Origin of the sequence: Paraburkholderia sp. J69-1, from assembly GCF_905220255.1 — a bacterium.
Taxonomy (GTDB): domain Bacteria; phylum Pseudomonadota; class Gammaproteobacteria; order Burkholderiales; family Burkholderiaceae; genus Paraburkholderia.
In genome coordinates, this window is record NZ_CAJMZG010000003.1 from 169,557 (window position 1) to 284,899 (window position 115,343).

General features: G+C 62.9%; 92 protein-coding genes (2 of these 92 cut by a window edge). 31 read left to right on the forward strand and 61 right to left on the reverse strand.

Features of this window, described 5'->3' with window-relative positions; genetic code table 11:
- Positions 1-2,649, reverse strand: the 5' portion of a protein-coding gene (locus U5A67_RS06490; protein ID WP_321813437.1) for a xanthine dehydrogenase family protein molybdopterin-binding subunit. 201 nt of this gene lie to the left of the window's left edge; only the first 2,649 of its 2,850 coding nucleotides appear in the window; the start codon lies at positions 2,647-2,649; its stop codon lies beyond the left edge, outside the window.
- A 506-nt stretch (positions 2,650-3,155) separates the two neighbouring features.
- Here U5A67_RS06490 and U5A67_RS06495 point away from each other — a divergent pair.
- Together U5A67_RS06495 and U5A67_RS06500 are read left to right on the forward strand one after the other, a co-directional pair.
- Positions 3,156-4,604, forward strand: coding sequence for an MFS transporter (locus U5A67_RS06495; RefSeq protein WP_321813438.1), 1,449 nt, complete (start codon positions 3,156-3,158; stop codon positions 4,602-4,604).
- 553 nt (positions 4,605-5,157) lie between these two features.
- On the forward strand, positions 5,158-5,568 hold the full coding sequence (locus tag U5A67_RS06500; RefSeq protein ID WP_321959684.1) for a hypothetical protein: 411 nt from the start codon (positions 5,158-5,160) through the stop codon (positions 5,566-5,568).
- Between the two features lie 105 nt (positions 5,569-5,673).
- Here U5A67_RS06500 and U5A67_RS06505 read toward each other — a convergent pair whose 3' ends face one another.
- The 5 genes from U5A67_RS06505 to U5A67_RS06525 form a co-directional block, all read right to left on the reverse strand.
- Positions 5,674-6,573, reverse strand: a complete 900-nt coding sequence (locus U5A67_RS06505; protein ID WP_205982817.1) for a LysR family transcriptional regulator — start codon at positions 6,571-6,573, stop codon at positions 5,674-5,676.
- A 269-nt stretch (positions 6,574-6,842) separates the two neighbouring features.
- Positions 6,843-7,226 (reverse strand): VOC family protein, encoded by a 384-nt coding sequence (locus U5A67_RS06510; RefSeq protein ID WP_321813440.1) that lies wholly within the window; start codon positions 7,224-7,226, stop codon positions 6,843-6,845.
- 11 nt (positions 7,227-7,237) lie between these two features.
- On the reverse strand, positions 7,238-8,197 hold the full coding sequence (locus U5A67_RS06515; RefSeq protein ID WP_321813441.1) for a hydroxymethylglutaryl-CoA lyase: 960 nt from the start codon (positions 8,195-8,197) through the stop codon (positions 7,238-7,240).
- 15 nt (positions 8,198-8,212) lie between these two features.
- The gene (locus U5A67_RS06520) at positions 8,213-9,403 is read right to left on the reverse strand and encodes a CoA transferase (protein WP_321813442.1); all 1,191 of its coding nucleotides are present in this window, start codon (positions 9,401-9,403) and stop codon (positions 8,213-8,215) included.
- A 75-nt stretch (positions 9,404-9,478) separates the two neighbouring features.
- Positions 9,479-9,658, reverse strand: a complete 180-nt coding sequence (locus tag U5A67_RS06525; RefSeq protein WP_321813443.1) for a hypothetical protein — start codon at positions 9,656-9,658, stop codon at positions 9,479-9,481.
- Between the two features lie 75 nt (positions 9,659-9,733).
- Here U5A67_RS06525 and U5A67_RS06530 point away from each other — a divergent pair, with 75 nt between their 5' ends.
- On the forward strand, positions 9,734-10,714 hold the full coding sequence (locus U5A67_RS06530) for a D-2-hydroxyacid dehydrogenase (RefSeq protein WP_321813444.1): 981 nt from the start codon (positions 9,734-9,736) through the stop codon (positions 10,712-10,714).
- Between the two features lie 91 nt (positions 10,715-10,805).
- On the opposite strand, the gene U5A67_RS06535 is transcribed toward U5A67_RS06530, so the two are convergent.
- Entirely contained in the window at positions 10,806-11,051 is a 246-nt protein-coding gene (locus tag U5A67_RS06535) for a hypothetical protein (protein WP_205982823.1), read from the reverse strand.
- A 136-nt stretch (positions 11,052-11,187) separates the two neighbouring features.
- Positions 11,188-12,825, reverse strand: coding sequence for a gamma-glutamyltransferase family protein (locus U5A67_RS06540; RefSeq protein WP_321813445.1), 1,638 nt, complete (start codon positions 12,823-12,825; stop codon positions 11,188-11,190).
- Between the two features lie 136 nt (positions 12,826-12,961).
- Between U5A67_RS06540 and U5A67_RS06545 the strand changes: the two genes are divergently transcribed.
- From U5A67_RS06545 to U5A67_RS06555, 3 genes are all read left to right on the forward strand, one after another.
- Positions 12,962-13,825: a LysR substrate-binding domain-containing protein gene (locus U5A67_RS06545; protein ID WP_321813446.1), complete on the forward strand. Its 864-nt coding sequence runs from the start codon at positions 12,962-12,964 to the stop codon at positions 13,823-13,825.
- 179 nt (positions 13,826-14,004) lie between these two features.
- Entirely contained in the window at positions 14,005-15,576 is a 1,572-nt protein-coding gene (locus U5A67_RS06550; RefSeq protein WP_321813447.1) for a phospholipase D family protein, read from the forward strand.
- Positions 15,577-15,821: 245 nt separating this feature from the next.
- Entirely contained in the window at positions 15,822-17,207 is a 1,386-nt protein-coding gene (locus tag U5A67_RS06555) for a cytosine permease (protein WP_321813673.1), read from the forward strand.
- Positions 17,208-17,307: 100 nt separating this feature from the next.
- Here U5A67_RS06555 and hutG read toward each other — a convergent pair whose 3' ends face one another.
- From hutG to hutU, 5 genes are read right to left on the reverse strand one after another with little or no spacing between them, the layout of a single operon-like run.
- Positions 17,308-18,114, reverse strand: coding sequence for an N-formylglutamate deformylase (gene hutG, locus U5A67_RS06560; protein ID WP_321813448.1), 807 nt, complete (start codon positions 18,112-18,114; stop codon positions 17,308-17,310).
- A gap of 30 nt (positions 18,115-18,144) precedes the next feature.
- Complete coding sequence (locus U5A67_RS06565) at positions 18,145-19,545, reverse strand: formimidoylglutamate deiminase (protein ID WP_321813449.1); 1,401 nt, start codon at positions 19,543-19,545, stop codon at positions 18,145-18,147.
- A 14-nt stretch (positions 19,546-19,559) separates the two neighbouring features.
- Entirely contained in the window at positions 19,560-20,783 is a 1,224-nt protein-coding gene (gene hutI, locus U5A67_RS06570; RefSeq protein ID WP_321813450.1) for an imidazolonepropionase, read from the reverse strand.
- Positions 20,780-21,433 (reverse strand): HutD family protein, encoded by a 654-nt coding sequence (locus U5A67_RS06575; RefSeq protein ID WP_321813451.1) that lies wholly within the window; start codon positions 21,431-21,433, stop codon positions 20,780-20,782. Before U5A67_RS06575 ends, hutI begins: the two co-directional genes overlap by 4 nt.
- Positions 21,430-23,118, reverse strand: a complete 1,689-nt coding sequence (gene hutU, locus U5A67_RS06580) for a urocanate hydratase (RefSeq protein ID WP_205982829.1) — start codon at positions 23,116-23,118, stop codon at positions 21,430-21,432. Before hutU ends, U5A67_RS06575 begins: the two co-directional genes overlap by 4 nt.
- A 450-nt stretch (positions 23,119-23,568) precedes the next feature.
- Here hutU and U5A67_RS06585 point away from each other — a divergent pair, with 450 nt between their 5' ends.
- Positions 23,569-26,361 carry an autotransporter outer membrane beta-barrel domain-containing protein gene (locus U5A67_RS06585; protein ID WP_321813452.1) on the forward strand — a complete coding sequence of 931 codons (2,793 nt, stop codon included), beginning with the start codon at positions 23,569-23,571 and terminating at the stop codon, positions 26,359-26,361.
- Positions 26,362-26,384: 23 nt separating this feature from the next.
- Here the strand turns inward: U5A67_RS06585 and hutC are convergent, their stop codons facing one another.
- The gene (hutC, locus tag U5A67_RS06590; protein WP_241023389.1) at positions 26,385-27,098 is read right to left on the reverse strand and encodes a histidine utilization repressor; all 714 of its coding nucleotides are present in this window, start codon (positions 27,096-27,098) and stop codon (positions 26,385-26,387) included.
- A gap of 251 nt (positions 27,099-27,349) precedes the next feature.
- Between hutC and U5A67_RS06595 the strand changes: the two genes are divergently transcribed.
- The 4 genes from U5A67_RS06595 (at position 27,350) to U5A67_RS06610 (ending at position 31,303) form a co-directional block, all read left to right on the forward strand.
- A complete protein-coding gene (locus U5A67_RS06595; RefSeq protein WP_205982832.1) occupies positions 27,350-28,051 on the forward strand; it encodes an alpha/beta fold hydrolase in 702 nt (233 codons plus the stop codon).
- 522 nt (positions 28,052-28,573) lie between these two features.
- Positions 28,574-29,962, forward strand: a complete 1,389-nt coding sequence (locus tag U5A67_RS06600; RefSeq protein ID WP_205982833.1) for a short-chain fatty acid transporter — start codon at positions 28,574-28,576, stop codon at positions 29,960-29,962.
- A 184-nt stretch (positions 29,963-30,146) separates the two neighbouring features.
- The gene (locus U5A67_RS06605) at positions 30,147-30,680 is read left to right on the forward strand and encodes an ankyrin repeat domain-containing protein (RefSeq protein WP_205982834.1); all 534 of its coding nucleotides are present in this window, start codon (positions 30,147-30,149) and stop codon (positions 30,678-30,680) included.
- A 257-nt stretch (positions 30,681-30,937) separates the two neighbouring features.
- Positions 30,938-31,303: a hypothetical protein gene (locus U5A67_RS06610; protein WP_205982835.1), complete on the forward strand. Its 366-nt coding sequence runs from the start codon at positions 30,938-30,940 to the stop codon at positions 31,301-31,303.
- A gap of 286 nt (positions 31,304-31,589) precedes the next feature.
- Here U5A67_RS06610 and U5A67_RS06615 read toward each other — a convergent pair whose 3' ends face one another.
- The 6 genes from U5A67_RS06615 to U5A67_RS06640 form a co-directional block, all read right to left on the reverse strand.
- Positions 31,590-33,035 carry an efflux transporter outer membrane subunit gene (locus U5A67_RS06615; protein WP_321813453.1) on the reverse strand — a complete coding sequence of 482 codons (1,446 nt, stop codon included), beginning with the start codon at positions 33,033-33,035 and terminating at the stop codon, positions 31,590-31,592.
- A gap of 4 nt (positions 33,036-33,039) precedes the next feature.
- Complete coding sequence (locus U5A67_RS06620; protein ID WP_321813454.1) at positions 33,040-36,219, reverse strand: multidrug efflux RND transporter permease subunit; 3,180 nt, start codon at positions 36,217-36,219, stop codon at positions 33,040-33,042.
- Positions 36,220-36,222: 3 nt separating this feature from the next.
- Positions 36,223-37,860 (reverse strand): efflux RND transporter periplasmic adaptor subunit, encoded by a 1,638-nt coding sequence (locus U5A67_RS06625; protein WP_321813455.1) that lies wholly within the window; start codon positions 37,858-37,860, stop codon positions 36,223-36,225.
- Between the two features lie 158 nt (positions 37,861-38,018).
- A complete protein-coding gene (locus U5A67_RS06630) occupies positions 38,019-38,429 on the reverse strand; it encodes a hypothetical protein (RefSeq protein ID WP_321813456.1) in 411 nt (136 codons plus the stop codon).
- A 145-nt stretch (positions 38,430-38,574) separates the two neighbouring features.
- The gene (locus U5A67_RS06635; protein WP_205982840.1) at positions 38,575-39,909 is read right to left on the reverse strand and encodes an MFS transporter; all 1,335 of its coding nucleotides are present in this window, start codon (positions 39,907-39,909) and stop codon (positions 38,575-38,577) included.
- Positions 39,910-40,027: 118 nt separating this feature from the next.
- On the reverse strand, positions 40,028-41,203 hold the full coding sequence (locus tag U5A67_RS06640; protein WP_321813457.1) for a M20 aminoacylase family protein: 1,176 nt from the start codon (positions 41,201-41,203) through the stop codon (positions 40,028-40,030).
- Between the two features lie 119 nt (positions 41,204-41,322).
- Between U5A67_RS06640 and U5A67_RS06645 the strand changes: the two genes are divergently transcribed.
- Positions 41,323-42,273, forward strand: coding sequence for a LysR substrate-binding domain-containing protein (locus U5A67_RS06645; RefSeq protein WP_321813458.1), 951 nt, complete (start codon positions 41,323-41,325; stop codon positions 42,271-42,273).
- Positions 42,274-42,314: 41 nt separating this feature from the next.
- Here the strand turns inward: U5A67_RS06645 and bamA are convergent, their stop codons facing one another.
- Complete coding sequence (gene bamA, locus U5A67_RS06650) at positions 42,315-44,627, reverse strand: outer membrane protein assembly factor BamA (protein WP_321813674.1); 2,313 nt, start codon at positions 44,625-44,627, stop codon at positions 42,315-42,317.
- 157 nt (positions 44,628-44,784) lie between these two features.
- Entirely contained in the window at positions 44,785-45,183 is a 399-nt protein-coding gene (locus tag U5A67_RS06655; protein WP_205982843.1) for a hypothetical protein, read from the reverse strand.
- A 452-nt stretch (positions 45,184-45,635) separates the two neighbouring features.
- Here U5A67_RS06655 and U5A67_RS06660 point away from each other — a divergent pair, with 452 nt between their 5' ends.
- Complete coding sequence (locus tag U5A67_RS06660; protein ID WP_321813459.1) at positions 45,636-46,703, forward strand: phytoene/squalene synthase family protein; 1,068 nt, start codon at positions 45,636-45,638, stop codon at positions 46,701-46,703.
- 79 nt (positions 46,704-46,782) lie between these two features.
- Here U5A67_RS06660 and mmsB read toward each other — a convergent pair whose 3' ends face one another.
- From mmsB to U5A67_RS06675, 3 genes are all read right to left on the reverse strand, one after another.
- Entirely contained in the window at positions 46,783-47,673 is an 891-nt protein-coding gene (gene mmsB / locus U5A67_RS06665; RefSeq protein WP_205982845.1) for a 3-hydroxyisobutyrate dehydrogenase, read from the reverse strand.
- A gap of 62 nt (positions 47,674-47,735) precedes the next feature.
- Positions 47,736-49,262: a CoA-acylating methylmalonate-semialdehyde dehydrogenase gene (locus tag U5A67_RS06670; protein WP_321813460.1), complete on the reverse strand. Its 1,527-nt coding sequence runs from the start codon at positions 49,260-49,262 to the stop codon at positions 47,736-47,738.
- A gap of 68 nt (positions 49,263-49,330) precedes the next feature.
- The gene (locus U5A67_RS06675) at positions 49,331-50,653 is read right to left on the reverse strand and encodes an MFS transporter (protein ID WP_415767783.1); all 1,323 of its coding nucleotides are present in this window, start codon (positions 50,651-50,653) and stop codon (positions 49,331-49,333) included.
- 126 nt (positions 50,654-50,779) lie between these two features.
- Here U5A67_RS06675 and U5A67_RS06680 point away from each other — a divergent pair, with 126 nt between their 5' ends.
- Positions 50,780-51,733 (forward strand): LysR family transcriptional regulator, encoded by a 954-nt coding sequence (locus U5A67_RS06680; RefSeq protein WP_205982848.1) that lies wholly within the window; start codon positions 50,780-50,782, stop codon positions 51,731-51,733.
- A gap of 116 nt (positions 51,734-51,849) precedes the next feature.
- Here the strand turns inward: U5A67_RS06680 and U5A67_RS06685 are convergent, their stop codons facing one another.
- On the reverse strand, positions 51,850-52,233 hold the full coding sequence (locus tag U5A67_RS06685) for a BON domain-containing protein (RefSeq protein WP_205982849.1): 384 nt from the start codon (positions 52,231-52,233) through the stop codon (positions 51,850-51,852).
- Between the two features lie 499 nt (positions 52,234-52,732).
- Entirely contained in the window at positions 52,733-53,626 is an 894-nt protein-coding gene (locus U5A67_RS06690; protein WP_321813461.1) for a LysR substrate-binding domain-containing protein, read from the reverse strand.
- 155 nt (positions 53,627-53,781) lie between these two features.
- On the opposite strand from U5A67_RS06690, the gene U5A67_RS06695 reads away from it, so the two are divergent.
- From U5A67_RS06695 to U5A67_RS06705, 3 genes are all read left to right on the forward strand, one after another.
- Complete coding sequence (locus tag U5A67_RS06695) at positions 53,782-55,026, forward strand: MFS transporter (RefSeq protein WP_321813462.1); 1,245 nt, start codon at positions 53,782-53,784, stop codon at positions 55,024-55,026.
- 474 nt (positions 55,027-55,500) lie between these two features.
- Positions 55,501-56,202: a carbonic anhydrase gene (locus U5A67_RS06700; protein ID WP_205982853.1), complete on the forward strand. Its 702-nt coding sequence runs from the start codon at positions 55,501-55,503 to the stop codon at positions 56,200-56,202.
- 571 nt (positions 56,203-56,773) lie between these two features.
- A complete protein-coding gene (locus U5A67_RS06705) occupies positions 56,774-56,950 on the forward strand; it encodes a hypothetical protein (RefSeq protein WP_205982854.1) in 177 nt (58 codons plus the stop codon).
- 39 nt (positions 56,951-56,989) lie between these two features.
- Here the strand turns inward: U5A67_RS06705 and U5A67_RS06710 are convergent, their stop codons facing one another.
- The gene (locus U5A67_RS06710; protein WP_205982855.1) at positions 56,990-58,018 is read right to left on the reverse strand and encodes an aldo/keto reductase; all 1,029 of its coding nucleotides are present in this window, start codon (positions 58,016-58,018) and stop codon (positions 56,990-56,992) included.
- 256 nt (positions 58,019-58,274) lie between these two features.
- On the opposite strand from U5A67_RS06710, the gene U5A67_RS06715 reads away from it, so the two are divergent.
- Positions 58,275-59,696 (forward strand): DHA2 family efflux MFS transporter permease subunit, encoded by a 1,422-nt coding sequence (locus U5A67_RS06715; protein ID WP_321813463.1) that lies wholly within the window; start codon positions 58,275-58,277, stop codon positions 59,694-59,696.
- A 56-nt stretch (positions 59,697-59,752) separates the two neighbouring features.
- Here U5A67_RS06715 and U5A67_RS06720 read toward each other — a convergent pair whose 3' ends face one another.
- Positions 59,753-60,778: a VTT domain-containing protein gene (locus U5A67_RS06720; protein WP_321813464.1), complete on the reverse strand. Its 1,026-nt coding sequence runs from the start codon at positions 60,776-60,778 to the stop codon at positions 59,753-59,755.
- 73 nt (positions 60,779-60,851) lie between these two features.
- On the reverse strand, positions 60,852-61,052 hold the full coding sequence (locus U5A67_RS06725; protein WP_321813465.1) for a hypothetical protein: 201 nt from the start codon (positions 61,050-61,052) through the stop codon (positions 60,852-60,854).
- 39 nt (positions 61,053-61,091) lie between these two features.
- Here U5A67_RS06725 and U5A67_RS06730 point away from each other — a divergent pair, with 39 nt between their 5' ends.
- From U5A67_RS06730 to U5A67_RS06740, 3 genes are all read left to right on the forward strand, one after another.
- Positions 61,092-61,919: a helix-turn-helix transcriptional regulator gene (locus tag U5A67_RS06730; RefSeq protein WP_321813466.1), complete on the forward strand. Its 828-nt coding sequence runs from the start codon at positions 61,092-61,094 to the stop codon at positions 61,917-61,919.
- A 162-nt stretch (positions 61,920-62,081) separates the two neighbouring features.
- The gene (locus U5A67_RS06735) at positions 62,082-63,779 is read left to right on the forward strand and encodes an FAD-dependent oxidoreductase (RefSeq protein ID WP_321813467.1); all 1,698 of its coding nucleotides are present in this window, start codon (positions 62,082-62,084) and stop codon (positions 63,777-63,779) included.
- 74 nt (positions 63,780-63,853) lie between these two features.
- Entirely contained in the window at positions 63,854-64,039 is a 186-nt protein-coding gene (locus U5A67_RS06740) for a hypothetical protein (RefSeq protein ID WP_321813468.1), read from the forward strand.
- 38 nt (positions 64,040-64,077) lie between these two features.
- Here U5A67_RS06740 and U5A67_RS06745 read toward each other — a convergent pair whose 3' ends face one another.
- The 7 genes from U5A67_RS06745 to U5A67_RS06775 all read right to left on the reverse strand — a co-directional run bounded on the left by U5A67_RS06745 (position 64,078) and on the right by U5A67_RS06775 (position 72,117).
- Positions 64,078-64,887: a response regulator transcription factor gene (locus U5A67_RS06745; protein ID WP_321813469.1), complete on the reverse strand. Its 810-nt coding sequence runs from the start codon at positions 64,885-64,887 to the stop codon at positions 64,078-64,080.
- Positions 64,888-65,327: 440 nt separating this feature from the next.
- Entirely contained in the window at positions 65,328-67,058 is a 1,731-nt protein-coding gene (gene ggt, locus U5A67_RS06750; RefSeq protein ID WP_205982863.1) for a gamma-glutamyltransferase, read from the reverse strand.
- A 151-nt stretch (positions 67,059-67,209) separates the two neighbouring features.
- Complete coding sequence (locus U5A67_RS06755; protein WP_205982864.1) at positions 67,210-68,613, reverse strand: MFS transporter; 1,404 nt, start codon at positions 68,611-68,613, stop codon at positions 67,210-67,212.
- Positions 68,614-68,766: 153 nt separating this feature from the next.
- Positions 68,767-69,546: an NTP transferase domain-containing protein gene (locus tag U5A67_RS06760; protein ID WP_205982865.1), complete on the reverse strand. Its 780-nt coding sequence runs from the start codon at positions 69,544-69,546 to the stop codon at positions 68,767-68,769.
- 26 nt (positions 69,547-69,572) lie between these two features.
- Entirely contained in the window at positions 69,573-70,583 is a 1,011-nt protein-coding gene (locus tag U5A67_RS06765; RefSeq protein ID WP_205982866.1) for a flippase-like domain-containing protein, read from the reverse strand.
- On the reverse strand, positions 70,580-71,419 hold the full coding sequence (locus U5A67_RS06770) for a 2OG-Fe(II) oxygenase (RefSeq protein WP_321813470.1): 840 nt from the start codon (positions 71,417-71,419) through the stop codon (positions 70,580-70,582). The genes U5A67_RS06765 and U5A67_RS06770 overlap by 4 nt, the downstream gene beginning before the upstream one ends.
- Entirely contained in the window at positions 71,416-72,117 is a 702-nt protein-coding gene (locus tag U5A67_RS06775; RefSeq protein WP_205982868.1) for a CDP-alcohol phosphatidyltransferase family protein, read from the reverse strand. The genes U5A67_RS06770 and U5A67_RS06775 overlap by 4 nt, the downstream gene beginning before the upstream one ends.
- Positions 72,118-72,415: 298 nt before the next feature.
- On the opposite strand from U5A67_RS06775, the gene U5A67_RS06780 reads away from it, so the two are divergent.
- Positions 72,416-72,850 (forward strand): hypothetical protein, encoded by a 435-nt coding sequence (locus U5A67_RS06780; RefSeq protein WP_205982869.1) that lies wholly within the window; start codon positions 72,416-72,418, stop codon positions 72,848-72,850.
- A gap of 42 nt (positions 72,851-72,892) precedes the next feature.
- Here the strand turns inward: U5A67_RS06780 and U5A67_RS06785 are convergent, their stop codons facing one another.
- On the reverse strand, positions 72,893-73,417 hold the full coding sequence (locus U5A67_RS06785) for a hypothetical protein (RefSeq protein WP_205982870.1): 525 nt from the start codon (positions 73,415-73,417) through the stop codon (positions 72,893-72,895).
- A 786-nt stretch (positions 73,418-74,203) separates the two neighbouring features.
- Here U5A67_RS06785 and U5A67_RS06790 point away from each other — a divergent pair.
- The 3 genes from U5A67_RS06790 (at position 74,204) to U5A67_RS06800 (ending at position 76,697) form a co-directional block, all read left to right on the forward strand.
- Positions 74,204-75,370, forward strand: coding sequence for a porin (locus U5A67_RS06790; protein WP_205982871.1), 1,167 nt, complete (start codon positions 74,204-74,206; stop codon positions 75,368-75,370).
- A gap of 315 nt (positions 75,371-75,685) precedes the next feature.
- Positions 75,686-76,039, forward strand: a complete 354-nt coding sequence (locus U5A67_RS06795) for a sugar ABC transporter ATPase (protein ID WP_321813471.1) — start codon at positions 75,686-75,688, stop codon at positions 76,037-76,039.
- A 151-nt stretch (positions 76,040-76,190) separates the two neighbouring features.
- The gene (locus U5A67_RS06800; protein ID WP_205982873.1) at positions 76,191-76,697 is read left to right on the forward strand and encodes a metal-dependent hydrolase; all 507 of its coding nucleotides are present in this window, start codon (positions 76,191-76,193) and stop codon (positions 76,695-76,697) included.
- Between the two features lie 93 nt (positions 76,698-76,790).
- On the opposite strand, the gene U5A67_RS06805 is transcribed toward U5A67_RS06800, so the two are convergent.
- Together U5A67_RS06805 and U5A67_RS06810 are read right to left on the reverse strand one after the other, a co-directional pair.
- Positions 76,791-78,290, reverse strand: a complete 1,500-nt coding sequence (locus tag U5A67_RS06805; protein WP_321813472.1) for an aldehyde dehydrogenase family protein — start codon at positions 78,288-78,290, stop codon at positions 76,791-76,793.
- Between the two features lie 357 nt (positions 78,291-78,647).
- Entirely contained in the window at positions 78,648-78,851 is a 204-nt protein-coding gene (locus U5A67_RS06810; protein ID WP_205982875.1) for a DUF6900 domain-containing protein, read from the reverse strand.
- Between the two features lie 351 nt (positions 78,852-79,202).
- Between U5A67_RS06810 and U5A67_RS06815 the strand changes: the two genes are divergently transcribed.
- Positions 79,203-79,883 carry an XRE family transcriptional regulator gene (locus U5A67_RS06815; RefSeq protein WP_321813473.1) on the forward strand — a complete coding sequence of 227 codons (681 nt, stop codon included), beginning with the start codon at positions 79,203-79,205 and terminating at the stop codon, positions 79,881-79,883.
- A 24-nt stretch (positions 79,884-79,907) separates the two neighbouring features.
- On the opposite strand, the gene pcaQ is transcribed toward U5A67_RS06815, so the two are convergent.
- Positions 79,908-80,915 carry a pca operon transcription factor PcaQ gene (pcaQ, locus tag U5A67_RS06820; protein ID WP_321813474.1) on the reverse strand — a complete coding sequence of 336 codons (1,008 nt, stop codon included), beginning with the start codon at positions 80,913-80,915 and terminating at the stop codon, positions 79,908-79,910.
- Between the two features lie 143 nt (positions 80,916-81,058).
- Here pcaQ and pcaH point away from each other — a divergent pair, with 143 nt between their 5' ends.
- Together pcaH and pcaG are read left to right on the forward strand one after the other, a co-directional pair.
- Positions 81,059-81,763, forward strand: a complete 705-nt coding sequence (pcaH, locus tag U5A67_RS06825) for a protocatechuate 3,4-dioxygenase subunit beta (protein WP_205982878.1) — start codon at positions 81,059-81,061, stop codon at positions 81,761-81,763.
- Positions 81,763-82,353 (forward strand): protocatechuate 3,4-dioxygenase subunit alpha, encoded by a 591-nt coding sequence (gene pcaG / locus U5A67_RS06830; RefSeq protein WP_321813676.1) that lies wholly within the window; start codon positions 81,763-81,765, stop codon positions 82,351-82,353. Before pcaH ends, pcaG begins: the two co-directional genes overlap by 1 nt.
- A 194-nt stretch (positions 82,354-82,547) precedes the next feature.
- Here the strand turns inward: pcaG and U5A67_RS06835 are convergent, their stop codons facing one another.
- The 8 genes from U5A67_RS06835 to U5A67_RS06870 form a co-directional block, all read right to left on the reverse strand.
- Entirely contained in the window at positions 82,548-83,126 is a 579-nt protein-coding gene (locus tag U5A67_RS06835) for an NnrU family protein (protein ID WP_321813475.1), read from the reverse strand.
- A gap of 324 nt (positions 83,127-83,450) precedes the next feature.
- Positions 83,451-83,681 carry an H-NS histone family protein gene (locus U5A67_RS06840; RefSeq protein ID WP_205982880.1) on the reverse strand — a complete coding sequence of 77 codons (231 nt, stop codon included), beginning with the start codon at positions 83,679-83,681 and terminating at the stop codon, positions 83,451-83,453.
- A gap of 319 nt (positions 83,682-84,000) precedes the next feature.
- Positions 84,001-89,952, reverse strand: a complete 5,952-nt coding sequence (gene uvrA, locus U5A67_RS06845; RefSeq protein WP_321813476.1) for an excinuclease ABC subunit UvrA — start codon at positions 89,950-89,952, stop codon at positions 84,001-84,003.
- Positions 89,953-90,163: 211 nt separating this feature from the next.
- Positions 90,164-92,536 (reverse strand): tetratricopeptide repeat protein, encoded by a 2,373-nt coding sequence (locus U5A67_RS06850; RefSeq protein WP_321813477.1) that lies wholly within the window; start codon positions 92,534-92,536, stop codon positions 90,164-90,166.
- A 276-nt stretch (positions 92,537-92,812) separates the two neighbouring features.
- A complete protein-coding gene (locus tag U5A67_RS06855; RefSeq protein ID WP_321813478.1) occupies positions 92,813-93,112 on the reverse strand; it encodes a putative quinol monooxygenase in 300 nt (99 codons plus the stop codon).
- Positions 93,113-93,201: 89 nt separating this feature from the next.
- A complete protein-coding gene (locus U5A67_RS06860; RefSeq protein ID WP_321813479.1) occupies positions 93,202-94,296 on the reverse strand; it encodes an NADH:flavin oxidoreductase/NADH oxidase in 1,095 nt (364 codons plus the stop codon).
- Between the two features lie 204 nt (positions 94,297-94,500).
- Positions 94,501-95,184 (reverse strand): type 1 glutamine amidotransferase domain-containing protein, encoded by a 684-nt coding sequence (locus U5A67_RS06865; protein ID WP_205982885.1) that lies wholly within the window; start codon positions 95,182-95,184, stop codon positions 94,501-94,503.
- A gap of 237 nt (positions 95,185-95,421) precedes the next feature.
- Entirely contained in the window at positions 95,422-96,024 is a 603-nt protein-coding gene (locus U5A67_RS06870; RefSeq protein WP_205982886.1) for a TetR/AcrR family transcriptional regulator, read from the reverse strand.
- Positions 96,025-96,183: 159 nt separating this feature from the next.
- Between U5A67_RS06870 and U5A67_RS06875 the strand changes: the two genes are divergently transcribed.
- Positions 96,184-96,834: an SGNH/GDSL hydrolase family protein gene (locus U5A67_RS06875; RefSeq protein WP_205982887.1), complete on the forward strand. Its 651-nt coding sequence runs from the start codon at positions 96,184-96,186 to the stop codon at positions 96,832-96,834.
- A 109-nt stretch (positions 96,835-96,943) separates the two neighbouring features.
- On the opposite strand, the gene cyoD is transcribed toward U5A67_RS06875, so the two are convergent.
- The 5 genes from cyoD to U5A67_RS06900 all read right to left on the reverse strand — a co-directional run bounded on the left by cyoD (position 96,944) and on the right by U5A67_RS06900 (position 102,729).
- Positions 96,944-97,273, reverse strand: coding sequence for a cytochrome o ubiquinol oxidase subunit IV (cyoD, locus tag U5A67_RS06880; RefSeq protein ID WP_205982888.1), 330 nt, complete (start codon positions 97,271-97,273; stop codon positions 96,944-96,946).
- Entirely contained in the window at positions 97,274-97,885 is a 612-nt protein-coding gene (gene cyoC / locus U5A67_RS06885) for a cytochrome o ubiquinol oxidase subunit III (protein ID WP_205982889.1), read from the reverse strand. It lies immediately after the preceding gene.
- Entirely contained in the window at positions 97,885-99,918 is a 2,034-nt protein-coding gene (gene cyoB / locus U5A67_RS06890) for a cytochrome o ubiquinol oxidase subunit I (protein WP_205982890.1), read from the reverse strand. Before cyoB ends, cyoC begins: the two co-directional genes overlap by 1 nt.
- A 6-nt stretch (positions 99,919-99,924) precedes the next feature.
- Positions 99,925-100,812, reverse strand: a complete 888-nt coding sequence (cyoA, locus tag U5A67_RS06895; RefSeq protein ID WP_205982891.1) for a ubiquinol oxidase subunit II — start codon at positions 100,810-100,812, stop codon at positions 99,925-99,927.
- A gap of 351 nt (positions 100,813-101,163) precedes the next feature.
- A complete protein-coding gene (locus U5A67_RS06900) occupies positions 101,164-102,729 on the reverse strand; it encodes an NADH-quinone oxidoreductase subunit M (RefSeq protein ID WP_205982892.1) in 1,566 nt (521 codons plus the stop codon).
- 820 nt (positions 102,730-103,549) lie between these two features.
- On the opposite strand from U5A67_RS06900, the gene U5A67_RS06905 reads away from it, so the two are divergent.
- Both U5A67_RS06905 and U5A67_RS06910 read left to right on the forward strand, forming a co-directional pair.
- A complete protein-coding gene (locus tag U5A67_RS06905; RefSeq protein ID WP_205982893.1) occupies positions 103,550-104,029 on the forward strand; it encodes a hypothetical protein in 480 nt (159 codons plus the stop codon).
- A gap of 141 nt (positions 104,030-104,170) precedes the next feature.
- A complete protein-coding gene (locus U5A67_RS06910) occupies positions 104,171-105,679 on the forward strand; it encodes an MFS transporter (protein WP_321813480.1) in 1,509 nt (502 codons plus the stop codon).
- A 113-nt stretch (positions 105,680-105,792) separates the two neighbouring features.
- On the opposite strand, the gene U5A67_RS06915 is transcribed toward U5A67_RS06910, so the two are convergent.
- From U5A67_RS06915 to U5A67_RS06945, 7 genes are all read right to left on the reverse strand, one after another.
- Positions 105,793-107,154, reverse strand: coding sequence for a sugar efflux transporter (locus tag U5A67_RS06915; protein WP_321813481.1), 1,362 nt, complete (start codon positions 107,152-107,154; stop codon positions 105,793-105,795).
- A 646-nt stretch (positions 107,155-107,800) separates the two neighbouring features.
- Positions 107,801-109,513 carry an acid phosphatase gene (locus U5A67_RS06920; RefSeq protein ID WP_321813482.1) on the reverse strand — a complete coding sequence of 571 codons (1,713 nt, stop codon included), beginning with the start codon at positions 109,511-109,513 and terminating at the stop codon, positions 107,801-107,803.
- Between the two features lie 226 nt (positions 109,514-109,739).
- On the reverse strand, positions 109,740-110,615 hold the full coding sequence (locus tag U5A67_RS06925; RefSeq protein WP_321813483.1) for a proteasome-type protease: 876 nt from the start codon (positions 110,613-110,615) through the stop codon (positions 109,740-109,742).
- Between the two features lie 131 nt (positions 110,616-110,746).
- Positions 110,747-111,550, reverse strand: coding sequence for a transglutaminase family protein (locus U5A67_RS06930; protein ID WP_321813484.1), 804 nt, complete (start codon positions 111,548-111,550; stop codon positions 110,747-110,749).
- A 52-nt stretch (positions 111,551-111,602) separates the two neighbouring features.
- Complete coding sequence (locus U5A67_RS06935; RefSeq protein ID WP_321813485.1) at positions 111,603-112,556, reverse strand: alpha-E domain-containing protein; 954 nt, start codon at positions 112,554-112,556, stop codon at positions 111,603-111,605.
- A gap of 58 nt (positions 112,557-112,614) precedes the next feature.
- Entirely contained in the window at positions 112,615-114,021 is a 1,407-nt protein-coding gene (locus tag U5A67_RS06940) for a circularly permuted type 2 ATP-grasp protein (RefSeq protein WP_321813486.1), read from the reverse strand.
- 256 nt (positions 114,022-114,277) lie between these two features.
- Positions 114,278-115,343, reverse strand: partial view of a glycosyltransferase gene (locus U5A67_RS06945; protein WP_321813487.1) — the 3' portion only. The gene runs 419 nt beyond the window's last position; 1,066 of the gene's 1,485 nt are visible here — the last part of the coding sequence; the start codon falls outside the window, past its right edge; the stop codon is at positions 114,278-114,280.

Genomic DNA, 115,343 nt, shown 5'->3' on the forward strand with positions numbered 1-115,343 from the left:
CGGCAACTGATAACGGTTGAAGTTCCAGGTGCCGTTGCCGGGGCCGTCCTCGTAAAGCGGCAGATATTCGTGCAGCGCGTGGCCGATGCCCATCGCCAGACCGCCTTGCAACTGGCCAGAAACCAGTTGCGGCGAGATCTGGTTACCGCACTCCATGATCGAGTGATGCGTGAGCAGTTCGACCTTGCCGCTGGCTTCGTGCACCGCGAGTTCGACCAGCGTGCCGACCGCGCTGTAGTAAGTCACGGCCGCGTTATTGCGGCTCATCGGCGGAATGAAAACGCGCTTGCGGTCCAGCACACGGTAACCGTTTGCCGTCACCGGCAACGTTGCGGGCGCAACGGTTTTGTTACTGGCTGCGCTGTTATCGCCCTTACCGTAACGCAGCGACAACGCATCGATCGGCATGCGCTCGATCGTGCCGCCCATATCGAACTCGGCTTCGGCCCATTGCCAGCGGTTGAACACGTGCACGGCCGCGCCCGTCGGCAAGCCCATCGTATGCGCCTGCTTTGCAAGGCGTTCGAGCGGCAGCGGTTCGAGCCCGGCTGCGGTGAGCTTGCCGTCCACCCAGCGCGCGTCTTCGATACGCACCACCAGCGGCGCCGCCTGGCCGCCGCCGATGCCCTGCCCCCAGATCGCCATCGCCGCCGGCCACAGGCCGAAGCGGAACAGCACGCGCGCCGCTTCGCGCGTGCTATGCGTGAAGTAGAACGCCGAATTCGTTGCGCTCGACGGCGAAGCGATATTGGGCGTCCAGCGCGGATTCGCACTGGCCTTGTCCTGATCGGCCTGGCTCATCATATAAGGATCGCCGCTCGTGACGACCGGCAGATCGGGCCAGTCCGTCACGGCCACGCGAATATCCGCTGCGGGCTTGCCAAGCCACTTCGCCACCGCCACGGCCTGCGAAGTCGACATCCCCGTGCCGATTTCCGCGCCCGTATGCTGCAAAGCGATATTGCCGTTTTCGTCGAATTCGACTTTCGCAAGCGATGCTTCGGAGCCCGTACCAAAGTCTTTTTGCACGCAGGCAAAACCCACGCCATAGCGCTTGCCCGGATTCGCCGCTTCGTACTCGGTCTTGCGTTTCGCGCGACCGGTCCAGAGCGGATGCACCTTCGCACGTTCGAGCACATCGTCCACGCGGATCGCACCGGCGGGAATCGCGCCCTGCGTGTTTTTCATGCCGGAACGCAGCGCATTTTTAATGCGGAAATCGATCGGATCGACGCCCAGTTGCGCGGCGATTTCATCGACGGCCATTTCGGTTGCGGCCATGCTTTGCAGCGTGCCGTAGCCGCGGGCGGAACCCGCGTCGATGGCGCGCGACGCAATCGCCACGGCCGCGAAGTCGTTCTTCGGGAAGTAATAGATCGATTGCGCGGCCGTCGCGCCCACCATCGCCACCGAAGGCGAAAAGTTGCAGCGACCGCCGCCGTTGGCCTCGAAATCGCCCTTGAACGATTGAAGCAGCCCAGTCTTGCGATCGACGGCAATGCGGTAATGCATCTTGAACGCGTGGCGCTTGATCGACGTCTGGAACTGCTCGTAGCGGTCGTTCGCGAAGCGCACCGGGCGGCCTTCGCCATAAAGCGCCGCCACGAGGCCATAGAACGGCACGTTGTAGTGATCCTTCGAGCCGTAGCCCACCGTGTAGCACGGATGCAGAAACAACTGCTTCACCGGGTACGCGCACTTCGCAACCATGCCCGCGGCCGCATCCGCCACTTCGAGCGGCGACTGCGTGGGCACGACCATATGCAGCGACTGCGTGGCGGCGTCGTACCAGCCGTTCGCGTTGTCCGGTTCCAGCGCGGCGGTGTCGATCGACTGGGTGTTGTACTCGCGATCGAACACCAGCCAGTCGCCCGACGGATGATCGAGTTCATCGGCGATACGACCGGCGTGGAACATGCCCTGCTCGTCGAGCTTGCCGTGCTCGTTGCCGTCCGGCCAGACCGGCGCGTGCTTGCGCATCATGCTCGGGAAAATCGGCGCGTCCTTGAGGCTCGAATAGACATCGTCGTCATAGGGCGTCTTGCCGCCCACGCGCACGAAGCGGAACGTGCCCCACGGATCGCGTTCGAGCGAGCCGGTCTGCGCGCCGTAGCGGATCACATCGTCGCGGAACTTGAGCGCATTCTTCGCAAAGCGAAAGCGCGCGAAATCGTGATAGATCAGGATCGCAACCGCCTGGCCCAGATAGGCGGGCGTCTTGCCCGCGGGCAGCAGCATGTCGTCGCCGTAGAAGGCGGGGAACGCCAGGCCATCGCGCGCGAGATCGTCGGCGGTGACAACGCGGTCGGGCTTGAGATCGTCGCCGAGCAGGCTCAGGTCGAAGCCTTCGTAGAGGCGGTCGGCCTGGGTCGTGCGCAGAATCAGCGCGTGCGACTGCTGTTGCGGCCAATGGGGCATGTCGGCGGCGCGAACGTCACGCGCGAAGACTTTCGAGCCCGTGACTTTGGCGATACCGTCGATACGGAACTTGGGTGCGCCGGTAGCGGCATCCCATTTGACCGGTGTGAGGAGTTTTTCTTCGAACAGGGCAGCGAATGCGCGGCTGCCGAACGGCGCCACATATACCGCCACGCCCGCCAGCATGCTGGCTTTGAGAAAACCCCGCCGTGACAGGCCGTGGTTTTTCATGAGGGGACCTCCAGGTGCGTGCGCGACTCACAAGGGCGACAGAGTGTCGCGGCTTGCTAAGCGGCCCGCATTCTGGCATCGAGGCTCATACGATCCCATAGCGATCCTCGCATAGACAACTTACTGGGGCCGTTATAAGCCCGTCTGGCTGGGCTTACGGCGATTGGCCGCGGTTTCGCGGCTGCACGAAACAGTGACGCAGATCAATATTCTGCGCCGATTTGGCCTTGGTGCATGCGAATTGGGAAACCGATCGAAAAACTGGGTTGCGTGCGCATTCGACGTTTATTTCTCATAGGAAACACGCAGCATGTCGAGGACTTGCGCGCAAGCCAGACTTTCTCGCCGGGAAAGGAGGCTTGAGTCATCCGCAATTTTCGCGCTGGGGAAAATCGCCGACACTGGTATTAGGCGCCTAAAGTCACACGATCCGTCAAAGGACCCATGCGGCAGCGCGCAAACCGCCGGCCTTGAAGAGCCGCGGCATACCTATACCAGGAGACATGATGAACAGCCAACCACTGAATCTGGGCGGCCATGCCCCGGGCGAGGCCTCCGGCACCGCAGCCTCCGGCAGCGCACTGCCCGGCCGTGCACCGCAGTCCACCACGCTCGGCGCCTTTATGGACGAGATGCCCGTTGGTGCACTGCACCGTTTCGTCGTGTGGGTCGTCGGCATCGGCCTGTTCTTCGACATGTACGAGATCTTTCTCGTCAGCTCGATCGGGTCCGCGCTGCAAAACGAATACGGTCTCGACGGTCACAGCACCGATTTCAAGCTGCTGCTGGCATCCGCTTTTATCGGCATGTTCTTTGGTTCGCTGCTGCTGGGCAGTCTCGCCGACCGCATCGGGCGACGCCGAGCGTTTCTGCTCACGCTCGTCTGGTACAGCCTGTTTTCGCTGCTGGGCGCGTTCTCGATCAATGCCGGCATGCTGGTGATCTGTCGCTTTCTCACCGGTGTCGGCGTGGGCGCGATCTATCCGGTGGCGGACAGCTACCTCTCCGAAATCCTGCCGAAAGACCGGCGCGGCCGTCTTGCCGCCTGGGCCTACACCACCTCGTATATCGCGGTGCCGCTGGTGGGCTTTCTGGCGGTATGGCTCAATCCGCTGCATTACGACGGCATCGCGGGATGGCGCGTGATTCTTGCGATCGGCAGCCTGGGCGCGGTGTTCGTGCTGGCCGTCAAGCATCGTTTGCCGGAAAGCCCGCGCTGGCTGCTCGCGCAAGGCCGTGTGCAGGAAGCCCACAGCACGCTGCGCCGTTTCGCCGATAGCGCCGGGGTGGCCATGCCCACGAACTTCGCAGAAACCGGCGAGCGCAAGCATCCGCTGAGTCTGCGCGAACGCATTGCGCTGCTCGGCAAGGCGCCTTACGACAAGCGTTATGTGATGCTGGTGATCTTCCACCTGTTTCAGGGCTTCGGCTATTACGGCTTCGGCACGCTTGCGGGTGTGGTAGTGAAAAGTCGCGGTTTCGACGTAACCGGCAGCACGCTGTTCGTGGCGCTCTCGTTCCTCGGTTATCCGCTCGGCTCGCTGCTTTCCGTGCCGCTGCTGAACTGGATCGAGCGGCGCACGCTGGTGATCGCCTCGCTGGTCACGATTGCGTTGTTCGGTCTGGGTTTTGCCTATTCCGATAACATCGCCATGATTATCTGCTTCGGTGTGCTGACGACCTGCGCTTCGAATGTCTTCAGCAACGCATACCACGTCTATCAAGCCGAGATTTTCCCCGCGAGCGTGCGTTCGACGGCAATCGGCAGCACGTATTCGCTTTCGCGCATCGTCAGCAGCGCCCTGCCCTTTATCCTGCTGCCCGTGCTGACCCAACACGGTCCGCTTGCCATGTTTGGCGTGATTTCGGGCGCGCTGGCGATTGTTGCCATCACGCTGCGTGTGCTCGGACCGCTCACGACGCGCCGTAGTCAGGACGAAATCAATCCGGTTTGATCGATCACAAACCTGACTCCACGCCATCACTCTTTTCGCGCGTTTACTCCATTAGCAAAAACCATTAAGAGAAACGCGCGTTACGCGTCACTTGCAACAACGCGATGATGCCGATCTGGAACGCAATCAATTCCAGATCTTCTAGCGGGATGCCATTACAAAAAATTACATGACAAGAAAATGAATGGCATCCCCGCTAAATTTCCGGCAACAACACAAATACGTACATCCGCTTATCTCGCGCGCATAAGCTGACATAACAATCTGTCAGCGCGAATTCGAATTAATCAATTCGGATTCCGACATAAACATCGCGCAGCACTCGCTACAAGAACATCCCCACCCTCACCTATCATTCTTGAGAGGGTACTTTCGCGAAGAAAGTCTCCTATATTCCGCTTGGCGCGACGGATGAATTCTTTATCTAGCGCGTACTTTCCCAGGACCGAACCGGAAAGTAGATTTCGTATTGTCTCGATGTAATTGACGTAAATTCAACTCCAGTTCCATCAGGACCGGAGACTCACTTCTTATATTTTTAAAACGTGGGGGAATGATGGCTACGATCTATGTGAATGTGCTTGTCAATGTCGCCAAGGCAATTGCTGAAAACAATCTGGCGAAATATGTTTTTATGGTCGATTCGACTGGCTATAGCGGCGACGGCTCGGAAGGGACCAACGAATTGCGCACCAAGTGCCAAAACGGCGATACGATCGTGTGGTCGGCTGTTTCCATCAACCCTGGCGAATCCATTTCCATTCTTGCGTTTAACGGCCAGGCCATTCCCAATATGGTCAATCCGCAAAGGTATCCGCAATACGACGGAATGGTTTGGGGCGGCCGCGTCAACAGCGCGGGAAACAACGTCCAATATACGATTACCATGCTGCTGGAAGATAACGCTCATATGACGTTTGATCCGTTTATTACGGCAACCAATCCGACGCTCAATGAACGTTAAATAGCCGCCGTGCACAAACGATTCCAGCCTGTTTCCAGCACCGCAGACTGACTGGAATCGCACCGGCAGATGGAAAGGCCACGCAATGCGTGGCCATTTACGTTTTCAGCTACGCGCCGACATATAGTCGAACAGGCTCACGATATCCGAACTCGGCGCACTGCCCGCCTTGATACCCACCCAGAGCGTGCGCGTGGACCACGCATCCGCAAGTTTCACTTTGGAAACGCCGATCTTGCCGCGCTCGTCGCTCACCGAATCGCGCGGCAGGATGCCAATGCCCAGCCCCGCTTCGATCATGCGGCACACGCCATCAAAATTCGAAGCCTGAATGCGCAACTTGAGCGAGCGCTCGGCGGCGAACGCTGCGTCGGTCATGCGGGCGAGCAGCGAACTGCCGTCGCTCAGCCCGACATAATCTTCGTCGAGCGTATCCGCAAAACGAATGATGTCCTGCTTTGCAAAGCGATGCCCCTGCGGCACCAGCAACACGAGTTCGTCACGCCGATAAAGACGCCGTTCGACGCCCGGCGCGGGCACGTTGTCCGCGAACACGCCAATATCGGCCTTGCCTGCATTCAGCGCTTCGACGATCTCATGGCTCAGGCGCTCTTCAAGACTGACCTTGATGCCCGGATGCCCGTTGAGAAAGCCGGCGAGATCCACGGGCAGAAACTGCACGATCGCCGAGGTATTGGCCCACATACGCACGTGGCCGCGCACGCCGGCCGCGTAATCGCCCATCTCGCTCGCCATGCGGTTGACCTGATCGACCACGCGCGTGGCATGTTCGAGCAACGCGATGCCGGCGGGCGTGAGTTCCACGCCGCGCGCGCGGCGGATAAAGAGCGCGCAGTCCGTCACGCTCTCCAGTTCCGCAATGCGCTTGCTCACGGCAGAGAGCGTGAGCTGGCCGTGCTCGGCGGCCTTGGTCAGGCTGCCATGCTCCGAAACGAGCAGAAACACGCGCAACGACTGCAGATCGAAATGAAGCGGATTGACCATGATGCAAGGGGAAAGGTTTGCTAACGGAACCGATGGATCAGGTCATTGTGCGGCATCTGGCGCACATGCGAAAGGTGCGTGCCCCAAGCGGGCTTCGATAGGGAGGCAACGGAAGAAGGACTGTGGCAGGCGGGACGAGAGAGGCGGACGCGCGTGGCGCGTCCGTGCACGGGCTCGATCGCCCATGCTTTCGGCAGCCGGACGGCGCCCCCCGTCTCGCTGCGAAAGAGAAAAACAATCCGGGAAAACTTTTTCTCCGATCGGAAACTCTAGATCAGTTCGGAGATTTCGATGAGATTCAGATCGGGATCACGCACATAAACGGAGCGGATCTTCTGCGTCGCGCCCGTGCGCTCAACCGGTCCTTCCACAATGGGCCATTCGCACGCATTCAGATGCGCGATCACCGCATCGAGCGGCACCGCGGCGATAAAGCAGAGATCGAGCGCGCCGGGCACCGGCACATGCGCCTTCGGCTCGAATTCCGCGCCACGCACATGCAGATTGATCTTCTGGTTGCCGAAACGAAACGCGAGACGTCCCGCGCCAAAGGTTTCCAGTTGCATCTGCAACACTTCCGTGTAGAAGTGCTTCGTCGCTTCGGGGTCCACGCAGGTCAGGAGCAGATGGTCGAGATGATCGATCAATGCCATTGATTCACTCCTTATGAGAACGCGCGCTGCTCGGGCATGCCTTGCACGCCGCCAGGCAACGGATGAAGGTCGGTGCGGCGGCCCGCCTTGAGGATCTGGCTCGGCACGTCATGGCCGATCAGCGCAGGCAGGCGCGCCGACGCATCGAGCACGGCGGCAAGATTCACGCCGGTATCGTAGCCGTCCAGTTCGAGCATGTGTACCAGTTCTTCGGTGCAGACGTTGCCCGTGGCGCCCGGCGCGTACGGACAGCCGCCGAGCCCGCCGAGCGACGCATCGAAGCGCACGATGCCCGCTTCGAGCGCGGCCAGCGTATTGGCAAGCGCCATGCCGCGCGTATTGTGAAAATGCAGCGTCAATTCGAGCGCATCGAATTGTGCGCGCGAGCGCTCGCACAGTTCGCGCACCTGACTCGGATAAGCCATACCGGTCGTATCGCAAAGCGTGATGCCATGCACGCCGCGCTCGGCAAAACGCGCCATCCAGTCGAGCACGGTTGCAAGCGGCACATCGCCTTCCATCGGACAGCCCATCGCGGTAGACAGCGAGACGTTGATCGCCACGCCCGTGCCGCGCATTGCGTCGATCACATCGCCGAGTTGTGCAAACGACTGCTCGCGCGTCATGCGCAGATTCGCGCGATTGTGGCTTTCGCTCACGGACATCACGAGATTCACTTCATCCACGTTGCACGAAAGCGCGCGCTCCGCGCCTCGCACATTCGGCACAAGTACCGTATAGACCACGCCCGGCTGGCGCGCGATGCCATGCATGACGGCCTCCGCGTCGCGCAGCGCGGGAATCGCTTTCGGCGAAGTAAACGACGTGACTTCGATCTTCGCGTAGCCGCATGCGCTCAGCGCATCGATCAGTGCGATTTTATCGTCGGTATCGATAAAAGCCGCTTCGTTCTGGAAGCCATCGCGTGTTGCGACTTCGTTCAGATACAGGCGTTTTGACTGCTTCGTCATGGTCTCCTCCCGCGTTCAGATCACACCGCGTGCGCGCCAGGCGTCACGCGTCGCTGCGTCGATGCCGATCGATTCCAGCACCGTATCGGTATGCTCGCCGAGCGTCGGCGCGCTGTGCTCGATCACACCGGGCGTCGCGTTCAGCTTCGGCACGATGCCGGGCACCTGCACCGGCGTGCCGTCGGGCAGGCGGTCTTCGACGATCATCTCGCGGGCGTGGTAGTGCGGATCGGCGGCGATATCCGCCACGTCATAGATACGCCCCGCCGGAATGCGCGCCTCGTTGAGCGCGGCAAGCACATCGTCGAGCGTGCGGCGCGCGCACCAGGCACCGATCGCATCGTCGATGCGCGCGACCTGCGCGACGCGTCCGTCGTTCTGCGCAAGCGCCGGATCGGCGCCCAGATCCGGGCGCTCGATCAACTCCATCAAGCGGCGATAGATACTGTCGCCGTTGCCCGCAATCAGCGCGTATTTGCCGTCGCTGCAACGGTAGGCATTACTCGGCGCGATGCCGGGCAAGCTGCTGCCGGCAGGCTGGCGCACCGCGCCGAACACCGAATACTCCGGCAGCAGACTCTCCATCATGTTGAACACCGATTCATAAAGCGCGACGTCCACCACCTGGCCCTTGCCGCCCTGCTGCTCGCGATGGCGCAAGGCCATCAGGATGCCGATCACACCATGCAGCGCGGAAAGCGAATCGCCGATCGAAATCCCCACGCGCACCGGTGTACGTTCTGGCTCGCCGCTGAGATGGCGCAGACCGCCCATCGCTTCGGCCACGACGCCGAAACCTGGCCGGTCGCGATACGGTCCCGTCTGACCATAGCCCGACACGCGCAGCATGATGAGCCCCGGGTTGATCTCGCTGAGCACGTCCCAGCCCAAACCCCAGCCCTCGAGCGTGCCAGGGCGAAAGTTCTCGATCAGCACGTCTGTTTCCGATACGAGACGACGGATCACATCCTGCCCTTCCGGCGCGCGCAGATCGAGCGTGAGCGATTGCTTGTTGCGCGATTGCGCCGCCCACCACACGGAAGTGCCTTCGTGCAGCAGACGCCATTTGCGCAGCGGGTCCCCGCTGCCCGGCGGCTCGACCTTGATGACGCTCGCGCCGAACTCAGCGAGCATTTTCCCGGCGAACGGGCCCGCGATCAGCTGCCCAAGCTCCAGAACGCGGATACCCGAAAGGGGTCGTGACATGATTGTCTCCAGACTGGTTTTCGAATCTGGACACCATCATGGGCTGGATCGGGCGCTTTGATAATCGATGGTTGCTCAATCGGGGTTGAGCAAATGGAAAGGCTTGCGGTTCGCGAGCGCGCTTCCCGCAATATTCCCGAGATTTTCCCGCGCTTTTCCCGCGCTTTTCCCGATCGGAAACTTTTGTCGATCAAACAGCAAACCTCGTGGATCACGCGGGCCGCACAATGCAGCGTAACTGAAGGGTGACTGCATGGCGCGCCCTTCCGTGCTCCTTCAAGCGCAAAAGTTTTCCCGATTTCCGATCCGCCCATTTTCCCGCTATCGCTCATGACCGACCTGGCTGCGCCACCCCGCGTCGTTTTTCTCGACCGCGCCACTCTTGCGCCGCAAACCCGTTTGCGCGCGTTGCCGTTCGACCATCGCCTGGAAACTTACGATCGCACCTTGCCCGCCGAGGTGGCGCAACGTATCCGCGACGCCGACATCGTCATCACCAACAAGGCGCCGATCACGGCGGACGCGCTCGCACAGGCACCGCGCGTATGCATGATCGCCGTCGCGGCAACCGGCACCGACAATATCGATCTACAGGCCTGCGCCGCGCGTGACATCGTGGTGAGCAATATTCGCGGCTATGCGCGCAACACGGTGCCGGAGCACACCTTCGCGCTGATCTTCGCGCTGCGGCGCAGCCTCGTCGCCTATCGCGAAGCGGTGCGCGCCGGGCGCTGGCTCGAAGCGGGCCAGTTCTGCTTCTTCGATTATCCGATTCGCGATCTGGCAGGGTCGACGCTCGGCATTATCGGCGCGGGCGCGCTCGGGCAAGCAACGGCAGCGATCGGTCGTGCGCTGGGACTGCGCGTGCTGTTCGCGGCACACGGAGACCGCGCCGAAACCACCGAGGATTTCGTGCCGTTCGACACGCTGCTCGCGCAAAGCGACATCATCTCGCTGCACTGTCCGCTCACGCCCGCTACGCGCAACCTGATCGATGCAGCTGCTTTCGCACGCATGGCACGCCGCCCGCTGCTGATCAATACCGCGCGCGGCGGTCTCGTGGACGAAGCCGCGCTGGTCGACGCGCTTCAATCCGGGCAACTATCTGGCGCGGGTTTCGATGTGGTTTCGCAAGAACCGTTGCCTGCGCAACATCCTTTCCAGGCGATACTCGGGCATCCCGGCTTTATTCTCACGCCTCACGTTGCGTGGGCGAGCGACGAAGCGATTCAGGCGCTAGCCGATCAACTGATCGACAATATCGCGGCGTTTTATGCGGGGCAGCCGAGGCATGTCGTCGGACGCAAATAAACGCAACGCCTCAAAAAGCAAAAGGCCCTCGCGGGCCTTTTCATTTCCATCTCATCGCTAGCGAATCACGCGCGATGCATCAACAGCACATTCAAGCCGAAGCCGGATGTGCCGTGTGCCAGTCATCGATAGACTGACGCGCCTTGTGCTCCACCATGCTCACCACCATCAGCACATCGATCTTGAGCTTGGGAAACTCGAGGTCCACGACCGGCAACTGGACATCGCGTACTTCGTCTTTCACGCCTTTGATATCTGCGCGGCACAGCCATTGCGTGTCCGTCGCGTCGGCTTTCGTATCGACATTGATCTGAAAGCCCCGGTATTCGATCGACATTTAACTCTCCGCCATCTGACAAAACGTAAGCATCACGCGTTGCTGCACTGCAACGCCACCCACGAATATAGCACTGCTGGGTAAATCGTTCAGTACAGCGGGCCAGTGTGCATCAGACAGCGTCAAACGGGCGTGCTCAGAAACCCGCAGCGAGGCCGTCGCGCCGTGTATCGCTGGCCGCCACATAACCGCGTTCGGGATCATCGCGATCGAGTTTCCAGATGAATTGACCGGAGCCGAAATCCATATAAGGATCGTCGATACCCTGAATGACGTGGCCGCGCGCTTGCAGCGCCTGAGCGGTATCGGCATCGAAAGTCGATTCGATATCCAGCGTGAAATCTCGATTCACTTTCCAGCGCGGCGCATCGCACGCGGCCTGCGGTTGCTGGCCGTAATCGAGCATACGCACCACCGTCTGCAGATGACCTTGTGGCTGCATGTCGCCGCCCATCACGCCGAAACTCATGACCGCTTCATCGCGGCCATTCACCTGCTGCGTGAGGAACGCGGGAATGATCGTATGGAATGGCCGCTTGCCGCCATCGACCACATTCGGCGAAGCCGGGTCCATCGAAAAACCGCAACCGCGATTCTGCATGGCAATGCCGGTGCCCGGCACGACTACGCCCGATCCAAAGCCCATATAGTTGGACTGGATAAAGCTCACCATCATGCCGCGCTCGTCGGCGGCGGAAAGATAGATCGTGCCGCCCGAGCGCGGCATGCCGAAATCGAATTGCGTCGCGCGCTTCGGGTCGATCAGCCTGGCGCGTTCCTTAAGATACGCCTCGTCGAGCATCTGTTCGGGCGTCACTTCCATCGATTTCGGATCGGAAACATAGCGATAAACATCGGCGAACGCGAGTTTCATCGCTTCGATCTGCAGATGCTGCGATTCGATGCCATCGCATGGCAACGCGGCAATATCGAATTGCTCCAGAATGCCGAGCGCAATGAGTGCCGCAATGCCCTGCCCATTAGGCGGGATCTCATGCACGCGATAGCCGCGATAACCCTTTGAAATAGGCTCGACCCACTCTGCGCGATAGTTGCGCAGATCGTCGAGCGTGAGCGCCCCGCCGCCTTCGCGTGCAAACGCCGCGATGCGCTCGGCGATTTCGCCTTCGTAATACGCACGCGGCCCGGCTTCCGCGAGCCGCCGCAACGTGGCCGCATGGCCTGGCAAACGTACATGCTCGCTGATCTCGGGCGCGCGTCCGCGCGGCATAAATGTGTCTGCAAAACCCGGCTGATTGTGCAATTCGGGCACGGCAGCCTGCCATTTGCGCGCGACGATCGTGGGCACTGCGTAGCCGCGTTCGGCGATCTCAATTGCGGGCGCCATCAGGTCCGCGAACGGCAGCGAACCGAACTTCGCATGCAGCGCTTCCCAGCCTGCGATCACGCCCGGCACCGTGACCGTATCCCAGCCGCGTTTGGGCTGTCTGGCCAAGCCGTTTTCCTCGCCGTATTTGCGGCGGAAGTAGTCGAGATTCCAGGCAGCCGGCGCCGTGCCGGACGCATTCAGGCCATGCAGACGCTCACCGTCCCAGACAAGCGCGAAAGCGTCGCCGCCGAGGCCGCACGACACCGGCTCGACCACCGTGATCGCCACCGCAGCCGCAATCGCCGCGTCTACCGCGTTACCGCCTTTCCAGAGCATGCGCAAACCGGCCTGCGCCGCCAGCGGATGCGAGGTCGAAACGACGTTGCGGGCGAACACCGGCAAGCGCGGCGTCGGATAAGGGTTGTGCCAGTTAAAGCGTGTCATGACGATATCGTTGGAAGTGGTCGAAGCACGGCGAAGCGCCAGCCAGGCGCATCGGTCAGACGGACATGACAATTATCTTGAAGGCTCAAGCAAAAAAACATTAATATTTTGTTTTCGATACTTAAATATTTCTTCCATGCTCTCCCTGCGCATGCTGCGTACCTTGCACGCCGTCGCGCGTAGCGGCTCGTTCGCCCTCGCTGCGGAAAAGACCGCGCTCACGCAGGCCGCCGTGAGTCTGCAGATGCGTGGGCTCGAAGAAGCACTGGGGCGCCAGTTGTTCGACCGGCGCGCCCGTCAGGTGGCGTTCACGCGCGAAGGGCTGGAAATCTGCACGAAGGTCGAACGCATTCTCGATCTGATCGACGAACTGCCTGCCAGTGCGGACGATACGCTGCAAGGCTCGGTGATCGTCGGTGCCGTGGTCTCGGTGATCGGTGCGCTTTCGCTTGCCGTTGCGCACCTCAAGACCGGGCATCCCGAACTGGAAGTGCGCCTGACTTCCGCGCGCTCGGCCGAGCTGGCCGAGATGGTGGAAACGGGTGAAGTCGATGTGGCCGTGGTGGTCGGAAATGCCGACGGCACGTTGCACGAATCGCTCGCATGGACGCCGCTTTATGAAGAGCCGCTCATGCTTGTCACTAGCCGTGCCGTGAAAGGCAACGACACGCGGCGCATTCTGCGCGATCGACACTTTCTGCGTTTCGATCGCCGTGTGCCAACCGGCAACGTGATCGACAACGCCTTGCGCACACTCGGCATGAAACCGCAGGAATACCTCGAACTCAATTCCATCGAAACGATCGTCTCGCTCGTGCGCAACGATGTGGGTGTCAGCGTGCTGCCCGTGCTCCACAACGGCAATTGGCGTGACGATCCGAATCTGAAACTCATTGCCTTGAGCAATCCGCCGTTCATGCGCACGGTTGGCATGATTCACCGTAAAACCAATCGTCGCGCGGTCCTGTTCACTACGCTCGCACAAATGCTGCGCGAATAACGAAGTCATTGTCGCGCGCCAATCGGTCCGCGTTCAGCAAGCCCAACCGGAGCGCAAGCGAAGCGGAGTTAGGCCGCACAGGATTCAAGCGCGCGTGCGCGCATCCTCGTGGAACGGCCAATCGCATTCGCGTAAGCTGATGCCAATCTCCGCGCGGATGCTCCATGCCAAGATCGTCCATGTCATCGATAGTGAAGCGATGTTTGTTCTCCGGCATCGGCACCGGGTCCATGCTGTGCGCGCTCGCGCTCACGGCCTGCCAGCTACCCACGCCAGGTCCGCGTACGGATTCCACTGCCCTGAGCCTCACACAGGCGCGCGCGACGCCGCTGGGCGTGGCGATCGAAAATGCAATCGCTACGCATCCGGGTCTGAGCGGCATCGATCCGCTCGCGAGTCCGCTGGACGCCTTCGCCGCGCGCGTCGATCTCGTCCGCGCCGCACAACGCACGCTCGACGTGCAGTACTACATCTGGCGCAACGATCTCACGGGCACGCTCCTGCTCGAAGCGCTGCGCGAAGCCGCGGACAGAGGCGTGCGTGTGCGTCTGCTACTCGACGATAACGGCATCCCTTCCTCACTCGATGCCACGCTCGCCGCGCTGGATGCCCATCCCAACATTCAGGTACGGCTCTTTAATCCCTTCGCCATACGCAGCCCGAAATCGATCGGATTCCTCTACGATTTTTCACGCCTGAACCGGCGCATGCATAACAAGTCGCTGACCGCCGACAGCATGGCCACCATCCTCGGTGGCCGCAATATCGGCGACGAATACTTCGGCGCGACGGACGGCGTGGTATTCGCCGATCTCGATGTGCTGGCCATTGGCCCTGCTGCCAGCGATGTCGCGCACGATTTCGACCGATACTGGTCAAGCGCTTCGGCATGGCCCGCGCATGAAATCCTGCCCGCGCCGCAGCCAGCTCAACTCGATTCGCTCGATCGCGCCGCGCAAGCCGTTCAGACCAATCCCGCTGCAAAAGCCTTTATTGCAGCGCTGCAAGAGCAGACCGACGTACGCCGCCTGCTGGACGGCACCCTGCCACTCGAATGGGCGCCCACGCGCCTCGTGAGCGACGACCCGGCCAAGGCGAAAGGCAAGGCCGCGCCGGAATCGCTCGTACTCAATCAGTTGCGCGACATCCTCGGCGAACCGAAGCGCGAAATCGATCTGGTCTCGCCGTACTTCGTCCCCGGCGAATTGAGCACGCAATACTTCACGCAACTCGCAGCGAATGGCGTGACGGTGCGCGTGCTCACAAACTCGCTCGAAGCCACCGATGTGCTGCCCGTCCACGCCGGCTACGCGCGCCGTCGTAAAGCCTTGCTCAGCGGCGGTGTGGAATTATTCGAATTGCGCCGCGCGGCCGGCACAAGCGCGAACAAGGAACAGGCGCCCGGCGTATTCGGCAGTTCCGGTTCGAGCCTGCATGCGAAAACGTTCGCGGTAGATGACCGGCGCGTCTTTGTCGGTTCGCTCAATTTCGATCCGCGCTCGGCCAATCTCAACACCGAACTCGGCCTCGTGATCGAAAGCCCGGTGCTTGCGGGCCGCATCGAATCGGCGTTCTGGACCCAGGTTCCGAAGCTTGCCTGGCAGGCAAAACTCGACCCGGACGGTTCGCTCTACTGGACCCGCGAAACCGCAGACGGCACGATGCGTTACGACACCGAACCGAACTCGCGCTGGAGCACACGCCTGGCCGTCTGGTTCTTTTCCATCCTGCCGATCGAGTGGCTGCTGTAGCGCCGCCGCGTACGCACGCACTCATCCACGAATAATCATTTTTTTCCGATTGGAAACCCGGCGCACAATGCACCGGCGCACGACACTGCGCGCGGGTAACTCCCTATTTCGCACGAGTTGTCTATACAACAAGATTTGAGCATCCTTGCGCTCGTCTGCACGGGCGTCACGCCTACTTCCTGTTACCGGAGCCGTTCGTGGCCATTCCTGAATCCCTCGTCAAACTTGAGCCGGAAAGCCGCAAGCTGCTGGAATCCCGTTCAATCGACTACATTCCCGATACGGAACGCCACGGCAGCCTCTTCAGCCAGTTCACGCTCTGGCTTTCCGCCAATCTGCAGGTGACGGCGATCATCACGGGCGCGCTCGCCGTCGTGCTTGGCGGCGACGTGTTCTGGTCGCTTATCGCGCTGTTGATTGGACAACTGATCGGCGGCGCGGTGATGGCGCTGCACGGCGCTCAAGGTCCGCAACTCGGCCTGCCGCAGATGATTTCGAGCCGCGTGCAGTTTGGCGTGTATGGCGCGGCCATTCCTATCGTGCTCGTCTGCCTCATGTATGTGGGCTTTTCAGCGAGCGGCACCGTGCTCGCGGGCCAGGCCACCGCGCAATTGCTGGCTGTTTCCGATACGACCGGCATCTGCCTGTTCGCAGCGCTGATCGTCGTGCTGACGATACTCGGCTATCGTTCGATTCACTTTGTCGGACGCATCGCCAGCGTGATCGGCGTGCTGGCGTTCTGCTATATGTTCGCGCAACTCTTTGCGCATCACGATATTGGCGCGCTGCTCGCCAACCGGCATTTCACCGTGGCGAGCTTCCTGCTTTCGATGTCGCTTTCGGCTTCGTGGCAGATTGCTTTCGGTCCTTATGTTGCAGACTATTCGCGCTATTTGCCGCGCTCGACTTCGCCCGCTAAAACCTTTCTGGCGGTCGGATCAGGGTCGGTGATCGGTGCGCAGTCGGCGATGGTATTCGGCGTGTTCGCCGCTGCGCTCGCCGGGCACGAATTCGCGCACCACGAAGTGGCGTATATCGTGGGGCTTGGCGCAAGCGGCGCGGTCGCGGCCATGCTGTATTTCAGTATCGCTTTCGGCAAGCTCACGGTGACCACGCTCAACGCCTACGGCAGCTTTATGTCGATGGCCACGATCGTTAGCGCGTTTCGTGCGAAACGCGCTATTTCCACGCGTCATCGCCTTATCTATATCGTCGGCATGGTGGGGATTTCGACACTGGTTGCACTCGCCGGACGCCACTCCTTCCTCAAGGAATTCACGGCATTTATTCTGTTCCTGCTGGCTTTCTTCACGCCTTGGAGCGCCATCAATCTCGTCGATTACTATTGCTTTACGCAGTCGCGCTATGACGTGCCCGCGCTCTCCGATCCCCATGGCCGCTACGGCCGCTGGAATGTGAAAGCGATCACGATTTACGTGCTAGGCGTGCTGGTGCAAATGCCCTTTATTTCCACGAGTTTTTATACGGGCCCTTTCGTCGATGCGCTGGGCGGCACCGATATTTCGTGGATTCTCGGCCTGATCGTTCCCGGTGTGATCTATTACGTCACCATGCGCCGCGCGCCGCAAACCATTCCTGAGCGTTTGATTCTGCCAATCGAGCGCGACTGAAAATACGACTGAAAATACAATTCCTGGCACCCAATAAAAAACGGCTCTGGACGATCAATCCAGAGCCGTTTAGCTTTCACGCTTTAATGCTTCACACTACTCAGGACGCAGCATTGAGCGCCTGAATCGCCTCCAGCGCACCGCCCACCATCTTGCGCAGCACGGGCTCGACGCGCTCTGCAAGCGCAGGCGCGTAGTCGAACGGCGCATGCTCATTCATATACGTCGACTGGCACATTTCAAGCTGGATCGCGTGCACGCCCTGTTCCGGCGCGCCGAAATGACGCGTGATATAGCCGCCCTTGAAACGCCCGTTTGCGATCCACGTAAAGTCGCTCGCGGCAGCGGCCTGCTCCGCGCGCGCCTGCACCGATGCGTGCGTCGTGCGCCCTTCCTGCGTACCGATATTCAGATCCGGCAGTTTGTCTTCGAATAGACGCGGCAACACGCTCGCAATCGAATGCGCTTCCCACAACAGCACATTGCCGTGCTGGCTGCGCAGGCGCTCAAGCTCGGCGCGCAGCGTCTGATGATACGGTTGCCAATACGCCTGCACCCGGCGCTCGCGCTCCGCCGCATCGGGCGCACAACCTTCGCGATAAATCGGCTCGCCACGGAACGTTTCCGTCGGGCAGAGCGAGGTGGTCGTCTGCCCCGGATAGAGGCTTTCATCGTTAGGCGGGCGATTCAGGTCGATCACGTAACGCGAGACGCGCGCGCCCAGAATGGTCGCGCCCAGCGACTTCGCAAATGCATAAAGGCGATCGAGATGCCAGTCGGTATCCGCGACGGTCAACGCGACGTCCGTGTATTGCGCGCGCAGCGTCTCGGGAATCGTGGTGCCCAGATGCGGAATCGAAACGAGCAGCGGCGCATCGCCGCGCTCGAGGGTGTAGAGATCGGTCATGAGTCGGTCGGTCCGTTCGTGATGAGGCGCTCAGGCGTCTGCGAGCAGGCGTGCCAGCGTCGCGCGATAGTCGGCATAGAGCCGCGCTTCGTCGCGATGGCGGCGGCCTTCGACAACCTTTTCGCCGCCCGTGTAGACATCTAGCACCGGCGTTTGCCCATGCTCGCAGAACACCACCGAAGAAAGCCAGTTTTGCGGCGTTTTTTCAGCGAGGTCGGGATGCTGCGCGTCGAGCACGATCCAGTCAGCGCGCGCGCCCGCTTCGAGCGCCCCCACCTTGCGGCCGGTCGTCCGTGCGCCGCCTGTGAGCGCCGCGCTGTACAGGCGGTCTGCCACGCTGGTCTGTTGCGGCGACGCCAGCACATTGCGCTCGCGGCGCACGAGGCGCTGCCCGTATTCGAGCAGACGCAATTCCGCGCGCCAGTCCACGCCGATATGACTATCCGAACCCACGCCAAACACGCCATTCGCGCCGAGATAGTCGTGCGTCGGGAAGATGCCGTCGCCCAGATTGGCTTCGGTGGTCAGACACAAACCCGCCACCGCGCCGCTGCGTGCGAGCGCCTGCGTTTCGCGATCGTCGACATGCGTTGCGTGCACGAGGCACCAGCGCGCATTCACATCGAAGCGATCGAGCAGCCATTGCACCGGACGCGCGCCTTCGGTTTCGATGCAGGCCTCGACTTCGGCGGTTTGTTCGGCGATATGAATATGCACCGGCGCATCCGGCGAAATCGCATCGAGCCCAGCCAGCAGCGATCGCAATGACGCTTCCGAAACGGCGCGCAGCGAATGCGGCGCAACGCCATAGCGCAGTGCGCCATGCTCGGGCCGCGCGCCGCGCAACGCTTCCACGATGCCCAGCAATTGCTCGGGCGTGTTGATGAAGCGGCGCTGATCCTCGCGCGGCGCACGCGCGCCAAAACCGCTGTATTGATAGAGCACTGGCAGCATCGTCATGCCCACGCCGGTTTCGCGCGCCGCATCGACCACGCGTTGCGCGAGTTCCGCCGGATTCACATAACGCTGCCCATCCTGCGCGTGATGCACATAATGGAATTCGCAAACCGACGTATAACCGGCCTTCAGCATTTCCACATAGAGCCAGCGCGCGACGGCGCCCAGATCGTCGGGCGTGATGCGCGCGGCGAAGCGATACATCAGATCGCGCCAGCTCCAGAAACTATCGGTGGGATTCGCGCGGTATTCGGTGAGCCCGGCCATCGCACGCTGGAACGCATGCGAATGAAGATTAGGCATCCCAGGTATAACCGGACCCGATGCCTTCGCGACACCATCGGGCGCTGCATCGAGACCGGACTGCACGCGCAGCAGCGTGCCCGCTGCATCCCATTCGAGCAGCACATTGCGTTGCCAGCCTTGCGGCAGCCAGGCCTGTGCCGCGAACAGCGAGCGCGAAGCATCATTCATAGTCGTGGCGTGATTCATGCGGTGAGAGGACGATCGAAAACGGTCTTGCCGCCGCGCACGACACGCGTACACAACGGACGGCCGATCCAGTAAGCGAGTTCAGCAAGCGATTGCACTTGCCACACCGCGAAATCGGCGGGACGGTTCACGGCCAGCGTGCCGTGGCGTGCGGCGTCGCCGAATGCGCGCGCGGCGTGCTGCGTCACGCCTTGCAGCACTTCGGGCACGGTCATGCGGAACAGCGTCGTCGCCATATTCATCATGAGCAGCAGCGAAGTGGCCGGCGAGGTGCCCGGATTGCTGTCGGTCGAAATCGCGATGGGCACGTCGTAGCGGCGCAGCAATTCGAGCGGCGGCAACTGCGTTTCGCGGATGAAGTAATACGCGCCCGGCAGCAGCACCGCCACGCTGCCCGCTTCCTTCATCGCGGCCACGCCCGCTTCGTCGAGAAACTCGAGGTGGTCGGAAGACAGCGCGCCGTATCGCGCGGCCAATGCCGCGCCGCCGCTATTCGACAATTGCTCCGCGTGCATCTTGACCGGCAGATTGCGGCGCGCAGCGGCTTCGAACACGCGCTCGCTTTGCGCAAGCGAAAAGCCGATGCGCTCGCAGAACACATCGACGGCATCGACCAGACCTTCGTCCGCCAGCGCGGGCAACATACGCTCGCAGACTTCGTCGATATAGGCATCGGCGCGACCCGCGTATTCGGGCGGCAACGCGTGCGCGCCGAGAAAGGTCGTGCGCACCGTGACCGGATAGCGTTCGCCCAGCTGACGCGCGACGCGCAGCATCTTGCGCTCCGCGTCGAGTTCGAGGCCGTAGCCCGATTTGATTTCGACAGCCGTGACGCCTTCGGCCAGCAAAGGCTCCAGGCGCGCCGCCGATTGCGCAAACAGCGACGCTTCGCTCGCCGCGCGCGTGGCGCGCACGGTCGAGACGATGCCGCCGCCATTGCGCGCGATTTCTTCGTAGCTCACGCCAGCGAGGCGCTGCGCGAATTCATCGGCGCGCTGGCCGCCATAGACAAGATGCGTATGACAATCGACGAGACCCGGCGTGACCCACGCGCCTTGCAGGTCTTTGCGCGGCCACGGCGCGAAAGCCGCCGGTAACGCCGCTGCCGCGCCCATCCAGACGATGGTGCCGTTTTCCACGGCAATCGCGGCATGCTCGATGGTGTCGCGCGGGTCGCCCTGCGCGCACAGATTCAGGTTGTGCCAGACAGTCTGGTTCATGGCTTGATGGACTCCAGTGCGATGGCGAGCAAGGCGCCCTCGCCTTCCGTCTCGATGCGTGCGTGACGCACGGCATCCGTGGTGTCTGTGGTGTCCGTGGTATCGATACGCAGCGTATCGCCTGCGCCCAGCGCAACGCGTTCTGCGCCGCTCACACGAACATTCAAGGCACCGCTTGCGCAGTAGAGCAGCACTGTTTCGCCGCTGACCTCACGCGTGACACTATCACGCCAGATTTCGAAGGTTGCGCGCGCAACCTCACGGCGCACCATCAGATTGAGATCGCGCGTAGGACCGTCGATCAGGCGCGCCGAAATGGGCGCTTCGCCGTCGAAACGCGCCACATCCAGCGCGTTGGCAAGCGTGTGCGTACGCGCCTGCTCGCCCGTTTCGTCGAGCACCATGCCCGCGCCTTCCAGCAGCACGAGCGTGCGCGCCACGCCGTCGAAACGCGAAAACGGCCCGGCCTGGGCCACGTCCGCGACGCTCACGCGCCACGCGAACGCTTCAGGCGAGCCGCTCAAAGCGATTTCGCGCGTGACGCCGCCGCCATTCTTCCACGGCGACGCCACCAGATCCGCGCCGCGCAGCAGCGTAAGCCGCGCGGCGGATTCAAGCGGGGCAGCTTGCATGGCAGGCGTATGAATCATCGGCCCAGCATCGGCAGCTTGAGGCCCGCTTCGCGAGCGGTCTGCTGCGCGAGTTCGTAGCCGGCATCGGCGTGACGCATCACGCCCGTGGCCGGGTCGTTGTGCAGCACGCGGCCCAGACGCTCATGCGCAGCCTGCGTGCCGTCGGCGACGATCACCACGCCCGAGTGCTGCGAGAAGCCCATGCCCACGCCGCCGCCGTGATGCAGCGACACCCACGATGCCCCGCCCGCCGTGTTGAGCAGCGCGTTGAGCAACGGCCAGTCGCTCACGGCATCCGAACCGTCTTTCATCGATTCCGTTTCGCGGTTCGGGCTCGCGACCGAACCCGTATCCAGGTGATCGCGGCCGATCACGATCGGCGCCTTCAGTTCGCCGTTCTTGACCATTTCGTTGAACGCCTGACCCAGACGATAGCGATCCTTCACGCCCACCCAGCAGATACGCGCGGGCAGGCCCTGGAACGCGATGCGCTCGCGCGCCATGTCGAGCCAGTTATGCAGATGCGGATCATCGGGAATCAGTTCCTTGACCTTGGCGTCGGTCTTGTAGATGTCTTCGGGATCGCCCGAAAGCGCGACCCAGCGGAACGGACCCTTGCCTTCGCAGAACAGCGGGCGGATATACGCCGGCACGAAGCCCGGGAAATCGAAGGCGTTTTCCACGCCCATTTCCAGCGCCATCTGGCGGATATTGTTGCCGTAATCGAGCGTGGCCGCGCCGCGTTCCTGCAGCGTGAGCATGGCCTGCACCTGATGCGCCATCGACTGCTTCGCCACCTTGACGATGCTGTCCGGCGCAACCTTCTGCGCCTCGCGCCATTGCTCGACGCTCCAGCCTTGCGGCAGATAACCGTTGATCGGATCGTGCGCGCTGGTCTGGTCGGTCACGCAGTCCGGCGTGATGCCGCGCGCCACGCATTCGGCGAACACATCGGCTGCATTGCCGAGCAGACCGACCGAAACCGGCTTGCCCGTCTGCTTCGCTTCTTCGACGATGGCGAGCGCTTCATCGAGCGTCTTCGCCTTGCGGTCCACATAACGCGTCTTCAGACGGAAGTCGATGCGCGTCTCGTCGCATTCCACCGCGATCATCGAGAAACCCGCCATCGTTGCGGCCAGCGGCTGCGCGCCGCCCATGCCGCCCAGACCGCCCGTGAGAATCCAGCGGCCCTTGGGATTGCCGTTGAAATGCTGGTTGGCCACCGAGTAGAACGTTTCGTAGGTGCCCTGAACAATGCCCTGCGAGCCGATATAGATCCAGCTGCCCGCCGTCATCTGGCCGTACATCATGAGGCCCTTGCGGTCGAGTTCGTGGAAGTGCTCCCACGTGGCCCAGTGCGGCACGAGATTCGAATTCGCCAGCAGCACGCGCGGCGCATCCGCATGCGTGCGGAACACGCCCACCGGCTTGCCCGACTGGATCAGCAGCGTCTCATCCTCGTTCAGATCCTTCAGCGACGCCAGAATCTGGTCGAAGCATTCCCAGTTGCGCGCGGCGCGGCCGATGCCGCCATAAACCACCAGCGCGTGCGGATGCTCGGCCACTTCCGGGTCCAGATTGTTCTGGAGCATGCGGTACGCGGCTTCGGCCAGCCAGGTCTTGCAGACCTTCTCGCTGCCGCGCGGCGCGCGGATCGTGCGGGACGGGTCGAGGCGGGGATCGGTGAAGTTCGGATGGTTCATGGCGTTCGTTCGTCTCGGGATGGAAGTTCGGGCGCGACCGGAAGGTTTTCCAACGTCTGCTTCAAGCGGCGTCGCGGCAACGTGAGAGCTAGTCTATCGCCGTTAAGTTGTATATACAACTCGTTTCAATAAAACAATCGTAGGGGCTTACCCTGGCGATTTTGCGGATTTATTGCATCAATCGAACGATTCCCGCCGATTCACGCCGACATGTTGAATAGACAAGATCACGCCCTCACACCGTCAGAAAAATTCGATATGAAGAATCCTTCCGATGCGCCTTATGCGTTACTAATATTTCTGTCTGGGACGTGATTTCTCCCGGCAAACGCCCCCCAACGCTCCAAAACGCACCATTTCACATGTCGTCCTGTGAGCGGGCGCGCCGGCTCCCGTGGAAGCCCGTCGATGGCTTTTCTGCGGACACCGGCGCCTCGCGAAGGCTGAGGCATGGCATCTCTGCGCGTGTACGGCTTCGGCGCGACGCTGTGCGGCTTCGCGCTGACCTGCGTCCGCCTCGTCCTGCTTCTGGCGGCGGAGTCCGCGCTGCCCGCGCGCGCCGCAACCTGTGCGCCGCCTGCGCCCAGCGCCACGTCCTATACCGCCGATGGCTGCAACGGCACGGTCCCGGGCGGCACCTTCAACACCGGCGCCACGGCCTACGCGGCGGTGTTTCACGCGATCAATGCCGGCACCATTACCGTGACCGCGCCGGTCACGCTCGAATCGGCCGGCGACAACTCGACCGGCGCGTATGCCAACAACGGCGGCTCGATCGACTTCGGCGCAAGCACGAACACGAGCACGATCAGCGTGATCGGCGCGCACTCCAACGGCGTCCATGCGTTTTCCACGGGCGCGTTCATTACGGGCAGCATCAACCTGACGACGAGCGGCGACCGCGCGCACGGCGCGTTCATGGACTACGGCGGCGTGATCGTCCTGCACGACTCAACGCTCGTGACGAACGGCTATCAGGCGGCAGGCGTCGCGGTGGCGACCGGCGCGTTCACGCTGAGCGGACCGAGTTCGATCCTGACGACCGGCGACGGCGCGCCGGGACTTTCGGCGACCTCCGGCAACTCGAGTATCGCCATCGATGCGCTCGACGGGCGGACCTCGGTGGTGACGACCGGCGCGGGATCGGCGGGCGCGAAGGTCGATTCCAGCGACACGATCACGCTGCGCGGCGTCGATCTGCGCACCATCGGCGATGTGTCGAACGGGCTCTACGTCTCGGGCGCGGGCAGCGTCATCACGGCCGACGACACAACCGTCACGACGCTCGGCGCATCCTCGATCGGCGCACAGGTGCTGGCCGGCGGCAGCCTGACGCTCACGGGCGGCGCAATCTCGACGGGCGGCAGCGCCGCGACGGGTCTCGCGGCAGACGGCGCAGGATCGACGATCGTCGCGCAGGGCACGCATATTTCGACTTCCGGCGCGAGCGCAGATGGCATCGACGTGAGCCATGGCGCGCAACTGGCGCTCGACGCGGGCAGCGTGAGCGTCAGCGGCCAGAACGCGAACGCACTGCACCTCGCAGGCGCAGGCGATGCGACGACGCAAACCGCCCTCCTCGCGAACAGCACGCTCGCGAGCGCGCAGGGATCGGCGATCGACGTGCTCAATGGCGTGGCCGTGGTGCGTCTTGCGGGCGGCAAGGCCGCCGGGCCCGCGTTACTGACGCTCGAAAGCGTCACGCTGCCGAGCCAGATCGACCTTCTGGCAAGCGGTTCGGCGCTCTGCGGCGCGGCGCTCATGAGCGGCGCCGCCAGCACGGGCGCCATCGCACAACTGACGCTGGTCAACGGCACAAGCTGGACGATCACCGGCGATTCGATACTGACGGGCCTGAGCCTCGACAACAGCACCGTGGCGTTCGCTTCGCCCGCGCTCGCCGGGTTCCACACACTGACGCTCACACGCCTGACCGGCGGCAACGCGACGCTCGTGATGAACACCTCGCTGGGCAGCGATACGTCACCGACCGACCGCGTCATCGTCAACGGCGGCGCGGTGACGGGCACGACCGGCCTGCGCTTTCTCAACGCGGGCGGACGCGGCCAGGTCACCACCTACGGCATTCCGGTGATCGTCGTGCTGAATGGCGGCACGGCGCCGGCAGGCAGCTTCGTGCAGCTCGGGCGCGCTGTCGCCGGGCCTTACGAATATCATCTGTTTCGCGCGGATTCGGGCAACTGGTTGTTGAGTTCGCAACGAATTCTGATCCCGCCGCTGCCACCGTTACCGCCCTCGCCAACACCGCCCGCTCCCCCCGGCCCGACGCCCACGCCAGTGCCTGACTATCGGCCCGAAGTGCCGGTGTATCTCGCCAACGAATACGCCGCCACGGCCATGTTCATCCACACGTTGCGCGACCGCATGCCAACGCTGCCCGCGAGCGGCAATAGCGCGTGGCTACGCCTGACCGGCCGCACCGATCAAGGCTCCGGCCCGGCCGATAACTACAGCGCGCGCACCAACACCATCGTCCTGCAGGGCGGCGGCGACATCATGCAGCGCGCGCTTTTCAGCGATGCAGACCGTCTGCACCTCGGCGCGATGGCGGCCTACGGCAACGCGCAGAGCGCAGGCTACGCAGCAGGCAACGACGCACAGACCTCGGGCAGCACACAGGGTTACAGCGGCGGCGTGTACGCCACCTGGTTCGCCGACGCGGCCACGCAATCCGGCGCCTATGTCGATAGCTGGTTTCAGTACGCATGGTTCGATAACGCCGTGAACGGCAGCGACCTGCCCGGCGTCCACTATCACACGCAGCGCATGCTGGCTTCGCTGGAAGGCGGCTGGGCGTTCGCGCCCGGCGCGGGTGCGAACTGGCAGATCGTGCCGCAGGCGCAGGCGATCTGGGTACACAGACTTGGCGTCGATACGACCGAGCCCAACGGCACCACGCTGAACGCCGGTGTCGGCAACGATCTGATGACCCGCCTCGGCGTGCGGATCGTGCGCGCGCTGGAGCTTGCGGGCGCGTTGCTGCAATGCCACCTGACGCTCAACTGGTGGCACGACAGTTCGACATCGTCGGTGGACTTTAGCGGCGTCACGCTGGATCAGAGCGCGCCTGCGAATCGCTATGAAGCGAGAATCGGCATCGAAAGCGCGTGGTCGCCGCGCTGGAGCGGCATGGCGGAAATCGGCGGGCAATGGGGCCGCAGCGGGACCGCGGGCGATTATCGGCAATACGCGTTGCGGCTTGCCGCGCGTTATCGGTGGTAATGGCGAATAGCGCGGATAAAAACTTAAACCGATCCCGCGAGATGAAAACGCGAAGCCGGATGCCAGAGCCGCACCGAAGTGGCCACATGCCGCCCGACCCAGGTGCGCCGCAACAGCAGCAGGCAAGGCTCGCCGATCTCCATTTCGAGGTACTGACGCACGCGCGCGTCGGGCTTTTGCGCGTAGATGCGGAATTCCGCGCGCTGGATCGGCGCGAGACGCACCATGTAGTGATTGGGCGTTTCGACCGTGAAATCCTGCTCCAGATACTCGGGAAACACTTCGGGATTCACGTAGCGATCCTCGTACTGGATCGGCTCGCCCTCTTCGCTGTGCACGATGCGCGAATGGAACACGGGACCGGCGTCGAGTTCGAGCGCGGCGATGGCGCTTTCGTCGTCGCTGGCTTCGAGCGCGAGCACACGCGCCGCGTGACGATGGCCGCGCGCGGCGATTTCATCGGCGATATTGCGGATCTGCAGGACCGTCGATTCGTACTGGCGCGGCGCGACATACGTGCCCGAACCGCGCACGCGGTTGAGCACGCCCTCGGTCATCAGTTCGCGCAGCGCGCGCGACACGGTCATGCGCGCCACGCCGAACTCCTTGACCATCTCCGTTTCCGAAGGCACGACGTCACCGGGCTTGAGCGCGCCGCTCTCGATTTGCGCGAGGACGTGACGCTTGATCTGTTCGTAGGCGGGCAGCGACGAGTCTTTAGCCGGCTTCTTTTGCATGGTCTTCGTTCTGGTAATGGGCGGCATCGCGGCAAAACGCGACGAGGCGGCCAGATCGGCCGAGGCACATTGTACCGTCCGACTTGCCGCCGCCCGCGCGCCCTGGCCCCGCTATTCAGGCATGCATGGCGCACCGGTCCCTGCGCGGATTCGTTCACGGACTGCGTGCTAAGATCGGCCGCTATCCAATCTCACAACCCCGCGCAGGCGCCGCCGCGCCTGGCGAACCTGCGCGTTCCCGGCGAACCATCTTGCACGCACCGACCCAACTTCTCTTCCTGCCCGGCGCTTCGGGCGACCCGGCGTTCTGGCAACCGCTCGCCGATCATCTCGAACATACGGCCACGCGCCGCTTCGTGACGTATCCGGGCTTTGGCGGCGTGCCGGCCGATCCCGATGTCGAGCATTTCGAAGATCTCGTGCGCAAGGTCGTGCAGCAGATCGACCAGCCGACCGCGATCATCGCCCAGTCGATGGGCGGCGTGATCGCCATGCGCGCCGCGCTCGCGAAGCCCGCGCTGATCACCCATATCGTGCTGGCCGTGACGTCGGGCGGCATCGATACGCAGGCGCTGGGCGCGCAGGACTGGCGCGCGGATTTCGCCGCGCAGAACCCGCAACTGCCGGACTGGTTCCTGACGCTGCGCGAAGACCTCTCGGGCGAACTGTCCTATATCCAGCAGCCGGTGATGCTGCTGTGGGGCGACAACGATCCGGTCAGCCCGCTGGCCGTGGGCGAACGCCTGCTCGAACTGCTGCCGAATTCGGAACTCGACGTGGTCAACGGCGGCGGCCACGATCTGGCGAATGCGCATGCGCGCGTGCTCGCGCCGCTCGTCGACGAATTCCTGCTCGGCAGCCAGGCCGACTACGAGGAAGACAGCGACTTCGACGATGAAGACGACGAAGACGATCTCGACGAAGACGGCGACGACACAAACCGCCACGCCTGACCTCCGCCTTTCGCGGCCCCGCTCGCTCATGCACGGGGCCGCGTCCCTCCGGTTTGCATCCGCAAACCCGCCGCGCCGGCAATCTCAATTCTTTCAATTAGCATTCAATTCACGTCGATCTGACGTGAAAAGCCCGCTTGCGTCCGTTATTCCAGCTTGACATTCACACAGCATAAGGCGACTATTGGCCAGTTCGATAAACGAAACGATGTTCATATATCGAACACACAATAATAACAACGGGCCTGGCCGCTTCGCGTAACGCATGCACTGCGCCGCGTGAGGCACTTACGAACCCGCTGCGCCGGGGCTACACGCCTTTGAGCACAGGAGACGCGCCGCCGCTCGGCATCCTGACCACACGCCAAAGTCTGACTGAATCACGCGACCCACGCGCAGCCAGTCCGCCGCATGGGGACGGGCCCATCCGCACACGCACGCCGATCCTGACCGCCCTGGCCAGCAAGATGGCGACCGCTAGAAATAGCCACCGAAGCCACACGCAGCGTGAGCAATAACAGCATGAAAAGAGACCACAACCCCGGCGCACAAGCGCCTGCGAAGGGACGCGGCGTGGTTGCCGCCCTCGTCTATGTATTCGAACGGGTCATGCCCGATCCGTTTGTCCTGTCGATCTGCCTGACCGCCTTCGTCGCCGTCCTCGCGCTCGTCATCGCGCCGCACGGCAATGTGCCGACCGTGCTCGACGCCTGGTACACGGGCACCTTCGGCATCCTCGGTTTTGCGCTGCAGATGATCCTGATTCTCGCGACCGGTTACGCCATCGCCGAAGCGCCGATCGTCCAGCGCGGCCTGCGCGCGCTCGCCGCCCATGCGCAGACGCCCGCGCGCGCCGCGCTGCTGGTGTTTCCGGTCGTGGCGATTGCGGCCTGGCTCAACTGGGGGCTTGGGCTGATCGTCGGCGCCCTGCTGTCGCGTGAAATCGCGCGCCGCGTGAAGGTGGATTTCGCGTGGCTGGTGGCGGGCAGCTATTCGGCGTGGTCGATCTGCAATAGCGGCCTGTCCAGCTCGATCGCGCTGTCGCAGGCTTCGCACGGCAACGCGCTCAATCTGGTCGAAAAAGCCACCGGCCAGGTCGTGCCGCTCGCGCAGACGGTGTTCGCGCCGTTCGTGTTCGTGCCGACCGTGCTGGTGGTGGTCGTCATGACCTTCATCTTCATCCGCATGCACCCGAAGGCCGAAGACGTGGTGGCCTTCAACCAGACGGCCGAAAGCGCCGATAACGCCCCGAGCGACGACCCGCACGCGCGTATCAGCGACACGCCTTCGTTCGCCACGCGCCTCGAACAGTCGATGCTCGGCACGCTGCTGCTGATCGTGCTGGGCGGCGGCTATCTGGCGATGGAGTGGAGCGAAAAAGGCTTCGATCTCGACATCAACACGACGATCCTGATCTTCCTGCTGATCGGCCTCGCGCTGCAGCGCACGCCGATCGCCTATGCGAATGCGATCCGCCGCGCCGCGCGCCAGACCGGTTCGATGCTGCTGCAATACCCGGTCTACGGCGGCATCATGGGCATCATGAAGGGCACGGGTCTGGCGTCGATGATCGCCAAGGCTTTCGTGACGATCGCCACGCCCGTCACGCTGCCGATCTGGAGCTATCTGAGCTCGCTGATCATCACGCTGCTGGTGCCGAGCGCCGGCGGCCACTGGGCCGTGCAGGGGCCGTTCGTGCTACCCGCCGCGCTGAGCCTGCACGCATCCGTGCCGCGCACCGCCATGGGCGTGGCGATGGCCGAAAACGTCTCGAACATGCTGCAGCCGTTCTGGGCGGTGCCGATCGTCGCGATTGCGGGCATCCGCATCCAGCGCGTGATGGGCTATACCGCCGTGACCTTCGCGGTGTCGCTGGTGATTTATGCGGTGGCGCTGTGGCTCGTGCCCTGAGCGCGATCCCGGCGCGATCTGATCCGCCGATCCGCTGATCGGTTAATCGCCTGATCGAAACGGCGCTGCGTGCCTGGTTGCGCAGCGCCGTTTTTTGCTTTTTTCATCCCGCCTGCCGCAGCGCGCAGCGTCCGCGCAATTGCGCCACAATGAACAGCCGCGCTACGCGTTCCAGGAGCCTGCCGTGACCGCACACCCGCCGTCCAGCGACGATCTCGACCCGCGCCTGATCGATTTCGCGCGCGAAGTGTTCGATAGCGCACGCCGCGGCGAAGCGGCCACGCTCGCCACGCTGATCGACCAGGGCCTGCCGCCCAATCTGCGCAACGAGAAAGGCGACAGCCTCGTGATGCTGGCCAGCTACCACGGTCACGCCGACGCGGTACGCGCGCTAATCCAGCGCGGCGCCGACCCCGACCTGCGCAACGACAACGGCCAGACGCCGATCGCCGGCGCCGCCTTCAAGGGCTTTGCCGATGTGGTGAGCGCGCTGCTCGACAATGGCGCCGACGTCGAAGGCGCCTCGCCCGACGGCCGCACCGCGCTGATGATCGCGGCCATGTTCAATCGCGTCGATATCGTCGATCAACTGCTGTCGCGCGGCGCGAATCCGCGTGCGCAGGACGGCGCGGGCAATACGGCATTCGACGTCGCCAACGGCATGGGCGCCACCGACGCCGCCGCGCGGCTCGCCTATGCAAGCGGCAGGACGGCCTGAATTCGCAGGCTGCTGCACACGCGTGGCGATGTCGCAGCGCCAAAATCATCGCTCGAATAATCACACGCCGATTCACACCCTGGTGTCAGTCCTGGTTTGCATACGAGGCGCCGCCAGGCGACGCTATCCCTGTAGCCCGCGTATGCGGCACATGACTTGCTCTGACATCTTGTGTAACCCGTGATATTGTTGGGTTACCGGAGTCGTAGCGCCCAAGTGCCCGTCAATCGAACTCTGTCACCTTCGCGAGCGTCGCCATGAGTGATGTACGCCACCATCTGAGTCCGCGCGACCGCGTGGAATTGCTCTGCTGGCTCACCTGCGGGAGCCTCGGAGCGTACTATCTCAACGAATCCTGGCCCAACGCGGCCTTTCACGTGCAGGCGGCGCACAAGTGGCTCGACCGCCACGCGCGCGAAGCCGACTGGCTGGCCATCGCGCGGCTCACCGCCCTCGCGCAGGAAATCGCCAAGCAGCACGCGTGGTTCGTCGACGCCACATGGGCGCGCGACGCGGTCGAGGAAATTCTCGATACCGACGACCTCAACTATCAGGCCAAGCTGGTGCTGCAAGTGCTCAAGGACTGCGAGCTGGCGCTGGCCGACCGCCGCGCCGCCGATTGATTTCGCGCCTGCTTGCTGCAAAGGCTTTGGCAAACTGAATCGCCGCACGTTTCTCCATCAAACGATGGAGGCGGCGGCGCTTTCGTCGCACCATACTCAGGAACGCAGCGCCGGCGCACCTTCAGAACATCGCGCGCAACGAACACAACCCGACGCAAATAGCCAACGCGCCGCAACCGCTGCGTTATCTGATTTCCGACGTGCCTTGAATGGAATGAGCCGCCTTGCACCGGCGCGTTCGCAACCGCGACACATCGGCCAATGCAAGGCGGATAACAGCGCGCCGCTATGACGGCTGCGGCGCCGGTCTGGCGTCGGCGCTGGCGCTGGTCTTGGGCGTCCAGCCGTAACCCAGCGCCTTATACAGACTGACGATCTGCGCGAGCTGCTGATCCTGCAATTGCGACTGCTGGATCTGCGCGGCGAACAGACTGCGCTCGGCGTCCAGCACTTCCAGATAGCTCGTGTAACCGCCCTCGTAGAGATCGCGCGACAGCGACGCGTATTGCGTGAGCGCCTCCACCTGGCGCGTGGTGGCATCGAGTTGATCGCGCGTGCGCGCCACGCCCACCAGCGCATTTTCGACATCGGCAAATGCCTGCTGGATCGTCTGCTGGTAGCTCAACAGCGCTTCCTGATGCTGCGCCTCGGCCTGATGCACGGAACCGGCGATTGCCCCGCCCTCGAAGATCGGTTGCGTGATCGAACCCGCGAACGACCACACGCGCGCCGGCCCGGTCCAGAGACCCGACAGCGCCGTGCTGGCCGCGCCGAACAGACCCGTGATCGAGATATCCGGGAAATACTGCGCGCGCGCCGCGCCAATCGAGGCGTTGGCCGCGATCAGCGTCTGCTCCGCTTCTAGAATGTCGGGCCGGCGCTCCAGCAAGGTCGACGGCAAGCCCGCCGGAATCGCCGGCGCGGTGAGTTGCGTGATGCTCTTGCCGCGCGGAATCGGCCCCGGATTCTGGCCGAGCAATAACGAAATTGCGTCTTCCTGCTGCGAGATCTGCTGCTGGATCGAAAACACCGAAGCCTGCGCCGATTCGTATTCCGACTTCGCCTGGCTCAATTGCAGCTTCGAAACCACGCCGCCCGCGAAGCGCTGCTCGAACAGATCGAGCGAACCTTCGCGGCTGTGCAACGTTTCCTGCGCGATCGTCAACTGGTTGTCGAGATCGCGCAGTTGCAGATAGCCGGTTGCCACATTGGAAATGATCGCGATACGCGTCGCCTGCTGCGCCGACTGCGTGCCCAGATAATTGGCGCGCGCCGCTTCCGTCAAACGCCGCAAGCGCCCGAACAGATCGAGTTCCCAGGACGCGACGCCTTCCAGCTGCACCTGATTGCCGACCATCGGCGGATAACCGGGCGCGGGCACGCCACGGCTGCGCGAGCCGCCGAAATTCGCGCTGACCTGCGGAAACAGGCCCGCGCGCGTCACCACGTAGCGGCCGTAATACTCTTCGACGCGCGCCGCCGCGATGCCCAGATCCTTGTTCTGCGCCAGCGCCTTGTCGATCAGATCGTCGAGTACCGGGTCGTTGAACTGCTTCCACCAGTCGATCGATGCGGGATCGACGGCCTCGCCATTCGCCGAGGCGTAGCGGAACGTCGCCGGCGTTTCGACGGTTGGCCGATGATAGTCGGGCCCGACCGTGCAGGCCGCGAGCAGCAGCACGCTCGCGGCGATTGCGGTGGGACGCCATGCACGCTTGAGTGTCGGGTTCATGGCTTCAACCCTCCTGCGCAGGTGGCAGTGCCGGCGGCGGCGATGGCGACGGTGGCGTATCGGCGGCCTTGGACTTCTTGCGCGACGACAGCGTTTCGAGCCCCCAGAAGAACATCGGGATGAAGAACAGCGCGATCAGCGTGGCGCCCAGCATGCCGAAGATCACGCCCGTGCCCAGCGAGCGGCGGCTCGCCGCCGATGCGCCGCTGGCAATCGCAAGCGGCACGCAACCCAGAATGAACGCGAGCGACGTCATGATGATCGGGCGCAAACGCAGTTTCGCGGCGTGCAGCGCGGCCTCGTACGGCGACATGCCTTCTTTCTCGCGCATTTCCACCGCGAACTCGAAGATCAGAATGGCGTTCTTCGCCGCCAGCGCAATCAGCACCGTCAAGCCGATCTGGAAGTACACATCGTCTTCCATGCCGCGTATGAAGATGCCCACCAGCGCGCCGAAGATCGCGAACGGCACCGCCATCAACACGCCAATCGGCAGCGACCACTTCTCGTACTGCGCCGCGAGAATCAGGAACACCATCAGCAGGGCGAACGCAAACACCATCGCCGCCGTGGAACCGGCCTTCTTTTCTTCGTAGGCCTGACCGCTCCATTCGTAGCTATAGCCGTCGCCGAGCGTTTCCTTCGCGATTTCCTCCATCGCCGCGATGGCCTCGCCCGAGCTATGGCCAGGCGCTGCATCGCCGCTAATCTTCGCCGCCGGGAAGTTGTTGAAGCGATTGACGATGTCCGGGCCCGGCACGAAACGCACCGTCGCCACAGCCTTGATCGGCACCATGCTGCCAGTGCGGTTACGCACGTAGAGCTGCTGGATGTCGTCGGGGCGCGTGCGGTATTGCGGTTCGGCCTGCACGATCACCTGGAACAGACGGCTGCCCTTCGGGAACTGGCTCACATAGGACGAACCGAACATCGTCTGCAATGCCGTATAAACGTCCTGCACCGGCACGCCCTTGGTTTCCGCGCGCTCGCGATCCACCTCCACCAGCAACTGCCGCGAATTCGTGTTGATGGTCGAATTCACGCTGCGCAAGGCCGGATTCTGGCGCGCCTTGGCGATCATCGCGCGCACCTTCTGCTCCAGTTCCTGATAGTTGCCGTCGCCCGTGCTTTGCAGCCAGAACTCGAAACCGCCCGTCGTGCCCAGGCCCGGAATCGACGGCGGATTGAGCGGCACCACCGCGCCTTCCTTGAAGGTCGAGAAATACTTCTGCGCATCGCGGATCAAATCCTCCGCGCTCCCGTTCGCGCCACGATCCTTGAAGCCCTTGAGCGTGATGAACAGCGTGCCCGCGTTGGACTTGTATTGCGAGTCGATCAGACTGAAGCCGATCGGCGCCGCCACCGAACTCACTGCCGGCTGCTTCGCGAACCAGTCTTCGGCCTTCTTCGAGAGATCGCCGGTACGGTCGAGACTGGCCGCATCGGGCATCACGACCGCGCCCAGCAGATAACCCTGATCTTCCACCGGCAGGAACGACGAAGGAATCGTCTTGAAGAGCCCGCCCGTGGCCACGATCATCACGACGATCAGCGCCAGCGACAGCGTCACGCGGCGAATCGCGGTCTGCACCCAGCTGCCGTAGCCGTTCGTGAGCTTCTCGAACTTCTCGTTGAACCAGCGAAAGAAGCGGTTTTTCTTCTTTTGATGGTCGTCGGGCTTGAGCAGGATGGCGGCGAGCGCGGGCGACAGCGTCAGCGCGACGATACCCGAGAGCACCACCGACACCGCCAGCGTCACGGCGAACTGCTTGTACAGCTGCCCCGTGATGCCGGAAAGAAACGCCACCGGAATAAACACCGCGAGCAGCACGAGCACGATCGCCACGACCGGCCCGCTCACTTCGTCCATCGCGCGTTTGGCCGCCTCTTTGGGTGGCAGCTTGAACTCGCTCATATTGCGCTCGACGTTTTCGATCACCACGATCGCATCGTCCACCACGATACCGATCGCCAGCACCATGCCGAACAGCGTCAGCATATTGATCGAAAAGCCGAATGCCTCCATGCCGATAAACGCGCCGATGATCGACACCGGCACCGCGAGAATCGGCACGAGTGTCGCGCGAAAGCTCTGCAGGAAAATGAAGACCACCAGAATCACGAGAATCACCGCGTCGCGCAATGTGTGCACGACTTCGCCGATCGACTCGCGCACGAACTCGGTCGTATCGAGCGCAACCTCGTATTTGAGGCCCGGCGGGAAGTTCTTCGACAGTTGCTCGAGCGTCTGCTTGACCTGCTTGGCCACCTGCAGCGCGTTTGCGCCCGGCTGCTGATAAACCGCGATCAGCGTGGCCGTCTTGCCGTTGTAGCGGCCGCGCAGCGAGTAGTCCTTCGCGCCCAGTTCGGTATGGCCGATGTCCTTGATGCGCACGATGGCCGCATCGCCCGAGGCCGCGCGCAGAATGATGTCGTCGAATTGAGCGGGTTCGGTGAGCCGCCCTTTGGTCGCCACCGGGAAGGTCTGCTGCACGGGTCCATCGGTTGGCGCCTGCCCTAATCGCCCCGCGGAAAACTGCTGGTTCTGCGCGCTGATGGCGTTCTGCACGTCGGAAACCGTGATACCCAGCCGCGCCATGCGGTCGGGCTTGAGCCACACGCGCATCGCGTAGTCGGCGGAACCGAAGATGGTCGCCTGGTTCGCGCCCGGAATACGCTTGAGCGCGTCGAGCACATAGACGTTCGCGTAGTTGGCGACATAGGACTGGTCGTAGGCGTTATCGGGCGAATAGATGGCGATCACCATCATGAACGCCGACGAACGCTTCTGCACCGACACGCCCTGCGCCGTCACCGCATCGGGCAGCGTGGGCAGCGCGAGGTTCACGCGGTTCTGCACGTCCACCTGCGCGAGCGACGGGTCCGTGCCGATGTTGAAGTACACGGTGAGCGTCATGTTGCCCGTCGAGGAACTCGACGAGTTCATGTACATCATGTTGTCGGCGCCATTGACCTGCTGCTCGATCGGCGCGGCGACGTTCTGCGCGACGATGTCCGCACTCGCGCCCGGATAGGTCGCGCTCACGGTGATCTGCGGCGGCGAGATATCGGGGAACTGCGCGATCGGCAGGTTCAGCATCGACACCATGCCGGCGACCACGAGAATGATCGACAGCACCGACGCGAAAATCGGCCTGTCGATAAAGAAGTGGGAGAACTTCATCGCTCAACCTCCCGCGGCTTGCGAGAGGGTCACGTCCACGCGGCGGGACTTGTCGGCCGGATCGGAGGCGACCACGCGCGCGGGCTTGCGCATGTCGATGCGCGCGTCCTGCACGCCCGCGACGATGAGCGCCGAGCGCACGGTGTCGGCGCGCGCGTGCGCGAGCTTTTCGTTCGCGGCCATCGAGCCGGTGGAATCGGTGTAGCCGGAAACCACCACGCGCGTGGCGGGCGACGCGACCAGGCGCTGCGCAACCGCTGCGAGCGCCGATGCCGATTGCGCGTCGAGGCTCGCGCTGCCGCTCGTGAAATAGAGCGGCGTGCGGGCGGCGGGGTTATTGGCATCTGCGTTTGCGCTGGCGTTCGCATTTGCGCTGGCGTTTGCGCTGGCATTGGCGTTCGCGCCGCTAGCCGCAGCGGCATTGGCTGCGCCATTCGCGCCATTCGCGCCATTCGCGTTATTGGCGCCAGCCGCACCACCCGCTCCTGCGGCATTCGCCTGCGCCGCCGGCGCCTGCACCAGATGCGCCTTCACCGGCGCGCCTGGCATCAGGCGCAACGTGTTATCCACCACCACGCGATCGCCCGCATGCAGGCCCGAACTGATCACCCAGTCGTTACCGTTCCATTCGCCGGTTTCGACCGAACGCTGCTGCGCCTTGCCGTCTTTATCGACGGTCCACACGAACGCGCCGCGCGGCCCCTGAATCACGGCATTCTGCGGCACGGCAATCGCATTCGCGCGATCCGCGCCGCGCAGTTTGATCCGCACGAACTGGCCCGGACGCAGCGCGCCGGTGGGATTCTGCACGGTCGCGCGAATCAGATACGTGCCGGTTTGTTCGCTTAACGAAGCATCGGCAAAGGCAATGCGGCCGGTGTACGGATAGGTGCTACCGTCCGCGAGCACGATATAGGCTTCGAGCTTGTCGATCTGCGGCAGCTTGAGCGTGCCGTTTTTCGTCTGCGTGCGCAGATTCAACATCTCGTTTTCAGAGAGCGAAAAGTTGATCCACATGGGATCGAGTTTCGCGACGTAGGTCAGCAGACTGTTGGTGGTGTCGATATACGACCCGTCCTGCTTCTTCGCGAAGCTCGACAGCCCCGTGACCGGCGCGGTGATCGTCGTATAGCCCAGATTGAGCGTGGCGCTCGTGACATTGGCGCGCGCCTGTTCGAGCGCGGCCGCGGCCGCCTGTTGCTGGCCGATCGAATCGTCGAGGTCTTTCTGGCTCAACGCATTCTTCGCAACGAGCGGTTTGACGCGATTGAGATTGGCCTGCGCCGTATCGAGCCGCGCCTTCTGCTGCGCGTATTCCGCGCGCGCCGCGTCGAGCGCGGCCTGGAACGGCTTGCGATCCATCTGGAACATCACGTCCCCTTGATGGACCATCGACCCTTCTTCATAGATGCGCTTTTCCAGAAAGCCGCTCACGCGTGCGCGAATCTCGACCTGCTGGGAGCTTTCCGTCTGCCCGACGTAATCGAAAACGACCGGCACGTCGCGCAGCGCGACGTCGATCACATCCACATTGGCGGGCGGCGGCGCCGATGCTACCGGCGCTTTGTCGTGGCACGCAGCTGCCACGACGACCAGACCCAAGGACAAGCACAAACGTGCTACCCGATATCCGCGTGTCATGCTTTTCTCCGTTGTCGACGATCTACGCTGGACCGACGAACCTGGGCGAATCCCTGCATACGGGATGTGCTGCGCCGCCTCAAGCTCGGAGAGGATCTTACTGCGTTTCCTCAGAGTGCACGATCACGTGTGCCATTCAAAGCACACCTTATTTATTGTCAATCAATTTCAAAGCCACGCAATGAAACAAATACGCAATATGTTTCGCGGTTTGAAATGAATTTAATTATGGATTGCAAACGTTGATACGCGTCTTTAACGCATTCATTCGATTGGCGAATGATGCCGAACTCCGCGCCGGGTAATGAGCGAATCAGTAACGCCATGGCATCGGGCACGCGGCCGCGCTCGAGTTCGACGTGCAGGCAGGCCAGTTCGAGACGTCGATCGATATCGATGCTGTGAACGCCCATGGCATTGCCGAGCAGGCCATGCAGCAGACATCGCGCGAGTTGTGCATTGGCAGGCGCCACGCGCACCGTCATCTGCACGGTGAGATGACGTGCGGGTCGATGCGGCTTTGCACAAAGGCGCGTGGAAGCAGAAAGGTGCGTGAGCAGCGATGCCATATGAGCCAGGCGCATGCCGCCGGTTGCGGCGCGCAATGTTGGTTAACATGGCTCGATTCTAGAAAGCGTCGTGCTAAAACCGCATAAAGAAATAAGCAGCGCGCGCCAATATTGCATAGCGCGCGCCGCATTTGAAGCGAATGCTTCAGTCGAGCGGCCGCCCTGCCGGTTCGCGAATCATCGGCAAGGCAATCAGCGAAACCGCGCCGCAGCCGATCAGATACCACGCCGGCGCGAGCGGATTGTCGAACAGTTGAATCAGCCACGTGGCGAAAAACTGCGCGAAGCCGCCGAAGATCGATACTCCCACGCAATAGACAATCGACATGCCGGTGACACGAATCGATTGCGGAAAGAGTTCGGGCAGCATCACGATATTCGGCACGGCCGTGAAGGCCACGATCACGCCCAGCACCGCCACGACGCCCAGCACGGCCGGTACCGTGGGCACCGAATGAATCAGCATGAAGGCCGGATAAATCACCGCGATCAGCAGTACGCGCGACACGCCGAGCACGCGCTTGCGCCCGTACCGGTCGGACAGGATGCCCGCAAACGGCGAACACGCCGCCGTCACCAGCGCGGCCACGAGCGCCGCGCTCATGCCCACCGACATCGGCAAGCCGAGGATCTTGATCGCGTACGTGGACATGTAGAACAGCACGATATAGTTCGCAGCCGTTCCGCCGATCGTGGTGAGCACACCCGCCACCAGCGCGGTACGGTGATTCGCAAAGATTTCGCGCAGCGGGCGCGCGGCGACGGCGACCGGCGTATTGGCGTCGACGGGTTCGGCGTGTTCGAGCGTTTCGTCCAGATGGCGCCGGATATACACGCCCACCGGCACCACCAGCATGCCGATCACGAACGGCACGCGCCAGCCCCAGCTATGCAGCGCGGCGGGCGACAGCGCGGTCGTGAGCGCCACGCCGAGCAGCGCGCCGCACACCGTATTGAGCGCCTGGCTCACGAACTGCCAGCTACCGTAAAAGCCGCGCGAGCGGTCGTCGGCGTATTCGAGCAGCATGGCGGTCGAGGCGCCCACTTCCCCGCCCACCGCGAAACCCTGCACCAGCCGCGCCAGCACGATCAGCGCGGGCGCCGCGAGGCCGATCTGCGCATAGGTGGGCGCGAAGGCGATCAGCGCCGAGCCCAGCGCCATCAGCCAGAGCGTGAGCGTCATGGCGGCCTTGCGGCCCGCGCGATCGGCGAATGCGCCGATCATCACGCCGCCCAGCGGCCGCACGATAAAGCCCACACCGAAGCTGCCCACCGCGAGCAGCAACTGGTTCAGCGCGCCATGCACCGGGAAAAACAGCGTGCCGATGGTGGTCGCAAAGAAGCTGTAGACCGTGAAGTCGAAAAACTCCAGGCCGTTGCCCAGCGTGATCGCGGCGATGGCCTTCGCGCGCGAGGCACGCGTGGCGCGTGTCGGGCCGTGCGCGGCGTCCGGGTCGGTGTGCAGGGTGGTGGCAGTCATCGTGGGTCTCCTGTCAGCCCGGGCGGGTGCGATGCCCTTGCCCGGGTCTCATGCCGTGTTCATGGCGTTGCGCTTCAGGTGCGCTTCAGGTGCGCGCCATTTGCGCTCCGGTTCTGCCTCAGGCCTGCAGGAAGCGTTCGGCGAGTTGCACCCAGTACGCGGCGCCGGTGGCAAGGCAGTCGTCGTTGAAATCGTAGCCGGGGTTGTGGACCATGCAGCCGCCTTCTCCATCGCCATTGCCGATGATCAAATAACTGCCCGCGCACTTTTCGAGCAGAAACGAGAAGTCTTCGCTGCCCGTGAGCGGCGCGAGTTCGTCGAGCAGCCCGTCTTCGCCGAGCCAGTCGCGCGCGACGTTCTGCGCGAAGGCGGTCATTTCCGCATCGTTGACCAGCACCGGATAACGCCGCTGATAATCGATGCGCGCCGTCGCGCCATAGGCGCTTGCCTGCGCGTGCACCAGCGCGGTGATGCGCGCTTCGAGCAGGTCGCGCACTTCGGGGCGCAGCGCGCGCACCGAAAGCTTCATCTGCGCGGTTTGCGGAATCACGTTGGGCGCTTCGCCCGCGTGGATCGCGCCGACCGTCACGATCGCCATATCGAGCGGCGGCACGTTGCGCGACACGATGGTCTGCAACGCGAGCACGATGTTCGCGGCCACCACCACGGGATCGGTCGCCTTGTGCGGCATCGCGCCGTGACCGCCGCGCCCGTCGATATCGATGATGACCGTATCCGACGACGCCATGAACGGCCCCGACCGGAAGCCGAGCTTGCCGGTGGGAAAGCCCGGCATGTTGTGCATGGCAAACACGGCGTCGCAGGGGAATTGCTCGAACAGCCCTTCGTCGAGCATACGCTTGGCGCCGCCGAGACCCTCCTCCGCTGGCTGGAAAATCAGGTGCAGCGTGCCGTCGAAGGCGCGCGATTGCGCCAGATGTTTGGCCGCCGCCAGCAGCATGGCCGTGTGGCCGTCGTGGCCGCACGCGTGCATCTTGCCGGGGATCTGGCTCGCGTAATCGAGGCCGGTGGCTTCGTGAATCGGCAAGGCGTCCATATCGGCGCGCAGGCCCAGACGGCGCGTCCCGTTCCCCACCTTCAGCGTGCCGACGACGCCCGTGCCGCCCAGCCCGCGATGCACCTCGTAGCCCCAGGCGGCGAGCTTTTCAGCAACCAGATCGCTGGTCACGAATTCTTCGAAGCCGAGTTCCGGGTGCGCGTGGATCGCGTGGCGCAGCGCGATCATTTCCTCTTCGATCGCCGCAATTGCGGGGGGAATCGCCATCGTGTTCATCCGTCGTCTCCTGAAGCAAGGTGATTACTCGATGCCTCAGGATAATGACGCCGATTTGTCGCCGACAGCCCTAAAATGGTTAGCCCGCCAACCGCAGGTTTTCACCCGGGTTTTCCCTCATGAAGTTCCATCAGTTCCGGGCGCTGGTCGCCATGGCCGACACCGGCAGCATCCGCGCGGCGGCGCGCGCGCTGGGCATCTCGCCCGCGGCCGCCACCAAGGCGGTGCGCGAGCTGGAAGCCGAGCAGCAGATCGCGCTGGTGACGCGCAACGCCAACGGCATCGCCTTCACGGAAGCGGGCCAGGCGCTGCTGGTGCACGCGCGCGCCGTCGTGCATCAACTGGCGCGCGCGCAGCACGAACTCGACGCGCGGCGCGGCAGTGGCGGCGGCAAGCTCTCGATTGGCGTGACGCCGTGGCTCGCGCTGTCGTTCCTGCCCGACGCCGTCACGCGCTTTCGCGCGCGCATGCCCGGCATGCAACTGGAGTTCTACGAGGGGCTGCTCAATATCGTGATGCCGCGCCTGCGCGACGGCACGCTCGACTTTTCGCTCGGCAAGCCGGGCCTCGCCTCGCTGCACGCCGAATTTTCACAGACGCCGATCTTCGCGACCGAATCGGCCGTGGTCGTGCGCAAGGGGCATCCGCTCGAATTGGCGCATTCGCTGGAGGCATTGCAGGACTGCGAGTGGCTGCTGAACTGGGACCCGGCCAGCAAGGAAATGGTCACCGACGACGTATTCCGCCGTCACGGCCTGCCGCTGCCGCGCACGGTGCATCTCGCGCATTCGTTCATCGTGGCGATGGGCCTGATCATGAATACCGACATGGTCAGCATCTTTCCGTGGCCGCTGGTGGAGACGCGTTTCGCGCGCGAGAACCTTCGCGCGCTGACGCTGCAGGAGGAAGTGGACCGCACCGTGGTGAGTGTGGTCGCGCGACGCGGCGTACCGCTTTCAGCGGCCGCCGAGTGCTTTCTGGACTGCCTGAAGGACGCGATCCGTGCGGGCGAAGCCTCGCAGGACCCGGAGCGGCGGCGGCTCTACCATTCGTTAGAGCTGTTGATCTGACTTTTCATCAGACCATAACCGCCGCCGGCCCTTCGATCGCTTTAGAACGACGTACCGATCTGGAACTGGAACTTCTGGTACTGATCGCCCGCGTGCTTGACCAGCGGGAAGCCGAGGTCGAGCTTGAGCGGGCCGATCGGCGAAATCCATTCGAGACCCGCACCGTAGCTGTAACGCAGACCGTTCGCGCCCGTGCTGCTGCCTTCGGAACCCCAGACGTTGCCGCCGTCGAAGAAGGTGAACACGCGCAGCGTGCGGTCGTAGCCCGTGCCCGGCAGCGGGAAGGTCAGCTCGATATTGCCGACCACCATCTTCGAGCCGCCGATCGGATCGTTGGTCGACGTATCGCGCGGACCCAGCGAACCCGATTCGTAACCACGCACCGAGCCGATACCGCCCGCGTAGTAGTTCTTGAAGATCGGGTACGCCTTGCCGCCCATGCCGTTACCGTAGCCGCCCTGGAAGTTCATGCCCAGCACGAAGCCGCGCGCAAACGAGTAGTAGTACTGCAGCTGCGCATCGGCCTTGTAGTACTCGGTACCGGCCGGCGTGCCGACTTCGGCATTGGCCTGGGCGAAGTAACCGCGGCTCGGCACCAGCGCGCTGTCGCGATTGTCGCGCGACCAGCCCACCGTGAACGGCACCGTATTCGACACGCGCCCGAATTCGCTCACGTAGTCCTTATAGGTCTGCGGCGTTTCCGAATCGATATCGAGTCGATCCTGTTCGATGCCAAGGCCGAAATAGACCATATCCGTTTCCGAGAACGGAATGCCGAACTTCATGTCCGCGCCGTACGAAACGATACGGAAGCTCGTGTCGTTGGTGCTCGAATAATAGAGCGGCTCGGTGGTGCGGTAATAGACATCGGTGATGCGCTTGATGCCGTCCACCGTGAAATACGGATCGACCTGCGTCACCGACAGCGTGCGATACGTGGACGCCGTATTGACGTTCACCGAAAGGCTCTTGCCGGTGCCGAACACGTTGTCCTGCGAAATGCCCGCCGAAATGATCGGGCCTTCGCCCGAGCCGTAACCCACGCCCAGCGACAGCGTGCCGGTGGGCTTTTCGGTCACTTTCACGTCGACGTCGACCTGGTCCTGGGTGCCTTCCACCGGCACCGTGCTCACTTCGACATTCGTGAAGTAGCCAAGACGATTGACACGGTCTTTCGACAGCGCCAGACGGTTCGAATCGAACCACGAGCTTTCGAGCTGGCGCATTTCGCGGCGCACCACTTCATCGCGGGTACGCGTATTGCCAACCACGTTCACGCGGCGCACATAGACGCGGCGGCTCGGATCGACCTGCAGCGTCAGCGCGACCGTGTGATGGACCTGATCGATCTGCGGTTCGGCGTTGACGGTCGCAAACGCGTAACCGTATTCGCCGAGTTTATCGACCAGCGCCTTGGTGGTGTCCTTGAGCTTCGACGCCGAAAAACGCTCGCCCGGCTTCACGCCGACCAGCTTGCGCAACTCCGCCTCGCGGTCGAGCAGATTGCCCGCCAGCTTGACGCTCGAAATCGTGTACGGCTCGCCTTCATGTACCGAGATCGTCAGGTACATGTCCTTCTTGTCCGGCGACAGCGACACCTGGGTCGAATCGATATTGAATTCGAGGTAACCGCGGTCCAGATAGTACGAGCGCACGTTCTCCAGATCGCCCGTGAGCTTTTCTTTGGAGTACAGATCGTTCTTCGTGTACCACGAAAACCAGTTCGGCGTGGAGAGCTGCATTTCGTCGCGCAGCGTGCTCTCGCTGAACACCTTGGTGCCGATGAAGTTGACCTGGCGGATCTTCGCGCTCGGTCCTTCGATCACCGAAAACAGCAGGCCCACGCGATTGCGGTCGATCGGCGTGACGGTGGTTTTCACTTCGGCGGCGTAATAGCCGCGCGTGAGGTACTGGCGCTTGAGCTCCTGCTCGGAGCGGTCCACCAGGGCCTTGTCGAAGCTGCGGCCCGGCGACAGACCCACCGCGCCCAGCGCCTTGGTGAGATTGTCCTTGTCGAATTCGTGGATGCCCGCGAAATCGATCGTGCCGATTGCCGGGCGCTCCTGCACCTGCACGACCAGCGTGCGGCCTTCGGTGGCAATGCGCACATCGCTGAAGAAGCCGGTGGCGTAGAGCGCGCGGATGGCGTCTGAGGCCTTGTCGTCGGAGAAGGTGTCGCCCTGCTTGATCGGCAGATAGGCGAATACGGTACCGGGCTCGATGCGCGCCAGCCCGTCAATGCGGATGTCCTGCACCACGAAGGGCTCGGCGGCTTGCGCCGTGGCGGCAATGCCGAGTCCGAAGCCGGCGAAGGTCAGCGCGCGTGCGTAGCGCGTAGAAGATGAAACCGTCATGCGGGAGGTCGAGAAGTAGGCCAGCGAAGACAAACGAATACGCCGCGCGAAGCGGCGCGACGCGAGAGACGCTGCGCGGCGAACCGCACCAGCGCGTGAGGATTGGGGCGCGCGCCGCCTGGGCAGGCGCGCCGGGCCGGGAATTCGCAGCGCTCGTCTATTGCATGCGCATCCCGCTGGGCCGCTGCGGCTTGGCAAGGCCCGTAGCAAGCGAAAGCACTTCGGTCATATGCGCGGCTTGCGAGGGGTGCAGGCGGAACGACAGTTCCGCGCCGCCCGGCAGGCGAAAGCTCACGACGAGATGTTGCACGGCGCCGTTCTCGCGGCCGATTTCCCACGCTTCGCAGGGCATCGCGAACTTCACGCTCGCGGTCTTGTGGCGAATGCGCTCCGAACGGCCGATGGCGTTGGACAGAGCGGCCAGCAACTCATGCATGACCGAGCAATGCAGCGCGACGCTGTCCGGCTGGTTGCCGTTGACCATCAGATACTGGCCGTCCGCGGACAGCTCGAAGCCGCGCAGCGAATCGATGGCAAGTGACGTGGACGTGGACATGAACGGCACTCCGTGACAAAAGCATCGGCGGAGTCTAGTGGGCGCGGCGCCGCGCGGCATTACCCGTGCGTTACCTGGATTACTTTCATCAATATTGCGCGACGCTGCGCGCAAGGCGCGCGAAAACGCTGCAGCACCGGCCTGGACGGGGCTGCGCCGCCTTTCAGCGGCGGCTTGCACAGGCTTCTGGCGCAAGCCGCTAGAAATCCGCTGTAACGAGATGGATTACCAACGCTGACAGATCGCAGACAGCAGTGAAACAGGAGCCAACAGAACCATGAACGAACGTTCATGGGGATGAAACGGTTAGCGATGAGTTGAAAACCGATCGGCAAGCGGGTCGAACAGCACGCCGCCGGGGTCACGACGGCCGTGCACTCCGCAAGGGAGCGCCCCGCGTCCACGCTACAATGCGCCTGCCGCTTTACAGCCAGCTTCAATTCCCAACCGACATGTCGAATTCTAACCGGGCCTTTCTGCTCGGCCCGTTGCTCAAGGGCGTCTCCCGCTCGTTCTACCTCACGATGCGCGTGCTGCCCGCCGGCATGCGCGATCCCGTGGGCGAGGCCTACCTGCTCGCGCGTGCGGCCGACACCATCGCCGATACCTCGCTGATCCCGCCCGCCCAGCGCCTCGCGCTGCTGCTGGCGTTTCGCGAGCGCGTGAACGGCATCGAGACCCGCGACGACGCCCTCGCGCGCATCGCCAGCGAAGTGGCCGGCCAGCAGACGCAATCGGACGAAAAGCTGCTGCTCGAATCGCTCGGCGGCGCGCTCGACGTGCTGGCCCAGCTCGACGAAGCCGACCGCGTGGCCGTGCGCGAGATCGTCACGACGCTCACGGAAGGCATGGAATTCGATCTGCACACCTTCCCCGACGAACATTCGGGCCAGGTGGCCGCGCTCGGCACCTGGGACGCGCTCGACCGCTATACGTATCTGGTGGCGGGCTGCGTGGGCGAGTTCTGGACGAAGATGACCTATATGCATCTGCCGGACACGCTCGCGCCCGCCCTGCGCGACACGATGTATCAGCGCGGCGTGCGCTTCGGCAAGGCGCTGCAACTGGTGAACGTGCTGCGCGATTGCGGCAAGGATCTGCGCATCGGCCGCTGTTATCTGCCCGCGACGATGCTCGCGCAGGCCGCGCTCACGCCCGAGGATCTGCTGCAGCCGGGGACGTCGGCGCGCGCGCGCCCGCTCATGTTCGGGCTCGTGCGCATTGCGCTCGATCATTTCCGCGCGGCGATCGACTATACGTTCGCGCTGCCGCGTCTTTCGGTGCGTCTGCGCCTCGCCTGCCTGTGGCCGATCTTGATCGGCCTCGAAACGCTGGAATTGCTGGTGGCGAACGAAGACTGGCTCGATCCGGCGCGGCCTTCGAAGCTCACGCGCAACGACGTCTATCGCATTCTCGCGTGCTCGACGCTCGCGGCCACGTCGAACACGCTGCTCAATGCGTGGTTCAAACGCCTGCTCAAGCGCATCGAATCGCGCATGGCCGCAATCGAGAGAATCTGAAGCTTAAAAAAACGGCGCGAGCGGATTGGTGTTCCGCCCGCGCCGTTTCTCATTACCGCTTTATTGCCGATTCACTGCGTCAGCCCTTCTCGCCGCGATACAGCTTGATGATGGCCGAAAAGTCGAGCTTGCCGTCGCCACGGCTACTCATCGCCTGATAAAGCTGCTGCGCAATCGCGCCCATGAAAGCGGGTTGATGCGCGCTCTTCGCGGCATCGGTGGCGAGGCCCAGATCCTTGAGCATCAGATCCGTGCCGAAGCCGCCGGTATAGCCGCGCGTCGAAGGCGCCGTTTCGATCACGCCCGGAAACGGGTTGTAGGTATCGGAACTCCAGCAGCGCCCCGTCGACGTATTCATGATGCCGCCCAGCACTTTCGCGTCGATGCCCAGCGCTTCGCCCAGCGCCATCGCCTCCGCCACGCCCGCCATGGTCACGCCGAGCACGAGGTTGTTGCAGATCTTGGCGACCTGCCCCGTGCCCGTCTCGCCGCAATGGACGATGTTCTTGCCCATGCCCGAGAGCACCGGCTTAACGCTCTCGTAGAGCGCCGCGCTGCCGCCCACCATGAAGGTCAGCGTGCCGGCCGCCGCGCCGCCCGTGCCGCCCGACACCGGCGCATCCACGAAAGCATTGCCGTTCGCCTGCGCCAGCTTGCCGAATTCACGCGCGCTGGCCGGATCGATCGTGCTCGAATCGATGATCGTCACGCCTTTGCCGATGCCCGCCAGCACACCGTCTTCGGCGCTCAGCACGCTGCGCACGTGCGCGGCGGCGGGCAGCATCGTGACGACCCACTCCGCGCCGCTCACCGCTTCTTTAGGCGAGGCGGCTTTGGTTGCGCCCGCATCGGCCAGCGTCTGCATCGCCCCAGCGCTCAGATCGAACACGCTCAGCGCGTGTCCGGCCTTGAGCAGATTGAGCGCCATCGGCGCACCCATATGACCGAGCCCAACGAAACCTATTTTCATGAGCGATTCTCCCTCGATGGTTCGCTGTTCGTTTCGCTTGTTGTTGCGCGTTGTGTGTGTGCTCAGCGCAGGCTGATCGTCGTGTTCACGCCGTCGTTGACGGTCGCGTCGTCGAACCAGCGCGCCGTGACGGTCTTGGTCTGCGTGTAGAACTGCACGACCTGCTTGCCGTACGGGCCGAGATCGCCAAGCTTCGAACCGCGCGAACCCGTGAAGCTGAAATACGGCACCGGCACCGGAATCGGAATATTGATGCCGACCTGGCCGATGTCGATTTCGCTCTGGAATTTGCGGGCCGCCGCGCCGCTTTGCGTGAACAGACCCACGCCATTGCCGAACGGATTCGCGTTGACGATCGCAATCGCTTCATCGAGCGTATCGGCCGTGAGCACGACCAGCACCGGGCCGAAAATTTCGTTGGTGTAGATATCCATGTCGGTCTTCACATCGGTGAACACCGTCGGCCCGACAAAGTTGCCGCTTTCATAGCCCGGCACCTTGACGTCGCGGCCATCGAGCGCGAGCGTCGCGCCCTGCTTCACGCCCGATTCGATCAGACCCAGAATGCGCTGCTTCGCGGCACGCGAGACCACCGGGCCGACATCGGTCTTCGGCTCGTGACCCGCATTGACCTTGAGCGCCTTCGCTTTTTCCACCAGTTCGGGCACCCACTGCTGCGCCGCGCCCACCAGCACCACCACCGACGTCGCCATGCAACGCTGCCCCGCCGCGCCAAACGATGCGCCTACCAGCGCATTGATCGCCTGCTCGCGATTCGCATCGGGCAGCACGACGGCGTGATTCTTCGCGCCCATCATCGATTGCACGCGCTTGCCATGTTCGCTGCCGAGCCGATAAACATGCGTGCCCACCGCAGTCGAGCCCACGAACGAAATCGCCTTGATCAGCGGATGCGAGCAGATCGCGTCGACCACTTCCTTGCCGCCGTGCACGACGTTGAGCACGCCCTTGGGCACGCCGGCTTCAAGCGCCAGTTCGACCAGCTGCATGGTCGAAAGCGGGTCTTGTTCCGAAGGCTTGAGCACGAAGGTATTGCCGCAGACGATCGCCATCGGAAACATCCAGAGCGGAATCATGGCGGGGAAATTGAACGGCGTGATGCCCGCGCAAACGCCGATAGGCTGCTGCAGCGTATAAGTATCGACACCGCCCGCGACGTTTTCCGCGAAGCCGCCCTGCTGCAATGTGCCGATCGAGCAGGCGTGCTCGACCACTTCGAGGCCGCGGAAAATATCGCCTTCGGCGTCGGGCAGCGTCTTGCCCTGTTCGGCCGTGAGCGTCTGCGCAATGCGCGACATGTTCTCGCGAATCAGCGCCTGCAGCTTGAGCATGATGCGAAGACGCGTGCCGATCGGCGTGTTCTTCCACGTGGCGAATGACGCCTGCGCGCTCTGCACGGCCCGGTCGACTTCCGCAACCGTAGCGAACGGCACGCGCGCCAGCACTTCCTGCGTGGCGGGATTGACGATGTCGCGCCACTCGCTCGTCTTCGAATCGACGAACTCGCCGTCGATCAGCAGTTTGACGGTCGACACGTGCGCGTTGGATGCCTGGGTGACTGCGTTCATCTTGCACTTCCTCTCAAAGGTTCGAATGATCCGGCCTTGGCCAGTTACATAGGATGACTGCTTATTTTTTACTCGTGACGCGATCGCATCATGAGTGTGCACACGAAGGCGATCACGGCCAGCACGACCATATACGCCACCACGTAATGCGGCTTGCCACCGCCGTAGGCGAGCAGCGCGGTTGCGATCATCGGCGCGACGCCACCGCCGAGCACGCCCGCAACCTGTACGGAAACCGAAATGCCCGAATAGCGGATTTCAGCGGGAAACTGCGCGGCAAAGAGTTGCGATTCGGGCGCATAGAGAATCGGGAATACGACACCCACGCCCAGCACCATCGCCCACCAGACTGTCGCCGCATGCAGCGTTTCGAGCATCGAAAAGAACGGCGCGGCGAATAGCGCCATGATCACGAGGCCTGCGAGAAAGAGACGTTTCTGCCCGATACGGTCGCTGAGCCAGCCCGAGAACGGCATGGTCACGAGCGAAAGCACCGCGCCTGCCGTGATCGCATGCAGGATTTGCACCTTGGGAATCTTGAGCTGGTTCGCGGCGTAAGCGAGCGCAAAGGCAACAACCAGGTAGAACCAGGTATTTTCCGCCGTGCGCGCGCCGATAATCGTCAGCAATTCGCGCGGTTGACGGCGGAACACTTCAACCACCGGCGCTTTCACGGGCTCGCCTTCGCGCTTCACGCGCTCGAAATCCGGCGACTCGGGCACACGCACACGAATCACCCAGCCGATCAGCACCAGCGCGATGCTCGCGAGAAACGGCACGCGCCAGCCCCACGAAAGCAGATCCGCTTCGGGCAACGCGGTCACGGCGGCCATCGCAATCGACGAAAGAATCAAGCCGAAACCCACGCCCGTTTGCGGCAGCGAACCAAAAAATCCCTTGCGTCCCGGCGGCGCATGTTCGACCGCCATCAGCACGGCGCCGCCCCACTCTCCGCCCACGGCCATGCCTTGCAGAAAGCGCATGGCCACCAGCAGCACGGCCGCCCAGTAGCCGATGCTCGCATACGAAGGAATCAGGCCGATCACCATGCTGGGAATGCCCATCAGCAAGAGCGTGGCCAGCAGCATCGATTTACGGCCGATACGATCGCCGAAATGACCGAACACGATGCCGCCCATCGGACGGCCGATAAAGCCCACGCCATAGGTCGCGAAAGCCGCGAGCGTGCCGAGAATCGGATCGAGCGTGGGGAAGAAAACCTTATTGAAAATCAGCGCGGCAGCGGTGCCGTAGAGGAAGAAGTCATACCACTCGATCGTGGTACCGGCCATGCTGGCCCAGCCTGCGATCAGATAGTCGCGGGCGCGTGGTTTATGTCCAGAAACGGGAACGGCCACTGCCGCCCCTTCGTGGGTCGACTGCATGTGCATCGTTTGTCTCCATCTTTATAGTAGGCGACCGTCCGTCACGCGGCTACGAAGCTTTTATGAAGCGGTCTGCTAACGAGTATAGTTATTCGAATATCCACGGCATATAGATGAAAAAGCCCATCCGATATGCAAAAAAACACAACGGGACAGATGGAGACATTGAATTGGGACGATTTGCGCTACTTCCTCGAAGTGGCGCGCACGCAGCGCGCGAGCGCCGCCGCGAAACGTCTGGGCGTCGATCACACCACGGTCGCGCGGCGCGTGCGCGAACTGGAAACCGCTTTGGGGACGGTACTATTCGACAAATCGCGCTCGGGCGGTTTCGTGCTCACGGCGGAGGGCCAGCGCCTGCTCGCCTATGCCGATGCAGTGGAAACCACGGTGCAATCGGCGAGCGAACAATTCGCGCAGGGATCGCAGTCGCTGTCGGGGCATGTGCGCGTGGGATCGACAGAAGGATTCGGCTGCTTTTTTCTTGCGCCGCAACTGGCGCGCTTTACGGCAAGACACCCGGATATGTCGATCGATCTGCTGCCGGTGCCGCATTTCGTGAGTCTGTCGAAACGCGAAGCCGATCTGGCGATCATGCTGGAGCGCCCGGAACGCGGCCAGTATGTCTATACGAAGCTCAGCGACTATCGGCTTCGACTCTATGGGACACCTGACTATCTGGAACAGCATCCGCCGATTCGTTCGGCTGCGGATCTGCGCCAGCATGCGTTTATCAGCTATGTCGCCGATCTGGCCTTCAGCCACGAACTCCTTTACCTCGAACGCAGCGCGCCCAATGTCACGGCGAGTCTGTGCAGCACCAGCGTGATTGCGCAATATCACGCGGCATTGCAAGGCAGCGCGCTCGCGATCCTGCCGTGTTTCATGGCCGAACCCGATCCGCGTCTGGTCAGCATCCTGCCCGATGAAGTCGTGGTGACGCGGCGCTTCTGGCTTTGCAGCCGCGAGGAATTGCGCAAGCTGCGCCGCATCACGTCGCTATGGGATTATCTGCGCGCGACCGCCGACGCGAACCAGCCGCTATTGCTAGGCGAATCGCAGAAAATGCACTACGTCGAGCCTTGAACGATTGAAAACAAAAAGGCCGCAGGGACAACCCATTCGTGGATTGCCCATGCGGCCTCGAAGCATCGGGCACGGCCCGCCGCGCGAAGCGGCCGGCGCGTGCCGCGCTCCGGCGATCAGGTCCCGACCGGACGGATCGTCAGCGCATTCTTCACCGACGTCACGCCAGCCACGCCCTTCGCCACTTCCGTAGCGCGGTCGATCTGGCCCTGCTCCGGCACCGTGCCTTGCAGGATCACAGCGCCATCCTTGGCGCGCACGGTGATGTTGGCCACGCTGATGTCCTTGGCCTTCGCCAGTGCGCCACGCACCTTGCGCGAAAGCGCACGGTTAGCCGCCTTGGCCGATTTGTATTGCTGTTTCGACTGCTGGACCGAGGCCTTGGCGGCGTCGGTCGGTGCGGCTGCGGGCGCGCTGGCGGCGTCCTGTGCATAGACGTGAAGCGAAGCAGCGACCAGCATCGTGCCGGCTGCCAGTTTGAACGCCTGAATAGCCTTCATGCAGTTTCTCCTGTTGTCACAGTTTTTTGATGGCCCAGCCGGGCCGTGCACTACACACCCATTCACTACCGGATACCGCTGTCTGCATGGCGCTGCCATGCGCATTGGGGACTAACGATACTCTATTTATTTCGAGTCTGATGCGAAAGCTGCCGCCAAAACTATTCAACCGTGGGTGAAAAGCATCAATTCAACAGAGGAATTGACGCGCGCCGCCAGGCCACGCCAGTACGCTTTCCCGCATGCCAGGACAATGCGAACTTACACCCGGCGCATTCCACATCGATGAATGCAATTGAATGCCATTTAAGCCGCGCCAATCAGGTGCATACATCCGTGCATAAAAAGACCATGCCGCATGAATAAGCACCTTTTGCCTCATTGATTGCCACGCAATCGCCTGTCCTTATCGACCAGCAACGTGTGTCATTCAAACTGCGTTGACAGACACTCACACAGGAATTACCCGCATTTACGCACGAAAGAAAAAAGCCTGGGCTTATTTGATCAATTGCGCCGCGAGTTGCGCCTTTACCCAGCGATAGAACTGCTGGATCGCCGCTTCACGCGGATGGCCTTCGCGCCAGGTAAAGTAATAGTCGAGCGAAGCCGGAATGCGTACCTGGCCGAGTTGCACCAGTTCGCCGCGCTCGATGAAACCGCGCGCCAGTTGCAGGCGCGCCGTCGCCACGCCCTGGCCCGCCACGGTGGCCTGCAGCAACAGACCGGCATCGTCGAAAACCGGACCGCGCTCGGGCTCGTCGCCGCCCACGCCCGCCGCCTCGAAGAAGTCGCGCCACGAACGCCGCGAGAAACGCAGCAGCGGCATGGCCGCCAGATCCTCGATGCGAAAGCCGGGATGGCGCGCCAGCAGCGCGGGACTGCACACGGCCACCACCTGATCGTCGAGCAGTTTGCGGATCTGGAACCCCGGCTCGTCCACCCGCCGATACCAGATGCCGACATCGAATGGATAGGGGTCGGGCGGCGTGACATCGGCGTGCATGCGCAGCGAAAGATCGACGTTCGGATAGCGGTCGTAAAAGTCGCCCAGACGCGGAATCAGCCAGACCGACGCGAAATCGGACATCACGCTCAATTCGAGCCGCGTGACGCCGCTCACACCCGGACGCGTGGCGTCGAGCGCCTCGCGCAGATCGTCGAGGCTGCGCCGCACGCGCTCGGCGAGTTGCGCACCTGCGGCGGTGGGAATCATGCGGCTGCCCGTGCGGCGAAACAACTCGACGCCGAGTTCCGCTTCGAGCGCGCGCAGATGGTGGCTCACGGCGCTGTGCGTCAAATGCAATTCTTCGGCGGCGCGGCTGAAACTGCGCCGGCGCGCCGCCGCTTCTAGCGCGCGCAGGGCCTGCAAGGGAGGGAGCGATCGGGACATGACGTCAAATTCTACTCACAATCGCGACTGAAATCTCTCGCTGGCCTCGCGCGCGGCTTTTCGCCAAAATCGCCTTTTCGCCAGTCTTCCGCCATTCCCACCGCTTTCGGGACGCCTTGCCTTGCGGCCCGGGCGCCCTTCGATCGATCGCAACCATGACCGCACTCAGATTGCGCGTATTCGCCGTCTTCGCGCTCGGCTACTTCGTTTCGTATCTGTTCCGTGGCGTCAACCTCGGTTTCGCGCCGTTCCTGACGCACGAAATGGGTTTCACCGCCACCGATCTCGGCACGCTCACGAGCCTCTATTTCCTCGGCTTCGCGGGCGCGCAGATCCCGGCCGGCGTGCTGCTCGACCACTTCGGCCCACGCCGCGTGACGTCGTGCGTGATGCTGGTGGCCGCCGCTGGCGCGCTCGTCTTCGGGCTCTCGCACAGCATGGGCGCGATGATGGTCGGCCGGCTGCTGGTCGGCGTGGGCGTTTCGGTGTGCCTGGGCGGCGCGTTCAAGGCCACGGCCCAGCACTTCCCGGTCGCGCAGCTGACGCTCGTCAACGGCCTCGTGATGGCGGTGGGCGGTCTGGGCGGTGTGGCGGTCGGCGCCCCGCTCTCGTGGCTGCTGACGATCGCGCCGTGGCGCTCGATCAGCATCGGCCTGGCCGTGCTCACCGCAGCGGTGGCGGCGACCATCTGGATTGGCGGCCCGCGCACGCGCGACACGCACCATCAGGCCAGCGTGCTCGAACAGTTCAAAGGCACCGCGCACATTCTGCGCAGCCACGCATTCTGGAAAACGGCGACGTTTTCCGCGCTGACGCAGACGGTGTTCTACGCGATGCAGTCGCTCTGGGTGGGCGCGTTCCTGCGCGACGTGACGCCGGCCGGCACTGTCGACGCGGCTTCGCGCGCGGCCTCGCTGGTTTCGGTGCTGGGCGCTGCGTTTATCGTCGGCAATATTGGCTTTGGCGCGCTCGCGCGGGCTTTCGAGCGGCGCGGCGTGAATGTCGCGCGTTTCTCCGGCGTGACCATGGCGCTGTTCGTGCTGGTTCAGGCGCTGCTCGCCGCGCGCGTCCCGCTGCCCGCGACGCTGCTGTGGGCCGCTTATGGCGCACTCGGCGGCACCGGCATCCTCACCTATGCCGTGCTCGCCGAATACTTCCCGTCGCGCCTGATCGGCCGCGTCAACACCACGTTCACGCTGGTGATCTTCGTGGGCATTTTCGTGACGCAGATCGCCATCGGCGCCGCGCTCGGACACTGGAGCGCCGTGGACGGCCACTATCCCGTGGTGGCGCATCAGGCCGTCTGGACCGCGCTGGTCGTGCTGCAAATGCTCGCGGGCGTGTGGTACTTCATGCCGGGACGCCGCGCGGGCGCGGCACAACACGCGATGGAGTCCTGAAGCACTGCATTTAACGCTCGCGCGCACCGCTCGCCGCACGCTGTTGCGGCGAGCGTTTTTATTCTGCAATTTATTTCGACATCCGAATTAATTCGACGTGAACCACCGCGATAAAGTGTCGATAACCTCGTTCCCCGCCATCGATGCAATAGTTTCCTTCAGGAAACACCTGCTCGCATAAATCGCCGCCTCGCGTACAATGCTGCCGCGCCGGCCCCGGGACGCAGCGAAAACCCGCTGACAACCGACTGGCCGGTAGTATGACAAAAGCCGCTCATCAGGCAGCGCCAATGCGAAACATGCCGTTCGATGTAATACAGCAAGCGCTCGCCGCGTGAGAAAATACGCTTTCGATTGTCCAGTTTGTGCACGGTCGTTTCCGAAACGAAACGGGAAGCTACATCCAGGCAGGTCCGGCACGTGTGTGCCGCGGCTATTCGATTGTGTCGATTCATGAAAAAGAGAGAAACTTCCATGCCAGACCATCACCATTCGCACGACGATCACTCCGAATCGTGCGGCTGCGATCTGTCACACCTCCTCGACGGCGTGGACGAGTTCACTCATCGCGTGTTTCCGGGTAACCAGGAGCTGTTCCGCAGCCTGGCCAACAACCAGGCCCCGCATACGCTGTTCATTACCTGCGCCGACTCCCGCGTGTCGCCGGAAATGATCACGCAGGCGCGCCCGGGTGAACTGTTCGTCTGCCGCAACATCGGCAATATCGTGCCGGCTTACGGCGAAATGCTCGGCGGCGTGTCCGCCGTCGTCGAATTCGCCGTGATGGCGCTGAACGTCAAGCAGATCGTGCTGTGCGGCCACACCGACTGCGGCGCCATGAAGGGCCTCGCCTCGGGCGACGCCGCCACCGCCAACATGCCCACGGTCACGGCCTGGCTGCGTAACGCCCAGGCGGCACGCAGCGTCGTGCTCACGCGCGGCCTGGAAGAAGATCAGGTCGTGCAGGCGCTGGTGGAAGAAAACGTGCGCCTCCAGCTCACGCATCTGCGCACCCACCCCGCCGTGGCGGCGCGTATCGCGCAGAACCAGCTGCAGCTGCAAGGCTGGGTGTACGACATCGGCCAGGGCACCGTGTCGATTTTCGACGACACGCACGGCCGTTTCGAATCGCTCGGCGAGGCTCGCGCCCGCCTGCGCAAGGACACCACGGGCTAAACGCCCCTGACGGGACGCCACCCGTCACGCCCGCCGTATCCAGAGACCGGACCACGCCGCCAGGCGTCGTCCGGTTTTTTTTCGCTTGATTCCAGCGATTCTCTCAAACAACGCAACAATGATTTGACGCTTAGGTAACGATATAGGTGTTTACCCTAGATCATGATCTCGCTATACTCTCGTCCGTAACATATGCGGTGCCCAACCGCAGCAGAAAAATAATTCCGGAGGTTGGTTACCCATGCAGTGTGCTTCCCTGCCGTATCCGCCGTACGAGACGCCGCATTCCCGTCTCACCCGCAACATCCGCACTACCCGCACGATCCGCAATACCTTTGCAGTCGCAGGACGATCGCCCGCGCCGCGCTAACGCCGGCACGCGCATCGCGCCGCCACGCCCTCGCCGGGCGCGGCTGGTCAGAACTTTCAGGCCCACTCCTCGTCAAGCGCCGTTTCACACGCCGCAGCTTTCGCCACGGTGAACGGCCCGCGCTCGCGCGCGCTTTGGCGGCTGGTAATGGGCTTCGCACCCGTCACGGGCTACGCGCCCGGTTACCGAAGGAGTTTTGCCATGGAATCCGCTCTCAAGTCGCCCGCCAAGATCGAAGTCAAGCTGCTGCTGCATCCGCACGACCATCACCGCGCCATGGCCATCGCCAAGGCCGCCAATCTTGCCGAGCGCGATTTTTACGCGCTGGCGATCCACCTTGGCGCGGCGGAAATCATGCGTTCGGCAGAAGCCGAATAAGCAGAATAAGCAGCGCAACGGACAGCCTGCCCGCTCGCGTCAAACCGGCGACGGGTTGCGCTCGCTGAATCCTTCCTGATGCCAGTACGGATACACCGGCCGCACGGCGCTCGCCGCGTCGAGCTTCGCGACCTGCTCCGCCGTGAGATTCCAGCCCACCGCGCCCAGATTCTGGCGTAGCTGCGCTTCGTCGCGCGCGCCGATCAGCACGGTCGCCACCGTCGGCCGCTGCAGCAGCCAGTTCAGTGCGATCTGCGGCACGGTCTTGCCGGTTTCCTGCGCCACTTCGTCGATCGCATCGAGCACGCGGAACAGGTATTCGTCCGGCACCGGCGGCCCCTGCTCGGCGGTTTTGTGCAGGCGGCTCGTCTGCGGCAGCGGCTGGCCGCGGCGGATCTTGCCGGTCAGGCGGCCCCAGCCAAGCGGGCTCCAGACCACCGCGCCCACGCCCTGATCGATGCCGAGCGGCATCAGTTCCCACTCGTAATCACGCCCGATCAGCGAGTAATAAGTCTGGTTGGCGACATAGCGCGGATAGCCGTAACGATCCGCCACGCCCAGCGACTTCATCAGATGCCAGCCCGAGAAATTCGACACGCCGGTATAGAGAATCTTGCCCGCGCGCACGAGTTCATCGAGCGTCGAGAGCACTTCTTCGGCCGGCGTTTTCGCATCGAAACCGTGCAGTTGAAACAAGTCGATGTAATCGGTCTGCAAGCGCTTGAGCGCATTGTCGACCGCGCGCTTCAAATGGAAACGCGAGGAGCCGACGTTATTGGCGTCGTCATCGTCGAAGCGAAAGGTCGCCTTGGTGGAAATGATGGCCTTGTCGCGACGGCCCTTGAGCGCCTCGCCCAGCACCGACTCCGACACGCCGCGCGAATAGATATCGGCGGTATCGAACATCGTGACGCCCGCGTCGAGACAGATGTCGATCAGACGGCTCGCTTCGGCCACATCGGTTGCGCCCCACGCTTCGAAGAACTCGCCCTTGCCGCCGAACGTGCCCGTGCCGAAACTCAGCACCGGCACCTTGAAGCCCGATGCGCCCAGAAAACGGTGTTCCATTTCCGATCCTCCACAAATCGTGCGTTGACGAATCGCCGACGAGTGTACGCGCGTCACGGGAACGCTGTCGCAGGCCCGCCGCGTTCATCCAGCCGGCTGGACAAGCATTCCGGCGCTGTACACCGGCACTTTCGTATCGGAAACTGTCGCCTCGTTTGTTTCCTTTCCGATGCACCATGATCCGCACGTCCTGCCTGAGTCCTTCTACTCCCATCCGCTTTGAACGCGTTCACACCGCAGGGTGCGAGGCGGCACGATGAGCAACACCAGCGCACGCGCAGTCGGCTGGCTGCCCTATATCGTCGCGGCAACGTTCTTCATGGAGTATCTGGACACCACGGTAATAGCCACGGCGCTGCCGCAAATGGCGCACTCGTTCGGCGTCGGGCCCAACAGCCTGAGCCTGGGCGTGACGGCCTATATGCTGGCGCTCGCCATCTTCATTCCGGCAAGCGGCTGGGTTGCGGATCGCTGCGGCTCGCGCACGGTGTTCTTCGGCGCGGTGGTCACGTTCACGCTGGCGTCGATGTTGTGCGGCGTCTCGCAGAATCTCGGCGAATTCGTGGCGGCGCGCGTCCTGCAAGGCATCGGCGGCGCGATGATGGTGCCCGTGGGCCGCATGATCGTCGTGCGCAGCACCGAGAAAAGCCGTCTGATGCAGGCCATTTCCACCATCACCTGGCCCGCGATTGCTGCGCCCGTGGTCGGCCCGCCGGTGGGCGGCTTCATCACGACTTACGCGTCGTGGCGCTGGATCTTTCTGCTCAACGTGCCGTTCGGCATTGCCGTACTCGTTGCTATTGCAACGATCGTGCCGAATCTGCGCGGCGAGCAGCGACGCCCGCTCGATGTGGTCGGCCTCGTGCTGAGCGGTGCATCGCTCACGGCCATTCTTTACGGCGCGGAACTCGCGAGCCAGCCCGGCGAAAATCCGTGGCGCGCAGCCGCGATCGTGGCGGCCGGCATCGTGGTTGGCGCGATCGCGTTCGTGCATGCGAAGCGCCATCCCACGCCGCTCGTCGACGTTTCCACGCTGAAAATCCCCACCTTTTCCGTGACCGTCGTGACCGGCTCGATCACGCGCATCGGCATTGGCGCAGCGCCCTATCTGATGCCGCTGCTGTTCCAGATCGGCTTTGGATTGTCGGCCTTCAATGCGGGTCTGCTGCTGCTCGCCAGCGCGCTCGGCAACCTCGGCATGAAGGCGCTCACGACGCGCATCCTCGAACGCTGGGGCTTTCGTCTCGTCGCGATGGTCGACGTGGCGATTGCCGGCATCTCGATGATCGCCTGTGGCCTGCTCACGCCCGACGTGCCGCTCGCCATCGTGCTGATCGTGGTGTTCGTCTATGGCGTGACGCGCTCGATGCAGTTCTCGACGCTCGCCACACTCGCTTACGCCGATGTCGCGCAACCGCAGATGAGCGCCGCCAGCACGCTCTGGAGCGCGGCGGCGCAGATGACGAACGGTCTGGGGATCGCATTCGGCGCGCTGGCGTTGCGCGTAGCCGCGAGTTTCCATGGGGAAACAAGCGGGCACGTGTTCACGCTCGACGACTTCCGCCTCGCGTTTCTGGGCGCGGGCGTGTTGACGCTGCTATCGGTGTGGGGATATGCACAGATGGCGCGCGATGCGGGCCAGAATGTGGGCGGCGGTTCGCGCCGCCAGCGTGCCTGAGCATGGTTTTGAACGTCATGCGGCAGCATCGCGCCGCATGACGTTGGCAAGCCGCGTTACTTCGACAGGCTCGCGCGAACGGTGAACTCCTGTTCCGCGCCGGCTTCGAATGCTTCATCGGCCAGTGCATGCAGGGCATGAAAATCCGACGACAGCGGCTCGACCGGATAGCCGCGCCGCTCCCAGGCATCGAGTCCGCCGCGCAGCGCATGCGCGTGATAGATATGCTTGTCGCGCAGGCGATTCACGATGCGCTTGGCCGTCACTTCGTTCGGACACACGCAATACACCACGATGGGCCGCGCGACCAGTTCGGGCGGTAGCGCCTCGCTCGAATCGAGATCGAGCGGCCGCGCGCCCGGAATCCGGTACGACTCTTTCTCGCGCACGGTTTGCGGACGCGCGTCGAAAACGATCGGCGGCGACGCGGATTTCATCATGTCGTCGAGCTGATCGGGCGAGATGCGATGGGTGGCCAGCCAGTGCCGCAATTGCAGGCGGCGCGCCCAGCGATAGGCCAGAAACAGCACGCCCGCCACCGCGAGCACATCGAAAATCGTCCAGCCATTGGCGCGCACGAACATCGCGAAGCGTGCGATTTCCGAATGCAGCGCCGCCCCGCCGATCAGCCAGGTGCCCGCCCAGAGCGTCGCGCCCACGGCATCCCAGAGCAGAAAAATACGCACGTCCATCGTCGTGGTGCCGAGCAGCGGCGCGGACATCAGGCCGAGTCCCGGCACGAACTTCGCCACCGAAAGGATCGGCGCGCCGTAGCGTTCGAACACGTTGCGCGCCACGCGGATCGTCGTATCGAGCGACAGCGAAAAGCGCACGAGTCCGTTGAGCAGGCGGCGACCGCGCATGCGGCCTGCGGTGAACCAGAGCGAATCCGCGAACAGCGTCGCCACCACGGCCGCGAGCAGCAGATTCACATAGGACGCTTCCCCGCCGGCCGCCATCGTGCCCGCCAGGATCAACACCGGCGCGGCGGGAACCGGCACGCCGAGTTGCGTCACGAGCACGCTGAGAAAAACCGCCCCGGTGCCGAAATCGGGCGGGATGGCGGTGGGAAGAGTCCACATTGCGGGGGTTTCCGACTGGAAGCGATCTGATAAGAAAGGAAACATCTGCGCTGTCTTGGCGCAAGTACGGAGATTACCCCAACTGGGCGACTTCTTGCTTGCTCGCCGCCGTTGCCCGCGTGGGCGAAACGGGTATCACGCGAGTATCGCGCGAGGTGAAGATACGGCCCTGCGCCTGGGGCTTTCCCTGCCCATGCGGGCCGACGCTGCGGACGAATTCGGTGCTAACTTCGAAAGTCTTTATCTGTGGTTTTTCTGCATCGTTTTCCTTCATTCACGGCTCACAGAGTTTTCTCGTTTTCGTAAAAGAAACATGCGTTACTGGCGTCTCGACCGAACGGGACCAGCGGCCTCCAACGGCGCATTCGATCTGTCCCGCGTCACCCGCCTCGTTTCCGCGATTGGCGGCGGCGATAGCAATGCGCTCGCGACCGAAGTGCTGAATCTGCTCGGCCCGGCCACCTCGGTTTCGCAATGCACGGTGTTCGCGTACGAATTCGGCAACCGGCCGCGCACGGTTTCCGTGGCCGACCATCGCGGCGGGCGTTTCCTGCGCGATGTCGCCGATACCTACGCGCGCCTGTTTTACGCGCTCGACGGTAATCAGCGCATCGTCACCGGCGAAGCCGCCAGCCAGCCGGGCAACTCGCTCGTGCTGCACTGGCAGTCGAGCGAGGACATCGCGCACGAAGGCTATCGCCAGACCTGCTACGCCAAGCCCAATGTTTCCGATCGGCTCTCCCTGCTGCTGCAACCCGCTGCGGACATCTGGCTTTCGGTGAATCTCTACCGCGAGCGCGACGCCGGCATGTTCCAGCCGGGTCAGGTGGAACTGGTGGAGTCGCTGGCGCCGCTGATCGGCGAGGCGACGAAACATCATTACGCGCTGCGCGGGCAGAGCCAGATGGGCATTCCGCAATTGATGCTCGCGCGGCTGCGCAGCCTCTGCCCCGAATTGTCGAAGCGCGAACTCGACGCGCTGCGCGGTGTGCTCGAAGGACTCAGCGCCGCCGAAATCGCCGAACACATGGGCGTGAAGCCCAGCAGTGTCGTGACCTATCAGAAGCGCGCGTATCGACGCCTGGGTATTTCCAGCCAGCGTCAACTGTTCGCGCTCTGCCTCGCCAACGACGCGCGCTAACCCGCCTCGCACCATTGGCGCTGTACCCAAAATGAGGACAGCGCCGTCTCCCCCGCACGCGATACTCATTGCATCGCCGTCGGCGAACGAAGCCGGCGGTGCCGCGCGCGACCTCTCACGCCCCGCGCGCGAACAAAAATTTCCGATCGGAGACAACGCGCAATGAGCGTCGAATTCAAGCCCTATCCCTTCGAGGCGAAGCAGTACGACGCCCGCCTTCCCGCCCTCGCCGATGGCCGCGAAACGCAGCGCCACGCCGTCACGATCGTCGGCGGCGGGCCGGTGGGACTCGCTATCGCCTTGGGTCTCGCCAAACATGGCGTGCGCTCGGTGCTGATCGAATCCGACGAGTCGGTCTGTCACGGCAGCCGCGCGATCTGTATTTCGCGCCGCAGCCTGGAAATCATCGAACGCCTGGGCGCACTCGATGGCTTTCTCGCCAAAGGCCTGCCGTGGACCGGCGGGCGCAGTTACTATCGTCACGACGAAGTGCTGCACTTCACGATGCCGCAGGACGAAAACCAGAAGCTGCCGCCGATGGTGAATCTCGCGCAGTACCACATCGAGCAATTCCTGCTCGATGCCGCCGAACGTCACGCGGATCTCATCGATATCCGCTGGCGTACGAAAGTGACCTCGGTGCAGCACGATGCGCATGGCGCGACGCTCAAGCTGTCCACACCCGACGGCGACTACGAAGCGCAAACCGACTGGCTGGTCGCAGCCGACGGCGGGCGCAGCACCGTGCGCGAAGCGCTGGGCCTGAAACTCACCGGCACGAGCTACGAAGGCCGTTATGTGATCGTCGATATCCTGCTCGACAGCGCGCGGCCAACGGAGCGCCTCGCGTATTTCGATCCGGCATCGAATCCCGGCTCGACCGTGCTCGTGCACAAGCAGCCCGACAAGGTCTGGCGCATCGACTACCAACTGCGCGACGGCGAAGACGCCGAAGCCGCCGTCAAGCCCGAAAACGTGATGCCGCGCGTGCAAAGCCTGCTCGACATGATGGGCGAAACGGCCGCGTGGTCGCCCATCTGGATCACGATCTACAAGGCCAACGCGCTCACGCTCGAACGCTATCGCCATGGACGCGTGCTGTTCGCTGGCGACGCCGCGCATCTCGTGCCGATCTTCGGCGTGCGCGGCGCGAATTCCGGTATCGACGATGCGGACAATCTCGCGTGGAAACTGGCCTGGGTGATTCACGGACGCGCGAATGAGCGTCTGCTCGACAGCTACTCCGATGAACGCGTGTTCGCCGCGCACGAGAATCTCAGCTACGGCACGAAAAGCACTGAATTCATGGCGCCGCCGTCGTTCGCCTTCGAATTGATGCGCACTGCAGTGTTGAGTCTCGCCGCTCGCCATGCAGGCGTGCGATCGCTGATCAATCCGCGTCAGACATCGGCGATTGCCTACAAAGACTCGCCGCTCAACGCCGTTTCCGATCCGATCGCCGGTGGTCCCGCGCCAGGCACGGTGCTGCCCGAATGTCCGCTCACGATCGTCGATGGCCACGGCGCACGCGCAGGCCACATGACGGATCTCGTCGGCCCGCATTTCACGGCGTTTTATTTCGGCGATGAAAGTGGTGCGCCACCTGCACTGGCCGCAATCGAGACGTCATGCAAGGTGCCCTTCGCGCTCGTGCCGCTCACGCAACAGACGCCAGCCGATATCACGCAACGCTGCGGCTGGGACCACACGGGCCGCCTCTTTCCGATGTATGGCGCGACGCCTGGCACGCTCTATCTCGTGCGACCGGACGGCCACGTACTAGGACGCTGGCAAGGCAGCGAAGCCACCCTCGCGCAATGCGTGCTGCAGGCGCTCGCTCATGCACTGCGCGCCGCGTGAGTTGCATGAGCTGCGTGAAATGCGTAAGCCGCAACGCTGCCCCATCGACGCAATCAACCCATCAGGAAAACGCCATGAACGCCAGCGATCTCGACACCGTGTACACCCAGTTATGCAAGACCATGACGCAACTGGGCGAGGCCAATGCGCCGCTTTTTCTAGCCCGTTTCGCGCTGCTCGCGCTCGAGCACATCGGTGACGCGCAGGCTGCGCTGAGTCTGATCGAAGCCGCGCGTGGAGATATGCCGATCGCGCAATAAGCCGCCCACCGTCATGCCGGGCGCCATGTTTCCGATCGTCAACGTCGCGCCGTTTGCAGCAGCCGCGCCAGCCGCGAGCGATTGCTAACACCGAGTTTCTGGAACGAGCGATCGAGATGAGTTCGCACGGTCGTATAGGAAATGCCCAGCCGTTGCGCGATTTCCTTGTCGAGCAGGCCTTCGGCGGCCAGTGTCACGACCTCGCGCTCGCGCCGCGTGAGGCGTGCGATCAGGTCGCTCGCATCGGGCGAAGCGTTAGGGATCGCATTGGGTAAGGCGCCTGGTAGCAGCACTGGTTCTCCCTCCAGCGCCTTCGCGTTCAGCGCTTCGTCGCGCGAGCGTGCCAGCGCGGCGGTAAACGCCGGCCGGATCAGGTCGAGCATCGCCAGTTCGTGATCGGAAAAATTCTCGCGATGGTCCCCGCGCCAGATGCGCAGATCGCCGATATTCGTGTCGCCGTCCCAAGCGAACAGATTCAATCCCCAGTGCAAGCCGTCGCGCCGCAGGAAATCGTTGAAGAGTTCGGTGCGCGCGAGCTCTTCATGCGCGATGACATCGGTCACGCGCACCGCTCCGCGCTGATGCTGCAGCAATGGCGTGAGCGGATCACGAAACTGGAAATAGCGTTCGTAATCGCCGAGATTGTCGGCGGACATATTGATGGCGACGCGGTTCGCAAACCTGCCCTGCGCGTCATCCCACACATAGGAGCCGAGAAAATCCGCGCGCAGCAGATCGAGCAGGCGCCGCCCCGCTTCGTAACGCAGCACCGCTTCCGGCAGCGAGCGGTCGGCCAGCAGCTTGAAGATATCGGCGAGCAACGCCAGTTCGCGGCTTGTCAGGTACATGCGCGGCGCCAGTGACCCTGCGTTGGGATTGCGGTTGACGGGCTAGCGGAGAGCCACGAACGTTATAGCTTATATAGCGGTTTTACCGAATTCAAGGCAGCGTGCGGGCGCACAACACCGCGGGAAAATCAGGAGGGAAAACTGGAAAAAGCGTGGCGAAAAAGCCGTGCGCAAAAAGAAAATGGGCAGCCGGAGCCGCCCATGAAAACACACGCCGGCTGGTATTCACCGTCGCCGGAAATTGCATCCTACGCGATGCCCTGCGCGCTGGAATCCTCATTAAAGAGGACAAACGCGCACCCTATGCGAACTTTTCGTGACCGATTGCGCGCGCTTGTGCTTCATCCTCTCATTTCAGGAAAACTTTCCCGGCAAAAATTTCCCATCGGAAACAAGATGCGCCCGCAACCGGTAGCATTGACCGCAAGCGTCTGCGCGGCTTATTGCACGATGCGCGTCACGCCACGTCCACGCGGATCGGCAGCCGCTTCGGGCGTATCGCCATCGATGCGAATCGCCTGAATGTCGCCATTGAAGTTCTGCCCTTTCAGCACATAACCCTTCGCTTCGACCTGTTTCGCGAGATCGCCGTCGATCGGCTCATACGGTTCCCAGAAGATCGTGTTGGGCGGCAACAGTTGATGGTGGAAACGCATCGCGCCCACGGCATCCTTGAGCGGCATCTTGAAGTCGTAGATGTTGCTGATGACCTGGAAAATCGACGTGAAAATGCGCGAGCCGCCCGGCGTGCCAATCACGAGCGACACCTTGCCGTCCTTCGTGAGTATGGTCGGCGACATCGACGACAGCGGGCGCTTCTTCGGCGCAATCGCGTTCGCGTCGCTGCCCACCACGCCGAACATATTCGGCACGCCCGGCTTGGCCGAGAAATCGTCCATTTCGTCGTTGAGCACGATGCCTGCGCCCGGCACGACCACACCCGAGCCGAAGTAGCCGTTGATCGTGTAGGTGTTCGACACGGCGTTACCCCATTTGTCGACCACCGAAAAATGCGTGGTCTCGGCCTTTTCCGGCATCGAGGTGCCGAGTCCCGGCTGCACGCTCTTCGTATCCGAAGGTTTGTCGGGATCGACTTCGGCGGCGCGTTTGGCGATATACGCGTCGTCGGTCAATTGCGCGACCGGCACCTTGTAGAAGTCAGGATCGCCCAGGTATTGCGCGCGATCCGCAAACACGCGCTTTTCGATTTCCGAAATCAAATGAATGTATTGCGGCGAATTGAGCGGCACGTCCTTGAATTGCGGTGCGAGATCGGCCTTCATCTTGAGCAATTGCACGAGACCCACGCCGCCCGAACTCGGCGGCGGCGCGGTAATCACTTCGTAGCCGTTCCATTTCGCTTCGACCGGCTGGCGCCACACGGCCTTGTATTCCTGCAGATCGCGCTTCGTGATCAGCCCGTGGCCTTTCATCGATGCGGCAATCAGATCGGCGGTCTTACCGTCGTAGAAGTCCTTCGCGCCTTGATTGGCGATGCGCGTGAGCACATTGGCAAGATCGGGCTGCTTGAAAGTCTCGCCCACTTTCATCTCGCCGAAATACTGGTCGAAATTGGTTTTACCGCCGAATTCTTTCGATGCATCCTCGCGACGCTTCGCCAGTTGCTCGTCGACCATGAAACCATCGCGCGCGTATTTGATCGCGGGTTGCAGCACCTGTTTCCACGGCAGCTTGCCGAAGCGCTTTTGCGCTTCCCACATGCCTTCAACCGTGCCCGGCACGCCCACGGCGTCATAACCATAAAGGCTCTTGCCTTCGATCACGTTACCTTTGTCGTCCTGATACATCGTGCGCGTAGCGGCCAGCGGTGCGCGCTCGCGATAATCGAGGAAATAAGGCTTGCCGTGCACATAGAGCGTCATGAAACCGCCACCGCCGATATTGCCCGCTTCCGGGTAAGTCACGGCCAGCGAGAAGGCAATGGCGACCGCCGCATCGACGGCATTGCCGCCTGCCTTGAAGATCTCTTCGGCGGCATCGGCGGCATATTTATCGGCAACGGCAACGGCCGATGCATTCAGAACGACGGGGCCTGGCTGGGTATCTTTGGCAAAGGCCGGCGTGGCTTCGAGAAAGCCCGCGGATAAAGCGGAAAGTGAAACGAGTGCGAGAGCGGCAGCGGAAATTTTCGTTCTATCGACCAGCTTCATTGAGTGACCTCCATGATTCGGTTCATCGTATAACGCGTTCTTGCCCAGCTTTCACCGGGCTTGTGGCCCGGTCCCAACGCTTATAGCACGCACAGAAATCGTTTGCGATCCGGCGATCCGCCGATAGCTCACGCGGGTCAAACATCTGCGTTCAAGTCTGCCCGCGCCGCCCGCGTGCGATTTCATCGCCTGCATTGGCGGGCAAACGCATCGTGACGGGAATCGACGCCACCGAGAACAGCCCGACTACCAGAAACGCCGGCCAGAAGTCGGTCCAGACGATGCTCGCATGCCCTTGTATCCGATGCGAAACTTGCAGCACGATACCCGCGATCGTCACGCCCAGGCCGAGCGACACTTGCTGGATCACGCTGGCCACACTGGTCGCGCGGCCGATGTCTTTCGTGGGGATATCGGCATAAGCCAGCGAATTGAGGCCCGTGAATTGCAGCGACGGAAAGATGCCGCCCGCCAGCACGATGAACCAGATGAGCCACACCGGCGTGCCCGGCGAAAACGCGCCGTAAATGGCGATGGCCGCGCCCGCCACCGCGGCGTTCACGATCAGCGTCTTGCGAAAGCCAAAGCGTCCGAGCACGCGCGACACGATCGCCTTCATGAAGATCGAGCCGAACGCGGACGCGCACGTGATCGCCCCTGAAGCGAACGCCGTCATGCCCAGCCCTTCCTGCAGCGCGAGCGGCAACAGGAACGGCACCGCGCCGAGTCCGATGCGAAACAGCGAGCCACCGGCCACGCTCGCGTTGAAACTCGGGATACGCAAAAATTTCAGATCGAGAACAGGCCGCTCGGCGCGCTGCGCGTAGAACCAGTACGCCGCCAGCAAAAGCGCGCCGATCACGCACATCGTCACGGCTTTCGTATTGGAAACCAGCTCGCCGCCCACCAGCGAAAGCCCGAGCATGAAGAGCGATGCGCCGCCCGCCGAGAGCAGAAAACCCAGCCAGTCGAGCGGCCCGGGATGCTCTTCGTGCATGTTGGCGATATGCCGGTTCGCGAGCCAGATACCCAGCACGCCAATCGGAATGTTGACGAAGAAAATCAGCCGCCAGTGCAGATACGTGGTGATAAAGCCGCCGAGCGGCGGCCCCACGACCGGCCCGAGCAGCGCGGGCACAGTCAGATAATTGACTGCGCGAATGAAGTCCGACTTCGGCAGCGAACGGAAGATGATGATGCGGCCCACCGGCACCATCATCGCGCCGCCGATGCCTTGCACGAAGCGCGCGGCCACGAACATCTCCAGCGAACGCGACGCCGCGCACAACAGCGATCCCGCCATAAAGATGCCGATGGCCGTGCGGAACACATTGCGCGAACCGAAGCGGTCGGCCACCCAGCCGCAGATCGGAATGAACACGCCCAGGCCGATCACATAACTCGTGACGGCCAGCTTGAGCGTAATGGGGTCCTGGCCGAGATCGCGGGCCAGCGCGGGCAGCGAAGTGACGATGACCGTCGCGTCCACGTTCTCCATGAACATCGAGCACGCGACAATGAGCGGAACGATGAAAGCGCCGAGGGCAAGTGGCATGGGCAGGAACGACGATCAGCGTGGCTGATGGCGTAAAGCTGCCATTATGGCACTGTGTTGCGGAAAGCGGGCGGCCGGCAACAGATGGAGCGGCGCGCAGAAACAAAAAAGCCACCGTTGACGGTGGCCTTTTCGCTCATCAACGCAGTGCGATTACCCGGCGATCTGCTTCATGCGGCTCGCGACCGGCGTGAGTTGCGGCAGCACCTGTTCGGCGGCGCGCGTCACGTCGTTCGGGAAGTCGATCTCGATCCACGGTGCGCCCGTGACATCGGCCGTTTCGAATTCCGCGCCGCGTTCGAGCAGCAGATCGCGCAGCGCTTCTTCGTGCGGCAGGTTCGCGCGGCCGGTATCGACATAACCTTCGACGATCTGCGCGAAGCGCTTCGCCGTCGCTTCGTTCAGGCGGAAAAAGCCCACCGATTCGCCGATGGTGTCGTACTGCAGGCCCACGGCCAGCTGCTTGCGCAGCTCGACGGGCACGCCGTCACGCAGGCACAACTTCACCGGCTCGTCGCCGGCTTCGAAATCGCGGTCGATCAGCAGACGGTTGGCCGGCGCCTCGCCTGCCACCAGCGGCGCGAACACGCGCTCGTCGTACAGCACATCGGCGTCCATCAGCAGCACGTCGCCGCCGCGCGTCATGGCTTCGGCGGTGCGATGCACCGTCAGCACGCTGCCCAGATCGAAACGCGGGTTCATCACCACTTCGACCTTGTGCGGCCAGCCGATGCGCTTGAGTTCGGCCTCGACCAGTTCAGGCTGGAAGCCGAGCGCGAGCACGACTTCGGTAACGCCCGCCGATTCGAGCATCTGCAGGTGACGTTCGAGCAGCGACACGCCCTCGAATTGCAGCAGACATTTCGGAAACTGTTCTCCAGCTCGTTGCTGAAGGCGCAGGCCAAGGCCTGCCGCGAGAATGATGGCGCGCATGCGCAACGTTCCTTGGGAGAAAAAGGTCAATCGGCGATTTCGACAGCGGGGACGCGCGGAGCGCGCCGGCGTTGCCAGCTACGTTCGCTGAAATGCAGATACAGAAGGCCCGGCAAACCGAGCACGATTTCGCGCGCGCGCTTGGTGAGCGAGAGCGCGAGTGCCGCCTCGGGCGGCAGGCCGACGAGCGGCGCGAGCAGCAAATAGCCGCCTTCCTGGACGCCGAGCGAACCGGGAATGGCGAACGCCGCGCCGCGGATCGCCTGGCCGATGCTTTCCAGCAGCAGCGCGTCGATCCAGCCGACCGGATGGCCGAGGAAATGCAGCGCGAGCCACACTTCCGCCGTGCCGACGAGCCAGCCCGCGAGGCTCAGCGCGAAGCTGGCCGCCGCGCGGCCGCGTTCGTTGTAGAGCTCCTTGACGGCTACGTCGATGGCGTCGGCGCGCGTGGCAAGCGACGACCAGTCGCGCTTGCCGAACACCTTCGCCGCGAGGCGCAGCAAACGGCCGAACAGGCCACGGCGCTGCGCCACGTAAAACAGGGCGATCATGCCGCCGAGCACGACCGTGGCGATGATCGCGGCCACGCCGAGATCGCGCGGCGCGCCATTGGCGGCGTAAGCGGAAAAGAGCGCGATGCCGAACACCGCGAAGACGATCTGCGCCACGGCCTGCAACGTCGTGCTGACCGTGATGGCCGCTGCCGCGTCGCGCATGGCCATGCCGCGCTGCGCAAGCTGACGCACCATCGCCACCGGGCCGCCGATCTGGCCGGCCGGCAGCAGGCTGTTGACGGACTCGCCGCTCCAGCGCGCGAGCAGCGCGTCGCGTTGATCGACGCGCTCGCCCTTCCTGAACATCACCGCAATCGCGCCGGCGTCCAGTGCGAGCGGAACGACGTGGAACGCCGCGACGAGCGCGAGTCCCCAGCCGGCAGCCGCCAGCGTGCTCGTGATCGAGCCGAGACCCTGCCACGCCAGCAGCGCGATAAACAGTGCCGTGCCGATAGACAGCAGCAGGATGGCAACACGGCTCACGCCCGCTCTCCGGTCTTGCGCGCGCCGCCGGTGGCGGACTGCAGCGCCTTGCGGAACACCTGGCGGAAGCCGAAGTACGCAATCGCGTCCTTCATGTTCGAGATGAAACGGCGCCACGGACGCATGTTCGGGTTGGTCACGTATTCGAACGTGAGCGAAACGCGTACCTCGCCTTCGCGGCTGGCCGTCACGCGATGGCGCAGCTTGTCGCCGTCGAACAGCACCAGCGCGCCCGGCGGATATTGCACGGCGCCCGGTTCGTCGGCCTTGTTTTCATCGCGCGTGTGCAACTCATAATCGAGAATGCACGACGAGTCGTCGATCACGCCCAGCAGCACCGTATAACGGCGGCCGTCGTAATACGAGGTGTCGTAATGCCAGCCGATGTGATCGCCCGCGCGCGTGTAGTAATACAGCGCGTAAGCGTGCGGATCGTCTTCGGGCGAAAGCTGGAGTTTGTCGCCGGTGATCTTTTCGAGCCAGGCCAGCAGCTTGGGCGAGCGGTAAAGCTCGGCGATATACGGCTGCAGACGGTCGATCGTGTGACGGCTCACACTGCCGCCCGCCTTGTGGCCGGGAATGAAATTGCGATTGACCTCGGGCATCAGCGCGTTGGCGGCGTCGATGAGCCGCTGCGTGGCGTCCGCGGGCAGAAAGTCGGAGAGATACAGGAACGAGCCCTGATTCACATACTCGTCGCGAAGTTGCGTCGAGTCGAGGCCGCCTAGCGCGCGGCCAATGGCGGCGTCGGGCACCGCATCCGCAAAGGCATGCTGGCCATCCGCCATGCGCGCATCGCCCGTTGCGGCCTGTTCTTGTTCTGCTTGCACACTCATCTGCTGATCCAAACCTGACTGGTTTCCTTGCCGGCCGCACGGCGCGTCACGCGCCAGTAATCGAGCACCACATAAGCCGCGAACAGCGGCGCGCCGATCGAGGCGGCCAACACAAACGGCGATGCGATTCCGGTGAGCGTGACAAGCGGCAACAGATACAGCACGTCTTCCGTCTCGAAACCGCCGACGAAAGCCTGCTGCGTGCCGGACTTGCCCGCCATTTCCTCGATACGCATGCGAAGGAAGAAGATTACCGCGACCGCCACGCCGGCGATACCGCCGAGCACGGCCGGCGGCACGTGCCATTCGGCCGCAGCCGTTCCAGCGGACGCAACGCCCAGGCCATAACCCATGCCGAAAAACAGCAGGATGGTCGTGGCGGCATCGGCCGCGAGATCGTAGAAATGGCCGATACGGCTGGTTTTGCCGCTGATACGCGCGAGTTCGCCGTCGGTGTGATCAACGAAATTCGACAGAACGATCAGAAAGGCGCCAATATTGACGTGCAGAAAATCGCCGCGCGCCAGATAAAAAGCACCGGCGACGCCGATCAGCAGGCGCAGCGTAGTCAGATGATTGGGGGTAACGCGGGTGGAGACAAGCGGTGTCACGAGCCAGCGCGCCGCGCGAGCATCCCACGTGCGCGGCAGCGGCACCACACGGGGCGCCGGGTTAACAGGTTGGTCTTTTCCAGTCATAACCGGGAAGTATAGTGTAAGGCGTCTTAGTACGCTTTCGCGCCTAACATACTTGCGTGTAAATTATTGATTCGCAAGAGGACGGTTGGCTTTCCTTGCCTGACACGGCCTGGCGCGGAATGTGGCGCGGTGTTGCGGTGAAGCGCGCGGCCGGAAATCGCAGCGGGCTGCGGCGTGCTTTGCCGCGAGCACGCTCGCGCAAACCCGCGTACAGTGCAGCCCTTTCGCATCGGCCCCGGTTGCGCACGCCCATGCTGCATCGGCGTTGCTCCAATTTGGCCCAATCGCCAGACATTCGATGAAACGCTTTTCCCTCGCTGCCCTGCTGCTTGCGGCGCTGCCTTTCGTGCCGATGACCGGCCACGCGGCCGCCCTCGACGAATCGCTGACCTGCAAGGAGTCGGCGCACGATTTCATTTCGGGACTGATCGACCAGAAGCTGATCGACGAAAAGCCCATGCGCGTCGAGAGCAATTCGATCAACGCTTTCTGGCCCGCGCACGGCCAGCATCTGACCGCTTACGGCTTCAGCGTGTTCGCGATCGTGGGCTTCCAGCAGGACGACCCGCTTTTCAAGACCGGCGACGGCAAGCCCATCGGCCGTTCGGCCTATGGCGCGGTGGTGGTCGCGACGCAGGCCAGGGTGCAGGCAGCGCTCGACGCCGCCGGCAACACCGCCATCGTCCATCACGCCGGGCCGCTGCTGACGGCCATTTTCTGCAAACAGGAATAAAGCGGCGGCTTCAGAGCCCTTGCAGGAAACGTCGCAGAACCGTTATTCGATACGGCCGAAACCGCCTTCGGCCCACGATTGCGCGCGCGCCTTGGTCAACTTGAAGTTGGGCGCGACGCGCACCTGCGCGATCTGTTCGCCGTAAGCGTCGAGTGCCGTGAGCATGGCATAGGGCTCATATTCGTCGGGCACGATATCGAGCGTGACGTCGATATCGCCATCGTCGGTACGCAGGCCGATGCGCTTGTGCAGCAGCGCATGCAACTGCTGTTCGTGACGGCGCAGCACTTCCGAAGCGGTCTTCACCAGCGTGTTGAACGCCGACGTATCGAGCGGCTTCGGATTCTTCTTGTCGCGGCCCATCGTCCAGGGTCCGACCAGCGCGGGCTCGGGCTCGCCGTCCTTGATCATCTGGACCGCCCAGCCGTCGTCGTCTTCGTTCTTGATCACGCGCGCCATCCAGCCGTCCTTGTGCCACAGGCGCGGGTCCTGAATCACTTCGGCCTCCCCTTCGGCGGTCGGATCGTGGGCGTCATCGGGGAAGTCGGCGGGAGAAGCATCGGTCATGGCGGGTTCCATCGGGTTCTGCGGATCTGCCCGCTTTTTTGCGGACAGGGGCAGGATTTTACCCGCAAGCGCCAGGGCGGCGGTCGGACCGTCCGCTCGCGACGATAGACACCGGTGTCATCCGGGCCGCAATCGGCTGCCGCGTAATAATCGGCAAAATACATAAGCCGATACGCCGATAATGCGTGCCATTCACTTGCCAATCAAAATGCTTTCAATTTCTCAACCGTAATCGCAGACGCGGTTGTTCGCGCGTCAATATGACTCATTTCGTTTTTGGCAACACTGTCTTTCACGCCGCGCATTGAACTAATAATGATTTTAAGCGACAGGCAAAAAAAACGCGGCCCGAGGGCCGCGAAAAACAGATGAAAAAAGACCACCCTTGGTCAAAGGGGCAAACGAATTGTACCGCCGCGCACCCCACCTTTAGATCGCATAATCTGGAACAGTACCTTTCAGATTTCGACGTAAATATCGCACGAAAATCGTGCAATCCCCGCAATGCGCCGTGGCTCAAGCCTCCCGGGTACGTCGCACATGCGCAACAAAATCGGCCTTGTCACATTTTGTCGCATATCTCACGATTAAGAAAAATACCTTTATCGACAAATACTTAGAGGTATTAATCTGGTTATTACAATTTCCAGAAAGAATTGTTGTGCGGGACAAAACGAATCACGACGATTGCCGGAATACACTTTCCCTCGAATCGTCAGACCACGAAATTCATTGCCAGACAATCGGCTTTCGTGAGATTCCCAAGTACTGTCCGGAGTTAAAAGCATGAAAAAAACCCTTATCCTCGCTGGCGTTCTCGGTGCATTTGCAATGAGCGCTCATGCGCAAAGCAGCGTGACCCTGTATGGCTCGCTCGACGCCGGTATCGTCTACGCCAACAATGCGGGCGGCCACAGTCTGTGGGCGCAAGGCAGCGGCGCAATGTCGAACAACTACTTCGGCCTGAAAGGCGCTGAAGACCTCGGCGGCGGGCTGAAGGCGATCTTCACGTTGGAGAGCGGCTTCAATCTCAATAACGGCGGCTACAAGAACGGCGACAGCGGCTTCAACCGCCAGGCCTATGTCGGTCTGCAAAGCGACAAGTACGGCACGCTCACGCTCGGTCGCCAGTACGACTCGATGAACCAGTACCTCGCGCCGCTCTCGGAAGCAGGCGCGGGCTTCGGCAACAACCTCGCCGGTCACCCGTTCGACAACGACAACTTCGCCCAGTCGTTCTCGATCAAGAACGCGGTCAAGTATTCGAGCGCGAACTACTCGGGTCTGCAGTTCGGCGGCCTGTATGGCTTCTCGAACCAGGCTGACGGCTTCGCGAACAGCCGCGCCTGGAGCGCGGGCGCGTCGTACAGCAACGGCCCGCTGAATGTCGCGGCCGGCTACCTGCAATTGAACAACTCGGGCACCGTGGGCGGCAACACGAGCGGCGCGGCTTCGGCTGACCAGAATATCTCGGCACGTCAGCAACGCACCTTCGGCGCCGGCGCGAACTACACCTACGGCCCGGCGCAAGTCGGCTTCGTGTGGTCGCATTCGCAGATCGACGGTCTGCAAAGCCTCTCCAGCGGCGGCGCGACGCTCGCTGGCGTGAGCGGCCTGAATCTCCATATGGACAACTTCGAACTCAACGGCGCGTATCACCTGACGCCAGCGCTCGCCCTCGTCGGTTCGTACACGTTCACCGACGGCACCGTGACCGGCACGGGCAGCGGCGACCAGAGCCCGAAGTGGCACACCGTCATGGTCGGCACCGACTACTCGCTCAGCAAGCGCACCGACGTCTACCTCGCTGGCGTGTATCAGCACGCTTCGGGTTCGATGGGCGTGAACGGTTCGGGCCAGGCCGTCGCCAACGTCGCTGCGATCAACACGCTCTCGCCGTCGACGACCAACAACCAGATCGCCGCGACGGTCGGTCTGCGTCACCGCTTCTAAAGCGCCCCGAAGTCATCGCACAAGCGTCATCACACAAGCGCGCGATCCGCGCTTGTCAGCCTTCAGCAAGACGCCCGGTTGCCACAAGCAGCCGGGCGTTTTTTCGATGTGCTTTCGCGCCGTGCTTTCAGTTTCGTATCGGCAACTTTTGACGTTCGCGCAGGCACGCGATCGAATGCGCGCTAGCGCTCGCGCAGTTGCATCTTTTTACGTCTCTATGAGCGTGCTTCGATGAACGCGTGCGTATACTCATAAACACACGTGTCCTGCAACGCAGCCTGCGTTGCCTCCTGTCCCGCACCCGTCACGCCGCTCATGAATACCTTCTCGCAACGCCTCATCGCCATCGTCCCGCTCGCACTCGTTGCCGCTTGCGGATCGTCGCCATCCAGCACTGCCTCGAATGGCGAAACCATGATTTACGCGTCGTCGGCGCGCTCGCCTTCATCGATCGCGAACTGCCTCGAAGATCGACTGTCCAGCGTGCATGAATCGCGTAACGGCAACAGCATGGAACTCGTCGTGGGCTCGCGCTCGGACGCCTCGTACCTGGTCACGCTCATCCCGAGCGGCAGTGGATCGGTGATTCGTGTGACCCATGGCGCGTCGACATCGGACGATCCGCCCGAACCCGAATTGCGCTTCGACGTGGCGCGCTGCACGACCTGATGTGAACGCACGCGAGAACTGTTGCAACTAACCAAAACGCTAAAAGCCCTTTATTTAGCGGACAAAATGAATTCTCGCGTCTTGCCCCTGTCATGATGCCGTCACATCTGCGAAGATTGCGCCCTCTTTGAAATTCGCAAGACAACGCTTCATGGCATCTGGGTCCGCACATCACGCCACCGGCTGGGCCGCCGGTGTCATCGCCGCTGCAATCATCACGCACGCGGGAGCGGATACGCCCTGGCATCTCGCTGCCGCATTGGCTTTTGTTGCCGGTGTAGCAGGCGGAACGGCGCCCGACTGGCTGGAAGTCGCGTGGTGGAGAAAGAAGCGCAAGCTCTGGGTCACGCATCGCACCATCACGCATTGGGGTGTGGGCTGGGTGGCCTTGCTGCTGTGCTCGTACCGGGAACTCGGGCATTGGCTGATCGCCGCGCCCGCATTCGGCTTCGCCTGCGGCGGCTTGATCCATCTGTTCGCGGACTGGCCGAACCCGCTGGGCGTGCCCTGGATCGCGCGCCGTCATTCACTGAACCTCTGGCGCAGCGGACGATGCGATCTCATCGTGATCGGCGCTTCATGGGTTGCCGCGTGGTTCTTCGCCGTGCATGGCGTGCCGCATAGCTGGTCGTTCGAGACGCTCCGGCGGCTGGCCTGACGATCTGCAATCCGAACTAATTGACTGAGCTTTCGGGCAGACGGCGCCTGCTTGCGCCGCCTGCCCGATCCTTCCATTCCACCAATTAGTCGATCAGTCGATCGAGAAGTCGATGCCTTGCGCCAGCGGCAGCGCCGACGAATAGTTCACCGTGTTAGTCGCGCGCCGCATATAGCCCTTCCACGCATCCGAGCCCGATTCGCGGCCGCCGCCGGTTTCCTTCTCGCCGCCGAACGCGCCGCCAATTTCCGCGCCGCTCGGCCCGATATTCACGTTGGCGATCCCGCAATCGCTGCCCGATGCCGAAAGGAAACGCTCGGCCTCGCGCAGGTCCGTCGTGAACACGCAAGACGACAAACCGTGCGCGGCAGCGTTATTCGCGGCAACGGCGTCATTGAAGTCGCGATACTTCATGACGTAGAGAATCGGCGCGAAGGTTTCCTTGAGGACGATAGCGCTCTGTGCCTGCATTTCCACCAGCGCGGGGCGCACGTAATAGCCATTGGCCAGTCCCTCAACCTGAACCCGCTCGCCGCCCGTGACCGTACCGCCTTCGGTACGCGCCTGCTGCAGTGCCGATTGCATGCGCTCGAACGCGTGCGAATCGATCAGCGGCCCCATCAAGGTGCCGGCCACCAGCGGGTTTCCGATCGGAACCTTGGCGTAAAGCTGCTTCAAGCGCTCGACAGTCGCCTCGTAGACGCTCTCGTGCACGAACAGGCGGCGCAGCGAAGTACAGCGCTGCCCGGCCGTGCCAACCGCCGAAAAGAGAATCGCGCGCAAGGCGAGTTCGCGGTCGGCGCTGGGCGTCACGATGCCCGCATTATTGCCGCCGAGTTCGAGAATCGAGCGGCCAAAGCGCTGTGCCACGGTCACGCCGACCGCGCGGCCCATCTCCGTGCTGCCGGTCGCGCTCACGATCGCGGCGCGCGGATCGGCCACGAGTTTCGCGCCGACATCGCGTCCGCCCACCACCAGCGAAACCAGGCCATCGGGCGCGTCGCCAAACGCATTCAGCGCTTCGCTCATGAGTTTCTGCACGGCCAGCGCAGTCAGTGGCGTTTTCTCTGACGGCTTCCAGATCACGGGATTGCCGCAAACCAGCGCAAGCGCCGCGTTCCAGGACCAGACGGCGACCGGGAAATTGAACGCCGAGATCACGGCGCACACGCCCATCGGATGCCAGCTTTCGGCCATGCGATGGCCGGGGCGCTCGGATGCGATCGTCAGGCCGTAAAGTTGCCGCGAAAGACCAACCGCGAAATCGCAGATGTCGATCATTTCCTGCACTTCGCCCAGCCCTTCCTGCAGGATCTTGCCCGCCTCCAGCGAGACAAGGCTGCCGAGCGCTTCCTTGCGTTCGCGCAGGCGCTCGCCCAGCAGCCGCACCAGTTCACCGCGGCGCGGCGCGGGTACGTTGCGCCACTGGAGAAAGGCTTCCTGCGCGCGCGTCAGCGCCGCGTCGACGTCCGCCGCCGACTGGCTGGCCACCCGCCCGATCAACTCGCCGGATACCGGCGATCTCACTTCGATGTCACCCGACCTGGCTGCTTCTGAAATGCCGAGGTCGGCAAGAATGCGTGTTGCGTCCATGACCGATCCTTTTATTTCCGATAAGAAACAAACGTGATGCAGCCGACTATACACGGGGCGAGATGGTGCAGCAAGACGGGGAAAGCCGAACGCAATAAAGCCTGCCGGACGGGCATTTCACGGCTTGATGGCACCATTTTTTCAGGAAAGCCCGTCTCCACGCAGAAGTTTCCTTTGAGAAACATTGCTCAGCCGAGCGAGTTTCCGATAGGAAAAAAATGACGCTCGACACCGCACACTGAATGCAAAAGGGCCATCCAATACATCGGATAGCCCTTATCGACCGGGAAACACCGGCCAGCGCGCTACAGCCTTGCGCTGGCAATCCGCCTCTCATGAAGACGCTCATGAAGCCGCTCACGACTCCTGCACGCACTCGGCGCGGCCCATGCGGTGCCCGATTATCAGACCTGCGTCGTAGGCGGATTCGAGCGCGCGGCCAACGTCATCCGAACTGACCACGTGGTAGTCGGCCGTTTGCTTGCCCGTCAACTCGAAGCGCTCGACTCCGAGCGTTCTCCGCGAGATGGCTAACAGTAATTCAAGACGTTCGTCGCGCATTTTCTTCTCCAGACTTGACCTTCATCATCTAAATCAATAGTAAGGACCACCCTACCGTTCGTCACGTGACCCCTCGACGCATATCGAGGCTCTACTCAAATCCTTACTGCATTGAAAGACAAGTCTGACAAGGACAAGATCCGCGGCAATCTTTAAGCATTGTTAATTCAGGGCGATAAATGGCGCAGGTGCGACAAAACATCCTTATTCGCCGCTGCCAGCTCGCCCGTTCGGCTGCAAAGCGATAGCAAACATTGGCCATCCGGTTAGCCGTTTGGCCGAGGTTTCCGAAAAGCAGCGCTTTGCTATGATCGGAAACGTGCCAGAACACCCGCCTCCCTTTTACCGATCATGGACACCACGCTCACGCAATCGGCCGCCTCGTCGACCGCGGAACTCGGACATCGCGTCCGCGCCGCGCGCCTCGCTCAGGACCTGACCATCGAACACGCCAGCCGCGTGTGCGGCGTCTCGCGCTCGACGCTGTCGAAGATCGAAAACGGACTGATGTCGCCGACTTTCGACGTGCTGCAAAAAATCGTCGCGGGTCTGAAGATCGATCTGGGCGAACTGTTCGGCTCCACGCCAAAGCTCGACGCCGGCGGCCGTCGCGCGCTCACGCGGCGTGGCGCAGGCAAACTGCACGCGTATCGCGGCTATTCGATGGAATTGCTGGCTACGGAACTCGCGCACAAGGCCATGCTGCCGTTTCTCGTGCGCATCACGGCACATTCGGTGGATGCATTCGACGACTGGGGGCGCCATGAAGGCGAGGAATTTATCTACGTGATCAGCGGCAGCGTCTGCCTGCACACGGAGCTTTACACGCCCACCGACCTCGAACCCGGCGACAGTTTGTATTTCGACAGCCGCACAGGCCATTACGCCGTTTCCACCAGCAAGGAAGACGCCGTGGTGCTATGGATGTCCACCGGCGAATCGATTCCGGGCGCGCTCGAAGCGGCCCAGGCATTGCAGGCCGCGCCTGCCGTAAAGCCGGCGCGTTCCAAAAGGAAACTTTCGGCAACGTGACGGCACAGCGCAACGTTCAGCGCATCACGCCTTGTTTTTAGCGCGCGAGCGCGCCTTCTTTGCCGCAACCGGCGCCTGCGTGCCCGCCCGTTCGCGCGTCGCCTGCCGCACCGCCTCCATCAATGCGCGCCCAGCCGCGCTCGGCTGCGTATCGGTGCGCTGAATCAGGCCGACCGGTTCTTCGCCGCCGGCACTCGGCAGCGGCAAGCGCACCAGCGTGCCCTCGCGCAGATCGTATTCGACCGCGCCCGAAGGCACGAACCAGACCGCGTCGTTTTCCAGCGCGAGCGCACGCCCCACCGACACCGACAGCAACTCGACAAACGAGGTCAGCGGCGGCGCGCCCCAGGCCGCCAGCAGACTGTCCGCGGCCTGGCGGATCAAGGTGCCGAACGGCGGCAGCACCAGCGGAAATTGCGTCGGGAATTGTGCGAGCGGCCTGACTGCGCCCGTGCCTGCATCCGCGTCCGCGACGAGCGGATGGCCCTTGCGCACCACCACGGCAAGCGGTTCGTTATAAAGCTGTTCGAAACTCAGGCCGACCATCCGCTCGGGATCGGCAAGCCGCCCAACCGCAAAGCTGATCGCGCCCGCCTTCAGCCGCTCCAGCAATTCCGCATTCGCGGCCGTCAGCAACCGCACGCTGACGCGCGGCCACTCGACCGTGAAGCGCCGCATTGCGGCCGGCAACATCGCGGTCGCCACGGTCGGCAGCACGCCGATATCGAGCGTCGCAGCCACGGCCCCTTCCTCGCGCGCCAGCAGCGCCACACCCTGACGCAGCGCGCTCACGCACGCGCTCGCGTGCGGCATGAAAAGCTGCCCTTCGCGCGTGGGCACCGCGCCGTGCCGTCCGCGCTCGAACAGCTTCACGCCGAGCGCCGCCTCGAGCTCGGCAATCGTCTTGGAAACAGCGGGCTGCGTGATCGACAGACTCTCCGCCGCCTGCTGCACGCTGCCGAACTGCGCAACCGCTAGAAAGCACTGGAGATGGCGAAATTTGACACGGGAATCGGCGAGGCGATTTTGCATAACGATTGGTTATACGAGACGCGATAAAACGTCATTTTGCATAACTTTTCGCATTGGATAAAGTGGCGTCATGCACGGGCCGCGACCGTTGGCCACGCTGCAATAAACTTCTTCCCACAAATCCTGCCAGGAGACACCCCACCATGGACGAGTCCATCCTGTCGCCGCGCGACTTCGATTCGCATCCGGCGTTTGTCTACCCTCCGTATCGCTCCTCCACCAAACGCGGCCCGACGCTGCCGATGATTCCGCTGAAGGAAAAGCTGAAGAATCTGCACGCGCCCGTTTATGGCGCGGAAGATCTCGGCGCACTCGACCACGACCTCACGCGTAATGCGGCACGCAACGGCGAACCGCTGGGCGAGCGCATCATCGTGACGGGTCGCGTGCTCGACGACGGCGGCAAGCCGGTGCGCAACACGCTCGTGGAAATCTGGCAGGCCAATGCAGCGGGACGTTATGTCCACAAGCAGGATCAGCACGACGCGCCGCTCGATCCGAACTTCCTCGGCGCAGGCCGCTGCGTGACGGATAACGAAGGCCGCTATCGTTTCCTGACGATCAAGCCGGGCGCGTATCCCTGGGGCAATCACCCCAACGCATGGCGTCCGCAGCATATTCACTTCTCGCTGTTCGGCGATTACTTCGGCTCGCGCCTCGTGACGCAGATGTATTTCCCCGGCGATCCGCTGCTCGCGTTCGACCCGATTTATCAAGGCACGCCGGAGCAGGCACGCGAGCGCATGATTTCGCGCTTCTCGCTCGACACCACCGAAGACAGCTACGCACTCGGCTACGAATTCGACATCGTGCTGCGCGGCCCGAACCAGACCCCCACGGAGCGTTGATCATGGCACTCAAGGAAACGCCCTCGCAAACCGTCGGCCCGTATTTCGCCTACGGCCTCTGCCCGCAGCAATACAACTTCGATTTCAAGAGCCTGTTCACGCCCGAACTGGCCAGTTCGAAAACGCCCGGCGAGCACATCACGCTGATGGGTCACGTGATCGACGGTGACGGCAAGCCCGTGTTCGACGCGATGCTCGAGTTCTCGCAGGTCGATGCGCAAGGCCGCTATCCCGACTCGCGTGCTCAAGTGGCCGAAACCGGCTTCCGCGGTTTCGCGCGTGTGGGCACCGGCACGGACCCGGAGCAGCGCTTTGTCGTGCGCACGGTCAAGCCGGCCGCCGAAAACGCCGGTGAAGCGCCGCACGTGAATGTGATCGTCATGATGCGCGGCATGCTCACGCATACCTTCACGCGTATTTATTTCGACGACGAAACCGCTGCGAATGCAGCCGACCCGGTGCTCGCTTCGGTTCCCGACGCACGCCGCAATACGCTGATCGCACGCCGTAGCGAACAGGCCGGCAATATCGTTTATCACTTCGATATCCGCATGCAGGGCGAAGGCGAAACCGTGTTCTTCGACCTCTGATGCAGAGCGCCGCGCGGGCTCCAACATGACTATTGCGTGTACTTTCACGCGCCTTTCATGAACCGGCCCTAAGATCGCTATCACTGCGATCTGATCGCGGAACTCCGAGCAGTACCTTGATGAAGCCTGCCATGAGCAGGCTTCTTTTTTTGCGCGATGGCTTTAGGCGAATGCGTTTGCAAAAAGCAGAAAAATCAGCCGAGCGGCCGCACGCCAATCAGCAGACCATGCAGCCAGAACGCGAATACGGCCCACGCCACGAGGCCGATAAGGACCACCATCGCGTCGCGTGAAACCGCGCCTTGTGCATAGACGACGCCGGCCTCGCGATCGCGCCTGCGGCCCGCGCGAATTTCAATCAGCGCCCAGACGAGAAACACCAGGAAAAGCAGCATCGCGTGCAGCGTGCCGTTGGCGAGCAGATGCGCAAATGCCCAGAGCGCGACGCCGCTCACGAAGGGCTGGCCGAGTGCGCGTTTGATGTGATTGCCCGGCACATAGGCCGCGGTCATCATGATGAAGGCGATCGCCGTCAACAGCGCAGTAACGTGCGCCATCCCATGAGGCGGCAACCAGACCGGCACCGGATAGCGCCGCGCAAGCGCATAGCCTCGCACGGTAAAGACGATGCCGAGAATCGAGAACAGCGCGAACATGCCACGCCATGCCTTGAGACCGAAACGCTCGATCTGCGCCGCGCGCCAGGGCGCCGCCACAACACGAATCGAATGCACGCCGATAAAGAGCACGAGACCTAGAACCAGCAACGCCATATCGCCCCCTCGCGGCAGTCGGGCCGCAATGAGCGCGATTATCGCGCGGATCGTCTGACGCAGGCTTGAGCCTGGTTAATCGGCATCGGCATCGGCGCAATAGCAATGCTACGAACACTACGCGCGTGCGAACGCAAAGCGCAGCCTCCGCAGAATCAGGACGCTTTCTATTTAATACTCAATATTCGTGGAAAGGCATTTTTAAAACGCCACTGAAAAAATAATCGAAAAAAAAGCAGAGATAGCCAAACGAATGTCTGGCGGAATTCTGGCGGAATCGGACTGTTTTCTGGGGCTGCCGTGCGCTATGCGGCAGTCATTCCGCTAGCAGCGGAAATGCTCGATATCCTGACCCGCATGCTTATAACGCAGCAGCCAGCTCGGCATATCGCCTTCTCCATTCCAGGAGTTGCCATATGCGTCGCGATACTTGGGTAGCCGTGCGCTTTCTGCAATGGATGATTCAAGTTCTTCGAGCGTAATGCCGTACTCTTCCATGCGGTGTTGAATCCACAGGATGAGCCGTTCGCGCGCCTCACCGTCGAGGTCGAACATCGGTTAATTCCTCTAGCATCGCCAAGGGGGCCAGGCGCCGATCGATATCGAATCGTCTGGCCTGAAAAGACAAAGGCTTCGCCATTTAGCGCGAAGCCTTGCTGCACTGATGAGGTGACCAGGAGGTGGAATCCGTGGCCGGTCCGGAGGGGATCTGAGTCCGCTGCTCCGCTCGCCAGAATGTGCCGCAAAGGTGCGCGGCTGCTTGCTGCAAGCGGAACCCATCATACCTTGCCGCCGCCGCCCAGATCAAGCGATTTGACGCCTGCGCAAGCCACCTAAAGCCATTGCAGGCGTCTTTCGCCGACCTTCTGGCGGGTTACCCCTGGGACGCCGCCGCGCGCCTTCTGCGGGCGCCTGGCGCGGCCGCGACGACGTCCGCGGCTTGCGTCTGCACCGGTTCGCTTTGCGCCTCGCCGGATGCCGTGCGCGCGAGCACCGGTTTGAGCGCGACACCCGTGTGGCTCGCGGCGATTTTCACGAGCCCTTCCGGTTCCGCCGCGCCGACGATCGTGCCGCCGCCCACACCGCCTTCCGGTCCGAGATCGATGATCCAGTCGGCTTCGGCGATCACGTCGAGATCGTGCTCGATCACCACCACGCTATGACCCGCATCGGCGAGACGGTGCAGCACACGAATCAGACGCGCGACGTCCGCCATGTGCAGGCCGACCGTGGGCTCGTCGAGCACGTAAAGCGTGTGCGGCGCTTTCTGCCCGCGCCGCGTGATGTCGTCGCGCACCTTGGAAAGCTCGGTCACGAGCTTGATGCGCTGCGCCTCGCCGCCCGACAGCGTCGGCGACGGCTGGCCGAGCGTGAGATAGCCCAGCCCCACATCCTTCATCAACTGCAGCGGATGCGAAATACTCGTAATCGAAGCGAAGAATTCCACCGCCTCGTCAATCTCCATCGTCAGCACTTCGCCGATATTGCGGCCGCGCCACGCCACCGCCAACGTTTCCGGGTTGAAGCGCTGACCGTGACAGACATCGCACGGCACTTTCACATCGGGCAGGAAACTCATGCCGATGGTGCGCACGCCCTGGCCTTCGCATGCCGGGCAACGACCGTCACCGGTATTGAACGAGAAACGCGATGCGCTATAGCCGCGCGCACGCGCTTCCAGCGTATCGGCAAACAGACGGCGAATCGCATCCCACACGCCGATATACGTGGCCGGACACGAACGCGGCGTCTTGCCGATCGGCGTCTGATCGACTTCGAGCACGCGGTCGATGGTCTCCCATCCGCTGATCGAATCGCAGCCTTGCCATACGTGCGAAACCTCAAGTTTCGGCTTGGCCGCGGTGCGGGCGATCACGCTGGAGCGGCGTTCCGCAGCGCTCGGCGCGGTCTCTTTCGCGTTCTTGCGCGCACGGCGCACGGCCGGCGACGACAGCACCGATCGGCCCACCGCATCGAGCAGATTGGAAAGCAGCACATCGCGCGCGAGCGTGGACTTGCCCGACCCGCTCACGCCCGTAATCGCCACGAGTCGACCAAGCGGAATCTGAGCCGTGACGTCACGCAGATTGTGCAGCTTGCCGCCGTGCACCGTGAGCCATTGCGCCGGCACCGCTTCGTGGCCCGCACGCGCGGGCTTCACTTCACGGCGCGGCTGCAGCGGATGCACGATCGGCTGCGCGAGATAGCGGCCCGTGAGCGAATCGGGCTGCGCCGCGAGATCGGCGACCGTGCCTTGCGCGACCACGCGACCACCGCGTTTGCCCGCGCTCGGCCCGATATCGATGATGTGATCAGCACGCCGAATCGTATCTTCATCATGCTCGACCACGACCAGCGTATTGCCTTTATCGCCGAGATTGCGCAGCGCGTTGAGCAGAATCTGGTTGTCGCGCGGATGCAGACCGATCGTCGGTTCGTCGAGCACGTAGCAGACGCCCTGCAGATTGCTGCCCAGTTGCGCGGCCAGTCGAATACGCTGGGCCTCGCCGCCCGAAAGACTCGGCGCAGCGCGATCGAGGCTCAGATAACCCAGACCGACTTCTTCGAGGAATTGCAGACGACTGCGAATTTCGCTGATGACGTCACGCGCAATCTGCGCATCGCGGCCATTGAGTTCGAGCGATTCGATCCAGCGGCGCGTTTCGCCAACGGTCCATTGCGCGACGTCGACAATCGCATGTTCGTCGAACGTGACCGCACGCGCTTCGGGATTCAGACGCGTGCCGTGGCAATCCGGGCACGGCGTATCGGCCATGCCTTCCGGCTCCTGCTCTTCCGAAGGCAGCGTCTGTTCGCGGCCGCGATCGTCGGCGGCCATCACCGTATCGTCATAGGCCGCGCGTTGTTCGCGCGTGAGCGCGAGGCCCGTGCCCACGCAGGTCGTACACCAGCCGTGTTTGCTGTTGTACGAGAACATGCGCGGATCGAGTTCGGGATAGCTCGTACCGCAAACCGGGCAGGCGCGCCGCGTCGACAACACCTTGATTTCACCGATCTGCGAGGTCGATTTACCGTCGCCGATTGCGTTATCCAGACCGTCGAGCGGCGCCAGCAGATGCACCACGCCCTTGCCGGCGTCGAGCGTCGTGACCAGCATTTCGCGCAATTGAGCCTCGTTTTCAGGCTCGATCACGATATCGCCCACCGGCAACTCGATGGTGTGTTCGCGGAAACGGTCGAGTTTTGGCCACGGCGCAACCGGCACGAATTCGCCATCGACGCGCAGATGCGTATTGCCGCGCGCCTTCGCCCATTTCGCGAGATCCGTATAGACGCCCTTGCGATTCACCACGAGCGGCGCGAGCAGACCAACGTGCTGACCTCGATGCTCGCGCAACAATTGCGCGACGATCGCATCGCTGCTTTGCGATGTCACCGGCGTGCCGTCGTGAACGCAATGCTGCATGCCGAGCTTCACGTACAGCAGACGCAGGAAGTGCCAGACCTCGGACGTGGTCGCCACCGTACTCTTGCGGCCGCCGCGCGACAGGCGCTGCTCGATCGCAACCGTGGGCGGAATGCCGTACACGGCGTCCACTTCCGGGCGGCCTGCAGGCTGCACGATCGAACGCGCGTAAGCGTTCAGCGATTCCAGATAGCGGCGCTGGCCTTCATGAAACAGGATGTCGAAAGCGAGCGTGGATTTGCCCGAACCCGACACGCCTGTGATGACGTTGAAACGTCCATGCGGAATATCGACGTCGAGCGCCTTGAGATTGTGCTCGCGCGCATTCACGATACGCACGACGTCTTCGCCCTGAATCTCGCGGCGCGCCTGCGCGGCACGCATCGCGGTCTGCAAGGCAACGCCCTCTTCTTCCGCCAGCACCGGCTCGACACCATGGCCGAGCGCCGCTTCGTAGCGCTCCAGCGCAGCGCCCGTGTGCGAACGCGGGCACGCGATCACATCGTCCGGCGTGCCCACGCACACCACTTCGCCGCCCGCGTCGCCGCCTTCGGGACCGAGGTCGATCAGCCAGTCCGCGGCACGGATCACATCCAGATTGTGTTCGATCACCAGCAGCGAATGGCCGCCCGCCAGCAGCTTGCCGAACGCGCGCATCAGCTTGGCGATATCGTCGAAATGCAGGCCCGTGGTGGGTTCGTCGAACATGAAAAGACGCCCGCCCGCCGACGTTTTCTTGCCGCGCGCCTGCGCCGTTTCCGCGAGATAACCGGCGAGTTTCAGGCGCTGCGCTTCGCCGCCCGAAAGCGTCGGTACCGGCTGGCCGAGCTTCACGTATTCGAGGCCGACATCGACGATCGGCTGGATCACGCGCAATACTTCGTCATCCTTATCGAAGCACTGCGCGGCTTCGCTGACCGTCAGATCGAGGACATCCGCCACGGAGAGCGCGCGGCCGCCACGCTCGATCTTCACTTCGAGCACTTCCGGGCGATAGCGGCTGCCGTCGCAATCCGGGCAACGCAGATAAACGTCGCTCAGGAACTGCATTTCGATGTGCTCGAAACCCGAACCGCCACAGGTCGGGCAGCGGCCCTCGCCCGAGTTGAAACTGAACATCCCCGCCGTATAGCCGCGCTGCTTCGCGAGCGGCGCCTTGGCAAACAGCTTGCGGATTTCATCGAACGCGCCCACGTAGCTGGCCGGGTTCGAGCGCGCCGTTTTGCCGATCGGCGATTGATCGACGAACACGGCGTCCGTGATCTGCTCCGCGCCGCTCAGGGCGCGATAAACGCCCGGCGATTCCGTGGCCTTGCCGAGATGCCGCGCCAGCGCCGGATACAGCACGTCCTGCACGAGCGTCGATTTACCCGAGCCCGACACACCCGTCACACAGACGAGGCGCTGCAACGGAAACTGCACGGTCACGTCGCGCAGATTGTGTTCGCTCGCGCCTTCGAGCAGCAGGCTGGGCGTCTTTGCATCGACAGGCCGGCGCTCCCAGTGCGAAGCATCGGCCACCGCGCGATGACCGCCCAGATATTCGCCGGTCAGCGTGCCGGACGAACGGATATCCCTGGGCGTGCCGTCATAGACGATCGTGCCGCCGCGCTCGCCCGGCCCCGGACCCATGTCGATCAGGCGGTCGGCGGCCAGCATCACCGACGGATCGTGCTCGACGACCACCAGCGTATTGCCGGCATCGCGCAGGCGCTGCATGGCTTCGACGATACGGTTCAGGTCGCGCGGATGCAGCCCGATGCTCGGCTCGTCGAGCACGAACAGCGTCTTCGTCAGCGAGGTGCCGAGCGCCGTGGTCAGGTTGATCCGCTGCACTTCGCCGCCGGAAAGCGTGCGGCTCTGGCGGTCGAGCGTGAGATAGCCCAGGCCCACATCGCAGAGATATTTGAGCCGTGTGCGCACTTCGGCGAGCAGCAGCTTGAGCGCATCGTCAAGGAGTGCCGACGATAGCGAGAGATCGTCGAAGAAGCGCCGGATGCGCTCGATCGGCAACAACATGACATCGTGCAGCGTCAGACCCGGCAGCGCTTCGAGTTGCGCGCGCGTCCAGTCCACGCCATGCGGCAGAAAGCGCGCCGACGGTGCGAGCACTTCGTCCGCGTTCTCCTGCGTGCCCAGGCGCCACTGCAGCGCTTCGGTCTTCAGACGCGCGCCGCCGCAGGTTTCGCACGGCGTATAGCTGCGATATTTCGACAGCAGCACGCGAATGTGCATCTTGTACGCTTTCGATTCCAGGTACTGGAAAAAGCGCTTCACGCCGTACCACTGCGTTTGCCAGCTACCCTTCCAGTCCGGCGCGCCGTTGATGACCCAGTCGCGCTGTTCCTGCGTGAGTTCGGCCCAGGCCGTATCGCGCGGTACACCGGCCTTGGCGGCATAACGCATCAGGTCGTCCTGACACTCCTTCCACGCGGGCGTTTGCAGCGGCTTGATCGCGCCGTCGCGCAGCGACTTGCGCGCATCGGGAATCACCAGACCCCAGTCCACGCCGATCACCCGGCCGAAGCCCCGGCACACTTCGCAGGCGCCATAAGCCGAGTTGAAGGAGAACAGCGCCGGTTGCGGGTCCGCGTAGCGCAGATCGCTGTCCGGGCAATGCAGGCCGGTAGAGAAACGCCAGATCTGCGGCTCGGGTTTCGTATCGGAAACGTCGCTCGCGGCGTCGGTTTCCGATACGACATAAATGTTCACGCGCCCGCCGCCGCGCTTGAGCGACGCCTCGATCGCCTCGACCACACGGCTCTTTTCCGCGTTCTGCAGGCGGAAACGGTCGGCCACCACGTCGAGCACCTTGCGCGTGCCGTCGGCCGTTTTCACTTCGCGCTGCGCCTGCACCCGCGTATAGCCGCTCGCGGACAGCCATTGCTGGACTTCCTCTTCGGTGGTCGTATCCGGCAGTTCGACCGGGAACGTCACCACGAGGCGCGGGTCGCCCACTGCCGTGCGCGCGCGCAGTTCGGCGTAAATCGTTTCCGGCGTGTCGTGCCGCACCGGTTGCGCCGTGAAGCGATCGAACAGATTCGCAGCGCGCGCGTACAACAGCTTCAGATGGTCGTTCAACTCCGTCATCGTGCCGACGGTCGAGCGCGAGCTGCGCACCGGATTGGTCTGGTCGATGGCGATGGCCGGCGGCACGCCGTCGACGCGATCGACTTGCGGACGGTCCATGCGGTCGAGAAACTGACGCGCGTAGGCACTGAAGGTTTCGACGTAACGACGCTGCCCTTCCGCGTAAAGGGTGTCGAACACGAGACTGGACTTACCCGAGCCGGACGGCCCGGTCACCACCGTCATTTCGCCGGTGTGGAGGTCGAGATCGAGGTTCTTGAGGTTGTGCTGACGGGCACCGCGGATTCGGATGGATCGGTTATCGCTCACTTGCGCTGGCATTCCGGATGGATCACAGGCGTGGGACCGGGCGGCGGCGCCCGGCAGCTTTTGGCCCGGGTTGGCGGGCCGAACGGTGAAGATTTTACTGTATATTTATACAGCATGCAGGGCGCGTGCTTAATCGACGCCGCGGGCGTCGCGCAGGGCGTCAAGTCGGCCGGATGGCCTACCCCATCCGGCTGGTTCCGTCAGATCGCGGTTAGCGGTGAGCTTTGTCCGCGCCGGCCCACTCGCGCCACATCGCCTCGTACGCAGTTTCCATACCGCGCGCGAATTTCGCTCCGTCCATCAGCGGCGACGCTTCCATCCGGGCACGCAAGGTCGCGCGCAGATACGCGAGACGCGGCAGATAGGTCGCGAGCGACACGACGGTCTGCGCGAAATCCTCGTCGGAAAAGGCAGCGAGTGCATCCAGCCCCAGATTGGCCAATTGCGACAAGCCAGCCCGCCCTGCGCAGGTTTCGCCGACGCGCGTCACCACCGGCACGCCCATCCACAGCGCGTCGAGCGTCGTGGTGTGGCCGTTGTACGGCAGCGTGTCGATGGCGAGGTCGATCTCGTGATACGTACGCAGATACGCATCGCGCGGCTGGAACGGCACGAAGCGCACGCGCGACGGCGCAATGCCGTGACGCGCGAGTCGTTCGGCCAGCCGCGTCTGCGCTTCGCCTTGCGCGGCCATCAGCATCAGACGCGCATTGGGCAGCGCCGCGAACACGCCCGCCCACAATTCGAGCGTGCGCTCCGTCAATTTGCAGGGATTGTTGAGACTGCCGAGCGTTACGTGTCCCGCCTTGGCAGCAGGCAGTGCATTAACGGCCGGTTCGTGCGCGAGCGGGTCGTAGCACCAGAACGTATCGGGCAGACGGATCGTGCGTTCGCTGTAGTGCGCCTCGTACGAAAGCGGATCGAGATGCGGATCGGTCAGCCGGTAACCCATTGCTTCGATACCGGTCGTGCCCGGATACGCGAGCCACGCAACCTGCACGGGCGCGGGCTGGCGCGCGAACAGCAAGGGGCGGCCATCGGCCATATGCATCGTGAGATCGACAAGAATGTCGATGCCGTCCGCGTGAATCCGTTGCGCGAGCGCGGCGTCGTCGAGCTGGCGCACGTCATGCCACACATCCACGTAAGCCGCGAGACGCGCAGTTGTCGAGTCAGCTCGAACGACGCTCGAATAGGCGTGAATCTCGAAGCGGCTTTTGTCGTGATTCGAAAGCAGCGGCATCATGAATAATGCCTGGCAATGCTCACGAAAATCCGCTGAGACATAGCCGATTCGCAAACGTCGTCCTTGCGCGCTCCTGAGCGCGTGCGAAAAACGCTGTGCGCGCAACGGTATTTCGTGTTGAGCCGACCAGCGCCGCGCCTGCGCGAGGATCGCTTCAGGCTCGGGCGACTGGAACGAAAGCGCGTAGAGCAGATTGCTATGGGCAGTGAGATTGCCTGGATCGCTTTTCACGGCGCGCTCGAAACAGGCAACGCCTTCGTCAAGCTCGCCGCAATCCTTCAAGACATTGCCCAGGTTATTGAGCGTGGGCGAATGATCCGGTGATAGTTCAAGCGCCTTGCGCAACAGCGCGCGTGCCTCGTCTTGATGGCCGAGCGCTCGTTGCAGATTGGCCGCGTTATTCCAGGCATCGACGAAATCGGGCCGCACGCGAATGGCGGTTTCGAAAGCGTCCATCGCTGCCTTGTGCTCGCCCAGCTCGCGGCACACGTTGCCCAGATTGTTGGCCGCTTCGGCGTGCGCGGGATCGATCGACAAAGCATGGCGATACTGCGCCTGCGCCTCGCGACGCTGCCCCAGCGCATGCAATGCGTTACCGTAGTTGTAGGCGGCATGCGCGAAGTCCGGCGCAATCGCCAATGCGCGCGACAGCACATCGGCGGCTTCCTGCGGCTTTCCCTCGTCCATTAACAGCGCGCCGAGATTCACGAGTGCAGCGGTCGAATCGGAGTCGAGCGCAACGGCTTCGCGCAGCAGCGTCAGTGCGCGCTCACGCGAACCCTGAGCGCGCAGCAACGTGCCTAGATTCACCAGCGCTTCGACATTGCCCGGTTGCGCCGCGAGCGCACGCTCGTAGGCGCCCTGCGCGAGTGACGTTTCACCGAGCAGACGACGACAGTTGCCGAGATTGTTGAGCGCGTCGGCGCGTTGCGGGTCGCGCTGCGTGACGGCTTCCCATGCGAGCGCCGCATCGCTGAACGCGCCTTGAGCCTGAAGCGCGCTGGCGAGTCCGAACCAGTGGTCGGGGTCGGTTGCGTCTTCTTCGAGAAGGCCGCGATACGCAGCTGCAGCCTCCGCATGACGCTGCGCGAACGCATAGGCTTGCCCCAACGCTTCACGATAACGCCGGTTGGCGGGTTCGATCTCCAGCGCTTTCGTCAGGGCTTCGATAGCGTCCTGAAAGCGGCCTTGCTGAAGATCGATCACCGCAAGCCGGAAGCGCGCCGCGCCATGTAAAGGGTCGAGTTCGACAATGCGGCTGTAGCCCTCGCGCGCCAAAGCAAAATTGCCGGCAATATGCCGTTCGTGCGCCTGCTGAAACAGTTCTTCGATCTGCATCCGGATAAGCCAGCCGATGAGCAAAACAATCATTGTAATGGGGGCAATGAGCCGGCCATCGAATGGGGTGTTTTTCGCCTCCCCGAAGTCAAACTTTTGATTCGCAGTGCGATTAAAAAATCATTCGACTTGCATTCATTAATTAACCTCGGACTTTCCATGCGGCGCTATGAGTGCTCGATTTCGCGAATTGAACTTCGCTGATGTCTGCACAAAACAAAAGCGCCGGGGCATGACATCGCCCCGGCGCTTTTGCGCATCGATCGCAGCAAAAAATCAGGCCGCGATATCCACGCCCTTCAAGGTCTTGACGTCGACCGGCTCGGCCAGCCAGGCGCCGATCTTGCCGCGGAACGCCACGTAATGCGCGCTCTCGCGATGCGCCTGCACCGCGGCTTCATCCACATAGGTTTCGTAGAGGTGAAAGCCCGGCGCACCGTCTGCGCGGCACAGCAGGTCGTAGCGCCGGTTGCCCGGCTCCTTGCGCGTTTGCGCCACCATCTGGCGCAGTTCCGCTTCGAGGTCGGCGACGTGTTCGGCTTTCGGCGTGAGGCTGGCAAACAGATAAATGCTCATCGAGATGTCCTTATCGGCAACGAAATTTCCCATCGGCAATATTTGAGTATTGCCGATCCTGCACGGCTTATGCGTCGATCAAAACCCGCTTAGGCCTTGTAGCGTTCGAGCCAGTGCGCGTACGGCGCCGGCAGCGTCCAGGCCGCGCGATCCACCTTCAGTTCCTGCGCGGCGAAGTACGGCCAGTGCGGATTCGCAAGATGCGCGCGACCGACCATCACCAGATCGAGCTGCTCCGAAGCGACCGAGCGCTCGGCCAGTTCCGGCGTGCCGATACCCCATGCCGACGACACCGGCAGACCGGCTGCGCGACGCACTTTCTGTGCGATCGGTGCGAGGAAGGCCGGCGCCCACGGAATCTGCGCGGTCGGCGTCGAGAAACCGACGCTCACGCTCAGCATGTCCAGACCTTCGCGCTTGAAGTTCTTCGTGAGGTCGATCGATTCGGCGAGCGTCTGCTCGTCGCGGCCATCGTATTCGATCACGCCAAAACGCGCGGTCAGCGGCAGATGTTCCGGCCAGACCTTGCGCACGGCAGCGAGCGTTTCCAGAAGGAAACGGCTGCGGTTTTCCAGGCTGCCGCCATAGGCGTCGGTACGCTGATTCGAGTGCTCCGAGAAGAAGCTCTGGCCGAGGTAACCATGCGCGAAGTGGAGTTCGAGCCATTCGAAGCCGGCGTCGAGCGCGCGCTTTGCGGCTGCCACGAAGTCTTCGCGCACCCGCGCGATATCGTCGGTCGTCATGGCCTGCGGCACCTTTGGCAGATTCGCGCCGAACTCGATCGCCGACGGCGCGAGGGTTTGCCAGCCGCGTGCATCGCCTTCGGGGATATGGTCATCGCCTTCCCACGGACGGTTCGCGCTCGCCTTGCGGCCGGCGTGCGCGATCTGGATGCCGGGCACCGAACCCGCCGCCTTGATCGCCGCGACGGTCGGCGCGAAGGCCTTGGCCTGCTCGTCGTTCCAGATACCCGCGCAGCCCGGCGTGATGCGGCCTTCCGGCGACACCGCCGTCGCCTCGACGATCACGAGGCCCGCGCCGCCACGCGCGATCTGCGCGTAGTGAACGTGGTGCCAGTCGTTGATCATGCCGTCGACGGCCATGTACTGGCACATCGGCGGCACGGCGATGCGATTACGCAGGGATACATCTTTGAGCTTGAACGGTTCGAACAATGCGGACATCTACTGCTCTCCTTTAGCGGCGCGAGCCGGCACGGCGGCACGGGCTGCGCCCTTGAAAAAACGTCGATCGCTGGGATCGGAAAATCGGGATTTCCTTTCGGCATGCCTCATTGCAGCAGGCAACAAAAAGCTCGCCACGCCGCGCATAACGCGCGGCGCGTGGAGTTGCCGAAAGGAAACCGGGATAAGACGCGCGGACTTCGCTTACTTGCCGCGCAACTGGGCGAGCAAAGCCTCGGCGACCGGCTCGGACGATGCGGGATTCTGGCCGGTGATCAGCAGGCCATCGGTGGCCACGTGCGCAGCCCAATCAGCGGCCTTCGAATAGTTGCCGCCATTCGCCTTGAGCATGTCTTCGACGAGGAACGGCACCACATCGGTCAGCTCGACGGCGGCTTCTTCGCTGTTCGAGAAGCCCGTCACCTTCTTGCCGGCGACGAGCGGGCGGCCATCGGCGCCCTTCACATGACGCAGCACGCCAGGCGCGTGGCACACGGCCGCGACCGGCTTGCCTGCCGCGAGGGTCTTTTCGATCAGCGCGATCGACAGCGGATCTTCGGCGAGGTCCCAGAGCGGGCCGTGGCCGCCGGGGTAAAACACCGCGTCGTAGTCGTTCGCGTCGACATCGGCGAGACGTTTCGTATTGGAAAGTTCTGCGCGCGCGGCGGCGTCGGCATCGAAACGGCGCGTGGCCTCGGTCTGTGCCGAGGGATCGCTGCTCTTCGGATCGAGCGGCGGCTGGCCGCCCTTGGGCGAAGCCAGCGTGATCTGCGCGCCGGCGTCACGCAGCGCGTAGTAAGGCGCGGCAAATTCCTCGAGCCAGAAACCCGTCTTTTTGCCCGTGTTGCCGAGTTCGTCGTGCGAAGTCAAAACGATCAGTACGTTCATCGACGTTCCTTTTTTCGATGAGATCAGGACGCTCACGCGTCCAATGAAACCGGTCCAGCCGCGCGATATCGATTCGTGTCGAATCGTGTCACTACCTGCAGCGGGCAATCAATTAGACCGGTCGTCTAGAAACTTTCCGTATGACATGACGCTTTGCGAAGGCGCCCGCTCAAGGGCGCTCAAACAATGATGTCATGCCGATGTGGCGTGCGGGTTACGCTTGCGGCCAGGGCTGAATCACGCGCCCAGCGGCAGATTCAGAAGTTGCCGCGTGGTCACCATGGCGGCATCGAGCGGACGCCGATCGCGACGGATCTTTTCCATCAGCGTCGCGCCCAGCCAGAGTTCGTAGAGCGTGGCCGCCGTGGAGTTCGCGTCGCCGATACCGCTTAGCGAACCATCCGCGCAGCCTTCCTCGATACACACGCCGATGCGCCGCACGATCTCTTCCGTGCCGCGACGCAGAACCGCGCGCATCGGCTCGGACAGATCGCTGACTTCAGCGCCCAGCTTGACCGCGAGGCACTTGCCGTCCGGCCCGTCCGCGCACTGCATCAGGCGCCATTCCTCGAAATACCCCATCAGGCGCTCGACCGGCGAGCCGCCGCGCTGCACGAGCTGCTCTTCAAGGCGATCCGCATACTCCGTGAAATACGACGTCAGCAAAGCTTCACCGAACGCCTCTTTCGAGCCGAAATAGTGATAGAACGACCCTTTGGGGACGCCCGCGGTCGCGAGAATCTCGTTCAGACCGACGGCTGAAAAACCCTTGCCCAGAATGATGGGCATGGCGGTATCGAGGATGTGTTGCCGTACTTCGACGGCTGGCGCTGCGTTCATGGGTTGCCATGTTACAGGCGGATTAGACCAGTCGTCTAGCAATCTCCCGACTCTCGAAGTGGCTTTATCGCGCTGGCCGTTGCAAGCGTGTTCGGGCACCGAAAAACGCGCGGCGGCTGGAAATTTCGCATCGGAAACTCACCATCTGGAGAGCCATCCATGTCGTTACGTACCCTGCTCTGTTTTGGCGATTCGAACACCCACGGCACCAAACCGCTCAATCTGCCCGGCGTGCTGGAGCGCTTCGGCCCCGCCGATCGTTGGCCCGGCGTGCTGGCCGCGACGCTCGGCAGCGGTTGGCAGGTGATCGAAGAAGGCCTGCCCGCGCGCACCACGGTGCACGACGACCCGATCGAGGGACGTCACAAGAACGGCCTCGCGTATCTGCGGGCGTGCCTCGAAAGTCAGTTGCCCGTCGATGTCGTCGTGCTCATGCTGGGCACCAACGATCTCAAGACGCGCTTTTCCGTCACGCCGGCCGATATCGCCAATTCGGTGGACGTGCTGCTCGAAACGCTGGTCGCCTGCCGCGCCGGTCCGAGCGGATCGACGCCGCATGTGCTGCTGATGTCGCCGGTGCCGATCGACGAGATCGGCTTTCTCGGCGCGATCTTCACGGGCGGCGCGGCGAAGTCGCGTCTGCTTGCGCCGCTCTATGAGCGTGTGGCCGTGAAATACGGCTCGGCGTTTCTCGATGCGGGCGAATTCGCCAAGGTCAGTCCGACCGACGGCATTCACTACGAAGCCGATCAGCACCACAAGCTCGGCCGCGCCGTCGCCCAGGTCGTGCGGCAACGCTTCGCCACCTGAGGCCCGAAAAACAAAACTTTCCGATACGAAACCCCAAAGAAAAACGCCGCCGGGCGCGAGCCCTGGCGGCGTTTTTTGCTTTTCAGCGGGATGTGCAGTTAATCGACGATTAACGCGACATCATGTTCATGCTGACGTTGTGCATGACCCACAGCGTACCGATCACGACGATCAGCACCGTCATGGCCGTGAAGCCAAATGCGGTCACGTTCCAGCGTTGGCCCGACGACGTGTTCATATGCAGGAAGAACACGAGGTGGACCACGATCTGCACGACTGCCAGGGCAGCGAGGCCGAGCAGCGCGGTTTCACGCGGCAGGCCGCCATGCAGGACCAGCCAGAACGATGCTGCCGTGAGCACCACCGCCAGGACGAAACCCGCCACATAGCCGCCGAAGCTGCCGTGGCTTTCTTCTTCGTGGATAGGATGAGCACTCATTTAAATCACGCTCGCAAGGTAGACAAAGGAGAACACGCAGATCCAGACGATGTCCAGAAAGTGCCAGAAAAGGCTCAGGCACGACAGGCGGCGGATTTCGCGATCGCCCAGTGCCGGCGCCTTCAGCGTCTGCACCATCAGGACGACCATCCAGATCATGCCGAACGTCACGTGGATACCGTGGGTGGCAACCAGCGTGAAGAACGACGACAGGAACGCGCTGCGTTGCGGGCCGTTGCCTTCGGCGATCATGTTCGCGAACTCATGGAGTTCGAAATACAGGAACGTTGCGCCCAGCAGGAACGTAATGGCCAGCCAGAACAGCACTTGGCCCTTGCGTTGCTTGTGCGCGCCGATCATCGCGAAGCCATACGTGATGGACGACAGCAGCAGCACTGCCGTTTCCATCGCGACGCCATTGATGTCGAACAGGTCCTTGCCGGTCGGGCCGCCTGCGAACTGGTTCTGCATGACGGCAAACACTGCGAACAGCGTGCCGAACAGAATACAGTCGGTCATCAGGTACAGCCAGAAACCGAACACCGAGTGTGACGGCGGGTGATCGTGGTGATCGTGCTCCGCGAGTGCGGCCGCACCAGTTTTCGTCAACATCAGTTGGCCTCCAGTGCTTCTTCAACCTTGCCACCGCGTTGCTTGGCAGCAAACGCCTTGGCCAGTGCGCGACTACGCGCTTCTTCGTCTGCCCGAACCTTGGCGGCCGGGATGTAATAGCCTTCGTTCTTCTGGAAGCTGTAAGCGATTGCCGTACCGACGATGCCGATAAAGCCAACGATCATGAGCCACCAGATGTGCCAGATGCCAGCAAAGCCGAGCACCAGGCTGAAGAAACCGATGAACAGACCTGCGCTCGTGTTCGAGGGCATGTGAATGTCGGTGTAGTGCGTGTTCGCGACGTCAACGGTTGCGCGGCCGGTTTCCTTCAGATGCTGGAACTCATCGAGTTCCGACACGTTCGGGATGATCGCGAAGTTGTACGACGGCGGCGGCGACGACATCGACCATTCCAGCGTACGGCCACCCCACGGATCGCCCGTCACATCGCGGTTTTCCGGCAGGTTGCGGTCGCGGATCGACACATACAGCTGCATCAGCTGGTGAGCGATACCGATTGCCACGAGCACTGCGCCAACCCACGCGATGATCATCCACGGATGCCATGCCGGATTGTCGTAGTGGTTCAGACGACGCGTTGCGCCCATGAAGCCCAGCACGTACAGCGGCGTGAAGGCAACGTAGAAGCCCACGAGCCAGAACCAGAATGCACGCTTGCCCAGCTTTTCGTTCAGCTTGAAGCCGAATGCCTTCGGGAACCAGTAGTTGAAACCAGCCAGGTAGCCGAACAGCACGCCACCGATGATGACGTTGTGGAAGTGAGCAATCAGGAACAGCGAGTTGTGCAGCACGAAGTCGGCACCCGGGATCGCCATCATCACGCCGGTCATGCCGCCGATGGTGAAGGTGACCATGAAGCCGAGCGTCCACAGCACCGACGAGTTGAACTCGAGGCGACCGCGGTAGATCGTGAACAGCCAGTTGAAGATCTTCACGCCCGTCGGGATCGAGATGATCATCGTGGCGATACCGAAGAACGCGTTGACGTCAGCGCCCGAACCCATCGTGAAGAAGTGGTGCAGCCAGACGACGAATGCCAGCACCATGATCGCGCAGGTTGCGTACACCATCGCCTTGTAGCCGAACAGCGGCTTCTTGGCGTAGGTCGCGACGACTTCCGAGAAGATACCGAACGCCGGCAGGATCAGGATGTACACCTCGGGGTGACCCCATGCCCAGATCAGGTTCAGGTACAGCATGGCGTTACCGCCACCGTCATTCGTGAAGAAGTGCGTACCGATGTAACGGTCCAGACCCAGCAGCGCGAGCGTAACGGTCAGAATCGGGAACGCAGCCATGATCAGCACGTTCGTGCACAGCGCCGTCCACGTGAACACCGGCAGCTTCATCATCGTCATGCCAGGAGCGCGCATCTTGATGATGGTGACGAAGAAGTTCACGCCGGTCAGCAGCGTACCGACACCCGAGATCTGCAGCGCCCACAGGTAGTAGTCGACACCGACCCCTGGACTGTATGCGAGCTCCGACAGCGGCGGGTAAGCCAGCCAGCCCGTCATCGCGAATTCACCGACGACCAGCGAGATCATCAGCAGGATTGCGCCAACGGCGGTCATCCAGAACGACAGCGAGTTCAGGAACGGGAACGCGACGTCGCGTGCACCGATCTGCAGCGGCACCACGATGTTCATCAGGCCAACCATGAAAGCCATGGCCATGAAGAAAATCATGATCACGCCGTGAGCCGTGAAGATCTGGTCGTAATGGTGCGGCGGCAGATAGCCCGGCGCGTTGTACGCGAGAGCCAGCTGGGTACGCATCATGATTGCGTCGGCGAAGCCGCGCAGCAGCATGATGAGGGCGAGCACGATGTACATCACGCCCAGACGCTTGTGGTCGACGCTCGTCAGCCACTCCGTCCACAGATATTTCCACTTACCGAGGTAAGTGATCCCACCGAGCACGAATGCGCCGATGATAGCCATACCGACCATCGTGCCGAGAATAATCGGCTCGTGATACGGAATGTCGGCTAGTGTAAGTTTTCCGAACATGCCTGGTTACCCCTTGGTCACGCACGACGGGTCACTGAAATTCGTGACGTGGCCGTTGTTGTACTTCGCGATGATGTTGTTGAAGAGCTTCGGGTCCACCGTCGAGAAGTATTCAACCGGTGCCTTCTCGCTCGGCTGCGCAACCGTCGCGTATTGATCCATCGAAAGCTGCGTCGAGGACGCCTTGACCTTCTGGACCCATGCGTCGAAGTCTTGCTGGCTCGTGGCGAGAGTACGGAACTTCATGTCCGAGAAGCCCTTGCCGCTGAAGTTCGCCGACAGGCCGGCGTAGTCGCCTGCATGATCGGCGATCAGGTGCAGACGGGTCTGCATGCCTGCCATCGCGTACACCTGGGTACCCAGCTGCGGGATGAAGAACGAGTTCATCACCGAGTCCGACGTAATGCTGAAGTTGACCGGCGTGCCGACCGGGACGGCCAGCTGGTTCACCGTGGCGATGCCCAGATCCGGGTAGATGAACAGCCACTTCCAGTCCAGCGCGACCACTTCGACGTTGATCGGCTTGACGTTCGATTCAAGCGGCTTGTACGGATCGAGTTCGTGCGTGGTCTTCCACGTGAGCACTGCGAGGAACAGGATGATCAGCGTCGGGACGGTCCAGACGACGACTTCGATAGCCGTCGAGTGCGACCATTTCGGCGCGTAGGTGGCGTTGCGGTTCGATTCGCGATAGCGGTACGCGAACCACAGCGTCAGGATGATCACAGGGATCACCACGATCAGCATGGCCCAGGTGGAGGTCGCGATCAGCGACTTTTCCGCCACGCCCACGCTACCTTTGGGGTCGAGGACTTCCAAGTTGCAACCGGAAAGACACATGGCCAATCCGGCGCTGACGGGAAGCAATAACCTTTGCAAGGTTGTTCTTTTCATCACGTTTGCCTGAATTTCATTCATTGAATAGTTCCGGGCACATCCCCTGACATCCGGCAAAGGAAGCGCGCCCGAATCATACAGCCGCTTTGATCCATGACAATCAATGAATGCTGAAAATGATCTTTGTCAAAACAAAAGTGAGACACTATGTCGCATGGGTTCGCGAGGTTTGTCGCGCCTCATCAACACACGCTCAAGCAGCCCCATTTAGGTCTTGACGCCAATCCGCCGCGGCTTTTTTCCGAATTACACAATCCGAAAACAGTTGAACGCACCTGCGCGCCGCGCCGCTTGATGAGCGGGACGGCGCGCAGGTGCGTCGTCATTCTTCTGCAGTGACCGGCCTGATTACGTCGGCGAGCGCGGCACGCGCACTTCCGCTTCCGTACCGGCGCGTGCGGCATCCGTGCGCACTGCGTCGGCGTTGGCCGTATCTTCGGCAGGCTGCTTGGTGCGGCCGGCCTGGGCCACCAGATTGGCGGCCGAGAGTTCGATTGCGTCGGTCATGGGCTTCGGATAGATGCCCACTGCCAGCACCAGTGCGGCCAGCGACGCGAGAATCAGCGTTTCGCGGCGGCCGATATCGGCCAGCTTCGCGACGCTCTTGTTCGCCACCGCGCCGAAAATCACGCGCTTGTACATCCAAAGGGTGTAAGCCGCGCTCAGCACGACCGTGGTCGTTGCGATCGCACCGATCCAGAAGTTCACGCGGATCGCGCCCATGATGACCATGAACTCGCCCACGAAGCCCGAAGTGCCCGGCAGGCCCACATTGGCCATGCAGAACACCATCATGAAAACGGCGTAACGCGGCATGACGTTGACGACGCCGCCATAAGCCGAGATCGTGCGCGTCTTGGTGCGGTCGAACAGCATGCCGATCGAGAGCAGCATCGCGCCCGAGACGAAGCCGTACGAAATCATCTGGACGATGGCGCCTTCGGTGCCGATCTGGTTGAAGAGGAACAGGCCCAGCGTGACGAGACCCATGTGGGCGATCGTCGAGTACGCGAGCAGCTTGGTCATGTCGGTTTGCGCGAGCGCCAGCAGGCTCGAGTACACCACGGCGACCAGCGACAGCGTGATGATGGCCGGCGCGAAGAAGTGCGCGGCGTCCGGCGTGATCGGCAGCGTGAAGCGCAGGAAGCCGTAGCCGCCCAGCTTGAGCATCGCGAGGATCACGGTCGCGCCGGTGGGCGCTTCGAGGTGGACGTCCGGCAGCCAGGTGTGGAACGGCCACATCGGCACCTTGACCGCGAAGGCCGCGAAGAAGCCGATAAAGACCAGCAACTGCGGCACGAGGCCCATCGACAGGTTATGCCATGCGGCCATGTCGAAGGTGTGCGCCTGGCTGTACAGATACAGCATCGACACCAGCATCAGCAGCGAGCCGGCGAGCGAGAAGAAGAAGAACTTGACCGCGGCGTAGCTGCGGCGGGCATGGCCCCACGAACCGATCAGCAGGTACAGCGGAATCAGCGTCGCTTCGAAGAACACGAAGAACAGCATGCCGTCCGTGGCCGCGAAGGTGCCGACCATCAGACCCGAGAGGATCAGGAACGCGCCGTGGTACTGGGCCACGCGCACGGTGATCGACTCCCACGAGGCAATCACGATCACGAGCGTCGTGAATGCGGTGAGCACCACCAGCCACATCGAAATGCCGTCAATCCCGAGACGCCAGGCCACGCCGAAGTCCGGCAGCCAGTTGCGGAATTCGACGAACTGCATGGCGGCAACATGGTTGTCGAAACCGGTAATCAGCGGAATGGTCACCACGAGGCCGACGATCGAGCCGATCAGCGACAACCAGCGCGTGCGCTGGGGGTGGCTATCCGACCCGAGGCGCAGCACAGCCACGCCGAACAGGATGGGGATCCAGATCGCCAGACTCAGGAATGGAACGGATTGCATTTCAACAGGACCTTAAAAATGCGGTGCACAGAGTTCGTCCGCGCGCGGGCTGGCGCGCAGGCAAACTGAAAGATTAACGCGGGGTGAAAGTCGGACCAGACTGGCTGAAATGGTTTTGTCAGCTGAGAGGCGAAATGCAACACACGTTCAAGGGTTAACGAGGGTAAACGGAATATGGAACTTTTGCAGCGCAACAAGCCAAATCCGATCAGCGCCTGATGTAAGTCATTGTTTTTGCGTCGCTTTCTGCTAGCGCAAAAATCACAAAACATCACCGCCCAATCTGCTTCTGGCCTCAAAAGTGCCCTCGGGGACCTCATGGACGCATGTGCAAGCGACACACCGCCACACCGCGCGGCCGAAATAATACCTTACTTGTTTCTTTGGCCTCAATGACTTATGCATAGGGGCCCGATCCTGCAGGCCCCGCCGGGCCGGTGCGGCGCGGGTTTGCGCAGTGCAAAAAAAAGCCCCGGCCGTCTTCGGGCCGGGGCGAACTCTCACGATGCGCCAGCAACGCTGGAACACGCATGGACGGGACTTTAGCGGCTTGTGGCCCCTGAATTAAGCGCAACGCCTGGAAGAGTCCTTTCTGGCGTCAGGCTGGATTCTGGCGGCGCTGGCGACATCGTCCTGCCACATGCGTGTGGGTCAGCGTCGTACTCGCGTAGACGCAACTGGCATCGCCATTATACAAATGAGAATCATTTGCATTTGGACGTTTTTTGGGGCATCATGTTTCCCATGCCGGCGAGCCCGGCCCTGACTGATCCGCGCACTCCGGCTGCGCGCCCGACCGCCCTGTTCGCCCGAGGCCCACATGAACTACACCGCCGCATTCGCGAGAACCGACACGCTGATCGACGACACCTTCGTCCAGCACCCCGATAGCGCCGAGCAAACCATCCTGCGCGCCGTGCGCACCTGGCTGCGCCCGCACTGCGACGCCTACGGCAAGGCCGAAAGCTGGCGCGGCGTGCTCGCCGACGCGGGCATGGGCGCCGAAGGCATCGGCCATTTCGATCTGCTGATGGGCACGCTCTGCCGCGCCACCTGCCGCCCGCTGGACACGCGATGCCGCTGCGCGTCCGAACTGGCGAAGGACGAAGGCTCGCTGCTGCAGGTGCTCGCGCTGCTGCAATCGACGCGCAGCGAAGCCGCCGTGCAGTTGCTCAACGACTGGCTGCCGACGCAGAGCGTGAGCGGCATGCTCAAGACGGCGCGCTGGTTCGCCATCTGCCTGCTCGACGCCGGCGTGCAACTGAGCGACCGCACGCGCCGCGTCACCTATATGCACTGAATGCACTGATGGCATCGATACGCCCGTTTTGCTGCGACGCAACACCCATGCCCACCGCATAAGCTCATTACGAAAGACGATTTGGGCGGCACGCCACCCGCCGGTAGCATTGCGAGCTTTCCAGCCGCCGCTCCGCCCCGCATGCCTGCCTCACCCCTCTCTTCGCTTTCCGGCGCTTCGAGCGCCAGCCGTCCGCTGATCCGCAGCGCCGCCGATGTCTCGCGCCTCGTCAACACGGGCGGCGCGCCCGGCAGTAACGCGCGCATCGTCGTGGCGATTGCGCTGGGCGGCGTGTTCCTCGACGCCTACGACCTGGGCGCCCTCGCCTTCGGCCTCAAGGACGTCGCGCGCGAATTCTCGCTCTCGCCGGCGGGCACCGGCTTCGTGGCCTCGGCGATCACGTTCGGCGCCATCGTCGGCGCGTTTCTCGGCGGCTTCCTGACCGACCGCATCGGCCGGTATCGCGTCTTCATGGCCGATATGTTCTTCTTCGTGGTCGCCGCACTCGCCTGCGCGCTCGCGCCTAACGCCTGGGTGCTGGGCGGCGCGCGCTTCGTGATGGGACTGGGCGTGGGCATCGATCTGCCGGTGGCGATGGCCTTCCTCGCCGAGTTCTCGCGCCTGTCCGGCCGCGGCAACAAGGCCGCGCGCGTGGCGATGTGGTGTCCCGTCTGGTACGCGGCCATCAGCGTGTCCTATCTGCTCGTGCTGGCGTTCTACGCGACGCTGCCCGCCTCGCATTCGCACCTGCTGTGGCGCCTGACGCTGGGCTTCGGCGCGGTGCCGGCGCTCGTCATCATCGCGATTCGCAGCCGCTATATCAGCGAGTCGCCGGTCTGGGCCGCGAATCAGGGCGATCTCGCGGGCGCGGCGCGCATCCTGCAACGCTCCTATGGCATCGATGCCGACGTCGCCCCCGAAGCCCTTCAGACAGCCGCCAAACCGGCGCGCGTGGCGTCGTGGAAGAACTACGGCGCGCTGCTGCGCGGCGTCTATGCGCGCCGCACGACACTGGCGACGGTGATCGGCGTGGCCTCGTCGTTCGCCTACAACGCCGTGGCGTTCGGCCTGCCGGTGATCATTTCGAGCTTTCTCGCGCAGTCGATGCTCACCACCATCCTCGCCTCGCTGGTGCTGAACCTGGGCTTCGCGTTCGTGGGCGGTCTGATCGCCGTGCGCACCGTGCCGCGCTTCGGCGCGTGGAAGATGACGGTCTGCGGCTATGTCATCCAGTTCGGCGCGCTGGTGGGCCTGGCGATCGTCGGCAAACCGGCGACGACGCCCGAAGTCGTCAGCGCCGTCGCCCTGCTCGCGGCCTTCCTGTTCGGCCAGGGGATCGGGCCGGGCTCGCACAGCATGACGTTCGCCTCGCTCGGCTATCCGACTTCGCTGCGCGGCGTGGGCGTGGGTCTGAACCAGACGCTGATGCGCGCGAGTTCGACGGTTTCGCTGTTCCTGTTCCCGGTGCTGGCCGCCGCGCTCAACACGCGCGTGTTCTGGATCATCGCGATTGCACCGCTCGCGGGCCTGGTCGCGCTGCTGGCGATTCGCTGGGAACCGTCGGGCTACGATGTGGATGCCGAAGATTTTGCCGACGCGGGCAATGCGCAACACGCAGTTGGCGTTCGCGCGACGGAAGCGGTGGAATAACCGCATCCGCATTCAGTATGCAAAAAAGCGGCGCGAGAACATCGCGCCGCTTTGCTTTTATGCCGTGCTTTTATGTCGATTAATTCGGATGACTGATCAAATTCCGTCGATATTTATTTCGAGCGCGAAGCGATGCGCTCGCGCACGAAATCGCGCACCGCACGCGCCATCTTCGGATATTGCTCACCCGGCACCGCGAACAGCACCAGCGCGCACAGCGCGAGCACGCCGCAAAAAAGAAACGTGCCGCGATACCCAAATGCTTGCACCAGCATGCCCGAGAGCACGCCGGACAGAATCGAGCCCAGCCGCGACGCATTGAAGAACAGCGCCGTCGCGCGCCCCGGCGAATCGGGCATCAGATCCTGAATGAACGTCATGCCGAGACACGAAGTCACGGCCACCACGAACGCGTTGAGAATCTGCATCGGAATGAGCGCGTGCACGCCGGGCGCCGCCGCCATCGACGCGAAGTACACCGCATGCACGACCGCGCAGGCCGCCAGCCAGTGCGACTTGTTCAGCTTCGACGCCTTTGCGCCGAGCGCGAGCATCATCGGAATTTCCATGAACGCGCCGAGGCCCAGCATGATCGACACGTCGAGCCGCGAGCCGTCCAGACCGTGGACGATATACAGCGGCAGCACGATCATGGTCGCGTTGGCCGCGAGGCCAATCAGCGTAAGCGCGACGATGGCCCGCATGATGTCCTTCTGCGGGGCATCCGGCGCGGGCGGATTCAGGCGCTGCTTCACGGCCGGCTGCACCTCGGCCTGCGTGAGCGGCTGGCCCTCGTAAGGCGCGATGGCTTCCTCGGCGCGCTCCTGCGCCACGTCCTGGGCGGTGGGCCGCTTCATCAGATGCTGCGTGGCGTGTTCGTCCTGACGCGGCTCGCGCATGCGCCAGACGATCACGCCGCAGGCCGCGAAGCTGGCCGCAGCGAACAGGAAAAGACCGTAGAAACCGGTGGCTGCGAGCACCAGCGCCCCCACCGCCGGCCCGAACACCCACGCCGCCGAGAGAATCGTGCGCAAGGTGGCGCTGGCGAAGGTGCGCTCGGCGTCGTCGGCGGCGGGCAAGGCGGCGCGGCTGAACGAGAACACCAGCGACATCGCGCAACCGCCCGCGCCGATAAACGCGATGCCCACGGCCAGCAGCAGCCGGTAATCGCGCACGATGCACAGACAGATATAGCCGAGCGTCGCCGCGCATAGCGAGACCAGCAACAGCAGCCGATGCTTGCCCGTGCGATCGCTCCAGCGCCCCGCGGCCGTACTGGCGATCACGCCGCTGGCAGCGATCGCGGTCATGAACACGCCCAGACGGAACGGCGTCATGCCGGCGCGCTCGACGCCGAATAGCGACAGATACGGTGCGGTGAAGGACATCGCCACGCCGAGCATCAGGGTGGCGCCGGCAAGCGGCAGAAAACCGGGAATACGCAGGAGACCGACAAAGCGCGAGTTGTTGAGCACGGCGCGTTGGAGAGTGGCGGGGAATTGGGGAAATGGCCGCGGCGCGCGGGGCGACGCGTTCGGGCAGTCGGGCTTGCAGGCTCTTACGGCGTTCTTCAGACCGCTAGAACCCGCACTTGATGCCGTTTTTGCACCCGATCAGCAGGACGATTATCGGGCGGAAACGGCGCGTGGCGCAAGGCGAGTGTTATCGATATCAGCATCTGGGCCCGATCCTTCGGACTATCCACAGATTTTGTTGGCAGGCCTGTGCGTAACCCTGGGATGAGTGCGCCAAGTGTTTGATGCATATCGAATTGTCTGCTACGTTGCGGATTGCAGCAGGTTTGATGCGAATTCGACCACCGGCGCCGTCCTTGTCCACAGTTTTCGTTGACAGCCCTGTGGGCAACTACTGGACATCGCACCCAAGCCCATGATCCCAAAGGGAAAACACCCAAAAATCAGCAAAAATGCACAAAAAGTGCGCAGAAAAGTTGTCCACAGCTTCTTGGGATAAACCTGTTGATAACCCGCTTGCTAGCGCGCCAACTCATTGATCGGATAGGCAGTTAGTCGATTTAGTCACGGAATTAGCAGAATGTTTCCGATCGGCAACTTTTGACCGCGACTTGCCCGACTCCCTGCCCACCCCAGCCCTGCCCCGTCACGCCAGATCGAGTGCGCCCGTGAGATCGCCCGGCGGCATCTGTCCACGCTCGGCAAACGCGCGGTCACGCGAAGCGACGCCGTCGAGCGGCGCGAGCCCGTGGACCCGGCTGATCAAGCGCAGGATCGAGTTGGTGTCGTAGAAGGTGTGATCGACGTGCCCTTTCTTCGCGAACGGCGCGATCACCAGCGCCGGGATGCGCGAGCCCGGCCCCCAGCGGTCGCCCGTCGGCGGCGCCACCGGGTCCCACCAGCCGCCATTCTCGTCATGCGTCATCACGATCACGGTATTGGCCCACTGCGGACTGCGCTGCAGATGCCCGATCACCGCGGCGATATGACGATCGCCCGACTCCACATCGGCGTAACCGGCGTGCATGTTCAGATTGCCCTGCGGCTTGTAGAACGTGACGGCGGGCAGGCGCCCCGCGTCGATATCGGCGAGCAGGCGGTTGGTGGCCGGATCGTCGCCCACGCCCGCGTCGCGCAGATGCCGCGCGCGCTGCGCCGTGCCCGGCGCGAAACTGGCGAAGTAATTGAAGGGCTGATGGTGGTACTGGAAATCGGGCACCGAACCGGTATCGCGATGGTCGAGCGCGTACTGCCAGGCACCGCTGTACCACGCCCAGTCGACGCCTTTGGCCGACAGCCGGTCGCCGATCGTCGCGAAGGTCTGCGGCGGCATCACGCGCACATCGGCCGGGTCGGCCCATGCCGGATTGCCGTCCTCGGCCGGACGCACGCTGCTCGGCTGATACGGCGGCGCCATCGTGTTGACCGCGTAGCCGTCGGGCGTGAAGGCGCCGTCGTTGACGAACTTCGGCGGCCCGCCCAGCGCCGATGCCGGGCTGCTGGCCGCCACCTTCAGACGCGTGCCGAGCGGATCGTCGCCGTCGAGCACGGACACCAGATGCTTCGCCGGACTCGCCTGCACGTTCGGGTAATACGGCGCCTGGGCGGCAATCAGATAGATATGGTTGAGCCACGACCCGCCGAAAGCGGCCATGAAAAAATTGTCGCAGAGCGTGTATTGCTGCGCGAGTTGCCAGAGCCGCAAGCTCTCGGCGGAGTTCTGGTAATAGCCCATCACGAGGCCGCCCGAATCGCCCCACGCAGCGAACTGGTCGTTGCGGCCGGCGTTGATCTGCATCTGGTTCTGATAGAAGCGATGCACCAGATCGCGCGTGATGATTCCGTTCGGCAACGGCGCGCCCTGCGTGTCGACGATACGAAACGGCTGGTTTGCGAGGGCCGTGATCGCCTTCTCGCCGATCATGTAGCGCTTGCCGTCGAGTTCCTGCGCCTGCGGCACGAGCCCGCCCCAGATGGCCGGCAATTGCGCGAGCGGCGTCTTGCCGTCGCGGTCGAGCTGCGCGTAGCGCGAGGCTGGCACGCCAGAGAGCGGCGTCTGCACACCGGGGAAATTGCCGTAGAGATTTGTGAAGCTGCGATTCTCGGCGTAGATCACGACGATGTGGCGCACCTGGTCGCGCAGCGCGGCGTCCACGCGCGCTTCGCCGGCGCTGCGCGGGCCAAGACCGGCATTCGACTCCGGCGTCTGGCAACCGGTGAGCGCCAGCCCCACGCCAACCGCGGCGATACCGCCAAGCACACGGCGGCGCGCGGGATCGTCGGGACCACTGTTTTCGGTGCCTGTCGTGCTTACGTCGAGTTCATCCGGCTTCGCTGCCTTGGGATCGTCCTGCTTCATCAGCCCGTCTCCTCTTTGCGGTCAAAGAGCGCACAGCAGGCGCCTTGCGCGCGCCTGCATTCGCCCTGCGGTTCACACGTCCTGCAGGAGGATACCGCGCGTAGCGGCCTGCCGGCGGCGCGGTGCGTGACAGTTGCGTGACGCGAAAGGACGCGAAAAGGCGGAACCGCGCGGTGTATCGGCCGCGCGGTTCGGGCTTGAACAGCAGATGGAGAAGGCTACACGCTCAGGTATTGCGTGGCGGCGTCGCGGGTTGCGGCCCTTGCGCCAACGTCTGCGCGGGGCGCGCCAATGCGCCGTCCGCGCGATGGTTTTCGTGCGGCGCGCGCGGCACCACCGGCAATTCCACGCGCTCGTGACGCGGCACATTGCTGTCGTCGGTCCAGAGCGGATCGGGAATCTCGGCGAACACCTGGCGCAGCCGTTCGCCCCACGTCGAATGCAGCATCTGGAAATAGGCATTCGAATCGTCAAGCGACGCGTAACGCGTCACCCGCAGCGAATCGCGCTCGTAGACCAGCAGATCGAGCGGAAGCCCCACCGACAGGTTCGAGCGCAGCGTGGAATCCATCGAAATCAGCGCGCATTTGGCCGCTTCGTCGAGCGGCGTGCGCGGCGTCAGCACACGGTCGATGATCGGCTTGCCGTACTTCGATTCGCCGATCTGAAAGTACGGATTCACGCTCGACGTTTCGATGAAATTGCCGGCCGCGTAGATCTGGAACACGCGCATGGCCTGGCCCTGGATCTGCCCGCCCAGAATGAAACTGCAATTGAAATCGACATTGAACTGCTTGAGCGCCTCAGCATCGCGCCGATGCACTTCGCGTACGGCCTCGCCGACGATGCGCGCGGCCTCCACCATGCTCGACGCGCTCCAGAGCGAGGGCTGCGCGCTGTCGCGCTGCTCGGTCAGCACCTGCATGGTGGCCTGCGTGATCGCCAGATTGCCAGCCACCAGCAGCACGAGCACGCGCTCGCCAGGCTCCTCGAACACCGCCATTTTGCGCGATGTGCTGATGTGATCGACCCCCGCATTCGTGCGTGTATCCGACAGGAAAACCAGCCCCTCTTCTACCGCCAGCGCTACACAGTACGTCATAGTTGTCCTTCGGATCGCAGTGCGTTTCTCGTGTAGCCGCGATTTTCGCACGCTACGGAGCATGCGTTGCGTATGAGAAACCCGCGCCGCGGCTCTACGCTGCGCGTGTTTCCTTTCGTATAACGAGAAAACTATTGCTGCTGTTCGCCTTGCGCACTCACGCGCACGCTCACATCGAGCGTTTCGCCCAGCCCACCGATCCGCCGCCCGCGCACCGGCGCAGCCGCTTCGTAATCGCGTCCCACCGCGATGCGACAGTATTTTTCGCTGGCGAAACAGGCGTGCGTGACATCCACCGTCACCCAGCCGTTGTCGAGCCACACATCGACCCAGGCGTGACTCGCCATTTCCGGCACGTCGCCGGGCGCGAAATAGCCGCTCACGTAACGCGCCGGCACGCCGCGCGCACGGCACACCGCCAGCATCACATGCGCATGATCCTGGCACACGCCACGGCCTAATGAAAACGCATCGGTGGCCGAATGCGCGACATCGGTCACACCCGATTCATATTGCACGCGCTGCGTAATACGCGCTGCCGCGTCGAGAATCGATGCCGCGCTATCGAGCGGCCCCAGACTTTGCGCGAATTCGGCGAGCGCCGTATCGGCTTCCGTCAGCCGCGTGGGCGAGGTGAAATGCCAGGTGGGGATCGGCCCCTCGCCTTCGGTCAGACGCCCATCCGCGAGCGGCACGGTTTCCACTTCGCCGCGCACACGCAGGCGTATTTCGCGGTGCGGGCGCGACAGCACCAGCGTCATCAAGGTGTTGCCGTAAGCGTCGCGACTGGCTTCCAGTTTGCCTGGCGCATCGACATGCCATTGCGTGACGATCTGCGAAGCCGTCGTGATTGGCGAGAGGCGCAATTGCTGGATCGAGTAATGTACCGGCGCGTCGTAGCGGTACACGGTGTCGTGGCGAATCGCGAGTTGCATGGCGAAAATCCTTCAACGAATCGATCTGGAATCCGAATGACTTTTCATTGCATCAACCCAGCGGCAGCATCAGATACGTGCGCGCCACCTGGTTGCCCAATTCATACACGCGCGCGAGAAACTGCGTGAGGAAGGTATGCACGCCCACCGAGAAAATCTGTCGCAGATCGGCGTAAAGCAGTTCGGCGCGCAGCTTGCCGGCTGTGCGCTCGACTTCGCGCGAGGCATCGGTGCGCAGCATCGCGAGATTCGCGCACACGCCGTCCATCGACGCGAGCAACGAACGCGGCATCTGCTGATTCAGGATCAACAGTTCGACCACGCGCGCAGGCGTCACCACATCGCGATAAACCTTGCGGTAAATCTCCAGCGCCGATACCGAACTCAAAATCGACGTCCAGTAATAGAAGTCTTCGAGCTGGCGTGCGGCCGAGCGCGAATCGGCCTGATCGACTTCGACAAAGCGCACGTCGAGAATACGCGCCGTGTTGTCGGCGCGTTCGAGGAAGGTGCCGAGTTGCGTGAAGAACAGCGCGTCGTCCTGCAAGGCCGTGCCCACACGCACGCCACGCGAGAGATGCGAGCGGAACTTCACCCACTCGAACAGGGATTCGGGATGCGTAGCCAGTTCGTTACCGCGCAGCAGTTCGGCGAATTGCAGCCAGGTGTCGTTGACGGTTTCCCACCACTCGGTCGTGAGCGTGCCGCGCACGGCGCGAGCGTTTTCGCGCGCGGCCTGCAGGCACGAATAGATACTCGACGGATTGGTTGGGTCCGCAACGAGAAAATGCAGCACATTGCTGCGCGTGGTTTTGTCGTGACGTGCATCGAAAGCCGCATCGAGTTCGGAAATACGCAACATCGCGCGATGCGTGCGCACTTCATCATCGGCATTGCCGGGCAAGAGCAGCGCCGTCAGGTTGATGTCGAGCATGCGCGCGGTGTTCTCCGCGCGCTCCATATAACGGGCCATCCAGAACAGGTGATCGGCGGTACGGCTCAGCATGCTCGCTCCTCTTTGTTTCCGCTTTTTGCGACGTTTTCCACAGTAATGAATAGCGCACTCATTCGAGTACCCAGGTGTCTTTCGTGCCGCCGCCCTGCGACGAATTCACGACCAGCGATCCTTCCTTGAGCGCCACGCGCGTCAGACCGCCCGCCGCCATCTGGATCGTCTTGCCCGACAGCACAAAGGGCCGCAAATCGATATGGCGCGGCGCAATGCCGGCTTCGACAAAGGTCGGGCACGCAGAAAGAGACAGCGTGGGCTGCGAAATGTAATTACCCGGACGCGCAATCAGGCGTTCGCGAAACGCCTCGATTTCCTCGCGCGTCGAAGCCGGGCCGACCAGCATGCCGTAGCCGCCCGCGCCATGCACTTCTTTCACGACCAGTTCGCGAAGATGATCGAGCGTATAGGCGAGATCTTCAGGGCGGCGGCATTGCCACGTCGGCACATTGTTGAGAATGGGTTTCTCGCCCAGATAAAACTCGACCATGTCCGGCACATAGGGATAAATCGATTTATCGTCGGCAACGCCCGTTCCCATTGCATTGGCCAGCACGACGCGGCCAGCGCGATATGCCGTAAGCAGGCCTGGCACGCCCAGCGCGGAATCGGCGCGAAATGCCAGCGGGTCGAGAAAGTCGTCGTCCACGCGGCGATAGATCACATCCACACGCCGCGGCCCTTTTGTCGTGCGCATGAATACATAGTTATCCTCTACAAAAAGATCGCTGCCTTCGACCAGTTCCACGCCCATTTGCTGGGCGAGAAAGGTATGTTCGAAGTACGCAGAGTTGTACATGCCCGGCGTGAGCAGCACGACTACCGGATCGTCCACACCGTCGGGCGCGCACGAACGCAGCGTTTCCAGCAGCAGATCGGGATAATGCGCAACCGGCGCAACCTTGTGCTGGACGAATAGCTCCGGGAAAAGCCGCATCATCATCTTGCGATTTTCGAGCATGTACGAGACGCCCGATGGCACGCGCAGATTGTCTTCGAGCACGTAGAACGCGCCGTCGCGGCCATCACGCACGATGTCGATACCGGCGATATGCGCGTAAATGCCAAGCGGTAAATCAATGCCCTGCATTTCGGGCCGATATTGCGCATTGGTATACACCTGCTCGGCCGGAATAATGCCCGCGCGCACGATATTGCGCTCGTGATAAACGTCGTGCAGAAACAGATTGAGCGCCTGGACGCGCTGACGCAAACCGCGCTCGAGCGTGGCCCATTCGTCAGAGGGAATAATGCGGGGAATCAGATCGAAGGGAATCAGCCGCTCGGTTCCCGATAGATCGCCATTGACCGCGAACGTAATGCCGACGCGCCGGAACAGCAGGTCCGCCTCGGCGCGTTTGCGCGCCATCGTCTCGCCAGTCTGCCGCTCCAGCCAGTGCTGGAAGCGTTCGTAATGGGCGCGCACAGCGCCCTCGTCGCGCATTTCGTCATGGACTTGCATCGGCTCGTTCTCGCGCGTGGATGCAGCGAAACCCTGACGTCACGTCACGGGCGGCGCGCTGCGGTACGCTACAAAAAGCAAGGCGTATGCCATCGCCGAAACGCGGTTGTTCCAGCGTAATCCGGCTTTTATGCGCCCGAATGGTGCATGATTTCGGGCGCCATCGCGCGAGGGTCAAGGCGCGCGATTCGACGCCTCATCATGGTGCAGTCTAGTGGGAATGAGCGTGCTTGCGCAACCGACGCAAGCACGACAATCAGCGCGATTGCGCCGCCGTCTCGCGCCGTTGCTGTTGTGCGCCCAGCCCCGTGCGCTGCTGCACGCCCCATTTGCGGCGCCCAAGCAGAAAATGCAGCCATCCGAGCGCCGCGCCCATGTGGCGCATCAACTGGAACGAGAACGGCTCGAAGATCGCTGCGAGCAGCGCCATGCCGAAGCTCGAACTCTTGCGGTCGCCGCTCCAGCGTCGGTACAGATGCACGGAGAACAAATGGAACGCGAGGTCGATCACGATCTTGCCGACGATCACCGCCAGCACCGGCAGGACGATCGTAAAGCGCCCATCGAAGAGAAAACCCAGCAGCAACGCAAACGCCGTGAGACCGTAGATCGGTTGAACCGTATCGAATGCCTTGACCGGCAGCATCATGAGACCGAGCTTGCCATAGCGGCGATTGCCGGTCATGTCGCGATACCAGTATTGCGTCTGCAAAAAGCCCGCAAACCAGCGGCGGCGCTGACGCAGGAAACTCGCGAGCGTGCCGGGTGCGTCGGTCGTCGCGCGCGCCGTGCCGATCACGCGCACATCCCAGCCGAGGCCTTCGCGCGCGGAATAGCGGCGCAGCCGGTGAATCAGTTCGTAATCCTCTACAAGACAATTCGGATCGAAACCGCCTACCGTCACGACCGCTTCGCGCCGAAACGCAGCAAAAGCGCCTGAAACCAGCAACAAACTATCCGCACGCATCCACGCAAAGCGCGAGATGAAATTGCGGATGTATTCGTAAGTCTGGAACCACTGGAAGAAGCGCCCGCTCGGCGTCGTGCCGCACACCGGCGTCAGCAGCCCCGCCGCCGCGACGAGCGCGGGTTCGCGTGCGAACGCGTCGGCCATGGCGGCGCAGGCATCGGGTTCGAGCAGCGTGTCGGCGTCCACCGTCATCACCGCATCCGTGTCCATCGCGCACAGTGCCGCGTTGAGCGCACGCGCCTTGCCGCCGTGCGCCAGCTTAAGCCAGCGCAGATTCGGATAGCGCAGCGACGGCGCGCTCATGCGCCCTTCGCCGGGATCGGTCAGACCATAACGCTTTGCGAGTAACGCG

Excerpts from the sequence above, each read along its gene's own strand:
- U5A67_RS06495 (WP_321813438.1), top strand. The coding sequence starts at position 3,156 with ATGAACAGCCAACCACTGAATCTGGGCGGCCATGCCCCGGGCGAGGCC.
- U5A67_RS06500 (WP_321959684.1), top strand. The coding sequence starts at position 5,158 with ATGATGGCTACGATCTATGTGAATGTGCTTGTCAATGTCGCCAAGGCA.
- U5A67_RS06505 (WP_205982817.1), bottom strand. The coding sequence starts at position 6,573 with ATGGTCAATCCGCTTCATTTCGATCTGCAGTCGTTGCGCGTGTTTCTG.
- U5A67_RS06510 (WP_321813440.1), bottom strand. The coding sequence starts at position 7,226 with ATGGCATTGATCGATCATCTCGACCATCTGCTCCTGACCTGCGTGGAC.
- U5A67_RS06515 (WP_321813441.1), bottom strand. The coding sequence starts at position 8,197 with ATGACGAAGCAGTCAAAACGCCTGTATCTGAACGAAGTCGCAACACGC.
- U5A67_RS06520 (WP_321813442.1), bottom strand. The coding sequence starts at position 9,403 with ATGTCACGACCCCTTTCGGGTATCCGCGTTCTGGAGCTTGGGCAGCTG.
- U5A67_RS06525 (WP_321813443.1), bottom strand. The coding sequence starts at position 9,658 with ATGCAGTCACCCTTCAGTTACGCTGCATTGTGCGGCCCGCGTGATCCA.
- U5A67_RS06530 (WP_321813444.1), top strand. The coding sequence starts at position 9,734 with ATGACCGACCTGGCTGCGCCACCCCGCGTCGTTTTTCTCGACCGCGCC.
- U5A67_RS06535 (WP_205982823.1), bottom strand. The coding sequence starts at position 11,051 with ATGTCGATCGAATACCGGGGCTTTCAGATCAATGTCGATACGAAAGCC.
- U5A67_RS06540 (WP_321813445.1), bottom strand. The coding sequence starts at position 12,825 with ATGACACGCTTTAACTGGCACAACCCTTATCCGACGCCGCGCTTGCCG.
- U5A67_RS06545 (WP_321813446.1), top strand. The coding sequence starts at position 12,962 with ATGCTCTCCCTGCGCATGCTGCGTACCTTGCACGCCGTCGCGCGTAGC.
- U5A67_RS06550 (WP_321813447.1), top strand. The coding sequence starts at position 14,005 with ATGTCATCGATAGTGAAGCGATGTTTGTTCTCCGGCATCGGCACCGGG.
- hutG (WP_321813448.1), bottom strand. The coding sequence starts at position 18,114 with ATGACCGATCTCTACACCCTCGAGCGCGGCGATGCGCCGCTGCTCGTT.
- U5A67_RS06565 (WP_321813449.1), bottom strand. The coding sequence starts at position 19,545 with ATGAATGATGCTTCGCGCTCGCTGTTCGCGGCACAGGCCTGGCTGCCG.
- hutI (WP_321813450.1), bottom strand. The coding sequence starts at position 20,783 with ATGAACCAGACTGTCTGGCACAACCTGAATCTGTGCGCGCAGGGCGAC.
- U5A67_RS06575 (WP_321813451.1), bottom strand. The coding sequence starts at position 21,433 with ATGATTCATACGCCTGCCATGCAAGCTGCCCCGCTTGAATCCGCCGCG.
- hutU (WP_205982829.1), bottom strand. The coding sequence starts at position 23,118 with ATGAACCATCCGAACTTCACCGATCCCCGCCTCGACCCGTCCCGCACG.
- U5A67_RS06585 (WP_321813452.1), top strand. The coding sequence starts at position 23,569 with ATGGCATCTCTGCGCGTGTACGGCTTCGGCGCGACGCTGTGCGGCTTC.
- hutC (WP_241023389.1), bottom strand. The coding sequence starts at position 27,098 with ATGCAAAAGAAGCCGGCTAAAGACTCGTCGCTGCCCGCCTACGAACAG.
- U5A67_RS06600 (WP_205982833.1), top strand. The coding sequence starts at position 28,574 with ATGAAAAGAGACCACAACCCCGGCGCACAAGCGCCTGCGAAGGGACGC.
- U5A67_RS06610 (WP_205982835.1), top strand. The coding sequence starts at position 30,938 with ATGAGTGATGTACGCCACCATCTGAGTCCGCGCGACCGCGTGGAATTG.
- U5A67_RS06615 (WP_321813453.1), bottom strand. The coding sequence starts at position 33,035 with ATGAACCCGACACTCAAGCGTGCATGGCGTCCCACCGCAATCGCCGCG.
- U5A67_RS06620 (WP_321813454.1), bottom strand. The coding sequence starts at position 36,219 with ATGAAGTTCTCCCACTTCTTTATCGACAGGCCGATTTTCGCGTCGGTG.
- U5A67_RS06625 (WP_321813455.1), bottom strand. The coding sequence starts at position 37,860 with ATGACACGCGGATATCGGGTAGCACGTTTGTGCTTGTCCTTGGGTCTG.
- U5A67_RS06630 (WP_321813456.1), bottom strand. The coding sequence starts at position 38,429 with ATGGCATCGCTGCTCACGCACCTTTCTGCTTCCACGCGCCTTTGTGCA.
- U5A67_RS06635 (WP_205982840.1), bottom strand. The coding sequence starts at position 39,909 with ATGACTGCCACCACCCTGCACACCGACCCGGACGCCGCGCACGGCCCG.
- U5A67_RS06640 (WP_321813457.1), bottom strand. The coding sequence starts at position 41,203 with ATGAACACGATGGCGATTCCCCCCGCAATTGCGGCGATCGAAGAGGAA.
- U5A67_RS06645 (WP_321813458.1), top strand. The coding sequence starts at position 41,323 with ATGAAGTTCCATCAGTTCCGGGCGCTGGTCGCCATGGCCGACACCGGC.
- bamA (WP_321813674.1), bottom strand. The coding sequence starts at position 44,627 with ATGACGGTTTCATCTTCTACGCGCTACGCACGCGCGCTGACCTTCGCC.
- U5A67_RS06655 (WP_205982843.1), bottom strand. The coding sequence starts at position 45,183 with ATGTCCACGTCCACGTCACTTGCCATCGATTCGCTGCGCGGCTTCGAG.
- U5A67_RS06660 (WP_321813459.1), top strand. The coding sequence starts at position 45,636 with ATGTCGAATTCTAACCGGGCCTTTCTGCTCGGCCCGTTGCTCAAGGGC.
- mmsB (WP_205982845.1), bottom strand. The coding sequence starts at position 47,673 with ATGAAAATAGGTTTCGTTGGGCTCGGTCATATGGGTGCGCCGATGGCG.
- U5A67_RS06670 (WP_321813460.1), bottom strand. The coding sequence starts at position 49,262 with ATGAACGCAGTCACCCAGGCATCCAACGCGCACGTGTCGACCGTCAAA.
- U5A67_RS06675 (WP_415767783.1), bottom strand. The coding sequence starts at position 50,653 with ATGCACATGCAGTCGACCCACGAAGGGGCGGCAGTGGCCGTTCCCGTT.
- U5A67_RS06680 (WP_205982848.1), top strand. The coding sequence starts at position 50,780 with ATGCAAAAAAACACAACGGGACAGATGGAGACATTGAATTGGGACGAT.
- U5A67_RS06685 (WP_205982849.1), bottom strand. The coding sequence starts at position 52,233 with ATGAAGGCTATTCAGGCGTTCAAACTGGCAGCCGGCACGATGCTGGTC.
- U5A67_RS06690 (WP_321813461.1), bottom strand. The coding sequence starts at position 53,626 with ATGTCCCGATCGCTCCCTCCCTTGCAGGCCCTGCGCGCGCTAGAAGCG.
- U5A67_RS06695 (WP_321813462.1), top strand. The coding sequence starts at position 53,782 with ATGACCGCACTCAGATTGCGCGTATTCGCCGTCTTCGCGCTCGGCTAC.
- U5A67_RS06700 (WP_205982853.1), top strand. The coding sequence starts at position 55,501 with ATGCCAGACCATCACCATTCGCACGACGATCACTCCGAATCGTGCGGC.
- U5A67_RS06705 (WP_205982854.1), top strand. The coding sequence starts at position 56,774 with ATGGAATCCGCTCTCAAGTCGCCCGCCAAGATCGAAGTCAAGCTGCTG.
- U5A67_RS06710 (WP_205982855.1), bottom strand. The coding sequence starts at position 58,018 with ATGGAACACCGTTTTCTGGGCGCATCGGGCTTCAAGGTGCCGGTGCTG.
- U5A67_RS06715 (WP_321813463.1), top strand. The coding sequence starts at position 58,275 with ATGAGCAACACCAGCGCACGCGCAGTCGGCTGGCTGCCCTATATCGTC.
- U5A67_RS06720 (WP_321813464.1), bottom strand. The coding sequence starts at position 60,778 with ATGTGGACTCTTCCCACCGCCATCCCGCCCGATTTCGGCACCGGGGCG.
- U5A67_RS06725 (WP_321813465.1), bottom strand. The coding sequence starts at position 61,052 with ATGAAGGAAAACGATGCAGAAAAACCACAGATAAAGACTTTCGAAGTT.
- U5A67_RS06730 (WP_321813466.1), top strand. The coding sequence starts at position 61,092 with ATGCGTTACTGGCGTCTCGACCGAACGGGACCAGCGGCCTCCAACGGC.
- U5A67_RS06735 (WP_321813467.1), top strand. The coding sequence starts at position 62,082 with ATGAGCGTCGAATTCAAGCCCTATCCCTTCGAGGCGAAGCAGTACGAC.
- U5A67_RS06740 (WP_321813468.1), top strand. The coding sequence starts at position 63,854 with ATGAACGCCAGCGATCTCGACACCGTGTACACCCAGTTATGCAAGACC.
- U5A67_RS06745 (WP_321813469.1), bottom strand. The coding sequence starts at position 64,887 with ATGTACCTGACAAGCCGCGAACTGGCGTTGCTCGCCGATATCTTCAAG.
- ggt (WP_205982863.1), bottom strand. The coding sequence starts at position 67,058 with ATGAAGCTGGTCGATAGAACGAAAATTTCCGCTGCCGCTCTCGCACTC.
- U5A67_RS06755 (WP_205982864.1), bottom strand. The coding sequence starts at position 68,613 with ATGCCACTTGCCCTCGGCGCTTTCATCGTTCCGCTCATTGTCGCGTGC.
- U5A67_RS06760 (WP_205982865.1), bottom strand. The coding sequence starts at position 69,546 with ATGCGCGCCATCATTCTCGCGGCAGGCCTTGGCCTGCGCCTTCAGCAA.
- U5A67_RS06770 (WP_321813470.1), bottom strand. The coding sequence starts at position 71,419 with ATGAGTGTGCAAGCAGAACAAGAACAGGCCGCAACGGGCGATGCGCGC.
- U5A67_RS06775 (WP_205982868.1), bottom strand. The coding sequence starts at position 72,117 with ATGACTGGAAAAGACCAACCTGTTAACCCGGCGCCCCGTGTGGTGCCG.
- U5A67_RS06780 (WP_205982869.1), top strand. The coding sequence starts at position 72,416 with ATGAAACGCTTTTCCCTCGCTGCCCTGCTGCTTGCGGCGCTGCCTTTC.
- U5A67_RS06785 (WP_205982870.1), bottom strand. The coding sequence starts at position 73,417 with ATGACCGATGCTTCTCCCGCCGACTTCCCCGATGACGCCCACGATCCG.
- U5A67_RS06790 (WP_205982871.1), top strand. The coding sequence starts at position 74,204 with ATGAAAAAAACCCTTATCCTCGCTGGCGTTCTCGGTGCATTTGCAATG.
- U5A67_RS06795 (WP_321813471.1), top strand. The coding sequence starts at position 75,686 with ATGAATACCTTCTCGCAACGCCTCATCGCCATCGTCCCGCTCGCACTC.
- U5A67_RS06800 (WP_205982873.1), top strand. The coding sequence starts at position 76,191 with ATGGCATCTGGGTCCGCACATCACGCCACCGGCTGGGCCGCCGGTGTC.
- U5A67_RS06805 (WP_321813472.1), bottom strand. The coding sequence starts at position 78,290 with ATGGACGCAACACGCATTCTTGCCGACCTCGGCATTTCAGAAGCAGCC.
- U5A67_RS06810 (WP_205982875.1), bottom strand. The coding sequence starts at position 78,851 with ATGCGCGACGAACGTCTTGAATTACTGTTAGCCATCTCGCGGAGAACG.
- U5A67_RS06815 (WP_321813473.1), top strand. The coding sequence starts at position 79,203 with ATGGACACCACGCTCACGCAATCGGCCGCCTCGTCGACCGCGGAACTC.
- pcaQ (WP_321813474.1), bottom strand. The coding sequence starts at position 80,915 with ATGCAAAATCGCCTCGCCGATTCCCGTGTCAAATTTCGCCATCTCCAG.
- pcaH (WP_205982878.1), top strand. The coding sequence starts at position 81,059 with ATGGACGAGTCCATCCTGTCGCCGCGCGACTTCGATTCGCATCCGGCG.
- U5A67_RS06835 (WP_321813475.1), bottom strand. The coding sequence starts at position 83,126 with ATGGCGTTGCTGGTTCTAGGTCTCGTGCTCTTTATCGGCGTGCATTCG.
- U5A67_RS06840 (WP_205982880.1), bottom strand. The coding sequence starts at position 83,681 with ATGTTCGACCTCGACGGTGAGGCGCGCGAACGGCTCATCCTGTGGATT.
- U5A67_RS06850 (WP_321813477.1), bottom strand. The coding sequence starts at position 92,536 with ATGCAGATCGAAGAACTGTTTCAGCAGGCGCACGAACGGCATATTGCC.
- U5A67_RS06855 (WP_321813478.1), bottom strand. The coding sequence starts at position 93,112 with ATGAGCATTTATCTGTTTGCCAGCCTCACGCCGAAAGCCGAACACGTC.
- U5A67_RS06860 (WP_321813479.1), bottom strand. The coding sequence starts at position 94,296 with ATGTCCGCATTGTTCGAACCGTTCAAGCTCAAAGATGTATCCCTGCGT.
- U5A67_RS06865 (WP_205982885.1), bottom strand. The coding sequence starts at position 95,184 with ATGAACGTACTGATCGTTTTGACTTCGCACGACGAACTCGGCAACACG.
- U5A67_RS06870 (WP_205982886.1), bottom strand. The coding sequence starts at position 96,024 with ATGAACGCAGCGCCAGCCGTCGAAGTACGGCAACACATCCTCGATACC.
- U5A67_RS06875 (WP_205982887.1), top strand. The coding sequence starts at position 96,184 with ATGTCGTTACGTACCCTGCTCTGTTTTGGCGATTCGAACACCCACGGC.
- cyoD (WP_205982888.1), bottom strand. The coding sequence starts at position 97,273 with ATGAGTGCTCATCCTATCCACGAAGAAGAAAGCCACGGCAGCTTCGGC.
- cyoC (WP_205982889.1), bottom strand. The coding sequence starts at position 97,885 with ATGTTGACGAAAACTGGTGCGGCCGCACTCGCGGAGCACGATCACCAC.
- cyoB (WP_205982890.1), bottom strand. The coding sequence starts at position 99,918 with ATGTTCGGAAAACTTACACTAGCCGACATTCCGTATCACGAGCCGATT.
- cyoA (WP_205982891.1), bottom strand. The coding sequence starts at position 100,812 with ATGAAAAGAACAACCTTGCAAAGGTTATTGCTTCCCGTCAGCGCCGGA.
- U5A67_RS06900 (WP_205982892.1), bottom strand. The coding sequence starts at position 102,729 with ATGCAATCCGTTCCATTCCTGAGTCTGGCGATCTGGATCCCCATCCTG.
- U5A67_RS06905 (WP_205982893.1), top strand. The coding sequence starts at position 103,550 with ATGAACTACACCGCCGCATTCGCGAGAACCGACACGCTGATCGACGAC.
- U5A67_RS06910 (WP_321813480.1), top strand. The coding sequence starts at position 104,171 with ATGCCTGCCTCACCCCTCTCTTCGCTTTCCGGCGCTTCGAGCGCCAGC.
- U5A67_RS06920 (WP_321813482.1), bottom strand. The coding sequence starts at position 109,513 with ATGAAGCAGGACGATCCCAAGGCAGCGAAGCCGGATGAACTCGACGTA.
- U5A67_RS06925 (WP_321813483.1), bottom strand. The coding sequence starts at position 110,615 with ATGACGTACTGTGTAGCGCTGGCGGTAGAAGAGGGGCTGGTTTTCCTG.
- U5A67_RS06930 (WP_321813484.1), bottom strand. The coding sequence starts at position 111,550 with ATGCAACTCGCGATTCGCCACGACACCGTGTACCGCTACGACGCGCCG.
- U5A67_RS06935 (WP_321813485.1), bottom strand. The coding sequence starts at position 112,556 with ATGCTGAGCCGTACCGCCGATCACCTGTTCTGGATGGCCCGTTATATG.
- U5A67_RS06940 (WP_321813486.1), bottom strand. The coding sequence starts at position 114,021 with ATGCAAGTCCATGACGAAATGCGCGACGAGGGCGCTGTGCGCGCCCAT.